General features: G+C 56.6%; 100 protein-coding genes and 1 pseudogene (1 of these 101 running past the window's edge). 47 read left to right on the top strand and 54 right to left on the bottom strand.

What is annotated here, in order from left to right; all coding sequences use genetic code 11:
• The 5 genes from ABJM03_RS01095 to ABJM03_RS01075 form a co-directional block, all read right to left on the bottom strand.
• Positions 1 to 520 carry the start of a GMC family oxidoreductase N-terminal domain-containing protein gene (locus ABJM03_RS01095; RefSeq protein WP_348415004.1) on the bottom strand. 1103 nt of this gene lie to the left of the window's left edge, so only the first 520 of its 1623 coding nucleotides appear in the window; its start codon is at positions 518 to 520; the stop codon falls past the left edge of the window.
• Positions 521 to 633: 113 nt separating this feature from the next.
• Complete coding sequence (locus ABJM03_RS01090; protein WP_348415003.1) at positions 634 to 1065, bottom strand: YqaA family protein; 432 nt, start codon at positions 1063 to 1065, stop codon at positions 634 to 636.
• Between the two features lie 89 nt (positions 1066 to 1154).
• The gene (locus ABJM03_RS01085) at positions 1155 to 3344 is read right to left on the bottom strand and encodes an NADP-dependent isocitrate dehydrogenase (protein WP_348415002.1); all 2190 of its coding nucleotides are present in this window, start codon (positions 3342 to 3344) and stop codon (positions 1155 to 1157) included.
• Between the two features lie 118 nt (positions 3345 to 3462).
• Complete coding sequence (locus ABJM03_RS01080) at positions 3463 to 4806, bottom strand: TrkH family potassium uptake protein (RefSeq protein ID WP_348415000.1); 1344 nt, start codon at positions 4804 to 4806, stop codon at positions 3463 to 3465.
• Between the two features lie 2 nt (positions 4807 to 4808).
• A complete protein-coding gene (locus ABJM03_RS01075; protein ID WP_348415220.1) occupies positions 4809 to 5444 on the bottom strand; it encodes a TrkA family potassium uptake protein in 636 nt (211 codons plus the stop codon).
• Between the two features lie 283 nt (positions 5445 to 5727).
• On the opposite strand from ABJM03_RS01075, the gene ABJM03_RS01070 reads away from it, so the two are divergent.
• Positions 5728 to 6429 (top strand): hypothetical protein, encoded by a 702-nt coding sequence (locus ABJM03_RS01070; RefSeq protein WP_348414999.1) that lies wholly within the window; start codon positions 5728 to 5730, stop codon positions 6427 to 6429.
• 92 nt (positions 6430 to 6521) lie between these two features.
• On the opposite strand, the gene ABJM03_RS01065 is transcribed toward ABJM03_RS01070, so the two are convergent.
• Positions 6522 to 7088, bottom strand: coding sequence for a carboxymuconolactone decarboxylase family protein (locus ABJM03_RS01065; protein ID WP_348414998.1), 567 nt, complete (start codon positions 7086 to 7088; stop codon positions 6522 to 6524).
• A gap of 102 nt (positions 7089 to 7190) precedes the next feature.
• Here ABJM03_RS01065 and ABJM03_RS01060 point away from each other — a divergent pair, with 102 nt between their 5' ends.
• The 3 genes from ABJM03_RS01060 (at position 7191) to ABJM03_RS01050 (ending at position 11544) form a co-directional block, all read left to right on the top strand.
• Positions 7191 to 7763, top strand: a complete 573-nt coding sequence (locus ABJM03_RS01060) for a TetR/AcrR family transcriptional regulator (RefSeq protein WP_348414997.1) — start codon at positions 7191 to 7193, stop codon at positions 7761 to 7763.
• A 175-nt stretch (positions 7764 to 7938) separates the two neighbouring features.
• On the top strand, positions 7939 to 9033 hold the full coding sequence (locus tag ABJM03_RS01055; protein WP_348414996.1) for a porin: 1095 nt from the start codon (positions 7939 to 7941) through the stop codon (positions 9031 to 9033).
• Between the two features lie 189 nt (positions 9034 to 9222).
• Positions 9223 to 11544, top strand: coding sequence for a mechanosensitive ion channel domain-containing protein (locus tag ABJM03_RS01050; protein WP_348414995.1), 2322 nt, complete (start codon positions 9223 to 9225; stop codon positions 11542 to 11544).
• A 364-nt stretch (positions 11545 to 11908) separates the two neighbouring features.
• Here ABJM03_RS01050 and katG read toward each other — a convergent pair whose 3' ends face one another.
• Positions 11909 to 14080, bottom strand: a complete 2172-nt coding sequence (gene katG, locus ABJM03_RS01045) for a catalase/peroxidase HPI (protein WP_348414994.1) — start codon at positions 14078 to 14080, stop codon at positions 11909 to 11911.
• A gap of 191 nt (positions 14081 to 14271) precedes the next feature.
• On the opposite strand from katG, the gene ABJM03_RS01040 reads away from it, so the two are divergent.
• Positions 14272 to 15186: a hydrogen peroxide-inducible genes activator gene (locus tag ABJM03_RS01040; protein ID WP_348414992.1), complete on the top strand. Its 915-nt coding sequence runs from the start codon at positions 14272 to 14274 to the stop codon at positions 15184 to 15186.
• Between the two features lie 34 nt (positions 15187 to 15220).
• On the opposite strand, the gene ABJM03_RS01035 is transcribed toward ABJM03_RS01040, so the two are convergent.
• The 11 genes from ABJM03_RS01035 to ABJM03_RS00985 form a co-directional block, all read right to left on the bottom strand.
• Positions 15221 to 16453 carry a YbfB/YjiJ family MFS transporter gene (locus ABJM03_RS01035; RefSeq protein WP_348414991.1) on the bottom strand — a complete coding sequence of 411 codons (1233 nt, stop codon included), beginning with the start codon at positions 16451 to 16453 and terminating at the stop codon, positions 15221 to 15223.
• 128 nt (positions 16454 to 16581) lie between these two features.
• The gene (locus ABJM03_RS01030; protein ID WP_348414989.1) at positions 16582 to 17250 is read right to left on the bottom strand and encodes a glutathione S-transferase family protein; all 669 of its coding nucleotides are present in this window, start codon (positions 17248 to 17250) and stop codon (positions 16582 to 16584) included.
• 37 nt (positions 17251 to 17287) lie between these two features.
• Positions 17288 to 18151, bottom strand: a complete 864-nt coding sequence (gene yghU, locus ABJM03_RS01025) for a glutathione-dependent disulfide-bond oxidoreductase (protein WP_348414987.1) — start codon at positions 18149 to 18151, stop codon at positions 17288 to 17290.
• A 378-nt stretch (positions 18152 to 18529) separates the two neighbouring features.
• Positions 18530 to 19309 (bottom strand): nitroreductase family protein, encoded by a 780-nt coding sequence (locus tag ABJM03_RS01020; RefSeq protein WP_348414986.1) that lies wholly within the window; start codon positions 19307 to 19309, stop codon positions 18530 to 18532.
• Positions 19306 to 20469: a Xaa-Pro peptidase family protein gene (locus tag ABJM03_RS01015; RefSeq protein ID WP_348414985.1), complete on the bottom strand. Its 1164-nt coding sequence runs from the start codon at positions 20467 to 20469 to the stop codon at positions 19306 to 19308. The genes ABJM03_RS01020 and ABJM03_RS01015 overlap by 4 nt, the downstream gene beginning before the upstream one ends.
• 2 nt (positions 20470 to 20471) lie before the next feature.
• A complete protein-coding gene (locus ABJM03_RS01010; RefSeq protein WP_348414984.1) occupies positions 20472 to 21695 on the bottom strand; it encodes a M20/M25/M40 family metallo-hydrolase in 1224 nt (407 codons plus the stop codon).
• The gene (locus tag ABJM03_RS01005) at positions 21692 to 23746 is read right to left on the bottom strand and encodes an ABC transporter ATP-binding protein (protein WP_348414983.1); all 2055 of its coding nucleotides are present in this window, start codon (positions 23744 to 23746) and stop codon (positions 21692 to 21694) included. Before ABJM03_RS01005 ends, ABJM03_RS01010 begins: the two co-directional genes overlap by 4 nt.
• 10 nt (positions 23747 to 23756) lie before the next feature.
• Positions 23757 to 24590, bottom strand: coding sequence for an ABC transporter permease (locus tag ABJM03_RS01000; RefSeq protein ID WP_348414981.1), 834 nt, complete (start codon positions 24588 to 24590; stop codon positions 23757 to 23759).
• Positions 24587 to 25537, bottom strand: coding sequence for an ABC transporter permease (locus ABJM03_RS00995; RefSeq protein WP_348414980.1), 951 nt, complete (start codon positions 25535 to 25537; stop codon positions 24587 to 24589). The genes ABJM03_RS01000 and ABJM03_RS00995 overlap by 4 nt, the downstream gene beginning before the upstream one ends.
• 66 nt (positions 25538 to 25603) lie before the next feature.
• On the bottom strand, positions 25604 to 27160 hold the full coding sequence (locus tag ABJM03_RS00990; RefSeq protein ID WP_348414979.1) for an ABC transporter substrate-binding protein: 1557 nt from the start codon (positions 27158 to 27160) through the stop codon (positions 25604 to 25606).
• Positions 27161 to 27218: 58 nt separating this feature from the next.
• Entirely contained in the window at positions 27219 to 28472 is a 1254-nt protein-coding gene (locus tag ABJM03_RS00985; RefSeq protein WP_348414978.1) for a M20 family metallopeptidase, read from the bottom strand.
• Positions 28473 to 28524: 52 nt separating this feature from the next.
• On the opposite strand from ABJM03_RS00985, the gene ABJM03_RS00980 reads away from it, so the two are divergent.
• The 11 genes from ABJM03_RS00980 (at position 28525) to ABJM03_RS00930 (ending at position 40794) form a co-directional block, all read left to right on the top strand.
• Positions 28525 to 29283: a GntR family transcriptional regulator gene (locus ABJM03_RS00980; protein WP_348414977.1), complete on the top strand. Its 759-nt coding sequence runs from the start codon at positions 28525 to 28527 to the stop codon at positions 29281 to 29283.
• Positions 29284 to 29408: 125 nt separating this feature from the next.
• The gene (locus ABJM03_RS00975; RefSeq protein WP_348414976.1) at positions 29409 to 30470 is read left to right on the top strand and encodes an extracellular solute-binding protein; all 1062 of its coding nucleotides are present in this window, start codon (positions 29409 to 29411) and stop codon (positions 30468 to 30470) included.
• 73 nt (positions 30471 to 30543) lie between these two features.
• Positions 30544 to 31650, top strand: coding sequence for an ABC transporter ATP-binding protein (locus ABJM03_RS00970; protein WP_348414975.1), 1107 nt, complete (start codon positions 30544 to 30546; stop codon positions 31648 to 31650).
• The gene (locus ABJM03_RS00965) at positions 31650 to 32513 is read left to right on the top strand and encodes an ABC transporter permease (protein ID WP_348414974.1); all 864 of its coding nucleotides are present in this window, start codon (positions 31650 to 31652) and stop codon (positions 32511 to 32513) included. Before ABJM03_RS00970 ends, ABJM03_RS00965 begins: the two co-directional genes overlap by 1 nt.
• A gap of 1 nt (position 32514) precedes the next feature.
• Positions 32515 to 33369, top strand: a complete 855-nt coding sequence (locus ABJM03_RS00960; RefSeq protein ID WP_348414972.1) for an ABC transporter permease — start codon at positions 32515 to 32517, stop codon at positions 33367 to 33369.
• 33 nt (positions 33370 to 33402) lie between these two features.
• On the top strand, positions 33403 to 34695 hold the full coding sequence (locus ABJM03_RS00955) for an amidohydrolase family protein (RefSeq protein WP_348414970.1): 1293 nt from the start codon (positions 33403 to 33405) through the stop codon (positions 34693 to 34695).
• A gap of 148 nt (positions 34696 to 34843) precedes the next feature.
• Positions 34844 to 35833, top strand: coding sequence for a BMP family protein (locus tag ABJM03_RS00950; protein WP_348414968.1), 990 nt, complete (start codon positions 34844 to 34846; stop codon positions 35831 to 35833).
• A gap of 12 nt (positions 35834 to 35845) precedes the next feature.
• Positions 35846 to 37273 (top strand): amidase, encoded by a 1428-nt coding sequence (locus ABJM03_RS00945; protein WP_348414967.1) that lies wholly within the window; start codon positions 35846 to 35848, stop codon positions 37271 to 37273.
• Entirely contained in the window at positions 37270 to 38814 is a 1545-nt protein-coding gene (locus tag ABJM03_RS00940; RefSeq protein ID WP_348414965.1) for an ABC transporter ATP-binding protein, read from the top strand. Before ABJM03_RS00945 ends, ABJM03_RS00940 begins: the two co-directional genes overlap by 4 nt.
• A complete protein-coding gene (locus ABJM03_RS00935; RefSeq protein WP_348414964.1) occupies positions 38804 to 39856 on the top strand; it encodes an ABC transporter permease in 1053 nt (350 codons plus the stop codon). Before ABJM03_RS00940 ends, ABJM03_RS00935 begins: the two co-directional genes overlap by 11 nt.
• A complete protein-coding gene (locus ABJM03_RS00930) occupies positions 39853 to 40794 on the top strand; it encodes an ABC transporter permease (protein WP_348414963.1) in 942 nt (313 codons plus the stop codon). Before ABJM03_RS00935 ends, ABJM03_RS00930 begins: the two co-directional genes overlap by 4 nt.
• Positions 40795 to 40882: 88 nt before the next feature.
• Here the strand turns inward: ABJM03_RS00930 and ABJM03_RS00925 are convergent, their stop codons facing one another.
• Entirely contained in the window at positions 40883 to 43033 is a 2151-nt protein-coding gene (locus tag ABJM03_RS00925; protein WP_348414962.1) for an esterase-like activity of phytase family protein, read from the bottom strand.
• Between the two features lie 232 nt (positions 43034 to 43265).
• Here ABJM03_RS00925 and ABJM03_RS00920 point away from each other — a divergent pair, with 232 nt between their 5' ends.
• Positions 43266 to 44279, top strand: a complete 1014-nt coding sequence (locus ABJM03_RS00920; protein ID WP_348414961.1) for a DMT family transporter — start codon at positions 43266 to 43268, stop codon at positions 44277 to 44279.
• Between the two features lie 45 nt (positions 44280 to 44324).
• On the opposite strand, the gene ABJM03_RS00915 is transcribed toward ABJM03_RS00920, so the two are convergent.
• The 3 genes from ABJM03_RS00915 to ABJM03_RS00905 form a co-directional block, all read right to left on the bottom strand.
• Entirely contained in the window at positions 44325 to 45101 is a 777-nt protein-coding gene (locus tag ABJM03_RS00915; protein ID WP_348414960.1) for an ATP-binding cassette domain-containing protein, read from the bottom strand.
• Positions 45101 to 46213, bottom strand: coding sequence for an ABC transporter permease (locus ABJM03_RS00910; RefSeq protein WP_348414959.1), 1113 nt, complete (start codon positions 46211 to 46213; stop codon positions 45101 to 45103). Before ABJM03_RS00910 ends, ABJM03_RS00915 begins: the two co-directional genes overlap by 1 nt.
• A 78-nt stretch (positions 46214 to 46291) precedes the next feature.
• Positions 46292 to 47242 (bottom strand): sugar ABC transporter substrate-binding protein, encoded by a 951-nt coding sequence (locus ABJM03_RS00905; RefSeq protein ID WP_348414957.1) that lies wholly within the window; start codon positions 47240 to 47242, stop codon positions 46292 to 46294.
• A gap of 184 nt (positions 47243 to 47426) precedes the next feature.
• On the opposite strand from ABJM03_RS00905, the gene ABJM03_RS00900 reads away from it, so the two are divergent.
• On the top strand, positions 47427 to 48431 hold the full coding sequence (locus tag ABJM03_RS00900) for a LacI family DNA-binding transcriptional regulator (protein WP_348414955.1): 1005 nt from the start codon (positions 47427 to 47429) through the stop codon (positions 48429 to 48431).
• On the opposite strand, the gene ABJM03_RS00895 is transcribed toward ABJM03_RS00900, so the two are convergent.
• The 3 genes from ABJM03_RS00895 to ABJM03_RS00885 are packed head-to-tail and all read right to left on the bottom strand — an operon-like array spanning position 48415 to position 51571.
• A complete protein-coding gene (locus ABJM03_RS00895) occupies positions 48415 to 49551 on the bottom strand; it encodes a Gfo/Idh/MocA family oxidoreductase (RefSeq protein ID WP_348414954.1) in 1137 nt (378 codons plus the stop codon). The genes ABJM03_RS00900 and ABJM03_RS00895 overlap by 17 nt on opposite strands.
• Positions 49552 to 49563: 12 nt before the next feature.
• The gene (locus ABJM03_RS00890) at positions 49564 to 50454 is read right to left on the bottom strand and encodes a TIM barrel protein (RefSeq protein ID WP_348414953.1); all 891 of its coding nucleotides are present in this window, start codon (positions 50452 to 50454) and stop codon (positions 49564 to 49566) included.
• A 19-nt stretch (positions 50455 to 50473) separates the two neighbouring features.
• Positions 50474 to 51571 (bottom strand): Gfo/Idh/MocA family oxidoreductase, encoded by a 1098-nt coding sequence (locus ABJM03_RS00885; protein WP_348414952.1) that lies wholly within the window; start codon positions 51569 to 51571, stop codon positions 50474 to 50476.
• Between the two features lie 118 nt (positions 51572 to 51689).
• Here ABJM03_RS00885 and iolD point away from each other — a divergent pair, with 118 nt between their 5' ends.
• The 9 genes from iolD to ABJM03_RS00840 all read left to right on the top strand — a co-directional run bounded on the left by iolD (position 51690) and on the right by ABJM03_RS00840 (position 62379).
• Positions 51690 to 53555, top strand: coding sequence for a 3D-(3,5/4)-trihydroxycyclohexane-1,2-dione acylhydrolase (decyclizing) (gene iolD / locus ABJM03_RS00880; RefSeq protein ID WP_348414951.1), 1866 nt, complete (start codon positions 51690 to 51692; stop codon positions 53553 to 53555).
• Positions 53555 to 54538 (top strand): 5-dehydro-2-deoxygluconokinase, encoded by a 984-nt coding sequence (iolC, locus tag ABJM03_RS00875; protein ID WP_348414950.1) that lies wholly within the window; start codon positions 53555 to 53557, stop codon positions 54536 to 54538. Before iolD ends, iolC begins: the two co-directional genes overlap by 1 nt.
• Positions 54539 to 54547: 9 nt before the next feature.
• A complete protein-coding gene (locus tag ABJM03_RS00870) occupies positions 54548 to 55387 on the top strand; it encodes a 5-deoxy-glucuronate isomerase (RefSeq protein ID WP_348414949.1) in 840 nt (279 codons plus the stop codon).
• Positions 55384 to 56226 carry a class II fructose-bisphosphate aldolase gene (locus tag ABJM03_RS00865; protein ID WP_348414947.1) on the top strand — a complete coding sequence of 281 codons (843 nt, stop codon included), beginning with the start codon at positions 55384 to 55386 and terminating at the stop codon, positions 56224 to 56226. Before ABJM03_RS00870 ends, ABJM03_RS00865 begins: the two co-directional genes overlap by 4 nt.
• Position 56227: 1 nt before the next feature.
• Positions 56228 to 57214, top strand: coding sequence for an inositol 2-dehydrogenase (iolG, locus tag ABJM03_RS00860; RefSeq protein WP_348414946.1), 987 nt, complete (start codon positions 56228 to 56230; stop codon positions 57212 to 57214).
• A 129-nt stretch (positions 57215 to 57343) separates the two neighbouring features.
• Positions 57344 to 58594: a sarcosine oxidase subunit beta family protein gene (locus tag ABJM03_RS00855; RefSeq protein WP_348414945.1), complete on the top strand. Its 1251-nt coding sequence runs from the start codon at positions 57344 to 57346 to the stop codon at positions 58592 to 58594.
• Positions 58594 to 58878, top strand: a complete 285-nt coding sequence (locus ABJM03_RS00850; protein ID WP_348414943.1) for a sarcosine oxidase subunit delta — start codon at positions 58594 to 58596, stop codon at positions 58876 to 58878. The genes ABJM03_RS00855 and ABJM03_RS00850 overlap by 1 nt, the downstream gene beginning before the upstream one ends.
• Positions 58875 to 61820 carry a sarcosine oxidase subunit alpha family protein gene (locus tag ABJM03_RS00845; RefSeq protein WP_348414942.1) on the top strand — a complete coding sequence of 982 codons (2946 nt, stop codon included), beginning with the start codon at positions 58875 to 58877 and terminating at the stop codon, positions 61818 to 61820. Before ABJM03_RS00850 ends, ABJM03_RS00845 begins: the two co-directional genes overlap by 4 nt.
• Entirely contained in the window at positions 61813 to 62379 is a 567-nt protein-coding gene (locus ABJM03_RS00840) for a sarcosine oxidase subunit gamma (protein ID WP_348414941.1), read from the top strand. The genes ABJM03_RS00845 and ABJM03_RS00840 overlap by 8 nt, the downstream gene beginning before the upstream one ends.
• A 21-nt stretch (positions 62380 to 62400) precedes the next feature.
• Here ABJM03_RS00840 and ABJM03_RS00835 read toward each other — a convergent pair whose 3' ends face one another.
• Positions 62401 to 63399: a GlxA family transcriptional regulator gene (locus ABJM03_RS00835; protein ID WP_348414940.1), complete on the bottom strand. Its 999-nt coding sequence runs from the start codon at positions 63397 to 63399 to the stop codon at positions 62401 to 62403.
• Positions 63400 to 63611: 212 nt separating this feature from the next.
• Between ABJM03_RS00835 and ABJM03_RS00830 the strand changes: the two genes are divergently transcribed.
• From ABJM03_RS00830 to ABJM03_RS00785, 10 genes are all read left to right on the top strand, one after another.
• Positions 63612 to 64373, top strand: a complete 762-nt coding sequence (locus tag ABJM03_RS00830; protein ID WP_348414939.1) for a class II aldolase/adducin family protein — start codon at positions 63612 to 63614, stop codon at positions 64371 to 64373.
• Positions 64374 to 64437: 64 nt separating this feature from the next.
• A complete protein-coding gene (locus ABJM03_RS00825) occupies positions 64438 to 64698 on the top strand; it encodes an acylphosphatase (protein WP_348414937.1) in 261 nt (86 codons plus the stop codon).
• 128 nt (positions 64699 to 64826) lie between these two features.
• On the top strand, positions 64827 to 65414 hold the full coding sequence (locus tag ABJM03_RS00820) for a Rieske (2Fe-2S) protein (RefSeq protein WP_348414936.1): 588 nt from the start codon (positions 64827 to 64829) through the stop codon (positions 65412 to 65414).
• On the top strand, positions 65411 to 66247 hold the full coding sequence (locus tag ABJM03_RS00815) for an aromatic ring-hydroxylating dioxygenase subunit alpha (RefSeq protein WP_348414935.1): 837 nt from the start codon (positions 65411 to 65413) through the stop codon (positions 66245 to 66247). Before ABJM03_RS00820 ends, ABJM03_RS00815 begins: the two co-directional genes overlap by 4 nt.
• Positions 66244 to 66873, top strand: coding sequence for a glutathione S-transferase N-terminal domain-containing protein (locus tag ABJM03_RS00810; protein ID WP_348414934.1), 630 nt, complete (start codon positions 66244 to 66246; stop codon positions 66871 to 66873). The genes ABJM03_RS00815 and ABJM03_RS00810 overlap by 4 nt, the downstream gene beginning before the upstream one ends.
• A complete protein-coding gene (locus tag ABJM03_RS00805) occupies positions 66870 to 68258 on the top strand; it encodes an amidohydrolase (protein WP_348414933.1) in 1389 nt (462 codons plus the stop codon). Before ABJM03_RS00810 ends, ABJM03_RS00805 begins: the two co-directional genes overlap by 4 nt.
• Positions 68259 to 69353: a BMP family ABC transporter substrate-binding protein gene (locus ABJM03_RS00800; RefSeq protein WP_348414932.1), complete on the top strand. Its 1095-nt coding sequence runs from the start codon at positions 68259 to 68261 to the stop codon at positions 69351 to 69353.
• The gene (locus tag ABJM03_RS00795) at positions 69350 to 70855 is read left to right on the top strand and encodes an ABC transporter ATP-binding protein (RefSeq protein ID WP_348414931.1); all 1506 of its coding nucleotides are present in this window, start codon (positions 69350 to 69352) and stop codon (positions 70853 to 70855) included. The genes ABJM03_RS00800 and ABJM03_RS00795 overlap by 4 nt, the downstream gene beginning before the upstream one ends.
• The gene (locus tag ABJM03_RS00790) at positions 70852 to 71922 is read left to right on the top strand and encodes an ABC transporter permease (RefSeq protein WP_348414930.1); all 1071 of its coding nucleotides are present in this window, start codon (positions 70852 to 70854) and stop codon (positions 71920 to 71922) included. Before ABJM03_RS00795 ends, ABJM03_RS00790 begins: the two co-directional genes overlap by 4 nt.
• On the top strand, positions 71919 to 72791 hold the full coding sequence (locus tag ABJM03_RS00785; protein WP_348414929.1) for an ABC transporter permease: 873 nt from the start codon (positions 71919 to 71921) through the stop codon (positions 72789 to 72791). Before ABJM03_RS00790 ends, ABJM03_RS00785 begins: the two co-directional genes overlap by 4 nt.
• Positions 72792 to 72933: 142 nt before the next feature.
• Here the strand turns inward: ABJM03_RS00785 and argE are convergent, their stop codons facing one another.
• The 7 genes from argE to ABJM03_RS00750 are packed head-to-tail and all read right to left on the bottom strand — an operon-like array spanning position 72934 to position 79649.
• Entirely contained in the window at positions 72934 to 74076 is a 1143-nt protein-coding gene (gene argE, locus ABJM03_RS00780; protein WP_348414928.1) for an acetylornithine deacetylase, read from the bottom strand.
• The gene (locus tag ABJM03_RS00775; protein WP_348414927.1) at positions 74076 to 74975 is read right to left on the bottom strand and encodes a LysR family transcriptional regulator; all 900 of its coding nucleotides are present in this window, start codon (positions 74973 to 74975) and stop codon (positions 74076 to 74078) included. The genes argE and ABJM03_RS00775 overlap by 1 nt, the downstream gene beginning before the upstream one ends.
• Before the next feature lie 31 nt (positions 74976 to 75006).
• Positions 75007 to 75681, bottom strand: a complete 675-nt coding sequence (locus tag ABJM03_RS00770; RefSeq protein ID WP_348414926.1) for a DUF1028 domain-containing protein — start codon at positions 75679 to 75681, stop codon at positions 75007 to 75009.
• Positions 75678 to 76097, bottom strand: a complete 420-nt coding sequence (locus ABJM03_RS00765; RefSeq protein ID WP_348414925.1) for a RidA family protein — start codon at positions 76095 to 76097, stop codon at positions 75678 to 75680. The genes ABJM03_RS00770 and ABJM03_RS00765 overlap by 4 nt, the downstream gene beginning before the upstream one ends.
• Positions 76098 to 77204, bottom strand: coding sequence for an aromatic ring-hydroxylating dioxygenase subunit alpha (locus tag ABJM03_RS00760; RefSeq protein WP_348414924.1), 1107 nt, complete (start codon positions 77202 to 77204; stop codon positions 76098 to 76100).
• 2 nt (positions 77205 to 77206) lie between these two features.
• Positions 77207 to 78373, bottom strand: a complete 1167-nt coding sequence (locus tag ABJM03_RS00755; protein WP_348414923.1) for a Rieske 2Fe-2S domain-containing protein — start codon at positions 78371 to 78373, stop codon at positions 77207 to 77209.
• A 16-nt stretch (positions 78374 to 78389) separates the two neighbouring features.
• A complete protein-coding gene (locus tag ABJM03_RS00750; RefSeq protein WP_348415219.1) occupies positions 78390 to 79649 on the bottom strand; it encodes an NAD(P)/FAD-dependent oxidoreductase in 1260 nt (419 codons plus the stop codon).
• A gap of 363 nt (positions 79650 to 80012) precedes the next feature.
• Here ABJM03_RS00750 and ABJM03_RS00745 point away from each other — a divergent pair, with 363 nt between their 5' ends.
• Positions 80013 to 81953, top strand: coding sequence for a TonB-dependent receptor (locus tag ABJM03_RS00745; protein ID WP_348414922.1), 1941 nt, complete (start codon positions 80013 to 80015; stop codon positions 81951 to 81953).
• A 36-nt stretch (positions 81954 to 81989) separates the two neighbouring features.
• Here ABJM03_RS00745 and ABJM03_RS00740 read toward each other — a convergent pair whose 3' ends face one another.
• Genes ABJM03_RS00740 through ABJM03_RS00725 form a run of 4 tightly spaced genes read right to left on the bottom strand, consistent with a single transcriptional unit; the run spans position 81990 to position 85514 of the window.
• Positions 81990 to 82742 (bottom strand): ATP-binding cassette domain-containing protein, encoded by a 753-nt coding sequence (locus ABJM03_RS00740; RefSeq protein ID WP_348414921.1) that lies wholly within the window; start codon positions 82740 to 82742, stop codon positions 81990 to 81992.
• Entirely contained in the window at positions 82739 to 83659 is a 921-nt protein-coding gene (locus ABJM03_RS00735) for an iron chelate uptake ABC transporter family permease subunit (RefSeq protein ID WP_348414920.1), read from the bottom strand. Before ABJM03_RS00735 ends, ABJM03_RS00740 begins: the two co-directional genes overlap by 4 nt.
• 16 nt (positions 83660 to 83675) lie before the next feature.
• A complete protein-coding gene (locus tag ABJM03_RS00730; RefSeq protein WP_348414918.1) occupies positions 83676 to 84623 on the bottom strand; it encodes an iron chelate uptake ABC transporter family permease subunit in 948 nt (315 codons plus the stop codon).
• Complete coding sequence (locus ABJM03_RS00725) at positions 84624 to 85514, bottom strand: siderophore ABC transporter substrate-binding protein (RefSeq protein WP_348414917.1); 891 nt, start codon at positions 85512 to 85514, stop codon at positions 84624 to 84626.
• A gap of 128 nt (positions 85515 to 85642) precedes the next feature.
• Here ABJM03_RS00725 and ABJM03_RS00720 point away from each other — a divergent pair, with 128 nt between their 5' ends.
• Complete coding sequence (locus ABJM03_RS00720) at positions 85643 to 85930, top strand: DUF2218 domain-containing protein (RefSeq protein WP_348414916.1); 288 nt, start codon at positions 85643 to 85645, stop codon at positions 85928 to 85930.
• 363 nt (positions 85931 to 86293) lie between these two features.
• Here the strand turns inward: ABJM03_RS00720 and ABJM03_RS00715 are convergent, their stop codons facing one another.
• The 8 genes from ABJM03_RS00715 to ABJM03_RS00680 all read right to left on the bottom strand — a co-directional run bounded on the left by ABJM03_RS00715 (position 86294) and on the right by ABJM03_RS00680 (position 94646).
• A complete protein-coding gene (locus ABJM03_RS00715) occupies positions 86294 to 87337 on the bottom strand; it encodes a succinylglutamate desuccinylase/aspartoacylase family protein (protein WP_348414915.1) in 1044 nt (347 codons plus the stop codon).
• Positions 87337 to 88242: a 30S ribosomal protein S6--L-glutamate ligase gene (gene rimK, locus ABJM03_RS00710; RefSeq protein WP_348414913.1), complete on the bottom strand. Its 906-nt coding sequence runs from the start codon at positions 88240 to 88242 to the stop codon at positions 87337 to 87339. Before rimK ends, ABJM03_RS00715 begins: the two co-directional genes overlap by 1 nt.
• A complete protein-coding gene (locus ABJM03_RS00705) occupies positions 88239 to 88691 on the bottom strand; it encodes a RimK/LysX family protein (RefSeq protein WP_348414912.1) in 453 nt (150 codons plus the stop codon). The genes rimK and ABJM03_RS00705 overlap by 4 nt, the downstream gene beginning before the upstream one ends.
• A 318-nt stretch (positions 88692 to 89009) precedes the next feature.
• The gene (gene glp / locus ABJM03_RS00700; RefSeq protein ID WP_348414911.1) at positions 89010 to 90305 is read right to left on the bottom strand and encodes a gephyrin-like molybdotransferase Glp; all 1296 of its coding nucleotides are present in this window, start codon (positions 90303 to 90305) and stop codon (positions 89010 to 89012) included.
• 68 nt (positions 90306 to 90373) lie between these two features.
• Positions 90374 to 91735: an FAD-dependent oxidoreductase gene (locus ABJM03_RS00695; RefSeq protein ID WP_348414909.1), complete on the bottom strand. Its 1362-nt coding sequence runs from the start codon at positions 91733 to 91735 to the stop codon at positions 90374 to 90376.
• On the bottom strand, positions 91732 to 92043 hold the full coding sequence (locus tag ABJM03_RS00690) for a ferredoxin family protein (protein WP_348414907.1): 312 nt from the start codon (positions 92041 to 92043) through the stop codon (positions 91732 to 91734). The genes ABJM03_RS00695 and ABJM03_RS00690 overlap by 4 nt, the downstream gene beginning before the upstream one ends.
• A 14-nt stretch (positions 92044 to 92057) precedes the next feature.
• Positions 92058 to 92393, bottom strand: a complete 336-nt coding sequence (locus ABJM03_RS00685; protein ID WP_348414906.1) for a cupin domain-containing protein — start codon at positions 92391 to 92393, stop codon at positions 92058 to 92060.
• 48 nt (positions 92394 to 92441) lie between these two features.
• A complete protein-coding gene (locus ABJM03_RS00680) occupies positions 92442 to 94646 on the bottom strand; it encodes a molybdopterin-dependent oxidoreductase (protein WP_348414905.1) in 2205 nt (734 codons plus the stop codon).
• Between the two features lie 378 nt (positions 94647 to 95024).
• Between ABJM03_RS00680 and ABJM03_RS00675 the strand changes: the two genes are divergently transcribed.
• Positions 95025 to 96482 (top strand): PLP-dependent aminotransferase family protein, encoded by a 1458-nt coding sequence (locus tag ABJM03_RS00675; RefSeq protein WP_348414904.1) that lies wholly within the window; start codon positions 95025 to 95027, stop codon positions 96480 to 96482.
• Between the two features lie 135 nt (positions 96483 to 96617).
• Here ABJM03_RS00675 and ABJM03_RS00670 read toward each other — a convergent pair whose 3' ends face one another.
• The 5 genes from ABJM03_RS00670 to ABJM03_RS00650 all read right to left on the bottom strand — a co-directional run bounded on the left by ABJM03_RS00670 (position 96618) and on the right by ABJM03_RS00650 (position 102604).
• Positions 96618 to 97493 carry an ABC transporter permease gene (locus ABJM03_RS00670; RefSeq protein WP_348414903.1) on the bottom strand — a complete coding sequence of 292 codons (876 nt, stop codon included), beginning with the start codon at positions 97491 to 97493 and terminating at the stop codon, positions 96618 to 96620.
• Complete coding sequence (locus tag ABJM03_RS00665) at positions 97494 to 98420, bottom strand: ABC transporter permease (protein WP_348414902.1); 927 nt, start codon at positions 98418 to 98420, stop codon at positions 97494 to 97496. It abuts the gene before it with no gap.
• Positions 98421 to 98491: 71 nt separating this feature from the next.
• A complete protein-coding gene (locus tag ABJM03_RS00660; RefSeq protein ID WP_348414901.1) occupies positions 98492 to 100030 on the bottom strand; it encodes an ABC transporter substrate-binding protein in 1539 nt (512 codons plus the stop codon).
• A 71-nt stretch (positions 100031 to 100101) separates the two neighbouring features.
• Positions 100102 to 101937, bottom strand: coding sequence for an ABC transporter ATP-binding protein (locus ABJM03_RS00655; RefSeq protein ID WP_348414900.1), 1836 nt, complete (start codon positions 101935 to 101937; stop codon positions 100102 to 100104).
• A gap of 13 nt (positions 101938 to 101950) precedes the next feature.
• Positions 101951 to 102604, bottom strand: a complete 654-nt coding sequence (locus ABJM03_RS00650; RefSeq protein WP_348414898.1) for a pyroglutamyl-peptidase I — start codon at positions 102602 to 102604, stop codon at positions 101951 to 101953.
• A 112-nt stretch (positions 102605 to 102716) separates the two neighbouring features.
• Here ABJM03_RS00650 and ABJM03_RS00645 point away from each other — a divergent pair, with 112 nt between their 5' ends.
• From ABJM03_RS00645 to ABJM03_RS00635, 3 genes are all read left to right on the top strand, one after another.
• Positions 102717 to 103640, top strand: coding sequence for a LysR substrate-binding domain-containing protein (locus ABJM03_RS00645; RefSeq protein ID WP_348414897.1), 924 nt, complete (start codon positions 102717 to 102719; stop codon positions 103638 to 103640).
• A 377-nt stretch (positions 103641 to 104017) separates the two neighbouring features.
• Complete coding sequence (locus ABJM03_RS00640) at positions 104018 to 104311, top strand: hypothetical protein (RefSeq protein ID WP_348414895.1); 294 nt, start codon at positions 104018 to 104020, stop codon at positions 104309 to 104311.
• 462 nt (positions 104312 to 104773) lie between these two features.
• Entirely contained in the window at positions 104774 to 105502 is a 729-nt protein-coding gene (locus ABJM03_RS00635) for a LysR substrate-binding domain-containing protein (protein ID WP_348414894.1), read from the top strand.
• Between the two features lie 8 nt (positions 105503 to 105510).
• On the opposite strand, the gene ABJM03_RS00630 is transcribed toward ABJM03_RS00635, so the two are convergent.
• The 3 genes from ABJM03_RS00630 to ABJM03_RS00620 all read right to left on the bottom strand — a co-directional run bounded on the left by ABJM03_RS00630 (position 105511) and on the right by ABJM03_RS00620 (position 111876).
• Positions 105511 to 106881, bottom strand: a complete 1371-nt coding sequence (locus tag ABJM03_RS00630; protein ID WP_348414893.1) for an HlyD family type I secretion periplasmic adaptor subunit — start codon at positions 106879 to 106881, stop codon at positions 105511 to 105513.
• Entirely contained in the window at positions 106878 to 108623 is a 1746-nt protein-coding gene (locus ABJM03_RS00625) for a type I secretion system permease/ATPase (RefSeq protein ID WP_348414892.1), read from the bottom strand. The genes ABJM03_RS00630 and ABJM03_RS00625 overlap by 4 nt, the downstream gene beginning before the upstream one ends.
• 64 nt (positions 108624 to 108687) lie before the next feature.
• Positions 108688 to 111876 carry a CHRD domain-containing protein gene (locus tag ABJM03_RS00620; RefSeq protein ID WP_348414891.1) on the bottom strand — a complete coding sequence of 1063 codons (3189 nt, stop codon included), beginning with the start codon at positions 111874 to 111876 and terminating at the stop codon, positions 108688 to 108690.
• An 865-nt stretch (positions 111877 to 112741) separates the two neighbouring features.
• On the opposite strand from ABJM03_RS00620, the gene ABJM03_RS00615 reads away from it, so the two are divergent.
• The 4 genes and pseudogenes from ABJM03_RS00615 (at position 112742) to ABJM03_RS00600 (ending at position 114237) form a co-directional block, all read left to right on the top strand.
• Entirely contained in the window at positions 112742 to 113164 is a 423-nt protein-coding gene (locus ABJM03_RS00615; protein ID WP_348414890.1) for a hypothetical protein, read from the top strand.
• Positions 113161 to 113475, top strand: coding sequence for a hypothetical protein (locus tag ABJM03_RS00610; protein WP_348414889.1), 315 nt, complete (start codon positions 113161 to 113163; stop codon positions 113473 to 113475). Before ABJM03_RS00615 ends, ABJM03_RS00610 begins: the two co-directional genes overlap by 4 nt.
• A 385-nt stretch (positions 113476 to 113860) precedes the next feature.
• Positions 113861 to 114031, top strand: a pseudogene (locus ABJM03_RS00605) (IS3 family transposase); the annotation flags it as partial.
• A gap of 59 nt (positions 114032 to 114090) precedes the next feature.
• Complete coding sequence (locus ABJM03_RS00600; protein WP_348414887.1) at positions 114091 to 114237, top strand: hypothetical protein; 147 nt, start codon at positions 114091 to 114093, stop codon at positions 114235 to 114237.
• A 66-nt stretch (positions 114238 to 114303) separates the two neighbouring features.
• Here ABJM03_RS00600 and ABJM03_RS00595 read toward each other — a convergent pair whose 3' ends face one another.
• Positions 114304 to 114951, bottom strand: a complete 648-nt coding sequence (locus ABJM03_RS00595) for a glutathione S-transferase family protein (protein ID WP_348414885.1) — start codon at positions 114949 to 114951, stop codon at positions 114304 to 114306.
• Positions 114952 to 115343: the final 392 nt, after the last annotated feature.

The following is a 115343-nucleotide window of genomic DNA, read 5'->3' as shown; positions in this document are numbered from 1 at the left end:
AATCGACCACCTCGCGGTGTTGCAACTGCTTGGCTGCCTCTACAAAGGCGCGGCTGATCGGGCGCGGTGATTTCTGGTGGCTGACCTGTAGCGGCCCCGCCCCGCCATGTAGCGCGCTTGGGCCATCCTCATGGGCCTCCGACTTGCGAAAATAAGGCAGGACGCTGTTCCAATCCCAGCCTTCACAGCCCGATGCGGCCCAGCCGTCGTAATCCCCGCGTTGGCCGCGTACATATAGCATTGCATTGATGGCACTTGAGCCGCCCAACGCACGGCCACGCGGCTGGTAGCCCCGCCGCCCGTTCAGCCCCGCCTGCGCCACCGTCTTGTATGCCCAATTCGATATCTTTCCATAACCCGGCAACATCGCGACCACGCCGGCGGGCATGCGGATCGCCATATGATCGCCGCGCCCGCCTGCCTCAAGCAGGCACACCGACACGGACGGGTCTTCGGACAGACGCGCGGCCATGGTACACCCCGCAGAACCGCCGCCGACAATGACATAGTCAAAGCGCATCACAACCTCCCTCAGGCACTGCGCCTCCCACGCTATGCCTGAGAAAAATAAGCCAAATATATTTGGCCCTGTCTATCTCTAAGTCGTGCCCCAGCGTATTGCGTCACGCAGCGTCATGCGCCCCACGCAAGGGCAAGCCACACCACAACGCCATAACGCGCCCCTTTGGCAAGCGTCACCAGCAGCACAAATACCCAAAATCGCGTGCGCAAAACCCCTGCAACAACAGTGATCGGATCCCCGATTACCGGCACCCATGACAGCAGCAAGGACCATAGCCCATAGCGCAGGTACCAGCCTTCGGCCCGAGCCATCTGTGCGGGCGATGCAGGGAACCAACCACGGTCCTGATAGCGGCGCGCAAAGCGTCCCAACGCCCAGTTGATCACCGAGCCCGCAACATTGCCCAACGTGGCCACAAACATCAGCCCCGCAATGCTGTGCTCTCCTTGAAGCACCAAGGCGACCAGCACCGCCTCAGAGCCCATAGGCAACAGCGTCGCAGCAATCAGTGCAGAAGCAAACAGGCCCGCATATCCGATCATGATGGCCTAGGCCCTTCTTGAAAAATGAAAAGGGCCACAGCGCCGGTACAGCACGTGGCCCTTCACAGTCTTTGGCGTCACCGCTTGGATTAGCCGATGATGCTATTCAATGTCGCCGAGGGGCGCATCACAGCGGCAGTTTTTGCTGCATCCGTGTGGTAATACCCCCCCAGATCCGCAGCCGCACCCTGTGCCGCTGCCAGCTCGGCAACAATCGCGGCTTCGCCTTCGGCCAAGGCCTTTGCCACGGGCGCGAAATGCGCCGCCAGCTCGGCGTCATCCCCTTGGGCGGCCAAGGCTTCGGCCCAATAGCGGGCGAACCAATAGTGGCTGTCGCGGTTGTCCGGCTCACCTACTTTGCGCGAAGGCGAACGGTCATTGTCCAAGATACCTTGGGTTGCGGCATCAACCGCCTCGCCCAGAACGCGGGCTTTTTCGTTGCCTTTGCTATCGGCAAGGAACTTGAGGCTTTCGCCCAATGCACAGAACTCACCAAGGCTGTCCCAACGCAGGTGGCTTTCTTCGGCCAGCTGTTGCACGTGCTTGGGGGCCGAGCCGCCCGCGCCGGTCTCGAACAGACCACCACCCTGCATCAGCTTCACAATCGACAGCATTTTTGCAGATGTGGCCAGCTCAAGGATCGGGAAGAGATCGGTGAGGTAATCACGCAGCACGTTGCCGGTGATCGCGATGGTGTTTTCGCCCTTGGTAATGGTTTCAAGCGACGCGCGGGTGGCTTCACGCGGGGCCATGATTTCGAATTTATCGGCCACGCCTTTGGCTTCCAGGATTGGTTTAACGTAGGCGATCAGCTCGGCGTCATGGGCGCGGTCTGCGTCCAGCCAGAAAATCGCGCGGCAGCCTTCGGCTTTTTGGCGGTCAATGGCAAGGTTCACCCAATCCTCAATCGGTGCTTTGCGCGCCGAAGCAGAACGCCAGATGTCGCCGGCTTCGACCTTATGCGAATGCAGCACTGTGCCATCGTCAAGGATCATCTTGACGGTGCCAGCTTCTGGCAGCTCGAATGTGGTCGGGTGGCTGCCGTATTCTTCGGCTTTTTGCGCCATCAGACCGATGTTTTGCACTGTGCCCGCAGTGGCCGGGTTCAGTTTGCCGTTTTCTTTGAAGAAGTTGATCGTCTCGTCATAGACTGGCGCATAGGAGTTGTCAGGGATCACACAATTGGAGTCCTGCTCTTTGCCGTCAGGGCCCCAGCCTTTGCCGCCTGCGCGGATCAGCGCGGGCATGGAGGCGTCGATGATCACATCCGAGGACACATGCAGGTTGGTGATGCCCTTGTCGCTGTCGACCATATACATCGGCGGACGGGCCGCCATGCAGGCGTCAATGTCGCCCATGATGTCAGCGTTATCTTTGACGCGGGCCAACAGATCACCCAGACCGGAGTTGGGGTTCACACCCAGTTCTTTCATCGCGGCACCGTGCTTTTCAAACACAGGAGCAAGGAAAGCCTTTACCGCATGGCCAAAGATGATCGGGTCAGAGACCTTCATCATTGTTGCTTTCATATGCAGCGAGAACAGCGTGCCATCCGCTTTGGTTTCCTCGATCTGCGCGTTCAGGAAGCTCTCGAGAGCTGCCGCGCTCATGTAGGTTGCATCAACCACAGTACCCGCAGGATAAGACAGGCCGTCCTTCAGAACGGTCTCACCTGCTGCGGTTTCCAGAACGATTTTCGCGCCGGTCTCTGATGCCAATGTGGCCGACACCTCGTTCGAGAAGAAATCCCCGCCCGACATGGAAGATACTTTTGTTTTGCTGTCAGCCGTCCACTCGCCCATGCGGTGCGGGTTTTTCTGGGCAAAGCTTTTCACAGCTTTGGCCGCGCGGCGGTCAGAGTTACCTTCGCGCAGCACAGGGTTCACAGCAGAGCCTTTGAGCGTGTCATAGGTGGCGCGCACGGCTTTCTCGGCATCTGTCGCGGGGGCCTCTGGGTAATCGGGCAGCGCAAAACCTTGGGATTGCAGTTCGGTGATCGCGGCAACAAGCTGTGGCACAGAGGCCGAGATGTTGGGCAGTTTGATCACATTCGCTTCGGCCTGTTTGACCAGCTTGCCCAGCTCGGCGAGGTCATCGGACTGGCGCTGCTCAGGCTTAAGGTGATCTGGGAAAGCTGCAAGGATGCGGCCTGCAAGGCTGATGTCTTTGGTGCCAACCGAAACACCGGCGGCTGCGGCGAATTTCTTGATGATCGGCAGGAAAGAGGCCGACGCGAGCTCGGGTGCTTCGTCAACTTTTGTATAGATGATATCAGACATGAAAGATTCCCTTGGACTGTGGATTTGACCCCTCATAAACCAGCCGATTGGAAAGGTCGACAGTATACATATGTATACTGCTTATGATGGCCTGTTTTGCCACCCCGACCTGATCACCCTACCCCAGATAGATCTGACCGGCAGGATATTTCACCCGTGGCACAGCGCGCGTGGCCAGAAAAAAACCAACGGCCAGCGGGCCGACCCGTCCGAAAAACATCATCAGGATAATGAAACTGCGCCCCACCGCGTCCAGCTCGGGGGTGACGCCACGCGACAGGCCGACCGTGCCAAAGGCCGATGTGACCTCGAATGCCAGATCAACGAATTCACCATCATGGCTGATCGAGGTGATAAACAGGCCTGTGAACACCAAAAGCATGGAAATTGTCACCAGCGCCAGCACCTTCATCACCTCTTCGATCCCCAGTGAGCGGCCAAAAGCATGCAGGCTGGTCCGGCGGCGCAAGAAAGCAACCGTTGCCAGCAGCAACACACAAAGCGTCGTCACCTTGATCCCTCCCGCGGTGGAGGTGCTACCACCGCCGACCAACATCAATGTCATTGTCAGCATCGTGGTACTGTCATGCATCCCGCCGGTATCAACGGTATTGAACCCCGCTGTACGCGGCGTGACACCCTGAAACCAGCTCGCCCAGAGCTTTTCTCCGATGCCCAGCGGCCCTAACGTTGCAGGGTTGTTCCATTCCAACAGCGCAAACATGACCGTGCCCCAGACAATCAACGCAGCGGTGCCCACCAACATCAGCTTGGAATGCAGCGTCAGCCTACGCCACGCGCGTTTTTGCACGATATCGCCGACAACGATGAAACCCAGCCCGCCCAGAATGAACAGCAATGGAATGACGATATTCACCACCGGATTCCCCACCCAGCGTGTCAGGCTGTCAGCCTGCAGCGAAAAACCCGCATTGTTGAACGCCGAGACTGCGTGGAACACCGCCTGCCAGACCCCGTTCCAGCCGAACTCCGGCACAAAGACAAACGCCAAAAACAGCGCTCCAATGGCTTCGCATATCAGCGCGATGATCAGGATAATGCGCGACAGATAGGTCAGGTTGGACAGTGAGGTCTGGTTCAGGTCTTCACGCAGGATCAGCCGGTGCGCCATCCCCACCTGAATGCCCAACGCGCCCAGCACCAGAACGGCAAAGGTCATCAACCCCAACCCGCCTAACTGCATCAGCACCGCAATGACGGCCTGACCAAAGCCGGTAAAGGCGGTGCCGGTATCCACCACCGCCAGCCCCGTTACCGTGACAGCGGATGTCGAGGTAAATACCGCATCCCACAGCCCGACATCGCCGTTATGCGATACCGGCAACCATAGCAGGAGCGCACCGATGATAATGAAAACCACGTAAAAGAACATCAGCATCACAGGCGGGGCGATGCGCAATGCCTTGAGGCGTTTCAAGACCCCCTTGGGCCGTACGGCCATGCCTAAAGGCTTCCTGCGAAGCTACGCAAATTCTTGCGGTGCCCCAATAGCAACAACCGGTCCTCATGCTCTAACCGGCAATCGGCCCCGTCATCCCCGACAAATTCTGTCCCCCGCATTACCCCGATACAGCGCAGATCGAATTTCTTGGTATGCGGCAGGTCTTTGAGGCTTTTGCCTTCGAGGCTTTCGGGTACCCGGAAGTTGACCACATGGAAGCCGTTACCAAGGCTGACATAGTCGCGCACCAACGGGTTATGCAGCACTTGGGCGATATGCTGGCCGACTTCGACTTCGGGATGGATAATCCTGTCCACGCCCAGCTTGCTAAGAATGCGGTGGTGCGTCTTGCTCGAGGCTTTGGCCCAGACCTTTGGCACGCCGATCAGCTTTAGGTTCATCGCCGCGAGGATGCTGGCCTCCAGATCGCCACCCATGGCGACAACTCCGATGGCACATTCGCCCAACCCCGCCTCTCGCAAAGCGGCATCATCGCGCGCATCGACGATCATCGCCTGAGACAGCATGCTGGCATGGTTTGCCACGCGGCTTTCCGAGATATCAATGCCGATGACATGATTGCCAAAGCGTTGCAGCTCATTGGCGACTGTACTGCCGAAATTGCCCAAGCCGATCACCCCGAAGGTCCCGTTGCCCTTATAGCTTTTCTTGTCGTTCAACCCTGTCGCCTCCAGATTGCAAGCGCCGAAGCACCGGCAACGCACATCACAGGCGGCGACATTCGCCGGATCGGCGCGGTTGGTCAATACAGGCCGCAACAGCTTCCCTGCTTTGTGATCGCCCTATCTGCCTGTGCCCTCGCGTCATTTCCAATGCTGCGCAAGTCCTTTGTGTATCACACTGGACCTGCCCTCTCTGGTAACCTAGCGTCATGGCTATAAAACCAACGGGAGCGACTTCATGTCCAAGAGCAATATCAAAAATATACTGTTCACCACTGCAACAGTTGCCTTCTGCGCCGCTGCGGGTGCCGGCTTTGCCCAATCGGCAAGCGATGTCGATAAAATGTCATTCTTTATTACCAGCACCCCTGGCCCTGATGGTGCCAATTTCGGCGGGCTGGCCGGTGCGGATGCCCATTGCGCAACCCTCGCCCAAGCGGCCGGATCTTCCAAGGACTGGGCTGCCTATCTTAGCACAAGCATGATTATCGACCGCAGCAGCGGCAAAGCCGTTGTCACCGACGGTATCGACGCGCGCAGCCGGATCGGGAAAGGCCCGTGGCATAATGCCAAAGGCGTGCTGATCGCAAAGGACGTAGATGCGCTGCACAGTGCCGACAATAACATCAGCCTTGTTACTGCGCTGGATGAAAACGGCAACCAGATCAACGGCCGCGGCTCAAAACCGAACGAACATGACATTCTGACAGGATCGGATTCCGCCGGTAACTTTTCAACAGCGGGCGGTGATACGACCTGCAGCAACTGGACCAGCGGCGGCGAAGGTTCTGCCATTGTCGGCCACCATGACCGCGCAGGCCTGAGCAGCGGGCGCAACATGGTCTCGTGGAACTCGGCCCATGGCTCTGCGGGGTGCAGCGCGAATGACCTGCCCAAAACCGGCGGTGCCGGCCTGCTGTATTGTTTTGCAACCAATTAAACAAAATAGCGCCCGACCCTTAGAAAGGTCGGGCGCAACAAGCCGTCAGAAAAACACCCCGCCTGTTGCCATGCGGGGTGTCTTTTTTTGGCTTACACCTTCAAAGGTGCATCGCCGCGCTTCCACAGCAGTGGGTGGAATACTTCATCCACAGGTGTTTCTGCCACGTGGTTCACGTAGTTCGACATGGTTTTCTGCGCCATACCAAGGATCACATCCAGAACCGCACGGTGGCCATAGCCTGCGTCAAAGAACGCTTTCATTTGCGCTTCGCTGACGTTGCCGCGCTCACGGATCATTTGCACGGTGAAAGTGCGCAGTGCTTCAAGCTTGGCTGTTGGCAATGCTGTCTCGTTGCGCAGGGCGTCGGAAATCTCGTCAGAGACTTTCATCATCTTCGCGATACCGGTGTGCGCAGGCACACAGTAATGGCATTCGTTTTCGACATTGATCGCCTGCCAAACAACGGTCAGCTCTTCTGCGTCAAAATCTGTCTCGGAGAACAGTTTGTGCAGGATTTGATACCCTTCAAACGCCTGAGGGCTTTCGGCCAGAACCTTGTGCAGACCGGGCAGACGGCCAAAGGCTTTTTTGGAGTTCTCAAGCAGCGCCTTGGAGCCTTCGGGTGCTGTTGTCTCGTCGTGGGAAGGGAAAGTCATGTCAAATATCCTTATTCGATGGGTATGTTTGACATTTAGGCTTTATTGAGCGATCACTCAAGTATATAATTGAGCAATCACTCAAAAGTTTTTGGAAGGCCGATGCCCCGTAAACCGAATTATGATCGCGATGACCTGATTGCCCGTGCCAGAGATCTCTTCTGGCAACGGGGGTGGGCGGGCACGTCCCTCAAAGACCTCGAAGCAGAGCTGAACATGAAGCCCGGCAGCTTTTATGCGGCCTTCGGATCAAAGGATGCGCTGTTTGCGCTGGCGTTGGAAAAATACTCCAATGACGGTGTCGCACGCATCACGGCATTGTCGCAGGACCATGGCCCGCTCAAGGCGCTCCAGATGTTTCCCGCGCTTATGATCGAAAATGATGAAGCACCGGCCAAGGCCTGCATGCTCTCCAAGACTTTGCTTGAACTTCAGGCCCACGCCCATCCGCTTGCTGAAAAAGCAAACGAGTATTTCCAGAAAATGGAAGCCTTGTTTGCCGATCTGTTTGCACAGGCTCAGGCAAGAGGCGAGATCACGGCGGCATCCGATCCGCGGCAATTGGCCTGTAGATACCAGTCTGATCTATTGGGGCTACGGGTTACGGCCGAACGTGGTGGAACAGCGGCGCGCGATATTGCAACGCAAATTGCCCAAAGCATCGCCCGCCTGTAAATCCACCCCTAGTTGCGGACAAAATATATCCGCGACAACTTCCGGTAAGGTTTCAACTGTAACAATAAGTAACGCGCCTGCGCGCAATGCGGAGGTGTTGTGATTGGACAAGTCCGCCAACAACCGCGCACATATGTTATAGAAATCTTATTTCAAGGTAGCAAAGGAACAAAAAATGGCAAGCCTCCGCCCCCTCACCAAAATGGCACTCCCTGCCCTTATGCTCATGCCCGGCCTTGCCGCAGCGCAAGATGCAAACGGTCCTGAAGTAGAATTCTACGGCCAGTTCAACATCGGTGTCCTGAGTGTGGATGACGGCCCCAACACAAACACCACGATTACCGACAATGACAATTCAAACTCGCGCTTTGGTCTGGTCATCAAACAAGGGCTGAACAACGGTGATGAGGTCCGGTTCCACTTTGAAACTGCGATCGGCCTCACCGGCTCAAGCAGCATCAGCGGCAGCAACGACTCTTTCGACTTTGACTACACCCGCACCGAGCTGCGCAAATTCGAACTGATCTATAACAGCAAACGCATCGGTAAATTCTCCTTCGGTCAGGGCAGCATCGCCACCGATGGCACAGCCGAAGCCGATTTTTCCGGCACCAGCGTTATCGCCTACTCCAGCATCAATGATCAGGCCGGTGGCCAGGTGTTCCGCTTGTCCGATGGTGTTCTGTCGGGCGTATCCGTCGGCAGCGCCTTTAGCGCCCTTGACGGCAGCCGCCGCTTCCGCGCCCGCTATGACACGCCGAATTTCAACGGCCTCAGCTTGGGCTTTTCAGCCGGCACAGAGGTTCTGGCCCGTGGCGTGAATGGCGAATTCTACGACATCGGCCTGACCTACGATAAAGACTTTGGCGACGTGAAGCTTGCCGGTCGCCTTGGCTATTCCTTCCGCGACTCGGATGAGGAATTCCTGCTTGGCTCTACCTCTGTGCTGCACAAACCAACAGGGCTGAGCCTGACAGTGGCTGCCGGACAAGAGCAGATCGACGATGGCGAATATGCCTATATCAAGGCCGGCTTCCAGCGCGATTTCTTCTCTGTCGGGCGCACGCATTTGTCGGCTGACTATTACGAAGGTAATGATTTTGCCTTTGCCGGCTCAGATTCCTCTTCGTTCGGTGTGGCGGTTGTACAGAATATCGACAATGCCAACCTCGAACTCTACGCAAGCTACCGCACGTTCGAGTTGGACGGGGACTCCAGAAACTTCAATGACCTTGACGTGACCTTTGTGGGCGCACGCTTTAAATTCTGATCAACGGTCAGATCGATACAGAAGGGGGGCTGCGGTGCAGCCCCTTTTTTTATGGTCCCGCGCCCCGCACCACCGTGCCGCTTGCTGTTCGGTAACAACGCCCTAGATCAAAATATTACAATTTACTTCGCCTAGAACGCGGGGGCACATGCCCTCCCTTCCAGACACGAACAAATAATGGACTTGCGCATGGAATATCTCGACGTGATCAAACGGACACTGGCAGCAATTGTTCTTACCCTCTTTTGCATAACGTTCACTCTTGCCCCTGCTTCTGCCCAACAGACCCAGAGCGAAACAACCGACCAATCGACAAGCTCCAGCGATACGCTCGAAACCCTGCTCGACACGCTCAAGGATGACGATGCCCGCGCTGCGCTGATTTCCGAGCTCGAGACATTGGCACAGGCCAATACCTCGACAGAGGTCGTCGATGAAGTATTGACCGAGACAAGTGAAAGCATCTCGATCGGGCGGCGAATTGCGCTTTTCACTCAGGACGTTGTCCAGCAGGCAAGCGACCGGATCACCAGCCTGTGGACCAACCTGAACAGCGGCACCAACGTCTTTGACGGGCTCAACGGGTCCGAGCTTCAGGTTCTCATTGAGGCATTGCCCAATCTTGCCCTAGTGATCGTGATCACCATCGCCGTTTTCCTGGTTCTGCGCCGCTTTGCCATCCCTATCTACCTCAGAATGGGGCGGCGCGCCCATGAATCGGGTGCCATCAATACGGTGTTTTTGTTCATCGGCTCAAATCTGCTGGATGTGGTCATCGTCGTGCTTGCATGGGGGCTGGGCTATCTTTTCACCGTTGTTGCAGTGGGTGAGTTTGGCGCCATCGGCATCCGGCAGACGATGTACCTTAACGCGTTTCTCATCGTTGAATTGGCCAAGGTTGCCGTGCGCATCGTACTCGCGCCAAACTCGGCCGGTCTGCGGCCATTTCCGATTGAAACAGGGCCTGCAAAAAGCCTGAACCGGACTTTGTCCATTGTCATATCAATATTGGGCTACGGGCAGCTATTGGTGGTCCCGATCATTAACCGCAGCGCTTCGGTCTCGGCAGGTGCTGGCGTGGCCGCGCTGCTGTATCTCATCGTTTTGTGCTATCTGATCGTGGTTGTGTTCCGCAAACGTGCGCCTGTTGCACAATGGATCAGCGGCGTGACACATCCCGAACAAGACCCCCTGCCCGAGGCTGGTATAACCGAATCCGAGGCCTTTCGCACATCTGCCCCTGTCCGGAAAAAACATGGCGTGTTCGCACAGCTTTGGATTGCTCTGGCCAACCGTTGGCATTGGTTTGCTCTGCTGTATCTCACGATGATGTTCGTGCTGGTCATGACACAGCCCAACAAAGTCGTCTTTGATGCCGCGCTTGCGTCGGGCAAAGTGATCGGGATCATTGTCGCCGCGTCCCTCGTGACCAGCGGTCTGGCCCGAATGAAGCAACGTGGCTTTTCCCTGCCTGCCGAATGGGCAGAAAAGCTGCCACTGCTTGAGCCGCGCATGAACGGATTTTTGCGCCGCGTCTTTGGCACACTCCGCCTGTTCATCATGTTTGTTGCCGCGATTTTTGTACTGAACGCCGTAGATTTGGTCGACCTCGCCGCCTATGCTGGCAGCCCCTTTGGCGTGGCAACCACAAAAGTGGCTGTGGCGGTTGGTATCATTATCGCCGTGGCTTTTTGCATCTGGTTGGCGACGACCTCGTGGGTCGATTACCGTCTTAACCCCGAATATGGCGCAGTGGCCTCAAACCGCGAGATCACGCTTTTGACGCTACTCCGCAATGCGGCGACGATCACGATCGTCGTGCTGACGTTGATGTTTGTGCTCTCCGAGATCGGATTGGACATCGGACCCCTTCTGGCCTCGGCCGGGGTTCTTGGCCTTGCGGTTGGTTTCGGCGCACAGTCTATGGTGCAGGACATCATCACAGGCGTTTTCATCCAGTTCGAAAACGCCATGAACGTGGGCGATGTGGTCAGCGTAAATGGCACCACAGGCACGGTCGAAAAACTGTCAGTGCGATCAGTCAGCTTGCGGGATGTGAACGGCACCGTGCATTTGATCCCGTTTTCCTCGGTGGATATGGTATCCAACTTTTCGCGCGACTATGCCTATTTCGTCTGTGACATGGGCGTGGCCTATCGTGAGGATATCGACGATGTACGCGAAGCGATGCTGCTATGCTTTGACCGCCTGAAGAAAGACAAGGATCAAGGCGCGTTCGTCATGGATGATCTGGAATGGTTCGGCCTGCAATCCTTTGGCGATAGCGCCATCGTGCTGCGTGCGCGGATCAAAACCCATCCTGGCAAGCAATTCGGCGTGGGCCGTGCCTTTAACGGCTATCTCAAGACCGAGTTCGATAGCCGCAACATTGAAATCCCCTTCCCGCATCAGACGATCTATTTCGGGGAGGCCAAGGATGGCAGCACACAACCCGTGACAATCAAGAGCGTGGAAAACACCAAGGAGCCGGAGACACCCCAAGGCGACTAACACCAGCGACGCGCAGCATAAAACGGCGGCTCGGCATCAAGCCAGAGCCGCCGTTTTTTTGTGCCGCCCTATATCGAGCACAGGCATAGGCACATGATGCACGGCGCACAGCCAGCAAGCAGCCTGCAAGGCACGGCATTGCTTTGCAGCAATGAGCCTAGAAATGACAGTTGAATGAAGGGGTAGATGGCACAGCGGATTGAGGTTTATCAATCAGCGAGGAAGGCAAATATGATGGGGATTTGCACGGCTAGCTGTGTTGAAACATCGCTGGCACTGGCCGGTTTGCACGCCTCAAAGGGCTGCCCCACGGGCCAAAGGGAATGCCCCGCGCCTTGAGAAACCAAGGCGCGGGGCGGAGTTTTTAGGCAGTCAGATCAAAGCGATCCGCGTTCATTACCTTGACCCATGCCGCAACGAAGTCATTTGCGAACTTCTCGGCATTGTCGTCTTGGGCATAAACTTCCGCGTAAGAGCGCAGAATGGAGTTGGAACCGAACACCAGATCGGTGCGCGTTGCAGTCCATTTCACGGCGCCGGTTTTACGGTCGCGCAGCTCATAAGAGCCGTCTTTTGCCGGATGCCAAGAATATGCCATGTCGGTCAGGTTCACGAAGAAGTCAGGCGTCAGCGCGCCAACCCGGTCCGTGAATACGCCATGCGCGGTGCCACCATAGTTGGTGCCCATTGCGCGCATACCGCCCAGCAGAACAGTCATTTCTTTGGCGGTGAGGCCCATGAGCTGTGCACGATCAAGCAGCATTTCTTCGGGGCTGACAGCATAGTCTTTCTTCAACCAGTTGCGGAAACCGTCTGCGACAGGCTCCAGCGGATCAAAGGAAGGCGCATCTGTCATCTCGTCAGTTGCGTCACCACGGCCCGGAGCAAATGGAACCTCGATCGAGAAACCTGCAGCTTTTGCTGCCTGCTCGACGCCGACGTTACCCGCCAACACGATCACATCCGCAATGCTTGCACCTGTTTCGGATGCGATGGCTTCCAACGTGCCCAATACTTTGGCCAGACGTGTAGGCTCGTTGCCTTCCCAGTCTTTTTGTGGAGCAAGACGGATACGTGCACCGTTTGCACCGCCGCGCATGTCCGAGCCACGGTAGGTCCGTGCACTGTCCCAAGCAGTCGTAACCATTTCGGTCTGGCTCAGACCGGAGGCTGCGATTTTCGCTTTTACGGCTGCAACATCATAGGATGTGTTGCCCGCAGGGATCGGATCCTGCCAGATCAGGTCTTCTTGTGGTACATCGGGGCCGATGTAGCGCACTTTTGGACCCATGTCGCGGTGTGTCAGTTTGAACCATGCACGAGCGAAAGTTTCCGAGAAATACTCAGGATCCGCCATGAAGCGTTCACAGATTTCACGGTAGATCGGGTCAACTTTCATCGCCATATCGGCGTCGGTCATGATCGGGTTGTGACGGATCGACGGATCGGAGGCATCAACGGGCTTATGCTCTTCCTTGATGTCGATCGGTTCCCACTGGTGGGCGCCTGCAGGGCTCTGCTTGAGCTCCCACTCATAACCGAACAACAGCTCGAAATAGCCCATGTCCCATTTGGTAGGCTCGGTTGTCCAAGCACCTTCAAGACCACTGCTGATTGCGCCGCTGGCTTTTGCTGTGCCTTTAGGGTTGGCCCAGCCCATGCCCTGCTCGGTGATGTCAGCCGCTTCCGGCTCCGCACCAAGTGTTTCTGCGTCGCCGTTACCGTGGCATTTACCAACAGTGTGGCCACCAGTTGCCAAAGCAGCTGTTTCTTCGTCGTTCATCGCCATACGGGCGAATGTTTCACGCACGTGCAACGCTGTACGCGCTGGATCAGGCTTGCCGTTCACCCCTTCAGGGTTCACGTAGATCAGGCCCATCTGAACAGCAGCCAACGGGTTTTCCATGGTTGCAGGGTTATCCAGATCGCCATAACGCGCATCACTATCCGCAAGCCATTCTTTTTCCGCACCCCAGTAGGTGTCGGTTTCGGGATGCCAGACATCCGCGCGGCCAAAGGCGAAACCGAAGGTCTTCAGACCCATGGATTCATAGGCGATGTTACCGGCGAGGATCATAAGGTCCGCCCAGCTCAACTTGTTGCCGTATTTCTTTTTGATGGGCCACAACAGGCGGCGCGCCTTGTCGAGGCTTACGTTATCAGGCCAGGAGTTCAGAGGCGCGAAGCGCTGTGTACCTGTGCCGCCGCCACCGCGACCATCGGCCAAACGGTATGTACCGGCAGAGTGCCATGCCATACGGATCATGAAGCCACCATAGTGACCCCAGTCAGCAGGCCACCAGTCCTGGCTGTCGGTCATCAACGCGTGCAGATCTTTTTTGACCGCGTCAACGTCAAGCTTTTTCACTTGCTCGGCATAGTCGAAATCCGCGTCCATCGCGTCGGTTTTTGTGTCGTTCTGGTGCAGGATGTCCAGATTCAGCGCATTAGGCCACCAAGACTTAGAAGTTGAGCTATTGACGGTGTTCCCGCCATGCATAACTGGGCATTTGCCCGTTGAACCGTTGCCGTCCATTGTATTTCCAATCGCTGTTTCAGTTTCGCATCCCGAAAGATTGCTCCCGAGATATATGCGGCTTTCGCTTTCCGAATTCTACCGGATACCGAACATATAATCGTGATCTTTCTTTCGTATGTCCGAATCTATACATCAGTTGAGCGATATGTAAAAATTGCATTTTCTAATAATTCTGATAATTAAAGCCTATGATAGATATTACCATCAAACAGCTCCGCTATTTCGAATCTCTGGCCCGTCACCGTCATTTTGGCAATGCCGCTGACGACTGCGGAATATCGCAGCCCGCCCTTTCTGTTCAGGTCAAAGCACTTGAAGACATGCTGGCGATGCCTCTTGTTGAACGGGGGCCAAAGCATTTTCACATAACCAGCTTTGGCGAGACTTTTCTGGTCCGCGCGCGCGAGGTCCTGCAAGCCGTTGAAGAACTTGGCGATCTTGCACGCGCCTCACACCAACCATTGTTCGGACATCTTCGACTTGGAATCATTCCAACGGTCGCGCCTTACTATCTCCCACATCTAATCAAATGCTTAACACGGGATTTCCCCGGCCTTGATGTCCGCCCCCGCGAGGCCGTGACACAAAAACTGATCGAGGGGCTGGTGGGTGGTAACCTTGACGTCGCCATTGTGGCCTTGCCCGTGTCCGAGCCGGCCCTGCATGAAGAACTGCTGTTTGAAGAGGAATTCGTCCTTGTCCGCTCGGTCGAGGATCAGGGCAAAGCGGTGCCCAATGCGCATCTGTTACGTGAAATGCGCCTGTTGCTGCTTGAAGAAGGCCATTGTTTTCGCGATCAGGCGCTTTCGTTTTGTAACGCCTCATCGGTCCTGCCGCGCGATCTGATGGAGGGAAGCTCATTGTCCACGCTGGTCCAGATGGTCGGCGCGGGGATTGGCGTGACGCTTATTCCGGAAATGGCCGTGCCGATTGAAACACGATCCGCGCCTGTGTCCGTTGTACGCCTGCCCGCCCCCAGACCCTCACGCACGATCGGTATGGTGTGGCGAAACACCAACCCGCTGGCAAGGCAGCTCAAAGACATTGCGCGCATTATCCGCGAAACCTGTCAAAATGCGCAGGATACCAATTCACAGACATAAGGACGCAAAAGCCCGCCTGCGCCGGCAGGCAGGCCTAGTCGATCACCCGTGGTGGCCGGATGGCTGCAATCATCACAATCGCAACAAGTGACGCCGCAGCCGAGCCGATATAGCTAAGAGAAAAATCGCCCAGCATCTCGGCCAGAACTCCGGCTATGATCGGGCCAACCGCCTGCCCGGCCGAGAAAATCAGCATCAAAGCCGCCAAAGCGCCCGCAGCAGCCGTCGCGCCAAAATAATCTCCGGCTGAGGCCGCCATAATCACCGGAATGCTCCACGCGGAAATGCCGAATAAAACCACCGACAGATAAAGCCCCATGCGCCCTACCTCGAACCCCACAAGCGCAAAAGAAAGCCCCAGAACGCCGAAGGCCACCGCCATGCCTGCCCGTCGGCCGATCCGGTCCGATAGCGCACCAAACAACAGGCCCGAGAAAATGCTGAGAAACCCGAACCAAGACCAAAGCGCCCCTGCTTGGGATTCCTCCATACCGTAGCTGTCGACCATGCTGGTGACGATGAATGTCACATATAACATATAGGTCGCTCCGTAGATGCCAAAGACAATCCCGAGCCGGATCAACAGGTTGAGCTTGGCCGCGCCTTTCAGGGCCTGCGACACCGCACCTGTCTGTGTTGCGGCACGGCCAAAGGGGCGCAGGTTACGGTCGGCCGGAGTGTTGCGGATAAAGGCAAAGGCAATGACCGCCACAGCCGTAGTGATCGCCGCAAAGCCGAGCCACCCGACCTGCCAGGCAGACATCTCTCCTACCGGCACCAGACGGGGCACCGCATAACCGCTCAGGATGATCCCGAAACCGGGCCCTGCCATGACCATGCCAGAGGACAGGCCACGATGGGAGGGTGCGAACCATTTCGCCATCACGCTCATCGAGGGCAACACCACCGCCCCGCTGCTCAGCCCTGTGATAAAATACAACCCCGTCAACCAAGTAAAACTATGGGTAAGCGCCATCGCCGCCATCGACAAAGCCATGATCAGCAAACCTGCCGTAACCGTGACCCGCGTGCCAATTTTGCTCAGGATAAACGGCACCAGCGGGACAGAGGCCAGATATCCCGTCAGATTGCCAAATCCCAGAACGCCGCCTTGGCTATAGGTCAGACCCAGATCCCGCGAGATCGACGGCAACATCATCCCAAAGGCAAACCGCCCCAATCCCAGACCGCACAGAACCGCGATCCCGCAGATGACGGCAACGGTCCACGCATAATGAAACTGTCGTTTTTTGCCGGTGCCGGCCATGATGGGATAAACTTTCTGAGAAATCGCTCAGGCCTGACCAAAGGCCAAGCACAGCATTGCCCGAACGCAAGTGTCGGCAATAACAAAGAAATCCCGCCCCTAAGTCACTCCCTAGGGGCGGGCAGGTTTTAGTAGTTGGAAGGGAACAAGGCCCGCAAGGACGCCTCGTCACCGGGGGCTTTGAAAGTCTCGCCCTTGCCGATTTCTTGCGCTTTGGCCACTGCGGGGCGTGCGTTGATCGCCTTGAACCAGCGATCCACCTCAGGGAATTGTGCCAGCCCCTCACCGCCAAGCACACGGTCGCCACGAATGGCCCAGCCCCAAGCAGAAACATCCGCGATGGAATAGCTGTCGCCCACAATAAACTCACGACCTTTGAGGTGATCGTTCAACACCTGATAGTGGCGCTCTGCCTCACGCAAGAAGCGGTTTTTGGCATAGGGCAGATCTTCGGGGCACATGAGGTTGAAATGCACAGACTGACCTGAAAACGGGCCCAAACCTGTACCGATGAACATCAGCCATGACAGCAACGCTGCCCGGTCTTCGGGGGCCACGCCCAATTTGCCGGTTTTATCCGACAGATACAGCAAGATCGCCGTGCTATCGAAAACCACCGTACCATCATCGTCAATTGCGGGCACTTTGCCGTTGGGGTTAATGGCGCGGAATTCGGGCGTGTGCTGTACACCTTCCGCGGTATCCACGGGAACCAGCTCGAACGGCAGTTCGGTTTCAGCCAGAAACAGCGCGATTTTCAAGGGGTTGGGTGTCGGGTGGTAGTAGAATTTCAGCATAACGGTATCCTGTCTTGTTAGAGGTATCACACAGAGGCTATTCCGCAGCCCCTGCAATTTTATCTTGGGTGTTGGTGTCAAAATCCGAGGCGTCATGACGCTCGTGCAGCTGCTCGTTCAGTGGGCCGCGGGTACGGTTCACGATACGGCCCCGTTGCACGGCGGGGCGGGCAAGGATTTCTTCGGCCCAGCGGCGCAGGTTGGTGTAGCTTTCCACATCAAGGAACTCGCCTGCGTCATAAGCTTCGCCCAACACCAGATTGCCGTACCATGGCCATGTCAGCATATCGGCGATGGTATAGGTATCACCGCCGAGATAGCGGTTTTCGGCCAGCTCACGGTCCAGCACATCCATCTGGCGCTTGGTCTCCATCGTGAAGCGGTTGATCGGATATTCGAACTTTTCCGGCGCATAGGCGTAGAAATGGCCAAAACCGCCCCCCAAATACGGGGCCGAGCCTTGCAACCAGAAGACCCAATTCATGACTTCGGTACGCTGTGCCAGATCTGTTGGCAGGAAGGCATCGAATTTCTCGGCCAGATACAAAAGGATCGAACCGCTCTCAAAGACGCGCAGGCCGGTGTCGCGGTCCAGCATGGCGGGGATTTTCGAATTAGGGTTCAGCGCAACAAAACCCGAGGAGAATTGATCCCCCTCGCCGATCTTGATCAAATGAGCGTCATATTCCGCACCGGTTTTGCCTAGGGCCAACAGCTCTTCGAGCATGATCGTCACCTTTTGGCCGTTGGGCGTGCCCATCGAATAAAGCTGGATCGGGTGCTTGCCCACAGGCAGCTCCGCATCAAAGGTGGCCCCAGCGATAGGGCGGTTGATTTTGGCCCAATCGCCGCCGCTTTCAGAATCCCATGTCCAGACCTTGGGAGGGGTATAATCGGTCATCGCGTGTTTTCCTTTCAGTTGGATCGAGTGGCTAAATCCGTCTGCCACTGCCCTGCCCCCGATTGAACTTTCGACGGCAAGATCATGTTTTCACGGCCGAAAAAATGCACCACGGGCAGATTATTCATCCCCAAGCGCCTGCCGATGCCTGGTTGTATTTTCGGGTCTCTTCGAAAGGCATACGGATTTTTGAGCAGTCACTCAATAACAAACATTACGTTCACAAACTTGTGATAACAAGCGGTTCTAATTTTATTTTGCCGCAATTCCAGACCGTGAAATGGCGGCAATTCGGACCGGTTTTCAGATGCACGGCCAAGGCCGGCCGGCTGAGTCCACCCGCGTGCCTATACACCCATATCCCCGCCAAACCGCAGATCACTCAAACGGAAAGCCCAACGCGCCCAGCTGGGCGCGCAATTGGGTACGTGTGCTGGTGCCGAACTTCTGGCTCATCACCCCGCTCCATGCTGCATCAATCGTCTCTGTCCCGCGGGCGCGATAATAGGCGGCGAGATCCGCGTCATACCGCATGACTGCGGCCTCATGAGCGGCAGAACTATAGGTTTCACGGTGAAACACCGCATCCGGAGCATGGCGCGGCTTGGCACGGGGCGGCGTCGCAGCCCAACCCACGCATAGGCCAAAGACAGCATAGCAGCGCGGTGGCAGCCCCAGCAGTTTGGCCACCTCGACGGGGTTATTGCGCATCGCCCCGATCATCACATTCGAAAGCCCCATTGAATCCGCCACATAGGACATCGTGAGCCCGACAAATGCCGCATCAATTGTCGAAACCAGCCCCCCTTCCAGCCCGAAGGCAGGATATTCGGCCCCATGCAGGCCAAGTGCATTCACCATCCGGTTCTGATCTGCGCAAATGACAAAAAACACTGGGCATTCGACGATATGCTGCTGATTGCTCGACAGATCTGACAGGCGCTGCCGGACTTGAGGATCATCGACCTGAATGATGCTGTACTCCTGCCTGTTGGACGAGGTCGGCGCGCGCATCCCATGCGCCACGATCGCATCGCACCACGCCTGTGGCACGGGGTCCGGTTTGAAATCCCGAACGGTCCCGCGCCCCTCAAGCTGTTGCATCAAAGCGGATACAGGAACCGGTGCTGCATCCTGTGGCTTGCCGTCATCCGTCACGCCATATCTCCTGTTTCATTCCTATAATCCTGCGCAGCGATCAGAATGCGGCGTGGCGTGGCAGTCATGCGCCTTGCCCCCTCTGGCGTGACAACCACGGTTTCGGACAGTGCAAGACCCTGCGCGGTGGCATACATGTGAAAGACCTGCCCTTCGTGCAAACGCCAATCTGCGGCAGGGTGAAACGACAAGGACGTGTCCGAAGATCGGGGCGTTTTTGCATAAAGTCCAAGCTGATAGCCGGTGATATTGGAGAAATCCGACCGCAGGCCTTCCTCTAACAACGGCGCGCGCAGGATTGCGTCCACATCGCGCGCCACGGCCTCTGGCCGCATCGCTGCGAATTGCGCATCCTGCAACGCACATAACCGCGCCATGACCGTGATCATTTGCGGATCAGGTGTCCCCACACTGATCGAGCGCATAATCCGCGCGGAATAGCCGCCGACGCGCGGGACAAGCTCCACATGCAGTATATCTCCGTCAGCAAGCCTGTCCTCGCGCAGCATGGTATGCAGGAAGCCCATATCGTGGCCCCCTTGCGCTGCACGACGCGAGATCGAAACAGGCCCGACCCAATAGTCATCGCTGCCATTGGTCAGATAGTGATTTGACGCAATCGCAGAGGCATCCCGTGGGCGCATCCCCACGCCAATTCCCTTCGCAACCGCCGCCATCGCCCCATCCGCGATGCGGCATGCCTGAGCCAGCTTGCCCAGCTCGGTCTCGTCCTTTACCGCACGCAGCAGATTTGCACTGCCCGCGATATCCACGAACTCCACATCCGGCAGACGTCTGGACAGACTGTGCCATGCGTGGACGGTGAAACCGTAGCTATTGAAGTCGGCACCGACCCTTGTGGCACCGATCTCTTTAAGCGCACAGGCCATGTGATCATAAGCGTTTGCTTCATCCGCATAGGGTCGGATATCGCTCAGCCATGTGGCCGCCTTGCACGGCAACTCGTCGATACGACGCAAGACCCAAACCGGCTCCCCTTCAAGCGGGACAACGCACCCGCGATAGAACGTATCCGAAACCGTATACCCCGTGAGCCATTGCAGCATCTCGGCATGGTCACACAGATATGCCCCCACATCCGCCTCGTGCATGGCTTGCCTCAGCAAAGCCAATCTGCGCCTGTAGGGTTCGGGTGCCATTGCTACGCCTCCAGCCCGCAAATGTCACAAATCGCAAGAATATACATCCGCACACAGTCAAGGAATTGGCGCTTGCGCACACGTTCGTCCGGCATGGTGTTAAACTCGCCGCCCGGTCCACAGACGATGCCCTCCATGCCGGCCGCTGCCAGATGCGCCGCATCCGTGCCGAAAAAGCTGGGCGGTTGGATCGCTCCGGTGGGCTGTGCCTCACCGCGCACCTGTTCATGGGCGCGGTTCAGACTTTTGACGATGGGACTGTCTTTTGACACCTCAAAGGGCGGCATCTGTGGCTTGTTCTTGCGCAGATCATGCGAGCCGACATTGTATTTCAACCCCGGAAATTCCAGCACCAATGCATCCAGCAACAGCGTGAGATCGGCCATAACACTGTCAATTGTCTGGCTGGGTGCATAACGGCAGGTGCCAAGAATTTTGGCGGTATCGGCTACTTGGGGCGGGCGCCATTCATGGAACTCTGGCCCGAGGCCCGCGCGCATCACACCCACATGGCCGCGGTTGATTGATTTATGCTCGGCCCCTTTCACGCCGGAAAAGGTGATATTGTTGATCCGCGGCACCAATGCCGCCGCCGCAGCGAGCGCATCGCAGGCCTCATGGCGTTTGGAGACATGGCGCGTGTCGCCTTGCAGATTGATCTCGAATGAAAACGCGCCCGCATGAAGGGTCAACGCCTGAAGGTCCGTCGGCTCGGAGTTGATAAAGTAATCCGCGCGCACACCCTGCTCGATCATACGGACGGTGCCGATCCCGCCTTGCAGCTCGCCCACAACAAAGCTGAGGATCACATCACCGCGCAGTTTCGCCCCCGCCTTGAGCAATGTCTCGACCGCGCAAAGATAGGCCGCATCGCCTGCCTTCATGTTCGACACGCCGATACCATAGATGAATTCATCATCCATGAACGCCTCCCATGGGTCGACGGTCCAGCCCGAGGTCGCGGGGTTCGTATCAAGGTGGCCGTTGAACAACAGGCTTTTGCCCCCCGAACCCGATGCACGAAGCCGGCCAATGGCATTGACGCGCTGGCCCTCGACGGTTTGCAGCTCGGCTTCCAGACCCAGAGTTTTCAGTGTCTCGAACACTTTAACAGCCAAGCTACGCTCGCCTTCGGTTTCCGAATAGCTTTTGTGCTGCACCAGGTCGGCCAGACGTTGCAGACACGCTTTGTCGTCAACATGGGAAAGGATGTCTTCGGGGGTCATGCGGTATGCTCCGTTTCAAGGTCGGCAGTGTTAAATGTCCAGACAGGCGGCAATTTGCGCAGCCCGTCAGGGTCGATATGGCACAGGATTGTGTGGTCTCCTGCCGCGCTTACCGGAGGGGCGAGCGTCCTGCAGACATCACCCAGACGGTGGGGGCATCTGCTCTCGAAGGGGCAGCCCTGCAACCGTTTGGTCCGGTTCGGCAATGCGCCTGTCAGGCGCACGCGGCGGGTCGCGCTATAGGGATCCAGTGACGGCGAAGAGGACAAAAGCGCTTCGGTATAGGGATGGTACGGGCCCTGGTCGATACCCGCCATCGGGCGCTGCTCGGCGATTTCGCCCAGATACATCACCGCAATTTTATGGGCGATATGGCGCAAGATAGCCAAGTCATGGGTGATAAATATAAGCGCCGTGCCGCTTTCGGCCTGAATATCGCGCAGCAGTGCCACGATCGAGGCCTGAACGGCCGCATCAAGGCCCGATGTGACCTCGTCACAGATGATGACTTCGGGGCGCGCTGCGATGGCGCGGGCGATTGCCACGCGCTGCTTTTCGCCGCCCGAAAGCTCATGCGGATAGCGGGTGGCGTAGCTTGCCGGCAGGCTGACCCGCTCGAGAATAGCAGCCACCTCAGCGGGGCGCGCGCCCTTGCTTACGTCATTGCGGTACAGGCTTAGCGGGCGCGACAGGATTGTTTCAATCGTATGGCGCGGATTGAGCGAGCTATCGGGGTTTTGGAAAATCATCTGAACCCGGGAGCGGTAAGCGGTGTCGAGCTTGGTGATCACCTCACCGTCCAACGCCAGCTGCCCCTGAAAAGGCACCAAACCGGCCAAGGCACGCGCCAGCGTGGATTTACCACAACCCGACTCCCCCACCAGCGCAAGCGTCTCACCACGGTGCAAAGTCAGATCCGCACCCAGAACCGCCTGCACCTTTTCCGTCTCACGCCCCAGAACACGGTGAAGCAACTTATCCCGTCCATAGCTGACCTTAAGCCCTTTGAGCGTCAAAATCGGTGCGTCCTGTGCCACCGGTCGAACCGGCGCGCGCTGGAGCGATATATCTGCGCCCTCGAACCCGCCCCGCGCGCAAGCCAGCAAACGGTCGCCTTGCAGTTTGAGATCGACAACTTCGCTGTCACATACACCTGCTTTGAAAGCGCTACAGCTTTGCGCAAATATACATTTTGGCGGTGCTGTCAGGCGCGGTGCGGGTTTGGCAGCGGTTGTGTTCAGGCTACGGTTTGTGCGGCTATCGGAAGGCCGCGGCAGGCTTGCAACCAAGGATCGGGTATAGGGATGGCGCGGATTTGCAAACAGCACATCTGCGGGGGCCTCTTCAACGATGCGGCCACCGTAGATCACCGCGACACGGTCCGCGATCCCTGCCACCGTCCCTAAATCATGGCTGATGAACAATGCCGCCACTCCGGTGCTCGCTTGCAGATCGCGAAACAGATCCAGCAAGGTCGCAGCCGTGGTGGCATCCAAGGCCGAGGTCGGCTCGTCAAACAGGATAAGTTCCGGGTCAGCAGCAAAGGCCAGCGCCAGAACAACGCGCTGTTTCTCGCCGCCCGACACCTGATGTGGATAGCGCGACATCATGCCTTGGGGATCGGGCAAACCGACAAGCGCCATCAGCTCGATCGCGCGCTTTTGGCGTGAACCGGCATCCAGCCCGGGCTCCTGGACTGCCAGCGTCTCCAGCAGGTGATCTCCCAAAGTCTGCACAGGGTTGAGCGCCGTTGCCGCATTCTGGAACACCATTGCAATGCGCCGTCCGCGCACTTGGTCCAGCTGGTTTTGCGTCATGGCCGTCAGATCGTCCTGCGCCAGCTCGATCTTGCCGGTCTCGCGGGCGACCACGCCGGGTAGATCGCGCATGATCGCATTGGCCAAGGATGATTTCGCCGAACCGCTTTCTCCCACAAGGCCCAAGACCTCGCCGCGGGCAATGGATAGGTTGATCCGGTCAAGGATGCGCACATCACCCGCAACGCTGGTATAGCTTAAGGCGTAGTCGGTCAGACGTAATGCTGTTGTCATTGTCTTTACCTCACGCGCACGGGTTCAGAGCATCGCGCAGCCCGTCACCCAAAAGATTGAAAGAAATCGCAACCAATGCGATGGCACCGCCCGGAACGATCACCGGCCAAGGGCTACGGAACAGGTGATCCCGCGCTTCGGCAATCATCAGTCCCCATTCAGGCGCAGGCGGCTGCGCGCCCAGCCCCAGAAACGACAGCGTGGCCAGAGTCATAATCGCAAAAGCAACACGTATCGTTGCCTCGACAATCACGGGGGCAATGACATTGGGCAGGATTTCGGCCAGCACAATCCATGCCCCCCCTTCTCCGCGCGAACGCGCCGCGGCGACATAATCGGTGCTACGCACTTGCAAGGTAACCGAGCGCGCGATGCGCGCCATGCCCGGCGCAAAGGCAATGCCGATGGCCATCACAGCATTCAACGAGGACGAGCCCAGAACCGCGATAATCATCAGCGCGAACAACAACCCCGGAATGGCCATCAGCGCGTCAATGATCCGCATCGTGATCTCATCTGTGCGCCCGCCGATATAACCCGACACAATGCCCACCAACGTCCCCGAGACTGTTCCGATCACCGTGGCCAGAATCGCCAACAATATGGTTGATTGCGCTCCCGCCAGAACGCGGCTGAACAAATCCCGCCCGTACCAGTCCGTCCCCAACAGATGTGCAGCCGACGGAGAGGCAAAACGCGCGCCATAGTTAAAGCTTTCGGGGTCTTGCGGCGCGACCGAGGGTCCAAATACCGCGATGACCATCAGCAGGCAAACCCCCACCAGCCCCAACACCCCGTGCGGCGTCCGCAGCAGCGCTTTGAGCAAAGATATGAAACCCTTCATTGGTACTGGATCCTTTTATCAAGCATGCCATAGACAAGGTCTGCGAACAGGTTCGCAAAGGCATAGGTCAGCGCCATGATCAGCGCGCCCGCCTGCAACATCGGCAGGTCACGGTTCTGGATCGCGAGAATGAGCTGGCGACCGATCCCCGGAAAAGAAAAGACTTCCTCGACCACGATCACCCCGCCAATCAGATACCCGATATCAAGGGCGATGACCGTGATGGCAGGCAAAAGAGAATTGCGCAGCGCATGGCGAAACAGAACCTGACGGCGCGGGATACCGCGCAGGCGGGCGGCACGGACAAAATCACTGCCCAACGTATCGACCATTTCAGAACGGACCATGCGACTGATATGGGCGGTCAGTACGATGGTGAGGGTAATCACCGGCAGTGCAATATGGTGCAGCGCGTCCAGCGGGTTTTCAGCGAATGACGTATAGCCCGACGCGGGAAACAATCCGACAGATGGCCCCGCAAGCCAGACCAGTAGCAAAGTCGCCAGCACAAATTCGGGCAGCGACACACCGATATAGCTGACCAGTGATATCCCCAGATCGGCCGCTTTGCCCCGCCGTGCGGCCGCCAGAACCCCCAAAGGGATTGCCAGCAGGCTCACCAGCACCAAAGACAGTACCGCAAGAATGGAAGACCGGCCAAGTGCGGCAAGGATCGTCGGGCCGACCGGTTGCCCCGTGCGCATGGAGGTGCCGAAATCCCCATGAAGCACCCCGGAGAGCCATGACCAATATTGCACCAACGCAGACTGGTCCAACCCCAACCGCGCATTGACAGCCGCCAAAGCTTCGTCTGTGGCATATTCCCCAAGGATCATCGTCGCCGCATTGGCCGGCAAAACCTGGGTCACGCCAAAAATGATGAGCGTGACAAGAAAGGCAGTCAACACCAGATAGAACAGGCGTTTCAAAAGGAAGCTGGCCGACATCTGCGACTCCTTTGGTGAACAACAAAATGTCTGCGGCCTTTGTTGGCCACAGACTCGGGCGTCGGATCAGCGCGTCGGCGCATCCGCGGCCAAGGACACTTTGCGCAGGGCGAAATTGGCGCCGCGCGGGTGCTGCTCATAGCCTTGGACGTAATCGGCCTGCGCGCCCAGAAGGTCAAAGAACGCAGGCACAATCGCAGGCACGTCTTCACGCATCAGCGCCTGCGCCTTGCCGTATAGATCGGCACGCTGGGTCGCATCTGTGGTGCGGTCCGCTTGGCTGACAAAGGCGTCAAAATCTGCATTGTTCCACTTGGTCTCGTTCCAGGACGCCTCGGAGGTGAACAGCAGGTTAAAGATCGTGCCCTCTGTTGGCTGCATGTTGTAATAACCGATGTAGAATTTGCCCTTCTTCCAGACCTGATCCAGATAGGTGGAATGATCGAGCGTCTGCACCTCGATGTTGAAGCCCGAAGCTTTTGCCATCTCGCGCACAACAACGGCCAATGAGGCGCGGTAGCCCGGCTTGACCGAGGCGACCAACTCAATGGACAGGCCATCCGGATAGCCGGCCTCGGTCAGCAGCTGCTTTGCCCGTACGGGGTCGTATTGTTTCAGCGGTGCATCCACATAATACTGATACGACGGGCTGACCGGTGAATCATTGCCCGGCGTGCCATAGCCTTCGGCCACCAGCTCAACAATTGCCTCGCGGTCCAGTGACAGCGACAATGCCTCGCGCACGCGTTTGTCGTTGAAGGGTGGCTGCGCATTGTCCATCACGATATCAAGAAAGCGACCGGATTTTGTGCGTAAACCGGTCACGCCTTTGGCGGCTTCGATGCGGGCATAATCCGTTGGCTGGACCTCCAACACCAATTCGACCTCACCGGCCAGTACAGCCGCGACTGCACCAGCCGCATCAGGGAAGGTCAGGATGTCGATCTGATCCAGATAGGGCTGATCCGGCAGGAAATAATCGGGGTTCCTCACCACAACCGCCTTTTGGTCCGGCAGGTATTCTTTTAACAAAAACGGCCCCGATCCGACAGGCGTGGTGGCAAGGCTTTCAAAGTCACCATTGGCGATGCTTGCCGGAATGATTTTCGCAGTCGGATAGGACAAGGCAACGGGCAAATCGGCGTAGGGGCTTGAGGTGGTGATCGTGACCTCATGCGGCCCTGTCGCGGCCACCGCTTCAATCGGGCCAAGGTTCCGGCGGCCCGGCGCGCCTGTTTCGGGATCGAGCAATTTGGCAAAGGATGCCGCAACATCATCCGGCGTTACCGGATCACCATTCGAGAAAACAGCGTTGTCGCGCAGGGTAAAGACCCATTCGGATGCGTCTTCGTTCGAGGCCCATTCGATCGCCAGATCAGGTTGTGCGGACATATCTGTCGCAAGTGTCGTCAGGCCGGAATAAAGCAGCTCGCCCAGCATATATTCGGAATTCACACGGGCCAGCATCGGATTGAGAACCGAAGGCGTGATGTTCAATGCCACCCGCAACGTGCCGCCCGAAGTCGCGGCAAAGGCCTGCTGTGCAGGCAAAGACGCAGCAAGAGCCAGCGCGCTGGCACTTATTTGCAAGAAACTGCGGCGGTTGGGAGTATGTTTTGTCATGATATTTCTCTTTCCTGTCGGGATTCAGAATTGTGGTTGGAAGCGGACTCTCCGGTCCTTAAGGGGTCTTGAGTTCGAATTGCGCGTCAAAGAAGTTCTCGATGGCCTTGGACAGATCAATCAGGTCGTCAAAGGTGGTGAATTCATCCGCGGCATGCACATTACGGTCAGGCCGTGACAGACCGCCCAGCAGCATGTGTTGGATGCCCGCCCGTTGCACCCAACCGAAATCCGAGGACGTGCCAGAGCCGTAGCGGGTGAAATCATGCAACGGCACATCGAATGCAGCTGCGCGCGCCTGTGTCCAGCGATCTGTAGCGGGGCCGTCAGGGTCGCTCACCGGTGGCAGGTGCCCCACTTCGGTAAGGTCCCACCCCAACAGCTCGCTGTCTTTTAGCGCGGCCTCAAGCAGTTCTTTGATCTCTGCCGTAACATCGGCGGCGTTTTCTTCGGGCAGGTAACGGCGATTCAGGGTCACCTGACATGCCCCGGGAATAGCAGAGCCCTTGTCCCCGCCGTGAATGGCCGTCACCGACAGCTGCGCGCATAGCGGCCCGTCAGCCCAAGGCGGTGGCGGCATTTGCGTGTGCCGCGCCCTGAGTGTTTGGCCGAACGCACCAAGCGCGACCAACGCATCCGTCGCGGCGGCAACTGCGTTTATCCCTTTTTCCGGCGTTCCAGAATGTGCCGTGCGCCCCTGCAGGTTCAGCACCAGATCCAGTGAGCCCAAACACCCCGCCCAGATGCGGGGCTCGGCCGAGCCGTTCAGGTTCAACAAAATATCAGGCAGTTTGATGGTCTCGGCCAGATAGCGGATACCGGGATAAATTCCGCCCTCCTCATCTGTACAGAACGCAAGCACCGGACGAAACGCAAGCGACCTCCCCTCATCCCGCAGGCGCATCAACGCATCAAAGACCGACACAATCGTGCCCTTCATATCCGCCGCACCGCGCCCGAACAAACGCTCCCCCTCAACCGACAGCGCCAGCGCGGGCCGTGTCCAGCCATCCCCGACCGGTGCCGTATCAGTGTGAAAATAGATCAAGGCCTCAGGGGCGTCCGCAGGCCCCATATCCGGACGCACAATAAGATTGACCCGCCGACCCTCGACCCCCGGTGCCTGCCAAAGCGCGGCTGGCACCTCTACCCGCTGAACCTTCCCGCCAAGTGGCGCAAAAAGCAGCTCCAACAGGTCCGAGAAGGCCTGATAATTCGATCCGGGCGGAAAAGACGTGTCGCAGGCAATAAGCTTTGCCAGCATTTCGGCCATCCGGTCGCTTTGAATTTCACATCTAGGTTTATCTGTCATATCTATATAGAATTCAGAAAACCCATCACGCGGCAAGCCCGAGGACGCCCTAATGTCACAAAACTCTATAGAAATGATAGGTGAGCAAAAATCGAGGCCACTTCATGAGCAGATTAAAGACAAAATTCTGCAAAATATCATTGTCGGAGACTGGCCCGAGGGGTTTTCGGTGCCGCCCGAGGTCGAACTGGCCGCAGATTTCGGCGTGTCCTACGGCACGATTCGCCGCGCGATGGACGACCTCACCCAGCAGGGCGTGATCATGCGGCGGCGCAGGACAGGTACGATTGTAACCGGCCGCACACCGCATCACACGATTTCGCGGTTCTACCGTTTCTACCGGCTGCACACATTGGACGGACGGCTCATTAATACCGAAGCGCGCGTTCTCAAGGTTGAACACGCCCCTCCCACTTCCGAAGAAGCCGAGGAGCTGCGCCTGAGCGAGACAGACATCGTTATCCGCATCAAAAGGCTGCGAATTTCGCAAGGGCGGCCTGTGATGCTGGACCGCTGCGTTCTACCATTAAAACTTGCCCCCGATTTTCCGACCGATGCTCAGGTCGCACCACCGATGATTTACAAGTGGCTGCTTGACCAGCATGGGCTGCAATTGTCTGCCGTGCGCGAACGGATCACCGCGCGGCTGGCCACGGCCGAAGATTGCGCCCTGCTAGAGCTCGAACCATCAGAACCACACGCAATGCTTGATATTTCTGAGACCGCCTATGATTCACGCAATCAGCCCTTACTGATCATGCGGCACACTGCCGTGACCGGATCGCATTGCTATGTAAATGAAATTCGCTAGTTACAGCGCATAGTGCAGCTCGCTCCCCCGCATGTCGCAAAAGCTTCACAACCCGCACCTATAGACAAACGGAAATGTGACTGCCTTACTGGCGTCAGATTTCCACCTAGAATCAGGATTTTATCATGAAGATTAAACTTGTCGCTACTTCCGCACTGATTGCAGCCCTGTCGAGCACTGCAGTATCTGCCGAAACCCTGCGCCTTTTGACATGGGGTGGCTACGCCCCCGAAGACGTAATTGCCGCCTTTGAAAAGGAAACGGGCCACAGCGTCGAAGTAACCACATCCAACAACGAGGAAATGATTGCGAAACTGCGCGCCACCAATGGCGGCGGCTTTGATCTGGCACAACCCAGCCAGGACCGGATCGCCAGCGCGCAAGAAGAGTTCGGGATCTACAAACCCATCGACATGTCACGCATCGACGCGGCACAGTTCATCCCCTCCATGCTGGATGCCACCGCCAGCAATTCAACCTTTGACGGCGAGGTTTACGGCCTGCCGCATGTCTGGGGCACCAGCGGCCTGATCGTAAACACCGCCGACGCGCCGCAAGTCACCGATTATGTCGATCTGTGTGACGCCTCGGTTGCAGGCAAAGTGTCCTACCGCCTCAAACGCCCAACGCTGATCGGTTTTGCCTTTTCCATGGGCCTTGATCCCTTCGCGGCCTACGGCGATGCGGATGCTTACGCCGATATCCTTGCCCAAGTCGAAGCAAAGCTGACCGAGTGCAAGCCCAACGTAAAGACCTATTGGGATGGCGGCGACGAGGTCCAGAACCTGTTGCGTTCGGGCGAAGTTGTGGCCGCAATGGCATGGGATACCGGTGGCTGGCAGCTGAATGCCGATAACGCCGATATTACCTTTGTCGCCCCCGAAGCGGGTGCTTTGGGTTGGATCGACACATTCGTTCTGCCCTCACGTGGCCGTGCGGATGATGCCGCCTATGACTGGATCAATTTTGTGATGCGCCCCGACATTGCTTCGATGATCACCAACACCGCCGGTAACTTTACCGCGGCTGTGGACGGCGACACAGGGGTCAGCGCAGACCTCAAAGCGCGCTATCAGGCCAGCTTTGACCAAGCGGCGATTGAAGACATCAATTGGTATCCACCAGTGCCAGCGGGCCTTGAAACCCTCGAAGGCGCAACGCTGGACCGCATCAACGCAGCCAAATAAACTACTGAAATAAATAAAGAAAAGAGGGGCGCACATCCAGCGCCCTTCTTTGCAATTGTAGAAAGCCCTTATCATGACCTCTACCCCCGACCTCACTTGCCGTGACTTAATCAAAGATTTCAAAGACTTCCGCGCGGTTGATCATGTGAATTTCGAGGTTCCGCAAGGGTCTTTCTTTTCCATTCTCGGGCCGTCAGGCTGTGGTAAGACCACATTGCTGCGGATGATCGCCGGTTTCCAGTTTCCCACCAGTGGGGATCTGTTGATCAAAGGCAAATCCATGATTGATGTGGGACCAAACAAGCGCCCCGTGTCGATGGTTTTTCAGCATCTCGCGCTATTTCCCATGATGGATATCGGCAAAAACATCGGTTTTGGCTTGCGCCAGCGCGGCGTGCCTGCGGCCGAGATCAAACAGCGCGTTGGCCGCGTGCTAGAGCGCGTGGGCCTGCCCGGCATCGAGAACCGTCAGGTCAACCAGCTGTCAGGCGGGCAGAAACAACGCGTCGCCATTGCGCGATGTATGGTGCTGGAGCCGGATGTGCTGTTGCTGGATGAACCGCTCGGCGCGCTGGATCTCAAGCTGCGCGAGCACATGAAGATCGAACTGAAGGCCCTACAGGCCGAGTTCAACACCACATTTGTCTACATCACCCATGACCAGTCCGAAGCCCTGGTGATGAGTGATAATATCGCCGTGATGAATAAGGGAAAGTTCGACCAGATCGGCACCGCCAAGGAGCTATATTACGAGCCGCAAAATGCATTTGTCGCGGGTTTTGTGGGGGACGCAAACCAGTTCGAAGGCAAGGTTACGGCAGTAGACGGCCCCATGGTCCAGCTTGTGACCGACGGCGGGCTCAGCCGGCGGGCCCATGCCGGGGCACCTGTGCCCACGGTGAGCCAACGCGCCCGTGCCTTTGTGCGCCCCGAAGCGATCGAGCTGTCAAAGACACCCTTTGACCCCGCCGCACACCCCAATGCCAGTGCCCAGATCGTCGAAAGCGTTTTGTTCAACGGGGCCAATTCGGTTGTGCTGCTGCGCGACCCGAAGTCGGGCGAAACCTTGCAGGCGACCCTGCCGCAGACCGGCGATTTCATGGGGCTTACCAAGGGCGAAACCATCCACACCAATTGGAACCCTGCGCAAGCGCGCTGCTTTATCGCGGAGGGGTCCTGATGATGTCGGATCGCTCCAAGCTCGGGTTTTACCTGCTGCTATCGCCCCTGTTGCTGTGGTTGGTGACCCTGATCATCCTGCCCCATATCGGGCTATTTGCAGTCTCGCTTAGCGAAAAGACAGGCGTGCGGGAATATGAGACCGGATTGGGCAATTATGCGGTCTTCTTTACCGAACCGCTATATTGGCGCACCTTTGCGCGCACGGCGATCATGTCCATATCAACCACAGCTTTGACGTTGGTTTTAGGATTTCCCATTGCCTATTACATTGCCAAGCTGACCCGTGGCCGCACAAAGACCACGCTGTTTCTGATGTGCCTGATCCCTTTCTGGGTATCCGAACTGGTCCGTACTTTCGGCTGGATGATCCTGTTGCGCGAAACCGGCGTATTGTCCAACTTCCTGCAATACATCGGCATCCTGTCCCAACCGATCGAGTTTCTTTACAACGATGCCGCCATTATGGTCGGATTGGTTTATACCTCGATCCTGTTCATGATTGTGCCGCTTGTCACAACCCTCGACAGTCTGGACGATAGCCTTATCGAGGCGGGATATGATCTGGGCGGGTCGGGCGTTTCGATCCTGCGCGAGATTATCATCCCCCACGCCATGCCCGGTATCGTTTCGGGCTGTATCGTGGTGTTCATGCTGTCGCTGGGCAACTACCTGACGCCAATCCTTCTGGGCGGAAAAGACAGCCTGTGGTTTACCGGCCTGATCTATACGCAATTCATCACCCGCTTTAACTGGGAGCTAGGATCGGCCTTTGGCTTTTTGTTGCTGGCGCTGTCGTCGACGGTGGTGTTTGTTGGGCTAAAGCTATCGCGCCAATCCTTAACCAACACGATGGGGCGCTGATATGATCCCGACAGTCCCACAATCCAACGCAATCAAATGGTCCTACCGCGCCTATGTGGCGTTATTCTTCGTCTACCTCGGCTTGCCGCTCGCCGTGGTCTGTGCCTTTGCCTTTAACGACAGCGTATTCCCGTCCCTGCCATGGGAAGGCTTTACCTGGGCGTGGTTCTTTGGGGATGAGGCGCCGTTCATCGGCGTCTTCCACGAACGCTCGATCTTGCGGGCAATCGGCACGTCGGCATTTGTCGCCTTCTGGGTCTCTGCCTTGTCGGTGACCGTAGGTACCTGCAACGCATTTTTGTTTGTGCGCCATGATTTCCGCGGCAAGGGGCTTTTGTATATCCTGATGCTGTTGCCGCTGATCATCCCCGGCGTCATTCTGGGCATTTCGATCCTCGTCTTCGCCAGCGCGGTTGCTAATACGCTGGAGGATGCCACGGGCCTGTGGTTCGACGGGCTACGCCCCGGATTGATCCTTGTGATCTTGGGGCAGTTTTCCTTTATCACAACCTTTGCGACCTTGGTGATCTCTGCGCGTTTGCAGAAATTCGATCACAGCCTCGAAGAAGCGGCGCTTAATCTGGGGGCCAGCAAATGGGGCGCGATCCGGCAGGTGACATTGCCGTTTCTGCTGCCTGCGATTGTTGGCGCGGGCGTTGTGTCTATGCTGATGAGTTTTGAGAACTTCAACACAACCCTGATGCTGGTAGGGTCCGACGCGCCGCTGACCATTGCAATGTTTGACAAGCTCAAGCTTGGCTCGACCCCCGTGCTGAACGCTGTGTCCTTGTTGCTGATTGTCGGCTCCGCCGCATTGGGGATCCTGTCGCTGATCTTTCAACGCTCCAAGGAATAGGCCAACGCCCTCCCGCCCGATAAAGGACCTGCCATGTTTGACCTTCTTATTCAAAACGCCACCCTGCCAGACGGGCGCAAGGGCATCGACATCGGCATCCGCGACGGCGCCATCGCCGCGATTGAGCCTGCCTTGGACGCGCAAGCCGGTGAGGTGATTGATGCGAAAGGTCTGCTCGTCAGCCCGCCGTTTGTCGATCCGCATTTCCATATGGACGCCACCCTGTCGTTGGGGCTGCCGCGCATGAATGTTTCGGGCACGCTTCTTGAAGGCATCGGCCTATGGGGAGAGCTGCGCCCGATGCTGACCCATGAGGCATTGGTCGAACGGGCCATGCGTTATTGTGATCTGGCGGTGTCCAAGGGATTGCTGGCGATCCGTAGCCATGTGGATGTCTCCGATCCGCGCCTTGTCACTGTTGAGGCAATGCTGGATGTGCGCGAACAGGTCGCCCCCTATATTGATTTGCAATTGGTGGCCTTTCCTCAGGACGGGTATTACCGCGGGCCGGATGCCCAATCCGCACTGGAGCGCGCGTTGGATATGGGCGTGGATATCGTGGGCGGCATCCCGCATTTCGAACGCACAATGGCTGATGGCGCACGCTCGGTCGAGGCCCTGTGCCGGATCGCTGCAGATCGCGGGTTGATGGTGGATATGCATTGCGACGAATCCGACGACCCGATGTCACGCCATGTCGAAACACTGGCCCAGCAGACGGTACACTTTGGCCTGCAAGGGCGCGTGGCGGGATCGCATCTGACGTCTATGCATTCAATGGATAACTACTATGTCTCCAAACTCATCCCCCTCATGGCCGAGGCGGATTTGCGGGTCATCCCCAATCCGCTGATCAACATGATGCTGCAAGGGCGCCATGATACCTACCCCAAGCGGCGCGGTTTGACGCGGATTGAACAGCTGATGCAAGCGGGGCTGACAGTCGGCTTTGGGCAGGATTGCGTTCTTGATCCGTGGTATTCCATGGGCAGCGGTGATTTGCTGGATGTGGCGCATATGGCGGTCCATGCCACGCAAATGGGATCGGGTGCTGATAAAACCGCGTTTTTCGAAGCGGTGACCACCAACTCGGCCAAAATCATGGGGCTTGAGGGCTATGGGCTTGAGGTAGGTTGCCATGCCGACATGGTTCTGTTGCAGGCCAAAGATACCGCCGAGGCGATCCGCCTGCGCCCTGCCCGCCTCAAAGTCATCCGCCGCGGCAAGGTCATCTCGCAAACGGCCCCTGCGATATCACAGCTGTCCCTTGAGGGGCGATCACCCACGGTAGACCCATCCGACTATGCGCCGCTGCACCCTTTTTGATCAAATGATTAAAAAATCGCGCCAATAGCGCCTCACAGCCACCTAGGCCCATAGTCTTCTTGACAGAGTGTATAGCGAAGTTCCCACTGGGTGCTGTACCAATCTGAATAATACATGACGCAGACCGCGCCAAAAGGAGCTATCCACGATGACACGGAATTTGATCAATCGCCGCCGCCTGTTGAACACCGGTGCCACTTTGGGTGCCGCCACGCTGTTTGCACCCTCGCTGTTTGCACAGACCGCACCGGTAAAGGTCGCAGGTATTCACGCCTCCCCTGTCGAGAACGCGTGGAATTCCGTTTTACATGCCGCCATGGTCGCAGCAGATGCGGAAGGCGTTATCGAATATACCTTCTCCGAAGGGGTATCAGGCACGGATTATCCCCGCGCCATGCGGGAATTCGCCGAGGCCGGAAATGTGCTGATCGTCGGTGAATCCTATGCGGTCGAGCGTGAGGCCAGGCTTGTCGCCGCCGACTACCCCGATACCTCGTTCCTGATGGGCTCATCCGGTGAAGCAGCGGGCGACAACTTTGGTGTTTACGGCACGTGGAATTTTGAAGCGGCGTATCTGGCGGGCATGTTGGCAGGGGCGATGACCAAAACCGGTACGGTTGGTTCCGTGGGTGCGATCCCCATCCCCGAGGTGAACATGCTCATCAACGCCTTTGGAGAAGGCGTGCACGCGGTCAACCCCGAGGCCAAGCATCTGGTCAGCTTTATCGGGACCTTCTTTGATCCGCCCAAGGCACGCGAAGCAGGTCTGGCACAGATCGACGGGGGTGCTGATATCCTGTTCGGCGAACGCATCGGCACTGCGGACGCAGCACAAGAGCGTGGCATCAAGGCAATTGGATCCCTGATTGATTACACCTCTCGCTACCCCGAGACCGTTTTTGCAAATGCAATGTGGTCCTTCCGCCCGCTTCTGGATGCTGCATTGGCGGATGCAACCTCGGGCAAGCCTGTGGGCAAGAACTATACACCGCTCAGCTTGATGAAAGATGGCGGCAGCGACATCAGCTTTGTCGCAGATGAGGTCCCCGCCGAGGCATTGGCCAAGATGCAAGAAGTCCGTGCGGCCATCATCGCCGGTGAATTCGAGGTTGCCCGCAACTTTGACGAGCCTGCCTGATTGACTGAATGAATGACCAACAAGGATATGTCGCGTGCCACAACGGCACGCGACGCCATGACTGCCTGCGATGGCTCTGCACCTGACGACGCAACCGCATTGGCTGCGGCGATTTCTGCCGGGGCGCTGAGCGGCGAACACGCTATGAAACTCGCCCGTGCCAGCGCGGCACAGTTTGACGATCTCGGCACGATTTGCTGGCTTGGCTCTGAGGCTGCCCTTCCCGAGGGCAGCTTGCAAAACGCGCCGTTCTCTGGTGTGCCCATGTTGGTCAAGGATTTGGGCGGTCCTTTTTCCGGTATTCCCATGCGCGCAGGCTCTGCCGCGCTTGGCGGTTCATCCGCTGATGCTGATAGCGACCTTGCGGTGCGGTTTCGCGCTGCGGGGTTTCGCCCTTTTGGCGCGACAACTGTGCCCGAATTCGGCCTGTCCCTGTCAAGTGAGCCTGCGGCCGGTCCTCTGTGCCGCAACCCGTTGGACCGCACTTTGAGTGCCGGTGGCTCATCAGGGGGCAGTGCGGCGGCTGTTGCGGCAGGAATTGTCCCGCTTGCCCATGCCACAGATGCGGGCGGGTCAATCCGCGTGCCTGCGGCAGCCTGCGGATTGGTTGGCCTCAAGCCATCACGCGGCGCGGTTCCGGGCGGACCGGAGTTTGGCAACCATCTGGGTGGCATCGCCTCAGAATTCGCGATCACCCGCAGCATAGGCGACGCCCGTGCATTATGGCCTTTGGTGACCGGAACCGCGCGCGGCCCCTTCCCCGACCCTGCCCCGTTGCCCGATCAGCACCGCCTGCGCATTGGCTATGTCAGTGACACACCCGGCATTGCACCTGCGCGCGCCGCAGCGCTTGAGGATGCGGCAAAGGTCTTTGCGGATGCGGGGCATCTGCTGTGCCCTCTGCCCGCTCAACGGCTCGATGACATCCGCCGCATCAGCGCGCAGGCGTTTGACCGTATCATATCGACCAACCTTGCCCTGTCAGCCGAAAACGGGTTGGACCTCTCACGTTGCGAGCCACTCACCCAAGCCTTTGCCCTGCGGGGCAGCCGGTTGAATGCCACGGCACTGTGGTCTTCGCTTGAGGCCGCTGTGCGTGCCAGCCACGCCCTGTGGCAGCTGTTTGACGATGTGGATGTATTACTGCTGCCCATGCTGTCGCATGCGCCACCACCCCTCGGGTCCTTCCCGACCGATCATAGCGACCCCGAGCTTCAGCTTGCCCGTATGGAGCAATTTGCCCCTTATGCGGTGCTGGCCAACGTCACGGGCGCGCCCGCGCTGACGCTCCCCTTTGGAACCGATGATGCGGGCCTGCCGCTGCCTGTCCAGATGATCGCACCCCTTGGCGGGGATTTGCGTCTGCTCGGTCTGGGTGCGACGTTGGAACAGCACAACCGCTGGCAGCATCCTTTTTCTCTTTTCGGAGGTGCGTTTTGACCCCTGTTCTGGAACTTGAACATATCACCAAACGCTTTGGCGCGGTGACGGCTAATGACGATGTATCTTTGCACCTTCACAAAGGGGAAATCGTTGCGCTATTGGGCGAGAATGGCGCGGGCAAGACCACGCTCATGTCGATCCTGTTCGGCCAATACACAGCCGATGCAGGCGTTGTGCGTGTCAATGGCACGGCCCTGACTCCGGGCAAATCCCGCGCCGCCATCCGCGCAGGCGTGGGCATGGTCCACCAACATTTCGCCTTGGCCCAGAACCTGAGCGTGCTGGAAAATATCATGATCGGCACCGAACCCTTGTGGAAACTCCGCTCGGACCGTGCAGCGGGGCGGGCCAAGCTGATGGAACTGTCCAAACGCTTTGGTCTGGCCGTAGACCCCGAAGCGCAGATCGCCGACCTGTCTGTGGGTGAATGCCAGCGCGTGGAAATCCTCAAGGCGCTGTATAATGACGCCGAAATCCTCATTCTGGATGAACCGACAGCCGTTTTAACCGCGCAAGAGGCCGAAGGCCTGTTTCACACCCTGCGCGAAATGGCGGCCAAAGGGCTATCGCTGATCTTTATCAGTCATAAATTACATGAGGTCATGTCTGCCTCAGACCGTGTGGTCGTCCTGCGCGGGGGCAAGTTGGTCGCCGAGCGCGAAACGCAGGCCACATCAAAGCAGGAATTGGCCGCCTTGATGGTAGGCCGCGAAGTCAAACGCCCCGAACGCCCCCCCGCCAAGGCCGGTGCCGTGCTGTTTGAAGCCGACAATGTCACCTTGCGCAGCGCCCCTTCGGCTGCGCTGCACGGGGTTAGTTTTCGCCTGCATCAGTCGGAGACGCTGGGCGTGATCGGCGTGTCCGGCAATGGGCAGACCGCGCTCGCGGGGCTTGTGTCCGGGCTGTACCCTTTGGACAGTGGCAGCATACGGATCAAAGGTGCGCACCCCGCCTGCCATGATGTGCCCAACGCCATCGCCGCAGGGATCGGGCGCATCCCCGAAGACCGCAACGTCGAGGGCAGCATCGGCGATATGAGCATTTGGGAAAATACCATTCTGGAACGCGTCTGGTCACCCGAATTCTCGGCCTTCGGGGTTGTAAAGCGCAAGGCGGCCATGGCCGCGACTGAAACCATATTGCGTGATTATGATGTGCGCGGTGCCACGCCGGATCGCCGGATCAGGCTGCTGTCAGGGGGCAATATGCAAAAGCTGATTTTGGGGCGCGTGCTGTCGCCCGATCCCGATATTCTGGTAGCGGCGCAACCGACCCGCGGCTTGGACGAAGGCGCCATTACCAGCGTGCACGAACGCCTGATCGAGGCGCGCGGGCGCGGTGCGGGGGTTTTGTTGATCTCGGAAGATCTGGACGAGGTCATGGCCCTGTCCGACCGGATTTGTGCCATTGTCGACGGACGTTTGTCGCCCGCGATCCCCGCCGCCCAGGCCAACGCACAGCTGCTTGGATTGATGATGGCAGGCGATTGGAGCACCGCCGCAACACTTCAATCGCAGGAGACCCGTCATGCGATTTGAACGCCGCGAGCATTCCTCGACCATGTTGAACATATTGGCTCCGATTGGCGCGATTGCCGCTGCGTTGATCATCGCGGGCATGTTGATCGCCATTGCCGGCGCCAATGTGTTCGAAGCCTACGCGCTGATCGTGAAAGGTGCCTTTGGGTCGCGATTGGGGTTTTCCGAGATGTTGACCCGCGCCACCCCGCTGATCCTGACAGGCCTTGCGGCTGCGGTAGCGTTCCGCGCGCGCCTGTGGAACATTGGCGCCGAGGGGCAGTTTTATTTAGGCGCTTTGGCCGTCGCGGCCTTTGGTATGATCCCCGCAATTGCCAGCCTGCCTGCCCCGCTTGCTATTTTCCTGTGCTTATGTGCCGGAGCCATTGCGGGTATGGTCCTGCTCTTGCTGCCGTTGGGCCTGCGGTTGAAGTTTGGCGTAGATGAGGTGGTGACCAGCCTGCTACTGAACTTTGTCGCGATCCTTTTTGTCTCGATGATGGTTGAAGGGGCTATGAAAGACCCGCTTGCCTTTGGCTGGCCGCAATCGGTGCCTGTGCCTGACAATACGCTGCTGCCCAAATTGATGGAGCGGACCCGCCTGCACGCGGGCCTGTTATACGCCCTTGTTGCGGCCATCGTTGTTTGGTGGCTTCAGGCGCGCACTGTCTTTGGCCTGCGTGCCCGTGCGGCCGGGCTTAGCCCGCGTGCGGCGGCCTTTGCGGGGGTGCCTTTGGGCCGGACCCTGATCACAGTGGCCTGCCTGTCAGGTGGTCTGGCCGGTCTGGCCGGTGCCATCGAGGTGATGGGCGTGAAAGGCTATGTCAGCACCGATCTATCGCCCAGCTATGGGTATTCCGGCATCATCATCGCCATGTTGGCCAATCTCAACCCCATTGGTGTCATTGGCGCGGCGTTATTCTCGGCGGTGATGTTTGTGGGCGCGGATTCCATGTCGCGGGCGCTGGGAATTCCCAGCTATATCGCAGACGTCACTGTTGCGCTGTCGCTGTTGACCATGTTGGTCGCGCTGTTTCTCACCCAATACCGGATCCGCACATGAGCATTCTTGTAGATATTCTTAGCTCCATCGGAATGTGGGAAGCGGTTTTGCGCATTGCCACACCGTTGATTTTCGGCACGCTCGGGGTGCTTTTATGCGAACGCGTGGGCGTTTTGAACCTCGGGGTCGAGGGCATCATGACCTTTGGTGCCATGGCAGGTTGGCTGACCGTGTTCTCGGGGGGCGATCTGTGGCTTGGTGTGTTGGTGGCGGCCCTATGCGGTGCCGCCTTTGGCTTGCTTCACGGGCTGATGACGGCGGTTCTGGGGCTTAGCCAACATGTGACGGGCCTTGGTATAACGCTGTTCGCCTCCAGCTTTTCCTATTTCATCTTTCGGTTGGCAGTGCCTACCTCATCCTCCCCGCCGACGATTGTGGCATTTCAATCCTATCCTGTGCCGGTTCTATCAGACATCCCGTTTGTCGGTGCCGTGCTGTTCAACCAGACGCCGCTTACCTATCTGGCCTTGGCGTTGGTCCTGCTGATCGCCTTTGTGTTGTACCGCACGCCGCTGGGCCTTGCTGTACGAATGACCGGTGAAAACCCCCATGCGGTGGATGCACAAGGAATTGATCCCATCAAACTGCGGATTTTCACGATCATGGCGGGGTCTGCGTTAATGGCTGTGGGAGGCGCGTTCCTGACCTTGTCGGCGTTCAATTCATTCTTCCCGACCATGGTGCAGGGGCGCGGCTGGATCTGTGTGGCTTTGGTGGTGTTTGCGCTGTGGCGGCCGGGGCGTGCCCTGTTAGGGGCGCTGCTATTTGCCTTCTTCGATGCCTTTCAGCTCCGGCTGCAAACGGTGGTGGATGGCATCCCTTACCAGCTGTTTTTGATGCTGCCCTATATCCTGTCCATTGTAGCACTGGTTGTTATGGCGCGGCGTGCCCGAGTGCCCCATGCATTGATGCAACCCTATCGCCGCGGGGAACGTTAAGGCGCAAACCTTGGTTCCGGAGCTGCCCCGATACGCAAAGGGTGCGCAACCTGCGCTGCGCACCGCCTTGTGGTTTATCTGGCACTGATCAAATCTTGCCCAAAGGCCAAAAGAACGTCTCGCCCGAGCTGTCATCGACGCCGTCGTTATCCGTACTGACCCATGCGCTGCCATCGTTGAAAATCGCCAGACCTTCGATCTTGTCCACCACATATCCGTTACCAGCCTTAAGATCGGGGATCAGGTCATGAACCGCCTGCTTGGTAACGACAGGCAATGACGTACCAAGGTCGGCAGGCTGCATTTGATCACCGGAAATGCGGTAGATCCTTTTGATTGCGGCATTGTCGCCAATCTGGTTGTCCCGCTCGATGACAAATACATCGCCTGCGTGGCTCACGATCTCAGACAGACCGACCCAGCCCTTATCGGAGGTCTCGAGCGGATACAAAACCCCGCCCCATTCGCCCGTGTCGATGGTATAGGAGACCAGCTTGACATGACCTTTTGGATCATCGGCCCATTCACGTTGCACGGCCATCCAAAGCGTCCCGTCTATCAGCGTGATCCCCTCGAAACCAAAGCGCCGCTCGACCGCGAGAAGCTCTTTGGGCAGGCTGATTTCTTTGTCGATCTCGCCCTTGCTGTTCACATGGTAGATACCATGAGGCACCATCCGGTCCGTGCGCCCCTCGGAGGCCAGCCAAAAGCCCCCCTCACCGTCCAGCGTGATACCTTCGAGGTCGAGTTTCTGCGCAGGAAAGCCCGCGCGGGTGACGGGCAGCGCATCGGTGATTTTCGCCGGTGACACAGTGCTGTCGATGGTAAAGATCGTAGGCTGATAACTATAAAAGCTGTCATTCACCGCATAGATCAACCCGTCTTCGCCAGCCACCATGCCCGATATCGCGCCCCAGCCGATCAATTCATCTGAACCTTTCGAAGTCAGTTGTGGATAGGTTGCGGGGGCGTCTTGGTATTCAAAGATCATTACGTGACTGCGGATGCCGCCGTCCTCGATCAGATCCGCCTCGTTGGCGGTCACAAACAACCCCCGTGACGGGATTGCGACGGCCCCCTCGGGGGCTATACCCGAGGGCAGCAGTTGCGTCAGTACCGGCACGCCGGGGTCGGTGACATCATAGACGGCAACAATTGAGGCCCGTTCCGCAAGAATGAAAACATAAGGCGTGCCACCAAAGACCGCGAATTCCATGCCTTCGGGTTCTGCCCCTTTCGCGTCCGAACGTTTGTCAGGGTAATGGCCCAGCTCGACGATGGCGTGCTCAAGGCTGTTGCCTGCCTCAAACACCTGCGTGCCGTCTTTGTCAAAGATCGTCCAGCCGCGTGCGCCTCCTTTCCAGTCGCCCTCATTGGCGATTGCAAAATGATCATTATCGATCCACTGCACACCGTCAGGTTCACGCAGCCGATTGTGCTGGCTTTGGGTAAAGCGCAACGCGCCGCGTTCATCGGTGGTGTCGATCTGGTCCAGATCAACGGAACCGGCCGAGAAATGGTTCACGATTTCGCCCGTGGGTGTCATCACGACGATATGGTTGTTCTCCTGCAAGGTGACGACAATTTCATTAGCCGCGTTCACGTCGACAAATTCCGGTTCGGGGTCATTCGGCGCGACATCGGCCAAGCCGTTGACGTTCACCTTGACCATGGTGTCGCAGGCCGGAACGCCGTCCTTGATGCCGACCGTGACCACATAGCCACCGGGCATCTGCCCCAAACCGCCATCCCCCAGATCTTCGTCGCGCTCGTTCTCGATCGCCACTGTGATAAAGCTGCCATCAGGCGCAATTGCGGTACTGTCGGGCTGACCGCCCAGATCGCAGGCCGCCACCTGTTGCAGAGTTTTCAGGTCGTATGCCTTCAACATGCCCGAAGGCTTTGTATAGCTTTCAGACGTATTCACCCCCGCCATGGCGATATTACCCAGAACAGAAACCGCTGTGGGTTCACCGCCTACGGCAATGTTGCCCTTCGCGACCGGTGCCGCCGGATCGGTGATGTCGATCACGCCCAACACACCAAGCGGGCTGTCGGAATAGACCAATGTCATCCCGTCCCCCGAGGCGCTGATAATCTCGGCCGAGGATTCCGCAGTCGGGTCCTGATTGTTGTGAAACGTTCCAAAGCTGCTGATGCGGTTAAAGTTCATGTCAGCTGCGGCACTTGTCGCGGTGATGGCAAGGGCCGAGGTCAGGCCAATAAATTTCAGGGGCATTCCAGATATCCAATGCAAACGGTTGATCCGTTATTCTTGATCCAAAACGTCACAACGGGGTGACAGTTTTGTAAACACAATACGAAAGCTCTTAACCGTTTCTATCCACTTGCAATCCAACAGGACTGGCCAATAGGTTGAGCACAGGCCCCCTTGTGGCCAATGCCGAAAAGGCAAAGATCGAAGACACATCATCCGCCCCCGAAATATGCCCCGCAAAAGTGAGATTTGCATGTCAGACAACAGCGCTCCCGATGATATTGCCGCACCTGCCCGTAGCACGACCCTGCAAGGCATGTTGCTGGGGCTTTTGTCCTTTGCCGTCTACGCCACCCATGATGCGGCCATCAAAAAACTCGGGCTCAGCTACTCGCCCTTCCAGATTGTTTTCTTTGTCGTTTTGTTCAGTTTCCCTGTGGTCGTGTTAATGCTGGTCACGGACTCGACACAGGCAAACCTACGGCCCCGCGCGCCGATGTGGACCTCTGTGCGCACCCTGTCGGTTGTGGTCGGCGGGCTTTGTGCCTTTTACGCGTTCTCTGTGCTTCCAATGGCCGAAGTTTATGCCATCTTTTTCGCAGCCCCCCTGATCATCACCGTTCTATCCGTGCCCATTTTGGGCGAAGTCGTACGCGCGCACCGCTGGGCGGCCGTATTTGTTGGCCTGATCGGAGTTCTTGTGGTGCTGCGGCCCGGCATGATCAGCCTAGAGCTGGGCCACATCGCAGCATTGGTGGCAGCGTTCAGCATTGCCTTGACGGCCGTGGTGATGCGCAAAATCGGCGCTCAGGAACGGCGCGAGGTTCTATTGCTTCATCCGATGCTGGCCAATTTCGCCATCATGCTGTTCTTCCTGCCCTTCGTTTACGTCCCCATGCCGCTTACCGATTTGGCGCTGGTATTCGGCGTAGCCGTGTTTGCGGTGATTGCCATGACGCTTATGATCCGCGCCTATACGCTGGCCGAAGCCGCGTTGGTCGCCCCCATGCAATACAGCCAGATCATTTGGGCTGCGCTTTTCGGTTGGCTGTTTTTCGATGAAAGCTCTGATCTGATCACTTTTGTCGGCGCTGGCATTATCATCGCAAGCGGCGCCTATATCGTTGTGCGCGAAGCAGGCGGTGCGAAATCGGCCAACAAACCAGTGCTACGCGGCTTGACGCGCCGGCCCGAAATGGGCGGGCTTCCCCGATTAAGCGTCGCCAATCCCGAGATGTCGCGCATGGTCGAGGATGAAAATCAGTAAAGCGGCCAAACGCGCTGGCCGTCTACCCTTTTACGCAGATACAGATCAGACAGTGCCGCCCAATGACCCTTCCAACGTGGCCAGTTCTTCTCCACCCGCCATCATATCCTGAAGCTCTTCGGGTGTGATCTCTCCCCTAAGGGCGGTGCCGTAGGTAGAGCCCCGGTTGAGGACCGTAAACCGGTCGCCCACCGCCATCGCATGGCGTACGTTGTGGGTGATAAACACCACTGAAACGCCCTGCTTGCGAACCTTATCAACGGTTGCCAGCACATTGGCCGTCTGACGCACCCCCAGCGCCGAGGTCGGCTCATCGAGGATCAGGACCTTGGCCCCGAAATGCACCGCCCGCGCAATCGCCACGGTCTGCCGTTCACCGCCTGACAATGTGCCCACCGCCTGATCAGGACCGCGCAGGTTGATCCCCATCTTGCGCATCTCGGCCATGGTGGTTTCATTTGCATGGTCATGATCAAAAAACCGCAGGCCGAATTTCGACACCATCGGCTCATTCCCCATAAAGAAATTACGGCTCACGGACATCAACGGGATCATGGCAAGGTCTTGATACACTGTCGCAATCCCTGCCGCGATGGCATCGCGCGGATCGGCGAATTGCATCGGTTTCCCTTCGAACAGGATCTCGCCCGATGTGGGTTTATGAACCCCTGCCATCGTTTTGATAAAGGTGGATTTACCCGCACCATTATCGCCCAGCAGGCAATGACATTCACCTGGATAAAAATCGACCGTGACCCCCGCCAGCGCAATGACCGAGCCAAAGTGCTTTTGGATGTTTCGCATCTGGATAATAGGCTGCATCAACGTTCTCCCGTGATCACGCGGCGGATATATGTGTTCAGAATGACGGCAAGCAAAAGAATGAACCCCAGAAAGACCCGGAACAGCGAGCTTTCTACCCCGGCAAAGAACAACCCCTGTTGCACCACCCCGAAGATAAGCGCACCCAATGCTGCCCCGATGACCGAGCCATAGCCCCCCGTCAAAAGCGCGCCGCCAATGACCACCGCAATGATCGCCTCAAATTCCTTAAGCAGGCCGCGGTCGGCACCGGCCGAACCGAACTCCATCACCTGACACACCGCAAAAACCGTGGCGCAAAAGGCGGTGAACATGAACATAAGGATTTTCACACGGTTGACCGGCACACCGGCATAGCGCGCCGCCTGCGCATCCCCGCCCGATGCATAGGTCCAGTTGCCAAAACGCGTGCGGGTCAACACGATATGCCCCAAAATAACCAGCCCGATGGCCCAGACCAGCAACATCGGGATGCCATCAACCACCGGCTGGCCCGCCTTGTTGCCCCGTGTGAACACATCAATCACACCCGCATCACCCAGCCATTGAAAGAACCCCTTAAAGATTGTCCCCCCGAATACCGAAGTCAGCCAATCACCCTCGCCCGCTTCGCGGATGCCGCCGATAATGGTTTTACGTTCAAGCGTTTGGGGAATGAAAATTGTGAACCCGCGCAGGATAAACAGTGTGGCCAAGGTGACAATAAAGCTCGGCAATCCCGTGCGCACCACAATATAGCCGTTTAGCGCGCCAAAGGCGATGCAGATGGCAAAGGTCGCCAGAATGGCCAGCCACATGGGCCATTGCAGCGATACGCCAAAGACCGCTACCATCATGCCTGCAAAGCCGATCATGGACCCGACCGACAGATCGAATTCACCCGCGATCATCAACAGGCAAGCCCCGACAGCAATGATCATGAATTGCGCCGATACGGTGGACCAGTTCATCACGCCTTGCGCGTTGAACATCCCCGAGCTGCCCGCGAACAGGATAAAGAAAGTGAAAACCGCAACTGTGCCAACCATCCCGCCTAACTCAGGGCGGATCAATGCTTTGCGCAGTTTTGACATTTCCCGAACGCGTTCGTCGGGTTGGATGGCATTTGACATGGAAGTCCTCTTGCAGGCAGTTATTCATAAAAAAGGCGGCCGCCGCATAGAGCGAGGGCCGCCTTGTCCCAGAAAAAGTTACCGGTATTCACCGGCGAATTTTTCCACTTTGGTCAGCCCCTCAGCGGTCACAAAGCCGGGACCGGAGTTAATGTTATTGCCCGGCAACACCCCGTAGCGGTCATAATTGGCGAGCACGACAACCGGCAGATAGGCCTGCAAGAAGGGCTGTTGATCGATCCCCCACTCGATTGTGCCGGCCTTGATCCCTTTGATGATTTCCTCACCCAGATCGAAGGTTCCGAAATAGATGTCACCGGCCAGCCCATTCTCGTTCAGCGCCAACAAGGTAGGGTCAGCGGATGTGGGCCCCAAGGTCAGGATCGCATCGGTTTCAGGGTTGGCCGACAGATAGGCCAATACGCGGTTCTTGATTTCGGAAGGGTCTTGGCCCGCATCAATCATCTGGTTGCCCAGATCGACACCTAGACCATCTGCAAAACCTTGGCACCGCTCGGTGGATGAGGGCGAGCTGATGTAGTGGTTCACGCATAGGAAGCTGCCTACACCGTCACGCTTTGCACGCTGGCCCGCAGCAAGCCCTGCATCATATTCGGGCTGGCCCACATACATCAACGCGCCGACTTCGACGGCCTGTTCCGGTGTGCCGGTATTCATGATGATCACATCAATCCCTTGATCGACCGCAGCCATCACCGGCCCTTTGAGGACATCATAATCGGACAATGTGGTGATGATGCCATCAGGGTTCGCCGCGGCGGCCTGTTCGATGATCCGCGCCATATCCGCGAGATCACCGGTCGGTGGATTGCGATATTCAACCGTAACCCCCATCTGGTCTCCCGCCAGCGCAATCCCGTTTTTCACCGTATTCCACCAGCTGTCGCTATCGGGCGCATGGCTGACCAAAACATAAGTCAGGTCATCGCCGTGCCCCTCCGCATTGGCCATCATTGGCGCAGCAATAACAGCCGCGGTCAGCATCAATTTATTAAAAACAGACTTCATTTTTTCCTCCCTGGAAGTTTCCCTCGTGGCCTTCAACAAAGCCCGAGTCTTTTTATTGAGATAAGGAAAACACGGATTCGGATATTTTGCAACCGGTTGCAAAATAAATCGAAAAATTTTGCACCTCCCCTTCTATTTTAATGCTACTCACGGCAAACTCGCGCCGCTCACTAGAGGAACTGGAATGGTAGCTACGCTCAAAGACGTCGCGATACGGGCGGGGGTTTCGACCTCGGCTGTGTCACGCACATTTACCGACGGGGCATCGGTGTCAGAAAAAATGCGCCGCAAAGTGGAAAAGGCTGCAGCAGACCTCGGCTACAGGCCGAACTTTCTCGCCCGCAGCCTGACAACCCGCCGCACAAAACTGATCGGCCTGGTCAGTAACAACTTTCACAACCCTATTTTCCTGGAGGTTTTTGACCTCTTCACCCGCCGCTTGCAGGATGTCGGCCTGCGCCCGCTGCTGGTGAACCTGAGCAAGGAAACAGACCCAGAGCATTCCCTGCAAATGCTGCACCAATATTCTGTGGACGGGGTTATCGTGGCCTCCTCCACCCTGCCGCCCGCCTTTTCCAAAGCATTCCGCGACAAGAAAATGCCCGTGGTCAACACCTTTGGCCGCTATTCCAGCAGCCCCGAGGTGCATGTGGTTGGCATCGACAACGTAGAAGCAGGGCGCATGGCGGCCCAATCTCTGCTGGCGCGCGGATATAAAAACGTCGCCTTTCTAGGCGGTCCCGAAGCCGCGACCTCCACTCAGGACCGCCTCAAAGGCTTCCGCGAAGAGCTGGCAAATCACGCCGGCATCCAGACCTCGCATTCCTTCGCAGAGGAATATTCCTTTCAGGCGGGACGCAAGGAAATGCTGCGCTTGGCGCAGGGCAATCTGGCCGAGGCCTATTTCTGCGGCGATGATGTTCTGTCCATCGGCGTGCTTAGCGCCATCAAGGATGAAGGCTTAGGCGTGCCCGAAGACATCGGCGTGATCGGTCTGAATGATATGGAAATGTCGAGCTGGGAGAGCATCGCGCTGACCACGATCCACCAACCGATCAAACACATCATCAACTCCTCGGTCGAGCTGATGGCCGCCATGCTGGATGAACCGGACCGCTACCCCGAGGCCCGGCTCTTTCCTTGTCGTATCATTGAGCGCGGAACCCTGCGCCCTATCCCCGATACATAGGCGGCCGCGCATCCATCCATGCGCCTTGTTCCTTGGCCGAGGCAACCGCCGTATGCACCGCCGCCATAGAGCGCACACCCGCCGCCGCATCGGGCAGCCCGTCACGTGTCTCGCCTTTGATCGCATCGGCCAGATCGCAATAGATATTCGCCACAGCCAGCGGGAAGCCTTCGGGATGCGCGATAGAGACACGCGACAGGCGCTGCGCATCCGAGTGCAAACCGCCCTCACCCTTTTCGATGATCTGCGTCCGGCCACCGACAGGTGTATAAATCAACTGGTTCGGCTGTTCTGACGCCCAGCGCAGGCCGCCTGTCTCACCGAACACCTGAATATCAAACCCGTGCTGACGCCCGATCGCCACCGACGAGGTCCAAAGCCGCCCGACTGTGCCGCCGCTCATGCGGAAATTGACCATCGCGTCATCTTCCAACTCGCGGCTGGGGATCGTCGAGGCAAAATCAGCCGAGAGCGTCTCGACCTCATCATCGCAGATAAAGCTTGCCATATGCAGCGCGTGAATCCCGCAATCGGCAAACTGTCCAGACACGCCCGCCATCGCCGGATCATAGCGCCAGCGCACGCGCGGGTTATCCGCATCCGTCGCATCGCCGTGATGCCCGTGGCTAAAGTTCGTGACCACCAACCGGACCTTGCCCAACTCACCCGCGCGCACCATAGCGCGGGCCTGACGAACCATCGGATAGGCCGAATAGCAATAATTCACCGCGCAAATCTTGCCCGTTGCCTCGACCACACGCACGATCTCTTCGCCCTGTTCAACAGTCATCGTCATCGGCTTTTCACACAGCACGTTGAACCCCGCCTCCAAAAAGGCCTTGGTGATCTCGAAATGCGTGGCATTGGGCGTGGCAACGGTGACCAGATCAACGCGGTCCGCGCGCCCCTTCTCCCCCTCCAGCATCTCGTGCCAGTCGCCATAAGCACGGTCTGCCGCGATGCCCAGACGCCGGGCGTAGTCGCGGCCCTCCTGCGCGCGGTGGTCCAATGCGCCAGCGGCAAATTCAAACAGCCCATCCGCCTGTGCTCCCAAACGGTGCGCAGGCCCGATCTGGCTGCCTTCACCGCCGCCGATCATACCCCATTTTAATTTTGTCATCGTCAGTATTCCTTAGAAACCAATAGATTGTAGATATTCACGGTTGGCTGCTGCGTCCTCCAGCGGCGTGCCGGGCATGGCAGGGTCACAGTCTTGCTCGACCGTGCACCACCCTTCAAACCCCGCCTCCAACAAACACTGGCGAACAGCCGCAAAATCCACATCCCCCTGCCCCAGATTGCAGAAAATCCCCTGACCGCAGGCCGTGTAGAAATCCGTGCGCTTGGCCACAACATCCGCCTTCACCACCGGATCAATATCCTTGAAATGCATGTAGGAAATGCGGTCCATATTGCGCTTCATAAAGGCCACAGGATCAAACCCCGCATAAGAGTGATGCCCCGTGTCAAAGCAGATCTTCAGAATGCTCTCATCCACCTCGGACAACAGGCGCTCCAGCTCTGGCTCAAAATCCATAAACCCCGCAGCATGGGCATGGATCGAAGGGATCAACCCGTATTCTTCACGGCCCATCTTGGCAATCGTGGCGATACGGTCGCGGTAAGCGGTCCATTCCGCCTTATCCATCTGCTCGGCCTCAGTGGCACGGCCCGCAGTCGGCGCACGGCGCGGCGAGATACTGTCGATCAAGACCAGATGCTCGGCCCCATGGGCGACCAGTGCCTGACAGGTGCGTTTGGACGCATCCAGCACATCTTCCCACATTTCCGGATCATGGAAGGCCCGAAAAACCACGCCCCCAATGATCTCGAGCTCCCGCTTTGCCAGCTCAGGCGCCAGTACCGCAGGATCCTCGGGCATATACCCGATAGGGCCCAGCTCGATCCCCTTATATCCCGCGCCAGCGCATTGATCCAAGACCGTCTGCCACGCAGGATAAGAAGGATCGCTGGGAAACTCGATGCCCCAAGAACAGGGCGCGTTGCCAATTTTTATTGTCATTCTAGTGCCTTTCAAAAACTTAAACGCTGTCCACCTCGACCCATGCCTTGGCACGCGACGAGGCCAAAGCAGCGGCGACAACTTGGTTCACATCCATGCCATCCTTGAAGGTTGGCCAAACGGGAGTGTTGGTTTCAATGGCGCGCAGAAAATCGCGGGCCTCAATAATGATTTGATCCTGATAGCCCGTGCCATGCCCCGGCCCCTGGCAAAAAGGCGCGTAGTCAGGATGCGCCGGACCCGTCAGGATTTTGCGAAAGCCGCGCGTGGCCTCTGGCTCCTCCGCCGAATAAAGCCACAGCGCATTCTGATCCTCCTGATCAAAGCGGATCGCGCCCTTGGTCCCTGTTATCTCATAGGCATAGCCCATCTTGCGGCCATGGCTGATCCGGCTGAAATACATCTGCCCCATGGCCCCATTGCGGAACCGGCACATAAGCTGGCCGTGATCATCATTGGTCACCGCGCCCCCGGGCCGCTCAGCATGCACTGTCTCAACCTCGGCAATGAGCGATGCAATCGGCCCAATCAGCGCCATGGCCCCATTGATCATATGCGGCGCAAGATCGCCCATCGTCCCATTTGCATCCCCCAACGTGCGCCAATTCGCTGGCGCGGAAGGATCAGCAAGGAAATCTTCGGTATGCTCACCGCGGAACCATGTGACATCCCCAATCGCCCCATCGGCGATCAGCTTGCGCGCGAACTGGCTGGCCGGTGTGCGGATATAGTTAAACCCCGTCATGCTGACCTGCCCCTCGGCTGCGGCCACCATCGCACGGCTGTCCTCCAGCGACGCGCCCAGCGGCTTTTCGCAAAACACAGGCTTGCCCAAAGCAAAAGCCGCCTCAGCAATGGCGCGGTGGTATTCCTGCGGCGTGGCGATGATGATTGCTCCCACGTCAGGGTCCTTCACCAACGCCTCCCAATCGCTGGTCGCCCGTGCAAATCCGAACGCCTTGCGATACCGCTCGGCGCTTTGCGGCGAGCTGGCACAGACCATCTCCAGACGCGGCCGCAGCGCCGTATCAAAGACCGCGCCAACAGCCGCCATAGCGACAGCATGCGCCTTGCCCATATAGCCGCCCCCAACAATACCAATGCCTATTTCTGTCATTGCGCTGTGCTTTCTATGAAATTATGTTTGCAACCGGTTGCAAAATACGTATCCTTGGATTCTAAATCGTGCAACCACCAATCTCCTTCTTGGGCGTATTTTGGGAATAAATTTGACCATGACAGACAAAACCCTTCGACTGACAACAGCGCAGGCGATCATCAAATACCTGAGCAATCAGTACATCGAGGTGGATGGCCACGAGTTGCGCCTGTGTGGCGGCGGCTTTGGCATTTTTGGCCATGGTAATGTCACCTGCTTAGGCGAAGCGCTCTTTGATGCGCGCGAAGCGCTGCCGCTTTATCGCGGCCAGAACGAGCAAAGCATGGGGTTTGCCGCCGCAGGCTATGCCAAGCAATGGCTACGCCAGCGGTTTATGTTCTGCACGGCAAGCGCGGGCCCCGGTACAACAAACCTGCTGACCTCTGCTGCGTTGGCCCATGCCAATCGCCTGCCCATGCTGATGCTTTGCGGCGATACCTTCCTGACGCGCCTGCCTGATCCGGTGTTGCAGCAGCTTGAACATTTCAACAATCCCGCCCTCGGCGTGAATGACGCCTTCAAGGCCGTCACCCGCTATTGGGACCGGATCACCCATCCGGCGCAGGTTATCCAATCCCTCCCCGCCGCTTTGGCCATGATGCTGGACCCTGCCGACTGCGGGCCTGCCTTCATCGGATTGCCCCAAGACGTGCAAGGCTGGGCCTATGACTACCCCGAGCGTTTCTTTGAAAAGCACGTGCACCGCATCCGACGCCAAAGCCCCGATCCCTTAGAGATCACCCAAGCGGCGGCCCTGCTGGGCGCGGCCAAGCGGCCGATGATCATCGCTGGTGGCGGCGTGCAATACTCAGGCGCAGTGGCAGAGCTGACAGCCTTTGCTGAAGCGCATAACATTCCCGTTGTCGAAACCATCGCGGGTCGCGCGAACCTTGTGCAAAACCACCCGCTCAACATCGGCCCCCTTGGCGTCACAGGCTCCGACAGCGCCAATGCGATTGCCGCCCAAGCCGATGTCATCCTTGCTGTGGGCACGCGGCTTCAGGACTTCACAACCGGATCATGGACAGCCTTCGCCAAAGATGCCGCCATCATCGGCATGAATGTAGGCCGCCATGACGCGGTAAAACACCTCTCCTTGCCCGTTGTGGGCGATGCCAGATGCAGCCTGACCGCTTTGAGTGGCGCCATGGGCGACTATCAAGCCCCCGCCCCTTGGACCCAAGCCGCCCAAGCAGAGCGGGTCAAATGGGTGGCCTATACGGATGCGATTACAGCCGTCGGAAGCGGCCCGAACTCCTATGCGCAGGCCATTCGCGCCGTCAACGACCTATGCGACCCCCGCGACCGTGTTGTGGCCGCCGCCGGAGGCCTACCCGCCGAGGTCACCGCCCATTGGCAAACCAAAGATATCGGCACCGTTGACGTTGAATTCGGCTTTTCCTGCATGGGCTATGAGATTGCCGGCGGCTGGGGCGCGCGCATCGCGCAATTTGAACGCGAACCCGACCAAGACACTATTATTTTCATCGGTGACGGCTCTTATATGATGCTGAACTCCGACATTTACTCCTCGGTCCTCTCTGACCGAAAACTGATCATCTGCCTGCTCGACAATGGCGGGTTTGCGGTCATCAACAAGCTGCAAAACAACACCGGCAACGAGAGCTTCAACAACCTGATCGCCGACTGCCCCACGGTGCCGCATCCCTTCGGCGTTGATTTCCACGCCCATGCCGCGGCCATGGGAGCGAATGCCGAAACGGTCTCGAATGCTGCGGAATTGGGCGAGGCATTCAAACGCGCAAAAGCTGCAGACAAGACAACCGTGATCTTGATGAACGTCGATGCCTATGAGGGCTGGACCACTCAAGGCCACACATGGTGGGAGGTCGGCACACCCCATGTGACCGACAACCCCAAAGTCGCCGAAAAACACACCGAGATCGAGGCCGAGCGCGCCAAACAACGGAAGGGCATCTGATGAAGGCTGTGTTTCCCGGCATAAGGCAGAACAACTTTGTCGTTATCGGACGCGTGGGCATGGACATGTTCCCCGCCCCCGGCGAAGCGGTTGAGAATGCGGATAATTTCACCGCAGATATGGGCGGATCCTCTGCCAATATCGCAGCGGGGATCGTCAAGCTTGGCGGGTCTGCCGCCTTGGTGACGCGCGTCTCGGATGATGCGGTGGGCCGGTTTTGCGTGAACAAGCTGAAGCACTACGGCGTTGAGACAACCCACGTCACCCCCGTGGGCGGCGAAGCGCGCAACTCTCTGGCCCTCTATGAAAGCCGCGTTGAGGGGCACCAATCGGTGATCTACCGCAACGGAGCTGCGGATTTCGAGATGACGCAGGCGGATGTTGAGGCGGTCGACTACACCCGCTTTGGCGCGCTTGTCACCGCCGGAACCGTCTTTGCTGCCGAACCTTCGCGCGCCGCCTCCTTTCGCGCCTTTGAGCTGGCCCGCGCCGCTGGCCTGCCGGTGATTTTCGACATCGACTACCGCCCCTACAGCTGGCCCTCCGCGCAGGTCGCGGAAACCGTTCTGTCCAAAGCAGGTGAGATGTCAGACGTCATCGTCGGCAATGACGATGAATTCGGCTTTATGGCTGGCGACAAATCCAAAGGGCTGGAGAAAGCCCGCGCATTGGCCGCAACCACGGCGGCGATCGTTGTCTATAAAATGGGCGAACACGGTGCCATCACCTTTGCCAATGGCCAAGAACTCCGCACCGGAATCTACCCTGTCACGGCCCTCAAACCCACCGGTGCCGGCGACAGCTTCATGGCGGGCATGCTCTCCTCCCTCGCGGCGGGCAATGGCCTCAAGACAGCGGTGCTCGCAGGCTCTGCCTGTGCAGCCATTGTCGTTGCAAAACCCGGCTGCGCGCCCGCCATGCCCTTTCCACAAGACCTCTCAAATTTTCTGGCCAGCCACCCTGGTCCTACCTCTGCCGATTAAGGAATACCCATGCACATTGCCCCTCACGATAACCAGAACAAACCCATCGTTGATGCGGATGACCCCACTGTGCCGCTCAACTATTTCAACATCGTCACCCTCAAGGCAGGCGAAGCCTTTGAGTATCAGGTTCCGGGCTATGAGACCTGCATCGTGCCTGCGACAGGCACAGTTGATGTCTCGGTGGAAGGGGCCGCGTTTACAGCGCTTGGCAACCGCACCGTAGATGTCTGGGACGGAGAACCTGAAGGCGTTTATGTGCCTGTCGGGGCCAAGGTCACGATTGTGGCCACCCGCGACACGGAAACCTTCATCGCTGGCGCCAAATACGACAAGGTGCTCGATCCGTTTGACGTGCGTGTGGCTGAGCTGGACAAGGTACAATACGGCTCGGATGAGACAAAAACCCACCGTAAAATCAAACACATCCTTGGACAAAAACAGCACGACAAAGTCGGCCGCCTGCTGGTGAGTGAGCTGTTCACCGTAGGCCAAGGCGGCTGGTCTGGCTTCCCTGCACATAAACACGATACCGACAACCTCCCCCATGAGACGCGCCACGACGAGACCTATAACTTCCGCTTCAAGCCCAACCACGGCTCTGGCGTGCAAATCCTGCAACGCGAAGAAGGCGTGCCCGGCGATGCCTATCAACTCATGGACCGCTCCACGATCATGATCGACAAAGGCTATCACGCCTGCGCGGTGATGCCGGGCTATGAGATGTATTACTTCACCATTCTGGGCGGGCTCAGCCAACGCAGCCTTGTGCAGTTCTTCCAGCCGACCCATGCCTATCAGGTCGAAACGATTCCGGGCATCAAAGACATGGTGGCCAAGTTCAAATGACACTGGCAACCCTACGCGATGTCCTGCAACCCGCGCTCGCAGGGCGCTATGCCGTTGCCGGTTTGGTCACATTGGGCTGGGAAGACATGCGCGCCTTTGTTGCCGCCGCCGAGGCCGAAGGCTGCCCTGTCATCCTGCAGGCAGGACCCTCCTGCCGCGCCCATACGCCCCTGCCCATACTGGGCAAAATGTTCCGCCATCTGGCCGAAGCCGCCAGCGTGCCGGTCGTCGCCCATCTGGACCACGGCTATACCCCTGAGGAATGCCGCGAAGCACTCGACAGTGGCTTTACCTCGCTGATGTTTGACGGGTCACGCATGCCGCTTGCTCGAAACATCGACGAAACCGCAGCCATCGCCGAGATGGCCCATGCCGCCGGTATCTCCTGCGAGGGGGAAATCGGCTTTGTCGGCTATGCGCAGGGCGAAAGCTCTGCGGGAACCGACCCCGCCGAGGCTGCCAAATTCGCGGCCGATACAGGGGTCGACGCCATGGCGATCTCAGTGGGCAATGTGCATCTGCAACAAGACAAAGAAGGCGGTCTGGACGAGGCCCGCATCCGCGCCATTGAAGCGCTCACACCTGTGCCGCTGGTCATTCACGGCGGCTCTGGCGTGCCGGTGGCCCAACGCAACGCCCTCGCCCGCGGCTCCTCTATCTGCAAATTCAACATCGGAACCGAGCTGCGCATGGCCTTCGGAGAAGCCCTGCGCGAAGCGGTCAACACGGACCCTTCCCGCTTTGACCGCGTCAGCATTTTAAAAGAAACCCATGACCCAATGGTAACCGCCACGCGGCGCGTCCTCGCAGCCATGGGCCATAACGACAAAGAGACATAATATGTTGAGAGTAGGAATTCTGGGCTGTGGGCGTATCGGGCAGGTCCACGCACGCACGATCATGCGGTTGACGGAGGCCAAGATTGTCGCCGTCTCAGATGCTTTTGCGCAATCCGCAGAGGCGCTCGCGACCCAAACCGGCGCGCAGATCCGCGACACAGACGCAATCGTGGCAGCAGATGATATCGACGCGGTGATCATCTGCACCCCAACAGACACGCATTTCGACATTATCCAAGCCAGCACAAAGGAAGGCAAAGCCATCTTCTGCGAAAAGCCGGTTGATATGTCATCTGAAAACATACGCAGTTGTATGGAAGCCGTGGCAGGCCATGGCACGCCCTTCATGACCGCCTTCAACCGCCGCTTTGATCCCAATTTTGCCAATGTGCAATCACGCATCGTCGCAGGTGAGATCGGCGCGGTTGAGATCGTCACGATCCTGTCGCGCGATCCCAATCCCCCGCCCCTCAGCTATATCAAAACATCCGGCGGCATCTTCCGCGATATGATGATCCACGACTTTGACATGGCGCGCTTTTTGCTGGGCGAAGAGCCTGTGCAGGTCTTTGCCGTGGGGGCCGCGCTGGTCGATCCCGAGATTGCTACAGCAGGCGATGTCGACACCGCGGCTGTCACCCTGACCACTGCAAGTGGGAAAATCTGCCAGATATCCAACTCGCGCCGCGCCAGCTATGGCTATGACCAGCGCATCGAAGTGCATGGGGCCAAAGGCATGCTGCGCGCCGAAAACATGCTTGAGAACACCGTGGAAATGGCAACCCAAGCAGGCTTCCGCCGCGCCCCCGCACAGCATTTCTTCCTTGAGCGCTACGAGGCCGCCTATCACGCCGAGATGACCCATTTTATCGAGGCTTTGACCACAGGGAAAACCCCGACGCCCACAGTCACGGATGGGTTAAAGGCACAGCTCATCGCCGATGCGGCCGCAGAGTCCTTGAAAACAGGACAGCCAGTGGCATTATGAGCCGTTAAAATGCGCCCTTCGGTTCACCCGAAATACGCCCCCTGTCCGATTTGAACATATGGATGTCGGGTTTCAAAGCGACATAAGCGCGGGAATCAAGGAATACTCCTCAACAGGAGGTCCGATTTCATGCGCTATTCCGGTTTCAAAGTTATTAAAGAGGCCCTGACAGGCCACAAAGGGTGGAAACCCGTCTGGCGCGATCCGGAACCTCAAAGCCATTATGATATTATAATTATCGGTGGCGGCGGGCACGGGTTGGCGACGGCCCATTATCTGGCCAAAATTTACGGCGAGAAGAAAGTCGCCGTGATCGAGAAAGGCTGGATCGGTGGCGGCAATGTCGGGCGCAACACGACGATCATCCGCTCGAACTATCTGCTGGACGGGAATGAGCCGTTTTATGAATTCTCGCTCAAGCTTTGGGAAAATCTGGAGCAGGATCTGAATTATAACGCGATGGTTTCCCAACGCGGTATTATGAATTTGATCCACTCGGACGCGCAACGCGACGCCTTTATCCGGCGCGGCAATGCGATGATGCTGAACGGCGCAGATGCCGAATACCTCGACCTTGCGCAGATCAGGAAGGAATACCCTTTCCTCAACTTCGACGATGCGCGTTTTCCGATCAAGGGCGGGTTGGCCCAACGCCGCGGCGGCACCGTGCGCCACGACGCAGTCGCCTGGGGCTATGCGCGCAGTGCCGATCGCCAAGGTGTCGATATTATCCAGAACTGCGAAGTCACCGGCTTCAGGATCGAAGGGGGCAAATGTCTGGGCGTCGAGACCTCGAAAGGGTTCATCGGGGCCACGCGTGTAGGCTGTGCTGTTGCGGGGTCTTCGGGGCGTCTGATGGCCAAGGCAAATATGCGACTGCCCATCGAGAGCCATGTCTTGCAGGCCTTTGTCTCGGAGGGGCTCAAGCCGTTGATCCCCGGTGTCATCACCTTTGGAGCGGGCCATTTCTATGTGTCGCAATCCGACAAGGGTGGTCTTGTGTTTGGCGGCGATATTGACGGCTATAACTCATACGCCCAGCGCGGCAACCTGCCCGTGGTCGAGGACGTCTGCGAAAGCGGCATGGCCATCATGCCGATGATCGGCCGCGCACGGCTGCTGCGCATGTGGGGCGGGATCATGGATATGTCCATGGACGGCTCACCCATCATTGACCGGACCCATATCGAAGGGCTCTATTTCAATGGCGGCTGGTGCTATGGCGGCTTCAAGGCCACGCCCGCGTCGGGCTATGCCTTTGCGCATCTTCTGGCCCGCGATGCCCCCCACCCCACGGCCACAGCCTACCGTTTTGACCGGTTCGAGACCGGGCATATGATTGACGAAAAAGGAATGGGCAATCAGCCCAATTTGCACTGATGATTATTGATCACCCCCTTCTTGGCCCCCGCGACAGCGCGGAATTCATCTATCTCGGCGATGCTAGCCTAATCGAGCGGCCCGCCCCCGAAACCGCAACAGCGCAGGAGTGGCACGCATATGCCTATCTGCGGGGCAATCCGGCCGGCACCCACCGCGAGCTGTGGTGGCACGAGGGAGGCGACCGCTCATGGTTGGTTGTCACCCGCGACACGCTCACCCATGAGATCACCAATGTCGAAATCGCCCGCGATGTGGCACGCAAAATGGGACGCTCGAAATGACCCAACCCAATCGACTGAAAGGCGGGCAGATCAACCGCGCCAAGCCGCTCAATTTCCGGTTCGATGGTAAATCCTACACCGGCTATCAGGGTGACACGCTGGCCTCTGCATTATTGGCCAACGGCGTGCGCCTGATGGGCCGTTCGTTCAAATATCACCGGCCCCGCGGGCCGCTGACGGCTGGTTCGGAAGAACCCAACGCCCTAGTCGAGTTGCGCAGCGGTGCGCGCAAAGAGCCCAACACAAGGGCCACCACAATCGAGCTTTACGACGGGCTATCGGCCAAGTCGCAAAACCGCTGGCCCTCCCTTGCCGTGGACGCCATGGCAATCAATGACCGGCTTTCCAACTTCCTGACCGCAGGGTTCTACTACAAGACCTTTATGTGGCCCGCCGCGTTCTGGGAGAAAATCTATGAGCCGATCATCCGCAAGGCAGCCGGGCTTGGATCATTGTCCAAGATGGAAGATCCCGACAGCTATGCCAAAGGGTTCCGCCACTGCGATCTTTTGATCATCGGCGCAGGGCCCGCAGGCCTGTCTGCGGCCTTGACGGCCGGGCGCTCGGGTGCCGAAGTCATTCTTGCGGACGAAGATTTCGCGATGGGTGGGCGGCTAAACTCGGAAACGATTGCCCTAGATAACGATAGCGCAGACCGCTGGGTGGCCCAAACACTGGCCGAACTGGCGTGCATGAACAATGTCCGCCTCATGCCGCGCACCACCATCATTGGCGCGTTTGACCACGGTATCTATGGCGCGGTCGAGCGGGTCAGCGACCACCTGCCCACCCCACCCAGCGGCAAGCCGCGTCAAATTCTGTGGCGTATCTATGCCCGCAAGGCGCTGCTGTGTGCAGGTGCTACCGAAAGGCCCATTGCCTTTGACAACAACGACCGGCCGGGCATCATGCTGGCCTCTGCCATGCGGAGCTATGTCAACCGCTGGGCAGCCACCCCCGCAAAACGCGTGGCGATTTTCACCCACAATGACGACGGGCACCGCACCGCGGCCGATCTACATGCATCAGGGGTCAGGATTACTGCTGTTGTGGACACAAGAGCGGATGCACCTTTCAGTGATCAATACGAAGTCCTTAAAGGGGCACAGATCGTCGACACGATGGGGCGCTTGGGGCTGACATTTGCCAAATTGCGGCTCCCAGACGGCTCCGAGCGTATTCTGGAATGCGGCGCAATCGGTGTATCGGGCGGCTGGAACCCCAATGTGCATCTGACGTGCCATCAACGTGGTCGCCCCACATGGGATGACAGCCTTGCGGCCTTTGTTCCGGGTGGCACTCTTCCTCCGGGCATGTCGGTCGCCGGTGCGGCCATGGGCCGGTTCTCGACCCACGGCGCGCTGGTATCGGGCGCGGCCCAAGCCGCGGCAGCCCTTGGCATCACTGCCGCCGGTCCCACACTCCCGGTGGCCGAGGATGCGCCGGTAAAACAAACGCCGTTCTGGTATGTAGAGGGCTGCTCACGGGCATGGCTGGACCAGCAGAATGATGTGACCGTGAAGGATGTAAAGCTCAGCCATCAAGAGGGCTTCCGCTCGGTCGAGCACCTCAAGCGTTATACCACATTGGGCATGGCAACCGATCAAGGCAAAACATCCAATATGGGCGGCCTTGCAATCATGGCCGAACTGGCGGGAAAGACCATCCCCGAGGTCGGCACCACGATATTCCGCCCCCCTTATACACCCACGGCCATTGGCGCCTTGGGTGGCCGTGCGCGCGGCACAGATTTCCACCCGACCCGCCTCACGCCCTCGCACCACTGGGCAAAGGAGCAAGGTGCCGTGTTTGTCGAAGTCGGCAACTGGATGCGCGCGCAATGGTTCCCCATCGCCGGTGAAACCCATTGGCGCGAAAGTGTCGACCGCGAAGTAACAGCCACGCGCGCCTCTGTCGGGGTTTGTGATTGCACCACATTGGGTAAAATTGATGTGCAGGGCACCGATGCCGCCGCCTTCCTGAACAAGGTCTATTGCAACGGCTTTGCCAAGCTCCCCGTCGGCAAGACCCGTTATGGCCTCATGCTGCGCGAGGATGGCATCGCCATGGATGACGGCACTGCGGCCCGTCTGGCCGAAGATCATTTTGTGGTCACCACCACGACGGCGAATGCGGGCAAGGTGTTCCAGCATCTCGAATTTCTACGCCAATGCCTGTTCCCCGATATGGATGTGCAGCTGATCTCGACCACTGAAGGTTGGGCGCAATATGCGGTCGCGGGCCCGAATTCTCGCAGATTGCTGCAAAAAATTGTGGATGCCGACCATGACATCAGCAATGAAGCCTTTCCCTTTATGGCTTGCGCGAACATCACCGTTTGCGGCGGGTTGCGTGCGCGGCTATTCCGCATCTCTTTCTCGGGTGAGCTGGCCTTCGAGATCGCTGTGCCCTCCAGATACGGCGATGCGTTGATGCGCAGGTTGATGCGCGAGGGCGAGGAATTCAACGTCACCCCTTACGGCACCGAAGCCTTGAGTGTGATGCGCATCGAAAAAGGTCATGCGGCAGGCAACGAGCTGAACGGGACCACCACCGCGCTGAACCTTGGAATGGGGCGGATGGTGAGCAAGACAAAAGACAGCATCGGTGCAAAACTTTCCGAGCGCGCCGGCCTGAACGAACCCGATGCCCTTATGCAAGTGGGGATCAAACCCGTTGATCCAACACAAAAAATCACCGCCGGTGGCCACCTGATGAATGCCAGCGGCCCCGTAGATGCCGCCCATGATCAAGGCTATGTCACCTCTGCGGCCTTCTCGCCCGAGGTGGGCAGCATGATCGGTCTGGGCTTTTTGAAAGGCGGCGGCGCGCGGCACGGCGAACACATGCGTCTGGTATCGCCCGTGACCGACCTCACCGTAGAGGTGCAAATCGTTTCGGCCCATTTCGTTGACCCAGAAGGAGAACGCCTCCGTGCATGATTTGATAGCCATCACCGCCCTTGGCGGCACCGAGCCACGGGTCGACAAAGTTGCCAGTGTGACATGCACCGAGGTCACCAATCAAGCGCTTGCCTCTGTTGCGGCCCGCCTTGGCAAAGAGACCGGGTGCGCCAGCGCGCTGCAATCCCTGCTGAAGGCCACGCCGCCCCTCGCAGGCAAAGCGTACTTGGGCACGCCCTTTTCCGCAATCTGGACCGGACCGGATCAATGGTTGGTTGCCGCGGATTTCGACAGCTTTGAAGACATCGAAGCTCAGGTCAAATCCAGCTTGGGCGACAACGCGTCGGTGACAGAGCAAAGCGATGCGTGGTGTGGTTTTGATCTGGCGGGCGACGGCATCCGGCTGGTGATGGAGCTGCTGTGTAATGTGAATATCCGCGCCATGCAGCACGGCGACGCAACGCGCACGTCAATCCATCATCTGGGATGTTTTGTAATCTGCGCCGATGCCCAAGGCTTTATCCGGATCCTTGGGCCACGTGCCTCTGCGGGTTCTTTGCATCACGCCATCCTGACCGCGATGAAATCCGCCCTTTAACAGGGCACAGCCCCCCAGCCCCTAAACCGACGGGACCGGAATATTATCGCGCACCCGAAAGCTGTTGATGCGGGCGCGGTCCTCTTGGGGCGAAACCCCGAAGGCCGCGCTATAATGGGCCTTTAACGGGGTCGTTGACGCATATCCCACCGCAGCGGCCACATCGGCAAAGCTGTCTTTTGAATAAAGCACCAACTGCCGCGCAGCCTTCATGCGTAGCGCGCGATAGTAATGCGACGGGCTTTGGCCAGTGGCCTTTTTAAAAGCCCTCTCGATCTGGCGCGGAGTGACGGCTAGCGCTTCGGCTACTTCGTTAATCGAAGTTGTCTCTTCGATATGCTGCGAAAACAACGCGGCGGCGCGGGCGACCAGATCGGGAAAGCGCGCGTCAGGGCTTTCTTGCATCGGTATTCGTTGCCGAACCCCTTCGCCGCGCATCATCGGGTGCTGGAACCAACATGCCACCTCATGGGCCACATCCGCGCCGAACACTTCCTCAACCATGCGCAGCGCCAGATCAAAGGCCGCCGCAGCGCCCGATGCCGTGTGGCACCGCCCGCTTGTGACGATCACCTCATCCGCGGCATCCACCTGCGGAAATTCGGCGCGAAAGGCCGCCTCATAGCACCAATGGACCGAACAGCGCTGTTGTTCCATCACGCCCGAGCGGACCAAGGGAAACACCCCCCCGCTAATGCCACCCAAAGTGACCCCGTGTCGTTGCAAACCCCGCAAAATCCCGTTCGATGCTTTTTCATGCACAAACCTGCTGCCCGGGCTGCTGAGCAGGAACAGCACGTCCAGCGCCTGAGCCTCGGCCAAGGCGCAATCCGGCTCAAAGGAGACTTCCGCACTTGATGTGACCTTGCTGCCGTCCTCCGACACCAGCTTCCACCCGAAGCGCAGCTGGCCCGCAATCTCATTCGCCGCGCGCAGGGGTTCTATCATCGAGGTCAGACAGGCCATGGGAAAGCCCGGAAAAATCAAAAAACCGATCTGCTGAATTTCGCTCTTTGTCATTTTGTCAGGCCAAATAGATCACGCTACAGGCCGATGCTAACGACATTTTCCGGTGATGGGAATTGCCCGCAGCTGGCAATTCAGCTGTTATTGCGGCAAATTTCCTGTACCAGATTCTATAGGCCCTGCCCTGTGCCCCCACACAGACAGCACCGCAGATTGCATTTACCCCCCCTTTTGCCCGCGCAGGCAATTTTTGCAAAGGATACAACATGATGCCCGACAATGCCCCCGCAGACATGAGCACTGCCGAATGGGATACACGTGTAAATCTGGCAGCCGCCTACAGGCTGGCGGCGCATTTTCGGTTCACCGATCTGATCTATACCCATATCACCGCACGCGTCCCCGGCGAGGACGGGCATTTCCTGATCAACCCCTACGGCTTGCGCTGGGAAGAAATCACCGCCTCGAACCTTGTGAAAATCGACGTGGAAGGAAACAAGGTCTGCTCCTCCAGCTATCCGGTCAATCCCGCAGGTTTCACCATCCATTCGGCCATTCACCGCAGCAGCCACGATGCAGCATGGATCATGCACACCCATTCGCGCGCGGGGGTTGCTGTCTCCACGATGGAAGAAGGATTGCTACCGCTCAACCAGATTGCGCTGCAATTCTACAGCCGGATTTCCTATCATGATTACGAAGGCATCGCGCTGGATCTGGCAGAACGCGAACGGATCGTGGCCAGCCTTGGAAACAATCAGGCCCTTATTCTGCGCAACCACGGTCTTTTGACAACCGGAGCCACCGCAGGGCAGATGTTCAACAATATGTTCTACCTTGAACGCGCTTGCGAAATTCAGGTTGCATCCCTGTCTATGGGCCAACCGCTGCGCGTGGTGCCAGATGATCTGGCCCGACATGTGGCCGCCCAATACGACAGCCCCATGGGCGAAGATGATGATACAGCCCTCGAATGGGCCGCACATCTGCGGATGTTGGAAGAGCACCACAAAGATTACAAAACCTAAGCGTCAGAACTGCGCGGGGTAAAGCCTGCTCTCGTTTGCACGGCACAACAAAGGGAAGCTATGTATGAACAGCTCGACGGGCACGGTTTGCGGCGAAATCTGCGTATTCGGAGACGTCGACGCGCCCGATTTTCCGGCATGGATTTTGCGCCATGCCAGTAAATTGGGGCTTTGTGATGTGCAAACGAAACTGCGGGATGGCTATCTTAGCATATCCGCCTTCGGGCACGAAGAAATGTTGAACGCGCTCGCCTTGGGATGCAGTTTGGGTCCGGCGAGCATTCATGTCGACCGGATCGAATTTACCACATCTAAAAGTGATTAAAATTTAGGAGCCGGCTGTCGGGGACCTTGTCTGTTTTACGATTTCGCCCCTCTCTCCCAGCTCCGGTGCTTGAGGTCAGCACAACAGCATGCGACGTTCGATCGTTAATATTTTATGCGGAGCATTACGTGGGCTGGATCGCAGTCGGTTTAGGGAATGACTTGAGGTCTGGCATGGCCATGCCTGCACGGATTGATAGCGTGGATCTTGCGATTTGGCGGTCCGCGTCTGGTGCCGTACACGCCTGGGGGGATCGCTGCCCGCATCGCGGAATGCGGTTATCACAGGGCTTTGTGCGCGGGGAAACGCTGTCGTGTATTTATCACGGCTGGCAATATGACAGTGACGGCGGGTGTTCCTACATCCCCGCCCACCCCGATCTTGTTCCCCCCAAAAGCATCTGCGCAACAACATATGACTGCATCGAAAGCGGCGGCCTGATCTGGGTCGAGCTGAACGCGCCAACGTCCAAACCACCCCTGCTTCCCGATGCTGCCGCCCTGAGGTCATTGCAAATTGCCGCGCCGGTGGACGATGTTGCCACCTTTTTGGAGGCGACGGACCAAAGCGTTATCGATACGGGCGACGCTGTTGTCGTACTGCAACCCACCGACAAGGCAAGCTGCATGATCCATGTTCTGGCACGGCAAAACCCCAAGCAAACCTCCCGCTGGGCAGAGACCCTGCGCAAGCAGATCGAGGAGCAAGCCGCATGAGGCCCGAGATCGAAAACCATTGGTATCCTGTTGCCATGTGTTCAGGCATCACGACCCCGAGGGAGACACTGCTGCTGGGCAAAACCATCACCCTTGGCGGGCAACCGGGCGCGTTCTGGGTGCGCGACGCTGCCGGCAACAACCTTCAGGCTGTCGAACGCTACGGGCATCTATGGGCCAGCCCCGGCCAGCCCGAGCGCCCGCTGTTCACCATTCCCGAAGCCGAAGAACAGGGCCGCAGGCTGGTTGATTGCGGCTCTATCAAAGTCCGATGCTCCCCCCTGCGCGCGGTCGAGAACTTTCTTGATATCGCGCATTTTCCCTTCATCCACACAGATATTCTGGGCGCGGAATCCCATACCGAGGTTGAGCGGTATGACGTGAAAATCCGCGAAGACGTGAATGAGGTTTGGGCCACAAAGGTAAAGTTCTTCCAACCGCAGGCCGCGCAATCGGCGGATGGGGGTATTACCACAGATTACATGTACCGCGTCGCTGCCCCCACGGTATCGGTATTGTACAAAACCTGCCCCCCGCGCCCCGGCGCATGGGATGTTATCACCTTGTTTGTTCAGCCATTGACCGAAGAATGGTGCGAGGTCTGGCCATGGATGGCCCTTTACGATGACGCCACCCCGATGTCCGATCTGGTCAGCTTCCAGCAGATGATTTTCATGCAGGACCGGTCCATTCTCGAAAACCAGATACCTGCAAAACTCCCCCTTGATCCGGGGATGGAGACGCCCACACAGGCGGATCTAACCTCCGTGGCATATCGCAGATGGCTCAAGAAAATCGGCTATACCTATGGCGCACAGGTGGTCGCGGCATGATCCTGTATGACTATATCCTCAGCGCGAGCTGCTACAAGGTGCGCCTGATGGCGGCGCTGCTATCGCGGCCATTGCAATTGAAAGCGGTCAATTTTCATCCGCTAAAAGAACATAAATCCGCTGACCTGCTTGCGCTCAATCCCGCAGGCACGCTGCCGATCCTTGTGGACGGTCCCCTTGTGCTGACTGATACGGCGCAAATACTGCGCCATCTGGTATCCTCCCAAGCACCAGACTGGCAAAGCGATCAGGACGCGCAATGGCTCGCATTCGCACGAACCCTCAACGACACTCTGGGTGCCGCCCGCTTGCATGACATTCTGTCCTATGATGTCGATATTGCCCAAGCACGCAAGGACGGCGTGAAGCAGTTGCGCATATTGGAAGAACATCTGAGCGAGCAGCGGATCGACGGCCTCGGGTTCGTGACAGGTGACAGGCCCACAATCGCTGATATCGCCTGTTTCCCTAATACCGCCCTTGCCCCTGACGGGGGGATCAGCCTTGATCCCTATCCTTCGATCAGGCTGTGGCTGCGCGACATCCGCGCCCTGCCCGGTTTTATCGAAATGCCCGGCATCCACCGCCTTCATGAACTCGCAACACCGCCGGGAGCCTCCCTTTGAAATCCATTTTGTTCAAATCCTGCGAGGCCATCGTGACCTCCGCCTCCGAACCGGTTTTATGGCACCATGATCTGCTTGTTGAAGGCAGCGCGGTCAAAGCAATCGGTCCCGACCTGTCGGCATCCGCGCAAGGCTGTGAAATCATCGACGCCACGGGAATGTTCATCTACCCCGGCCTCGTGAATACGCACCACCACTTCTTCCAGTGTTTTGTACGCAACCGCGCCGAGCTGGACTGGACGCGCTATTCAGTGATCGAATGGCTCGACCGTATCTACCCTGTGTTTTCACGCCTGACCGAAGACTGTTTTTACCACAGCTCGGTCGTTGCGATGGCCGAATTGATCAAGCACGGCTGCACAACAGCGTTTGACCATCAATATTGCTTCCCGCGCCATGCTGGCAGCCGGATCATCGACCGGCAATTCGAAGCAGCAGAGCTTTTGGGTATGAGGTTTCATGCCGGCCGAGGCGGAAATACACTGCCCAAATCGGAAGGGAGCACAATCCCTGACGAGATGCTCGAGACCACGGACGGGTTTATCAATGACTGCGCCCGCGTGATCGACGCTTATCACGATCCTGACCCGTATTCCATGCGGCAGGTGGTTGTGGCCCCCTGTCAACCAGTGAATTGCTACAAAGAGACCTTTGTGGAATCGGTCCGGTTAGCCCGCGACAAGGGAGTGTTTTTGCACAGCCACGTCGGCGAAGGGGAAAGCCCTGTGATCGAACAGGTGCATGGCAAACGCACTGTGGATTATTGCGAAGACATTGGTTTTGCGGGTGCCGACACGTTCTATGCCCACGGCTGGGAGCTGACCCGCGCCGAGCTGGCGCAAATGGGAGCAAGCGGCACGGGCATATCCCATTGCCCCGAACCTGTGTATCTTGTGGGTGCGGAAGTCACCGATATTCCCGCGATGGACGCGCTGGGATTGCGGATTGGTCTGGGTGTGGACGGGGCGGCCTCTAACGACAACTCCAACCTGATGCACTGTGTGCATTCGGCCTATATGCTGCAATGTCTGGCGGCATCAGGCCGTCAGGATCCCGTGCCAACCCCAAGCCGTTTTCTATCCTATGCAACGGAGGGCGGCGCATCTTTGCTGGGGCGTAAAGACATCGGAGCGCTCAGACCCGGTATGGCGGCCGATCTTTTCGCTATTGATACGCGCAAGCTTGACTATGTGGGCACACGCCACGATCCGATCAGCCTGATTGCCAAAGTCGGTGTGGGTGCCACTGTGGACTTAACGATGATCAACGGGCGCGTTGTCTGGGCCGATGGGGCATTCCCCCACCTTGATGAACACGCGCTATTTCACGCAGCCGAAGCTGCACTTCATACAATACTACCGAAAAACACCAATGGGGGACTATAAATGTCAGAAAATATGAAACGCCGCAGCTTTATCAAAGGCTCACTTGCCGCGACCACCGCAATTGCATTGCCGATGCAAGCACTGGCTCAGGACGTGTTGAAAATGGGTGTTGTTCTACCCTCACCCGCCGCTGACGTGGGCTGGTCTCACACATTGATGGCCGGGGTCGAAGCGGTGAAAGAAACCTACGGCGACAAGTTGGAAGTCACCGTTCTGGAAAACATCGCCGAAGGGCCCGATGCGGACCGTATTGCCAACGGTCTGGTCGCTGAGGGCAACAAGGTGCTGTTGCTTGGCTCATTCGGCTATCAGAATGGCGGTATCCAGATCGCCAAGCGCAACAAAGACGTGTCCATTATCCATGCATCCGGCTACCTGACAGAGCCCAACTTCTCGCCCTTTACCGCGAAATACTGGCAGGGCACCTATTTGATGGGCATGGCAGCGGCATCCGTCACCAAGACCAAAAAGCTGGGCTGTGTGGGTGCCTTTGCCATCCCCGAGCTGATCACCTCGATCAACGCATTCATGTTGGGCGCACGTTCCGTTGATCCCGAAATCGAGATGAGCGTTGTCTGGGTCAACTCATGGTTTGATCCGGCCTCCGAACAGGAAGCTGCCAAAGCACTGATTTCGCAAGGTGTCGATGTCATCTTCTCCAATGCCCAAGACACCCCATCCGTGATTGCCGTGGCCGAAGAGGCTGGCGTCTATTCCTACAACCTGAACTCCTCGATGGTGAAATACGCGCCTTCCAAATATCTGGGCGTTGTCGGCACCGATTGGGCCCCCCATTTCAAACATCTCGTCGATGGGCATCTGAACGGGACATTTGAAGGCGAAAACTTCTGGCTCGGCATGGAGGATGAGGTCGTCTACACCGCCGATTGGAATGCAGATATCCCTGCCGATATGGTTGCTCGCATTACCAAAACACAGGCCGCCATCAAGGATGGATCATTTACCGTTTTCCAAGGTCCGCTGGTTGACCAATCAGGCACCGAACGTGTGGCCGACGGTGTGGCAATGACAGACGGTGAAATTCTTGGCATGGACTGGCATGTTGCTGGCGTCACCACGCCGCTGCCGTCATGAACGATACCGCAACCGCGCTTTTGACCCTGTCAGGGGTGTCCAAGCGTTATGGCGTGGTGCAGGCAAACAAGGGGATCGATCTGGAGGTACGCTCTGGGTCGATCCACGCAGTGCTGGGCGAAAACGGGGCCGGAAAATCGACCCTGATGAAGATGATCTACGGGGTTGAGCAGCCTGATGAGGGCGCGATCTTGTGGAATGGTACACCTGTTCAACTGGCCCGCCCTTCTGACGCGCAGGCCTTGGGCGTTGGTATGGTGTTCCAGCATTTCTCACTGTTTGAAACGCTCAATGTTGTACAGAATGTCTCGCTTATGGTGCCGGGTCCGCAGGCAGAATTAGCCAAACGGATTACTGAGCTGGGCGAAAACTTTGGCTTGAAAGTCGACCCTGAGGCGATGGTGCACCGCCTGTCAGTGGGCGAGCGGCAAAGGATCGAGATCATCCGCTGTTTACTCTTGGAGCCCAAGCTGCTGATCCTTGATGAACCGACCTCGGTGTTGCCGCCACAAAGCGTACGGTTGTTATTCGAGACCCTGCGCAGCTTGCAAGCAAAGGGCATGGCAATTTTGTTCATCTCCCACAAACTCGATGAAATCCGCGAGCTTTGCGATGAGGCAACAGTGCTGCGCGGAGGCGAAGTGACAGGCCGCGTGGATCCACGTACCCAAACCGCCAGCGATCTGGCGACACTCATGATCGGCCATGAGATGCCGAAACTGGCAGCACCTGCGGCGACGACCACCGGCGATATGCGCCTTTCGCTCAACGATCTTGATCTGCCCGCCAAAACCCGTTTCGGCACATCGCTCAAGTCGGTCAATCTAGACCTTCGCGGGGGCCAGATCATTGGAATAGCGGGAATTTCCGGAAACGGACAACAAGAACTCGCCGCTGCTATATCGGGGGAAACGCTCTCTCCTTCCGCGGGAATGGTGACGCTCATGGGCAAACGGGCCGGTCGCCTTGGCCCTGCGGCGCGCCGCGCGCTCGGGTTCGGCTTTGTTCCCGAAGAACGCTTGGGCCGCGGTGCCGTGCCCGAGATGTCACTGGCTGACAACAGCCTGCTCACTGGCCACCGCAAAGGAATGCTCCGCCGTGGTTTTATCAACCGCAAATCCGAACGCGCCTTCACAAAAGCCTGTATTCGGGATTTCGATGTGCGCACCTCCAGCCCCGATGCCGAAGCCGGCGCGATGTCTGGTGGGAATTTGCAAAAATTCATTCTGGGGCGCGAGATTATGTTGCAGCCCGACGTGATCCTTGTATCCCAACCGACATGGGGCGTTGATATTAAGGCCGCAACTGCTATTCGGCGGCGGCTTCTCGACATGCGCGACGAAGGGGCGGCAATTTTGGTGATATCCGAAGAACTAGAAGAGCTGTTCGAGATTTGCGACGTCCTGCATGTGTTGCACGAAGGGTCCCTGTCGGCCCCGCTGGATGCTGCGACAACGACCGCTCAGGACATCGGAGCGCTGATGATTGGAGCCACAGCTTGAAGATTCAGATGATCCGGCGCGACAGCTCTTCGCGTCTTGCTATGGTCGGTGCGCCTGTTTTGGCACTGGGCCTTGCCTGTTGTACCAGCCTGATCCTATTTGCGCTGCTTGGAAAACCTGCGGGAACCGCCCTTTTTGCGCTGTTGCTCAAGCCGTTCCTGAGCTGGTACAGCTTTTCTGAAGTGCTGCTCAAGATGGCCCCGCTGCTGATAATCGCGCAGGGGCTGGCCATCGGATTTCGTGCCAATATTTTCAACATCGGCGCAGAAGGCCAGTTTATCATCGGTGCCATTTGCGCATCTGCCCTGCCCGTCTGGTATCCTGATGGCGCGTTCCCTTTCATGTTGCCCGCGATGATATTAGCCGGTGCGTTGGGAGGGATGCTATATGCGATGATCGCCGCAGCGCTCCGCACCCGATTTGGTGCATCCGAAATTCTGGTCACATTGATGCTGAGCCTGATTGCGGTTCAGGTGTTGAACTATCTTTTGCTGGGCCCGTGGAAGGACCCGCGCGGGTTCAACTTCCCCCAATCGGTGATGTTCCCCGACAATGCGCTTTTGCCGCTGTTGTTTGAGGGAACCCGCACCAATATCTCGCTGATCTTTGCGCTGGTGGCCAGCGTTCTGGCGCATCTTCTGATGCAAAACCACTTTGTCGGATACCAGCTCCGCACTGCAGGCCTGGCCCCTCGCGCAGCGCATTATGCGGGCTTTAACGCACCACGCATGATCTGGCTCTGCCTTGCGCTCGGGGGATTGGCCGCCGGTATTGCCGGGGCCAGCGAAGTCGCCGGACCGCTTGGGCAATTACAAAGATCTGTGCCCTCGGGCTATGGCTATGCTGCGATCATCGTGGCCTATATGGGCGGCTTGCGCCCCCTCGGCATTGTCGTATCAAGCTTCCTGATCTCGGTCATCTATATCGGCGGCGATAGCGCGACCGTCAGCGCGGGCCTGCCCGTTGCCGCAGTCGAGGTCTTTCAGGGTCTGCTGCTGGTGTTTTATTTGCTTACTTTCACCCTGATCCGTTTTCGGATCGCATTTAGCCAAAAGGGTGCTGCATGAATGTGATCGAGTTCCTTCTGGCTGGCACAGTTGCCGCCGCCCTGCCCATGCTGCTTGCGGCATTAGGGGAAATGGTTGTTGAAAAAACCGGCCTGCTGAACCTAGGGCTTGAAGGGATGATGGCACTTGGCGCTGTGATTGCCTTTATCTGCGTTTATGAAACCGGATCGCATGTTCTGGGCTTTGGTGTCGCCGCCTGTGCAAGCGCGGCATTCGCCATGATTTTTGCGGGGTTGGTATTAGGTGTCAAAGCCAATGAGGTGGCAGCAGGGCTTGGCCTAAGCGTGCTTGGACTGGGGTTATCGGCCTTGTTTGGCAAATCCTATGAAAGCCTGACCATTAGCGGCCTGCCAAAAATGGGCCTGCCTGTCATTTCCGAAATCCCCGTGATCGGCCCTACCCTTTTCACTCAGGATATTGTCGTCTGGCTCACCATCATCGGGGCATTTGCCCTATGGTATCTGCTGACGCGGACCAAGATCGGCCTTGTTATTTCAGCGATCGGCGAAAGCAGCACAGCCGCGCGTGCCATCGGTTATCCTGTCAGTGCAATTCAATGCGCCGCAATCGCCTTTGGTGGCGCGTTGTGTGGATTGGCAGGTGCCTATGCGTCGACGGTCTATACGCCACTTTGGGCCGATGGCATGATCGCAGGCCGCGGGTGGATCGCCGTGGCGCTGGTGGTATTCGGCGCATGGAAGACAGGGCGTGTCGTATTCGGTGCGCTCGTGTTCGGGCTTTTGTCCTTGGGAGAGCTCACGGCCCAAGCCGAAGGGGTGGCATTGCCATCGCAATTCCTGTCAAGCCTGCCCTACATCATCACGATCCTGATGCTTGTTGTGATTTCAAAACGAAACCCTGCGCCCTAACCCAACCTTCGCCGCGGGGGCGAAAGAGTTTCTAAGATTTCATCACAGCACGCATTTAATAAGCGTTCGGCCGATACGGTGATTTGGACGTCATAGGTGAATTTTTACTGCCTCAATCGCAGCCAGAAACACCTTGGGCGCGCTACGGAAGGGCCCCGCACCACTGCGAGCTTTGGATCATGCGATCAAGGAAGTCATCACAGGCGGTAAGCTGTTGTGTTTCAATAAACTCATCCGCCTGATGCCCTTGTCCTTCCATCGAACCCGGGCCGCAGACAAGGGTTGGGACTCCCATTTCGGTGAGGATGCCGGCCTCTGTTCCGAAGGCGACCTTGGTCAACCCGTTTTGTGCCAGTTCTGCGACGTTTTTGACCCAAGGTTGTGCGGCATCCACGTCTAATCCTGGATAAGTGTTGCCACGTTCCAAACTTATGCAAACCCGAGCGGCGTTCATTTTACTCACGATCCCGTCGATCCTGTCATTCAGGACAGAAACATCCTGCAAGGCGAGCGTGCGCATTTCAAACTGCATCTCAGCCAGCGCCGGGACGATATTGAGCGCTGTTCCTCCGGATAATTTACCGACGTGCAAGGTTGTATAGGGCACCTCATAGGCTGTATCGAAAGGCCCCTCTTCAGCAAGTTCAGCCTGTATGCTGCGCAATGCTCCCATAAAATCAGCCGCAAGGTGGAGCGCGTTGGTAAATTTGGGCGCAAGTGCCGAATGCCCTGATTGTCCATGAAAGATGGCTTTGAATGCAGCTTTTCCTTTGTGGCCCGTGGCGACTTGCATTTCTGTCGGCTCACCGACAATGCAAAGTGCAGGCGCGCGCAATAAGGGCGCCAAGTCGGCGCGAATTTCTTGCAACCCGACACATCCGATTTCTTCGTCGTATGACAAGACAATCGCAAGGGGGCGTTGAAGACGAAGATCTTTGGCTTTGACAGCAAGCGCAAGGGCCGAGGCCACGAACCCCTTCATATCAGTCGTACCACGTCCAAATAGTTTGCCAGCCTCTTGGGTCAGTTTGAACGGCGGTTTTGTCCATGTCTGTCCATCAGTCGGGACTACATCAGTATGCCCCGACAAAAGCAGCCCACCTGCTACTTGCGGTCCTAATTCAGCATAAAGGCCGGCCTTGTTGCCACAGGGGGACGGCAACCGCGTAACGCGAAAACCGTTGGCTTTGAGCAAATCTTCGACATAGGCGATAAGTTGTAGATTGCTGGCTGCGCTGACTGTATCAAAGGCAACCAACTTATCCAGAATTTCCAATGTGTTCATTAGGTCATTTCCGTAATGCAATGCTGTAAAAACGACGCACAGGTCCGCCGTTTCATCGCTCCACTAGCAGATAACACCCCCACTGGGATGTGTGGGATGTCGCTGATAAGTGGAATGAAGACCAGCGGGTTACCGTCTGGTGCAAGGGTCCCAACCGGGCGAAAGTTGACAATCGAATAGCCAAACCCATTCGCAACAAGGCTGCGCGCCACGGCCATATCTTTGGTGCGTTCCGAGATGAAAGGTTTCATGTCGGTCCGAGTGAAGAATGATAGAAAATAATCCGAGCTTAGTGGGAGATCGAGCAGGACCATCGGGTGTTCAACAAGGTCCTGTGCTGTCAGGCTGGAGCGGTCAGACAGTGGGTGATTGGCCGCAAGCATGACATAGGGCGGCAGGGTTTTGATCGGATGAAATTCCAGATCTTTGGGGACGTCGATCGCATAGCCAAGGCTCAGATCGATCTCGGCACGGCGCAAAGCTGCAAAAATCTCTGGCTGTGTCAATTCAAACTGGCTGAGAAAGACCGCAGGGTGTTGTGCTTCAAAACTGCGGCGCAATTTCGGAACAACAATTTGCGCAAAGGTCACAAGGCATCCCAAGCGCAACTGGCCTTGGACCGTTTGGGAGGCATTTCCGGCAAGACGGGTAAGTTCTGACGTCTCAAACAAGATTTTTGCCGCCTGAGCGGCCAAAGTGTGCCCCGCTTCGGTAAGCGATAGCCCCTGTGCGCGTTTGCGCACAAATAGTTTCGTATTCAACTCTTCCTCGAGCTGGGTCAGCGCGGTCGAGATGGATGGAGCCGAAATGTTCAGCATCCGACTGGCCGCAGCAATACTGCCGGTTTCAGCTGTGCATTTGAAATACTCCAGCTGCCTAAGTGTGAAACGCGTTTGCATGATTTAATGCTGACCAAGCCATGCGGCGCTGTCAATCATCCCCTGGAACACCATATGAGGGCGCTTCACGCGGATCGATGGCACGTTGAATATAGGCGTCCAGTTGAGGCTTGTAGACCTCCCACGCGGTTGCGATGGCCTCAACGGGGCAATCCTCGCTCCAGTCGCAACGCAGGTCAGCCACGGGCCAAGAGACTTGATCAACAATTTTCATGCCAGCTGAATGCACGGGCCCGGCTTCGCCCCCTGCGGCAAGCCCAGCGCGCAAGGCAGCGATCAGCCTGTCTCCGATATGGCCTTTGCTTTGGGTGTATCCAGCAACGATTGCGTCAGGCACACCGTCGTTGGCCAACAGATTACCCCCCGAAGCAACGTCGACCCCTTCCGCTTGGGTCCAAATACCAAGGGAGTTCGGGCCGGAATGGATCGCCGTGCCGCCCTTTGCATCAATGGCCAAGACTTGGCGGTATTCGATATATTTCCCCTCGGACTGTATGCGCGCAATAGCCTCTGGCGCGGACATTCCGCCTTGCATCAGATCAAGTGCAAGCGGGCCAAGGGTTGGGTCTGTCACGTTTTGAGAGGCAACCGCACCGACGCCTGCGCGGGCAAAAGAACATCGTGCGGCGACCGCAGGGGATGACGACGAAAGGGCAAGCCCGAACATACCGGTTTCGGCGCAGCGCGCGACCAATGAAAAGGTCATGCGGGGATCACCGCTGTGCCGTCAATTTCGACCAACCATTCGGGGCGTGCAAGCGCCTGCACGACGAGCCCCGTGGAAACCGGATGCACGCCTTTGATATATTCCCCCATGGTACGGTAAACTGCCTCCCGGTGGCGAACATCCGTGATGTAGACAACGACTTTTACCAGATGGCTGATGTCGCCGCCTGCTTCCTCGATCAACTGCTTGATGTTTTGCATGACCTTATGGGTCTGCTCCACCGGATCGTGGCTATCGATATTCGCCGCATCATCAAGATTTTGCGGGCATTGTCCGCGCAGCCAGACGATTTTACCCGAGGCTTCGGTCACGACGGCCTGACATAGGTCATTATCAAGCTTTTGTTCGGGATAGGTGTCCGATGTGTTGAACTTACGGATACGAGTGTGAGCCATTTAGGTTCCTTCAATTCGGTCTTGTGCGGCAAGCCACAGCTGAAAATCGCGGATGGTGCCTTCGTAATCGTCTTCGGCAAGCGGGCCGGAAATAGCGTGTTCTGAGCCAAGCGCGATTTGCATGCGCTCCAGCTTTTCGCGATCTTCCAGATTGACCTTTTCCCAAAGCGCGATGCGCTCTGCGATGGTGTTTTCGTCCAAATCATCGCCATAGGTAGAAAGGGTCCATTTGACTCTGATCTGCCCTGCATTCAGTGGAAAAATGCTGAGCGATACCAATAGGCTCGCGGCCTGACTGACAACTTGGGTGGGGAAAAGTGCAAAAAGCGTGGACCTTAACCGTTCATCCTCTGTCAGGTTGGGAGCCCCCAAACCACGAGGCGGGATCGTTTTGGGATAGTTTGCGGCATAGGACGTGAACCCATCGCCACTTACCAACTTTCGGGCCAATCCTGTGGGCGTGTAACTGTGTAGCGTTTCCGGATGCACCACAGACAGGTGGTAGCCTTCCATAAAATTCTCAACAAGGCACTTCCAGTTGGTGTTCCAGACCTCTTCGGCAACATGAGCGACGCGGAATTCCGCGCTTTCGTAATTTTCGAGAAGTGTATCAAGGGATGGCTCGAAAAACGGGGCTGCGGTGCTGTCCAGATTCACATAAATGAACCCTTGCCATAGATGCATGTTGTGTCGATGCAAGCCGCAGGCCTTTGCGTCAAAGCCTGCGTTTTTCATGCGCGCCGCGCGCAGCAAGCCACCGTTCAAATCATAAGCCCAAGCATGATAAGAGCAGACAAAGCGTTTTGCGTTCCCTGTGCCTTCGGCCAAAGGCATGCCGCGATGACGGCAAACATTGGCTAAAACGGCGATGGTGTTGTCGTGTTGCCGAACCACGATGAGCGGTTCGTTCAACAGCTGAATCACAAAAAAATCACCCTCGTTCGGAATCTCGTCAACACGACCAAGACAATGCCAGCCGCGGCGCAAAACGGTTGCTGCTTCTCGTTCAAATTGCTCTTGGGACGTATAAAACACACCAGGCATTGTCATGGGGCGATCCGCCGGCAAAGCTGCAATATTTTGCAAATGTGCTGACAGATATGACATGGCTAGGCCCCTTTTTCAAAGATGGGTTGGTGTGATGGGTCCATCTGGCTCATCAGATATTGTGCGAAGTCGAAATTTGGCCGTTCAAGATGGGATAAATGCCCAGGGCTTGCCCCATCCGCAGATAGTCCGTGATAGACTTTCTCGGTGCATCCGCGGTCTTCAACGTTGACCTCGTCTAGCAGGGTTTTCAGGTCGATAAGGTTTTGCTGCGCTTCTGCATCGTTCCGGTAGTCATCCGACATGCCGCCGCCAAAACGGATTTGCACCTGCCCCGGCCCCTTTGGATGCAGGCTCAGATACCAGAAATACCCGGGCGTCAAAGTGATCATCAGGCTTGGATAAATCGCAAGCAAAAAGGTCGTTCGACGCTCATCGCCCTTCAAACGGTCATTGCTGGGGTGGGCCATGGCGATGCGCAGGGATTCATCCTTGAGGATGGTGTGGTAATTAAACGCCTTGCGCCCGGGCGGGCAGATCATTTCATCAAGTTTGGACAGACCGCCAATTGTACCTGCGTGGCACACTGGCAGGTGATAGCTTTCCATGAAGTTTTCAGCCAACACTTTCCAATTGGTGTCCCACAGATGCTCTTCAAAGAAGGTCTCGGTGTAGTTGGTCATATCGTAACCAGCGACAAGCTCGGCAACTTCGCTCAGCTCTTCGGCGACGGGCCGGGCATCAGGGTTCAGAGTAATGAACACCCAGCCAAGCCAGTCCTCACAGGCAATGTCAGGCAGGCTGTAGTGATCTTTACAAAAGGCCTTGTTGCCATTCATCGCAGGTGCACCGCGCAAGCTACCATCAAGATTGTAAGTCCATGCGTGATAAGGGCAGACAATGGTTTTGGTATTGCCGCGCCCCTGTAGCAAGGTGGACATGCGGTGACGGCAGACATTGGAATAGGCGCGCAGCACATTATCTTTGTCACGTAAAACGATGATCGGCTGGCCAGCCAACTCGCAGGTGACATAATCACCAACCTTGGCCAGGGCACTGGCACGCCCGACACAAAACCATGATTTCTTGAAAACACTTTCCAGCTCTGCATCGTGAAAAGCTTCAGAGGTATAGACAGCGGGTGGCATCGCACGCGCCTCCTCGAAAGGAGTGGATACGTTGTCACGCAGCGCCTCAATCGGATTTTGTATTTGCGGAGCGATGTTCATTTCTCATGTTCCATATTCAAACCGATTCCGGTTTATAGTCACGGTAGTTGCGTTGGATTTCTATCTGATCTGCGACATGTGATGCGTCATGCCAGACACCCCAGATAAACGTAGACCCGCGGCGCGATTGCCATGGCAGCCCCAAAAAATAGAGGCCCGGTTCTGGCGACACGCCACGTTGATGATAAGGGGCACCATTTGCGTCGCAAGCATTAGGTAGATTGATCCAGGAAAAATCCTGTGTGTAGCCCGTCGCCCAAATCACATTGGTGACATTTGCAGCAGCCAGATCCAGCTCCCTCAACGGATGGGTAAGACAGTCGGGATCATCAGGCAGCACATGCGCTTCGGGCTCAGCCGCCAAATCAAGGCCGAAACGCTCGATGTAGGCGTCAGCCTGCCTCAGCATATCAAGGTAGTTCGCGTCGCCCGCGGCGATGTTTTCGCCCAAATCGCCATCGACGAGCAGCTTACCATCACGGTAACCCGAAGCGCGGCCCAACAATGTCATGCCAGCATGGGCCATTTTGCGGAAATCGACGGTTTCTCCCCCCCGCGCACCGCTCACCGAGATCGTCACATGTTCGGTGCCGGGTGCCTTAGCTGCGACATCCCACAAGCCAAGAACGCCTAACCACCAACAATAGTCACGCCCCCGATATGCACGTGGCGGCCGGTCGTGCGGCCCAACGCAAAGGTAGACCTTGCGCCCTGCTCTTTGCAATTCGTCTGCGATTTGGGCACCGGATGACCCCGCCCCCACGACAAGCACAGCGCCTTCGGATAACTGCTCTGGATTGCGGTAGCTGGCCGAATGGATTTGGGTCAGCTTCGCGGTATCCGGAATGATCCGGGGAAACACCGGATGGTGAAAAGCACCAGTTGCGGCGATGATATTTTGTGCATTGATCACGCCTTGCGAGGTATCGACCATGAATCCGGAGTGCCCCTCGGCACGGGTTACCGAGTTGACCGCTATACTGGTACGGATTGGTGCGTCATGCGCATCTGCAAACCCGGCCAACGCAGTTGCGACTTCCTCTTTCGGCGGAAACGCCTCGGGGTCGGATTGGGGGAACTGCATACCGGGGAAGCAATCGTGCCAAGCCGGACCATTCGCGACCAGAGAATCCCAACGCCGCGTACGCCAGCTTTCGGCGATGCGGTCTTTTTCCAACACAAGGTGAGGTATGCCATGGCGTGTCAGATGAGCGCTTGCAGCAATTCCTGCCTGTCCGGCACCCACAACAAGCGTATCCACAGATTCGACCATGATGGCATTCTCCAGTTCCAATATGCTGATGCTACTGCCAAGGCGTTGTATATAAAGCTGTAAAATTTTGGTTTCTTCTTAGGCAAAGCCTAAGATGTCCCCGATTGCCCTTGTGCAGTGGCACCCCGAGCAATTACGCAGCTGGACACTGCGTGGCCAGATCACCAACCTGTTTGAAGCAAAACAGCGATTTTCCGGTCAAGTGCCCCCCTTTTTGGGGCTGTCACGCCACTGCGGAGCAACACCGCGATAATTATTCAACCATGACCTGTACATTCCCGACAACTTCACTCAATTACTACACTAAGCAAGCAAAAGGTTCATGAGTCCTAGCCAGCCAAAAAATTTCTGCTAGGGACAAAAAAAATGACACAAAGAACCGCCACGCGCGTCGCGCTTTCATGGCTGATGTGCTCGACTGCCACGTTTGTATACGCGCAAGATGCAACCGAATTCGACCTTGGGACCCTCCGCATCGAATCCGCAGGGGCGCAAGCTGTACTGGGCAACGATGAAATCACCGAAGACGAGATCGAATCTCGCAATCCGTCAACAGTAGCCGATGTATTTGCGGGCGAATCCTCAATCACCGCCAGCGGCGGCGCACCTATCGCACAGAAGGTGTTTGTAAACGGGATCGAGGAAAGCCTGCTGTCCGTCACCATCGACGGGGCGCGGCAGAACAAATCTGCATTCCACCATACAGGCAACGTGCTGCTGGACCCTGCCCTGTTGAAATCCGTCGAGGTAAGCGCCGGTCTTGCCCCTGCTGATCAGGGGCCCAATGCGTTGGGCGGCTCCATCGCCTACACGACCAAAGATGCCCGCGACCTGCTTGAGGAAGGCGATCCGTTTGGCGGTATCTATACCCTTTCGTATGGCGATAATGGCCAGGGTTTCCGCAACACACTGACCGTCTTTGGCCAAACCGGCGGTCTGGAATACCTGCTGAGCGGCACCCGCGCGACAGGCGACGATTACGACGACGGGTCCGGGGACAGCATTCTGGGCACAGGCGCAGACCTGACCGACTACATCGCCAAAGTCGCTTATACCTCGCAGAGCGGCAAGCGCCTTAGCTTCTCGGCCTCCGAGACGACGGACGATGGCGAGCGCGCATCGCAAGGCGGCTTCATCCGCCCCGATTTCGCTGCCGTGATCGGACGCGACAGCGAACTCTACCAAGCCCTGTCAAAGCGCGAATCCTATACGCTGACCTATCAGGATGAAAACCCTACCGGCATGTTCGCCCCCTATATCCAGCTGACCTATAACGAGCAGACGCTGGACGTAGGATCGATCTATGGTGTCAACAAAAGCTTCAGCGGTGTGTTCAGCAATGAATTCAACCTGCGCAATGGCACCGTCAACGTGGGCCTCGATTTCTTTGATGAAAGTGCCGAAGGCTACGACAACACGGGCAGCTCGCGCATCTCAAGCGGACGTGAGGATCTGCGCAACATCGGCGTCTTCGCTCAGGCCCGTCAGGATCTAACCGAACGCGTGTCGGTCTCTTATGGCGCGCGCTATGATTGGGCCTCCTTCGATGGTGCGGACGGCAGCGACTTTGACGAAAGCGGCGGGAGCATCAACGGCTCGATTGACTTTGTGCTGACGGACCAATGGACAATCAACGCCGGTGCCGCATCCAACTGGGGCGGGTACGAGTTGGGCGAGGCCGCGCTGGTGAACTACGGGACCGCGTGGAACTATAACGGGTTTGACACCTCTCGCGCCAATGCCGTGCGTCTGGGTCTGCGGTATGAGAACGGACCATGGTCTGCCAAAGGCGCGGTATTCCACACCGAGATCAACGACATCAACGCAGTACTGCCATCGGATGGCGCACGCGGGGCGACTGATGATCTGACCTCGCGCGGGTTTGACGGCTCGGTTACCTATACCGGCGCAAAAGGCTTTGCGACGATGAACTACACCTATGCCGATGTGGAAACCAACGGCGATACGACCTCGACCACGGCTTACTACCTTGGACGCCCCGTTGGTCATATTTTCGGGTTCGAAGCCGGATATGACCTGACGCAGGAATGGCGTGTCGGGGGGACCGCGCAGATCGCACTCGAGAACAACGACACCGACGTCACACTGGAAAGCTATGAGGTTGTGAACCTCTATGCGGAATACAAACCGCGTCGTTTGGAAAACCTGAGCGTGCGCATGGATATAGAAAACATCTTTGATGCGACCTATGCCAGCCGCAGCTCTGACGGGCTTGGCCTGGCAGGCGTTGTTCCACTCACCGAGCCTGGCCGTACCGTGAGCCTGACCGCCTCGATCAAGTTCTAACACTCAAGGGTATCGCCCTGCTCAGCGGGGCGATACCTATACTTCGATCATCACCTTACCGTCGATGCGGTGTACCTTGGGATCGGTTCCAAACACATCTTTCAGCACTTCTTCTGTCACGATGTCATCCGGCGCGCCCGACGCAACGACCTTTCCCTCTTTCATAGCGACAATCAGATCGGCATAGGCGGCGGCATAGTTAATGTCATGCAGCACAATGACGATCGTCCGGTCGTGCGCGGCCGCCAAATCCCGCAGCACCTGCATGAGCGAACGTGACGCTGCGATATCAAGGTTGTTCAGCGGCTCGTCCAACAGGATGTAATCGGTATCCTGCGCAAAGGTCATTGCCACCTGCGCCCTTTGCCGCTGTCCGCCCGACAGCGTATCCAGCCGCCGCGCCGCCAAATCCATCAGCCCGAAGGTGGCCAGCGCCTGCTCAACCTTGGCGTGATCCTGCGCCGTGGGCCTACCTTTGTGATAGGGGTAACGCCCGAAGCTTACCAACTCGTGCACCGACAACAGCGGGGCGGCATCACTGGCCTGTGGCAGGATCGCCAGCTTGCGCGCCAGCGTGTTGTTGGCACAGGCCCCCACCGTCAGATCATCCACCGTGACCTGTCCCGACTGCAACGGCATCAGCCGTGCGACCAGCGACAGCAGCGTGGATTTGCCCGCCCCGTTCGGCCCGATCAACGCCGAGATGCCACCCTTGGGCAGCGCCAGATTGATCCCGTTCAGAATTTGCGCGCCGCCAATGCGGTAACTGACGTCCGAGATTTCAATCATCTGTATTTCCTCTTTAACAGCAGGGTCAGGAAGACAATCCCGCCGATCACATCAATCACCACAATCAGCGGCGTCGACATGCCCAACACACGTTCCAGAACAAACTGCCCCCCCACCAGCGTCAGCGCCGAGATCAGAGCAGAGGATACCAGCAGCGTGGCGTGCGATGCCGTGGGTGTGACCAGATGCGCAAGGCTGACCACCAACAGGCCCAAGAACCCCATCGGCCCGACCAGCGCGGTCGAGACCGAAACCAGAACCGCGATCAACACCAAAATCTGGTAGGTGCTACGCTTGGGGTTCTCCCCCAGATTGATGGCTGCCGTTTCCCCCAGTGCCAGCACGTCTAGCCGGTGGCGCATGCGCCATGTGACCACCAGCGCGCCACAGGTCAGCAGCGCTGAAATGGCAAGCAATTCACCCTCGATCCGTGAAAAGCGCGCAAAGGAAGCGACCTGCACCACCGCATATTCGCTGGGGTCAATCACCCGCTGCAGGAAACTTGTGATGGCGCGCAGCAATACCGCAAGGATGATGCCGGTCAGCACCATTCGCATGAGATCACCGCGTGCTTTGCTCAGGAGCGTACCGAACAGGGCCAGTGCTGCGACCAGCATCAGCAACGTGTTGGCGATGAACTGTCCTGCTGACGAAAGCTGAACATACTCCTGCGCGCCCAGCACGTATATCTGGACCGTCAGGATCAACACATATAGCGCGTCAAAACCCATGACAGCGGGCGTCAGGATACGGTTGTGGGTGATTGTCTGGAACAGCACCGTCGCGGTTGAAATCGCCACCGCAACCAGCACCAGCGCCACCAGCTTGTTGCCGCGAAACGGCAGGACAAAGCCCCAGTTCCCCCGCGCACCCAGCGTGAGGTAGCCTATGATGCACGCCAACAGCAGCACCGCCATCAGGATGAGCCGCCCTCTATGCATGGCGACGCGGAGCGTAAAGCAGCCACAAAAATACAACCGCCCCCAGCACCCCAAAGACAGAGCCTACCGGAATTTCGTAAGGATAGCGGATCATCCGGCCCATGATATCGCTTGCCAATACCAGTGCCGCACCGCTGACTGCCGTGAGCGGCAGCGTGGCACGCAAGTTATCCCCGCTCAGCCGCGACACGATATTCGGCACCACCAGCCCAACAAAAGGGATCATCCCGACGGTCACAACCGTCAGGGCGGTCACAACCGAAATCGACAACAAACCGGTCACGACGACTTGGGTATAGTTAAGCCCCAGATTAACGCTGGCTGTGCGGCCCATTCCGACAATCGCAAACTGGTCCGCCGCCAGATAGCTTAGCAAGGCCACCGCAGCTGCAATCCACAACAATTCATACCGGCCTTGCAGTACGCCAGAAAAATCGCCGTTCATCCAGATATCTATGTATTGCAGAAGATCGGCCTGATACGCGACGAACAAAACGCCCGCACCGATAATCCCGCCATAAATCAATCCGACCAGCGGCACCAACATCGGTTGTGTCGGCGGCAACCGGTTGACCATGAACAAAAAGACGGTGCTCGTCGCGAGAGCCACCGCAGAAGCCAGCGCCATCTTCAGCAAGATCGGCAGCGACGGTGCAAAGAGTGTGACCAGCAAGATGCCCAGCGCCGCACCCTGACCTGTGCCTGCTGTCATCGGCTCGACAAAACGGTTGCGCACGATCATCTGCATGATTGTTCCACTGACCGCCAACGCGCCGCCGGTGATTACAACTGCCACCGTGCGCGGTCCGCGACTGGTCCAGAGCAGGTCCAGCGCTGCGGGGTCCGACAAAAGAGCCATTGGCGACAGATCGGCCACCCCCACAAACAGCGAGGTCACGCAGAGCAAAGCAAGCGTCAGGAGAAGCGCAAGCCGGGTCACTTACCCGTCCTTCACCCCCGCCAGAATTTCGTCCAATGTCAGGGTCATCGACTGGATACCGCCGCCCGCAATATAGATCGGCGCGGGGCTGAGATAGATCACGCGGCCCGTCTTCCACGCCGTTGTTTCCTGCACCAAGGCGTTGTCCAGCGTGGCGCGCGCGCTGTCCCCGTCCTGCCCCACAGCCGCCAGCCGGTCGATCACCAACAAAATGTCGGGATTTGCCTCGCGGATGAACTCGAAGCTGATCGCCTCACCGTGGGTGTTTTGCTCCACGCTTTCAACCGCTTCGGGCAGCTCCAGCGCATCATGAAGCCAGCCGAAACGCCCGCCCGTGCCATAGGCGCTGACCTTGGGGCCGTTCGTCATCACGATCAGCGCATTGCCCTGCCCCGCGACCGCATCGCGGACCTCGGACAGCTTGCCCTCAAACGCTTCGGCAAGCTGCGCCGCCTTTTCCTGTTTGCCGAACAAATCACCGTAGGCCTTCAGCCGTGCCAGCCCATCGCCCACCGTATCGTGCCAGATCGTCATGTCGATGGTTGGCGCAATCCGCGCAAGCTCTTCCACCTGCCCCGAGGAGCGTCCACCTGCGATAACCAGATCGGGGTTGAGGGCAAAAACCGCCTCGAAATCGGGCTCGAACAGCGAGCCTACGGGCACCGAATTCGCAGCCGCTGCCTCAAGATAGGGTAGAAATACCGGACGAACCAAACCCTCTGCCGACACGCCCAAAGCGGTGAGCGTATCAAACGCAGCGAGATCAAAAACCGCGATGGTTTCCGGCTCTGCCGCTATATCGACCGGGCCTGCGAAAGTATCAACCGACACCGTCTGGGCATAAAGGGGGGACGCCATTATGGCAGCCGCAAAAGCAAGCGCTCTGAGCATGTCGAACTTCCTTTGTTATCGACGCATGGCTCACGAAAGTTGGCTTTGCTATGGGTTGTTTCCACCTGTCTACGCAGTCATATATCCTTTGTCCAGCATCCTGCGGACACAAATAAAAAGGATCAGATATGCCCGTTATAAAAGGCTATTATGCTACTGAAAACGCATCAAAATACATGCAGCAACTCTGCAAGCACTTTGGCCATAAAATCGAGGTTTCGTGCGATGCAGAAAGCGGTTGGGCCGCCTTTGAAATGGGCACCGCCCACATGGCTGCCACGGACGAAGGTCTAAGCCTGACTTGTGAAGTCAAAGACCCCGACGCCGTGCCCGTCGTACACAATGTAATCGACCGGCATCTCGAAAAATTCGCCTTTCGCGAAGACGTTAAAACAATGGAATGGTCGCTCGAATAATCCGCGCACAGCGCATACCGTGTCTTGGTCGCAATGACCGGAAAAACTGCACATCCCAGCCACACGCCAGCCAGGTCGCAGTTGTCTGATCAGCCCCAGTTGAGGGGCCCAATCTAAAAAATCAATGCATATCCCCCTACCCTCTGGATGCCCCCGCAAGGCAATTCAGATACGGCTCAAGTAGAGCCCTACCCATTGTAGAGAACGACACTTCTTTGGACTTCTGCGCCGCCGAACTACCGAAGTTTTCCAAGGCCCCCTCAGTGGGAATTAACCGCCGCAGCGAAGGTCCGTCTTGGAGGCTTGTTCGGCGCGCCTGCGCCCAATGACCACGATCACCTGATGGTAGATATCACGGGGCGCTCAGATAATTTCATCTTCGTCAAACATCGGATCATCGTTCAGCTGCGTGTTTAGGTCTTCGACCATGTCTTCGGCTTTCGTGACGGACTTAACGCGGGCAAGATGGAAAACGGCGTCGCCTTCGTTCACGATGGGCATAACGGCGCGGCCTACAATAATACCATTAAACGGGGCGATAATGTCGTTATCGGTCTCGCCAAAAGGGTCAGATACCGATGCCATCAGCTCGCCCTCGCGCACCAGATCACCGTCGGCACGGAATGTGCGCAACAGACCACCCGTCGGCGCACGAAGCCACTTGCTTGAGGGGCAGAACTGCGGTGTCGCCTTGACCTTGGCAATCCCTTTGCCCGCAACCATGCCCTTGTGCCGCAAAACACGCAGAATGCCTGCAACGCCGGACCGGACAGAGAACTCATCAAACCGCAGCCCTTCACCAGCCTCGAACAACAGCACGTCGATGCCGAGGTCTTTGGCGGCCCCCCTCAACGATCCCTCGCGCACAGGAGATTTCATAATGATCGGCGCGCCAAAAACCTTGGCCAGATCCAGCATGTCTGGATTGTCCGGTGATACCCGGATTTGCGGGTAATTCGTGCGGTGAATGGCGGCAGAATGAAGGTCTATCCCGAGGTCACAGCGGGCCACGATTTCGGTCATAAAGATATGTGCGAGGCGCGAGGCGAGCGACCCTGCCTTGCTTCCGGGAAACATGCGGTTCAGGTCACGCCGGTCCGGCAAATAACGCGAATGGTTCAGAAAGCCGTAGGTATTCACAATCGGAACAACGATCAATGTGCCTTTGAGCGCCCCAAGGCTAGGAGAGCGCAGCACGCGGCGGACAATCTCTGCCCCGATTACTTCATCACCGTGAATACCTGCGCTGATAAATACCGTGGGGCCGTCCAGCCGGCCATGTGTGACACTCACCGACATCGCCACCGGCGTATGGTCTGACAGAACGCTGACAGGAACATGGACCGTCCGGCGGGTGCCTGCCGCGACACGTTCGCTCCCGATAACAAAATCAGCGCGTTTGGGCATCAGCCTTTACCCTTTGTTTTTGTAGCGTTGGGTTTGGCATTCTTTTCTAAAAACTCGATCATTTTCCCGGCGATATCCAAACCGGTTGCGTTTTCAACACCTTCCAAACCGGGAGAGGAGTTCACTTCCATAACGAGCGGACCATTGTCAGAGCGCAGCATATCAACGCCGCAAGCATTCAACCCCATCGATTTGGCGGCACCCACGGCAGTGGCCCGTTCTTGGGGGGAAAGTTTGATCACCTCCGCAGAGCCACCCAGATGCAGGTTTGACCGGAATTCACCCTCGGCACCTGAGCGTTTCATCGCCGCCACGACCTTGCCGCCCACGACAATCGCGCGGATATCAGTGCCGCCTGCTTCTTTAATGAATTCTTGCACCAAGATATTGGTCTTGGTCGCGCGGAACGCTTCAATCACCGACTTGGCAGAGCGATCCGTATCGGCCAAAACAACGCCCATGCCCTGTGTGCCTTCGAGCAATTTTATGACGAGAGGGGCGCTCCCTGCGACCTTGAGGACTTCCTCGGTTTGCTTAGGATCATGGGCAAAGGTCGTGACAGGCAAACCGATACCGTCACGCGCCAATAACTGCATCGAGCGCAGTTTGTCCCGCGAGCGGCCAATCGCGACGCTTTCATTGAGGGGAAAGACACCCATCATTTCAAACTGTCGAAGCACCGCCATGCCGTAGAACGTAATCGATGCCCCGATCCGCGGGATCACGGCGTCATAGCCCGTAAGCTTCTCTCCGTTATAGTAAATTTCGGGCTTTCGCGAGGCGATGTTCATGTAACAGCGCAGCGTGTCGACGATGCGTATTTCATGCCCGCGCGTCTCGGCGGCTTCGACAAGCCTTTTGTGCGAGTAAAGGTTGGGATTACGAGCGAGCATAGCAATTTTCATGAGGAAATCCCTGTTTTATCTGTTTTTGCTGAGGTCGGCGTCGTGAGGTTGCTTTTGCTTGGGTCAACTAGAATATGGTGTTTCCGCAAGGCCGTGCGTCCGACAATCATGCGAAATTTCATGTCCGATCTCTCCGTGAGCGACAGATCAATGGACCATAGGCGTTTGCCAATCCGGAACTTGGTGCGGATAACAATACGCGTCTCGGGCACGCCGCTGGTGTTCTTGATGGCGCGCCGGTCGTGGATTGGGCACTCCAGATCCGTATCGATTGAATCATCATCGAATTTTGTGTGAAAGCGCACCCACGGGATGCCATCACGCTCAAAGGTTACGATATCTGTGGCGTGTAGCGCAGAAGTCCGTGCACCGGTATCAATTTTTGCCTTAAGGTTTGAAAGCCCCAACAGCGGGAGATCAACCCGCTCACGCCAGCCTACAACGAGCATATGAGTCGTCTCCAGTTTGTATCTCGAGATACATATGGCAGCTTTTGGTGGATGTACCAACGGGATACGTCAGCTGATGAACAGTCATCCGGATTGAACGCGCAAATGACAGCCTCGCCACACTGCCACCATCCAGACGCTCCAATTGCCGCCTGTCCCTGCCACACTTGAGTATCGACTGATTAATCTGTCGGATCCCCGAACGACGATCATCAAGCGCTCGTTTCGATCAATTCGTCAAAGGGTGCGATCGCAGCTAGAGAAATAGCGGCCTTTCGGAAATGGAGCAGTCACATACAATGTCAAGCACCACAGCAGCTAAACGCTTTCCTTGGGAAAATGGCGATACTCGCTTTCGAATGGTCCAAAGTTTAATACGGACACCTTTGTGCCAGCCGGAATTTCCGTTCCCCGAACATCAATCAAAGCGATGCCGTCGGCCTTGGCCAATGCTGAAAGCCGCGCCGAGTTGCCCCGCGCAATGACCGTCGCGATTGGAACTCCGGCGTCATTTGGCTGGTCTAATGTCACGGGCACAAACTCGATCACCTCCCGCCGCCTTGAGAAACCGGCCGCCAGCTTTGCTTTGCATTCTGAAGCCCCGAAGATACGAGCGCCAAGAGCCGTTTCGATCATCGCACGGACAATGAAATAATAACCGACAATCGCCGCGAGGGGATTGCCGGGCAATGTTACTATGGGGACATTGTCGAGCTGATATAGACCAACGGGTTTGCCCGGGCGCATTTTAACACCATGGAATAGCTCGGACGCGCCTGCTTCATTCAGGGCCGCCCGCATTGGATCAGCACGGCCCACAGATGCCCCGCCAGTGGTGAGGACCAAGTCCGCAGTGGCAACAGCTGTGCGCAGGGCTTGGATGACGGGCTGCGTTTGGTCAGGCTGAACACCCAAGTCTATGAGTTCGATATTTTGCCTTTGCAGCTCTGACGTCAGAAACATGCGCGTGGAATCGTGGATTTGGCCCGGCGACAATGGTTGCCCCCAGTCGACGATTTCATTGCCCGTTGAAATAAGCGCGATCCGAAGAGGCTTCAGAGCCTCAATTCTGTCCAGTCCAGTCGCCGAGGCTAAAGCCGCCAGCCTTGGTTTCATGATAGTGCCAATGCCCGCGAGCTCTTGACCTTTTTCGACGTCCTCGCCCGCATGCCTGACATGGGGTTTATCCGAGGGCGGCGCGTTCAGAAACATCCGCCCCGATCGCACGTTGCACCGTTCCTGCTCAATGACGATATCCGCGCCTAACGGCATTGGCGCCCCTGTCGTGATTGGACAAGCCGTCCCCGATGGCAGCTTTTGCGGTGCGGCCCCAGCCAGGATCACAGGGCCAAGCGGCAATCCTGCCGGGGCCTTCTCAAGATCCTCACGGGCCAAGGCGTAGCCATCCATCGCAGCGTTTGCAAAAGGCGGCACTGAATGGCACGCGATGAGTGGCCCTGATAAAATACGCCCGTTGCTCTGTGACAGCAGCAGTTCTTGTTTTTCTGGTCGGCGTGGCGCGTGTGTTTTTGCAAGGCTGAGAGCGTCATCAAAGCTGATGTTATTGCGCCCAACAACATCACAAACAGAACCGCGCGAGAGGATAACATTCATCGGAATTGCGCCTTTCAGACAAGACTGTTTTGAGCCCCGGCAACTTGGGTCACCTAGGGGGCTCAGAATTAGAGAGCATGCTCCAAAGCCAGTGCCGCTTCCAACATTTCAGGAACAGATGTGAGTTTTTCACGGGGTTTGCCGCAGGCTTCGCCCGCTTTGCGTTCCATCCGATCAATGCGGTGCCAACCGGCGATATCGACCTTTGCCGAGCTTCCGCTTCTCAACCGCAATAAAAGCCCGGTTCGCAATTCGGGATCACATCTTTCTGCTGCAGCTGCCAGATCCTCAAGAGCGGATTGAGCGGTTTCGGTAGCACATTCGCGGTTGGTCCCGATAATCCCGCTCGGGCCACGGCGGATCCAACCCGCTGCATAGAGTTTTGGAATTGCGAGCCCATCGGCATCGACAATGCGCCCTTGAAGAGTGGGCACAGTGCCTGAGCGTTCATCGAACGGAACACCGGGCAGTGCAGTTCCCCGATAACCGACGCTTCGCAGAACCAGCCCCGCCGGGATTGAAACTTGAGACGTTGTTGGGACTGCTCGCCTTTTAAACGCCTCCCCTTCCAGTTCGCATTTGGAAAAGACCACCGTTTCTGCCGCATGCGTGCCCTGAATCTCCGCTGGAGAAAGCAGAAACCGGAAATGGATGCGCCTTGCCGCCTGACGAGCTGCGTCCGGGTGAGCAAACCCTTTCAAAATGCCAAGCATCCGAGACGCCTCGTTCAGCTCTTTCGGGCTTGCCCCTGCACGATCAACTTCGGCGGGATCGAACACCGGCTCAACATCCGAAAGCATGCTGAACTCGCGCAGCTCCCGGATAGAGAAACTTGCCTGCAAAGGTCCCCGCCGCCCTACCACAAAGATATCGGTGACTTTACTATTTGAAAGCGCGTCCAATGCATGTTTGGAAATATCACTCGCCGCGAGTTCCTCAGGAGTCTTTGCCAGAATACGGCTAACGTCGAGTGCGACATTGCCGTTCCCGATTACCACGACATTGGGATGCGAAAGATCAAATTTGCGGTCTCGGAACTCTGGGTGCCCATTGTACCAGCTGACAAATTCTGTCGCAGACACGCTGCCGGACAAATCTTCGCCTGCGATTGACAGCTTACGATCGGAAATTGCACCGGTCGCAACAACCACAGCGTCGTACGCCTCTGTTAACTCGTCAAAGCTGACATCTTGCCCGACAGTCACATTCCCCAAATACTGAAAATCGGGATCTGCGGCTGTGGCTTCGAATACAGCCGTGACGCTTTTTAGTTTCTGATGATCCGGCGCGACACCGTAGCGAACCAAACCGAACGGAACGGGAAGACGTTCGTACATGTCTACCTTGATCGGGGTATCGGCGCTCAGGAATGCCTGCGCTGCGAAAAAGCCCGCCGGACCGCTGCCAACTATGGCGACTGATTGTGTCAAACGACCCCCTCCGCGATGAGTTGATCGCGGCGCTCTTCAGCACCGGGAAGCGGAGACTGTTTGGCCATGATTACTGGCAATATTGCAGATTGGGCCTCGTTGATCTCGATCTGCGGAGAGCCCATGACATCAATGTCCTCGACGATTGCACCCACGGGACATTTCGGAATGCACGCACCGCAATCAATACAGAGGATCGGGTCAATATACAGGCGCTCTGCGTCCCCGTGAAAACAATTCACGGGGCACACAGACACACAATCGGTAAAACGACAGCTGGAACAATTATCGGTAACAATATGTGGCATTGAATTACCTTGGCTCAGCGCTGTGCGACGTAAAACGTCAAGGCTGTGGATGGCGATGAAAATACCGCCTTGGTGCCTTTGGCAAATTCGATCACATCACCTTTGGTAAAGGTTGTCGTCGTGCCGCTTTCGTCCTCGACAGCAAGCTCCCCCTCAAGGACCAGTTTATACTCGTCAAACTCGTATTCATAAGGCAAAGGGTCGCCTTTGCTCATCCGAAACATCCCGAAGGTGATCGGCGTGCCGTTGCTGCTTTTGCTTGCGAAGTCTTTCATCAACGCATCCACCCCGGGCACGTCAAGTGCCGGCAATTCGGCTGGAATGACTTCGGAGAACTTTTGGATAGACATGGTATTTTCCTTTAATTTACTCGTTAGTTCGTATCCGGAATGCGCGCATCAAGCGCGCACCACCGGTTTGTCTGCTTTGGATGGAACAGCACCCGAGCCGGGTGAAATGTTGTCGAGATTGGCAGGAACGACCCCGACAAGATTGTCCGAATACGTAGGTGCCATGCCAAGGTTGGCATTCCTGTCCGAGCTGACGCAGTTCACCGCAGTGCCCGTCAGGGAGAGCCCCGGCCAATATCCCAGTGATGCCGACACAACGCCTGGGATGACATCCGTGCCAACCTTAGCGCGGCCCACAAATTCACCGCGATCATTGCCAACACGCACCATCTGCCCATCCTCAATACCAAGGTTGCGAGCATCCTCGTGGTTCATGATGACAACCTGTTCACCCTGACGCAGCTGTTGGGTTGTCTCATTGGCGTATTGGGAATTCAGAAAACCATGTGATTTCGGTGAGATAATGCTGAACGGATATTTCTTGGCCAATTCGGGCGTGGAAACCGCGCTTTCATAGGGCTCGTTATGGCCGGGCAGCTTGTCCACGGCTTCGCCGGGTTGCATTTCTGTGTACATAGAGCGCCAAGGCGGTGCGACAAAGTTACCGTCATCGGCCTGCGTTGTCAGGAATTCCAGCTTGCCGGTTGGCGTCGGGAAGTTGCCCTCGGCATGGGGTGTTCGTGTCGCAACATCACCAATCTTGAGGCGTGCATACCCCTCTTCACGCAGAAGTTCGTATGTGATGCCTTCCATAAGATGGGAGTCCCAGTTGACATAATCTTTGATCAACTGAGTGTCCGAGCGCTGCCAGAAATCCTCCTCAAAGCCCATGACATTTGCCAGACGGCGGAACAGCTCGGTGTTCGGAACAGTTTCGCCAGGTGCCTCAATGGCCTTGTGGTTGTAGGTGAAATAGAAATGCCCCCATGAGAACATCAGCTCTTCCTGCTCCGCCTGCATACAGGCCGGCAGAAGGATGTCCGCGTATTTGGCCGTGTCCGTGATGAAGAGTTCGCTACAGACAACAAAGAGGTCTTCGCGCATCAGGCCTTCGCGGATCTTGTTCTGCTCTGGCGCTTGGGACATCGGGTTCGCGTTATAGACCATCAATGATTTCAGTGGCTTGCCGTCTTTTGGTTCAGTCAAAGCCTCACCGATGCGGGTCAGATTGACCACACGTGTACCCGGCTTGATGAAATCTGGGCGGCAGATATGATCATAGTTGAGCGGGAACTCCCAAAGCGGCATTTCCAATACGCCGCCACCCGGATAACGCCATGCGCCGACAAGCCCGGAAAGCGACGTGATCGCACGGATCGCCTGCCCCCCATTGTGGTTACGCTCCAGCGCGACCCCCAGACGGATCGCCTGCCCTTTGGTCTTTGCATATTCACGTGCGAATTCACGGATAACGTCAGCAGGTACACCCGTAATGTCTGCGCAATGCTCCACAGGGTATTCGCTCAGAACCCGTGCTTTCAACTCATCATAACCGTGGGTGTGTTGGGCGATGTAGTCGTCATCGGTCAGACCTTCGCTGATAATGACGTGCATCATCCCCATGGCCAGCGCCGCATCCGTTCCCGGACGCGGGCGGATGTGCAGATCAGCAGCCTTGGCTGTGCGCGTGGAGACCGGATCAATCACAACAACCTTTGCGCCATTTGAACGGGCTTCTTGAATGATCGGCCAGTGGTGCAGGTTGGTTGTCATTGTGTTGACGCCCCAAAGGACGATGTATTTTGAATGGGCAAAGCTTTCAGGATCGACACCGCCACTTGGCCCGACAGTCATCAACCAAGCCGTCGACGAACCTGACGCACAGAATGTTTTTTCCGCGACTGTCGAACCCAATTTGTTAAAGAACGCATCCCCGACAAACAGGCCGTTAATTGTGCCTTCATGTCCCAGATAGTTGTACGGCATGATGGCCTCGGCCCCGAACTCGTCGATGATCCCTGTCCAACGGTCACGGATTTCAGACAGCGCTTCGTCCCATGTGATCCGTTCGAATTGGCCGCTGCCTTTTTCCCCTACGCGACGCATTGGGTAGAGGATGCGATCCGGGTTATAATGGTGTTCAGCGAAATCCTTTAGCTTCACACACAGACCGCCACGGGTAATTGGGTGATCTTTGTTGCCAGTGACCTTGGTCAGCTTACCGTCCTGGACATCATAGACCATCGCGCATGTGTCCGGGCAATCTTGAGGACATGCACCTAAGAACTGTTTCTTTTCGGCTTGGATATTCATGAGCTTCTCCGGGCTATTGGTGACAAAAATTCAATTTGAGCGATGCAAATCGCAGGTGTTAACCAATCATAGGAGCGGAGGCTTGGATGCCCAAAGGGCCAAGCAATTTAAAAATCATGGTGCCAAGGAAGTCCTCGCAATTTCACGCCCTCAGTGTTCAAAAGCTGTTCATTTATTAAGCTGATCGCGATTTCTTTACCGAAAAACCGTCGCTTTATTGGGCCAAATAGAAAGAAGGGAATGAACGTGAAAGAAGGAGTGGCTAACAGGCCGCAAACGTCCACATAGGGTGCCGGTGCCGATGGTTCCGATAACAGCGCCCGCAGAACTATTTGCTGCTTTTGAGAGCCCGGGGACGACAGAAAGGTAGGTAGTGTTATGGAACTCATCCTGAATGTAGATTCGACAAAGTCACTGCAACAGCAATTTTTCGATGAGATTCGCGGGATGATTTTGGATGGTCGCCTTGCTGCTGGCCTTGCATTACCGCCAACCCGAAACCTTGCCCAACGCTATGGCGTTTCGCGAAATACAGTCACATTGACTTACGACAGGCTAGTGGCCGAGGGATACGTCGAGTCCCGCAGCACCAAAGGGTTCTTTGTCGCTGAAATTCCGCCCGATGATCTGCTTCTTATTGGCAATCGGACTGCCCCGCTGGACAATGGCCCGCCCCCGGAAGAACCAAATGAGGCTGTGCTTTGTTTTGCAGGTGAGCCGGGTGGAGGAAGTGATCGCCCCGAACTGGATTTTTGGGTCGGTCGTTCGGCATCTACCAGCTTTCCACTATCCGTTTGGCGACGCATCATTGGCCGCCTTCTTGATCACGAGTCCCAATATTTGACGGATTATAGTGATCCTGCCGGGCTACCAGAACTGCGTTCGGCCATCGCCGATTATCTGGGGCGCAGCCGCGGTGTCCTGGCAAGCCCGGACCAGATCATTGTGACCTGCGGCGGGCAAGAAGCACTTAACCTCGTAACGGAACTTATGAGGCCACAGTCAGAAAGCCTGTGCATCGAGACACCATGCTATGTTGGCGCGTCAATGGTGTTCACCGCGGAAGACATGCCCATAACGCCTGTTCAGGTTGACCGTGATGGGCTGAACACCAACTTGCTGCCAGATAGCAAAAGGAACCTGATCTACGTGACGCCGTCGCACCAGTTTCCGACCGGTGAAACACTTTCATTAAACCGGCGCCTTTCACTTCTCAGGTGGGCCGAAGAAACAGACAGCTACATAATAGAAGACGATTATGACAGTGATTTTCGCTACGATGGCCCGCCACTGATGGCGCTTGCCGGGCTCGATCAAGGGCGCAGGGTCTTTTATATCGGAACCTATTCCAAATCTGTCGGAGCGGGGCTGAGGGTGGGATTTGTGGTCGTCCCACGCCGCTATTGGAGTGACGCGCGTCTGCTCAAGGCGCGCATGAGCAATGGCCAGTCATGGCTGGAACAACGCGCTCTTTCAGAGTTTTTGCGCGAAGGGCATTTTGAACGGCATTTGCGCAAACAGACCAAGGTTTACCGTGCGCGACGGGACCGCTTGGTTGCAGAGCTTAAATCGCATTTCGGCGATGTTGACCTTTCCGGACAAGAAGCAGGCCTACATCTTGTTTGGCATCTACCACCCGATTTCCCCTCTGCCTCCGAAATACAAAGCCGCGCACGCGAGAATGGTGTCGGGGTTTATGCATTATCAAGCGGTGCTGCGTTTGATTTTGATAAGACCGCCCCTGATCGCACCTTGGTTTTGGGGTATTCTTCGCTAGACGAGGATCAGATCGCACATGCAGTAAAGATTATCGCTGACATTGTCTTGGTAGATTAGAAATATCGCTTAAAACGCGGCATGGCTGACCGCTGACCTGGCCCCCCTTTTGAGGGCGCAGATTTATGCCAGCTTTGGTCTTTCTTTGACCGACAAGGATATTCCGCTGGCGGCAGGTCAGAGTTGACGCAGCAATTACCGCGTCTGCCCCAGCGGGTCCATCTCATCGCGCAGCCAGTCACCAAGCAAGTTCAGGCCCAGCACCGTCAACATGATCGCAATTCCGGGAAACACGGTGACCCACCATGCCGTTTGGATATAGCTGCGACCCTCTGACAGCATCCCGCCCCAGCTTGGCGTTTGCGGATCAGCGCCCAACCCAAGGAACGTCAGCGAGCTTTCCAATAGAATGTTGTTGGCCACATTCAACGTCAGCAAAATGATCAACGGGCCCATCGCATTGGGTAAGATATGGCTAAAGATAATCTTGAAATTGGACTGCCCATAGCTGCGCGCCGCCTGAACGAATTCGCGTTCGCGCAAACTAAGCACTGCCCCCCGCACAAGGCGCGCATATTGCACCCATTGGGACGCAATCATCAGAATAATGATCCGGTCTATTCCGGGGCCGACAATGGCGATCACCGTAATGGCCATCAGGATGAAGGGCAGCGCAAGCTGAACATCGGCAAAGCGCATCACGAATGCATCCAGAAAACCACGGTAATATCCCGCAAAAAGCCCAACGATCGTCCCGACGACCACCGCGCCAAGTGCTGAAAACACACCAACCAACAAAGAGATCCGCCCACCATGCACAATCCGCGCCAGAATATCGCGGCCCAACGGGTCTGTTCCCAAGGGGAATGCGCTTGACTGGAAAGGCTCGGTTAACCGTGCGATCAAATTCACCTTTGTCCCGCCATCGGGAAACAAAACGCCAGACAGCAAGACCAGCACGACCAAGGAAAACGTCAGAAAGCTACCGGCAAGGAATTCGAAACTTGCGTAGCGGCTTCGGATAAAGCGGGCGAACCAGCTACGGTTGGGAGAGGTATGGATATCTGACATTTAGGTTACCCGAATACGAGGATCAATCAGACCGTAGACAAGGTCCACAGCCAGGTTTACCGCGACGATCATGATCGCGAGGATGGAGACAGTCGCCTGCAGCAATGGATAGTCACGCTGTGAAATCGCTTCGATCGACAAGGTTCCCATACCCGGCCAGTTGAACACCAATTCGATGATCACAAGACCACCAATCAGGTTGCCAAATTGCAGGCCAAGGAATGTGATAATCGAAATCGCGGCATTGCGCAGCGCGTGTTTGTAGACAACGGACCATTCGCTCAACCCTTTGGCCCGCGCCACCATCACATATTGCGCCGATAGCGTGTCCAACATCTGGGTGCGGACAAGACGCACATTTGTGGCCGTCAGAATAACACCAATCGTGACCGCCGGCAGAACAAGCGAAGACCACGTTCCAAAGCCCGACGCAGGAAAGATCGGAAAGGTGATCGAAAACAACAAGACAAGCATAATGCCCAGCCAAAAGTTCGGGAACGACAAGCCCACCAAAGAAAGGACACGAATGATCTGATCCGAAATCCCCCCCTTATGCAGGGCCGAATGGATGCCCAGTGGGATGGAAATAACGATGGACACAGCCATAGATGCCAATGCCAACAACAAGGTCGACGGAAGAGCAACCGCGATCAGATCCTTGATCGAGCCCCTGAAGAAAGAGTCGCCAAAATCAAACGTCACAAGGTTTTTAACAAAATCCCAATACTGAACGAGGAACGGCTGGTTCAACCCCAGCGCCTCACGGATACGGACAAGATCCTCCTCGGTCACGCCACTTGAATCGCCGGCAAGCATGATTGCGGGATCGCCGGTCAACCGGATGGCGAAAGAGACGAATAACGTCACAGCCACGGTCACAAGAACCGCTTGAAAGGCACGTTGTAGAATAAACCGCAATATGGGCATGGCTGTACTCTTGTTGGGAAAGTGTGGCTTTGGCCCGAGGCAAGATAACCCCGGGCCAAAATGACAGGGCGTTACTCGACCGTGACGTTCATGTAACGCGCCCGATCATCCGGCGCAGGAACGAAACCTTGCACGCCAGTGTTCACACCATAAAGCGTGGCCTCGTTGTACAGCGGCAGATCAAGGACATTTTCATAGGCATAGTTCGCAACCGCCTGCAAAGCATCACGGCGCACATCCGTGTCATAGGTCGCACGTTGAGCGTCCAAAAGCTCGTCCAGCTTTGCATCTTCAATATACGGGTTCTGACGCTCGCCAGTGTGGTACAAAAGATAAGCGGTGTTATCGAAATCGAACGTCCAACCGCCCCAACCAAAGTAGTAAAGCTCACCTGTTTTACCGTTCGGCAGAACATCGTTGAAGTAAACGCTGCTTTCATGCGGGCGCACGTTCAGCTTCAGCCCAACCTGATCCAGATAGGCCGCGATAACCTGCGATACTTCACGGAACGTATCCAGATTGCCCGGGAAATCGAGCGTGATCTCGGTACCAGGCTCAATGCCCGCCTCTGCAAGCAGGGATTTGGCGCGTTCAGGATCGTAAGCATAGGGAACCAGCGCAGGGTCGTTGCCGAATGACTTTTCGCCTTGGGCGCTTGAGATCGGGCTGGCCAATCCGCCCAGCATCGCCTCGATGATCGCGTTTGTATCAATGGCATGCGCGATGGCGCGACGCACCAACGGGTCGGTGGTGATACCGGTTTTCGTGTTGAAGCGGTTGATAACAACTGTCGGGCCATCAACAGAAACGAGGTCTACGTTTTCGTTGGCTTGAATGGTTTGGACGGATGGTTTCGGGATGTTCAACGCAATGTCGACGCCGCCAGACAACAGCTCGGCGATCCGTGTCGCATCCTCAGAGATGAAGCGGATATCGACAACATCCACTTTTGCCTCGCCGTTCCAATAGCTGTCAGATTTTTCAAGACGCGCACCAATGGTTGGTTGATAATCGGCAACCATGAACGGGCCTGTGCCAACCGGTTTCATATCGAAAGCTTCTTCGCCAACTTCCTCGATGTATTTCGGCGGAACGATCATCGCACCGTAGCCCGCCAATTTTGTGATCAACACAGGATCAGGGCGTTCCATCATGAAATCGACAGTGAACTCATCCACAACAACAACTTCGCTGATCGAAGTGTAGTTGCTGCGCTGTGGCCCTTGCTCGCCCTGCTCGCCCAGCAGGCGGTCAAAGGTGTATTTAACGGCCTCTGCGTTGAACGGCTCACCATTGTGAAACTCTACGCCCTCGCGCAGCGTGAAACGAATACGGGTTTCATCGTCTAGAAACTCCCACCCTGTCGCGAGACCCGGCTGCAATTGCAGATCTTCGCCACGGAACACCAAGCCTTCGAATACGTTGCTGGCAATCGATCCCCAAGACAAACGGAACGTGTCGATCGGATCAAGGTTCTGCGGATCCTGGCGCTGCGCCACGTTCAACACGGTTTCGGCAAAGGACATGGCAGGCGCAACCGCACATAGGGTCGTCGCCAAAAGAGCTGCGCGCAAAGCGCCTTTCCCAAAAAGATTTTTCGTTGATGACATCTCGTTCTCCATTCAGTTGAAATTCGAGCCTTTGCGGCCCTGTCTTTGGTGGTTTTCAAAAAGCGACAGTCTTAGGTGCCCACGAAGTGGCCCTCGCTAACCTGTCGAAACGTGACAAGTTCTGGCTCATCCCCCACAGCGCGCGTGGCGCTCGGGATTTCTCCCTCAAGCGGCGGGCGATTAGGCCGATGACCGGGGTCCAGAACCGGAACAGCCGCCAAAAGGCGCTTTGTGTAGGGATGTTGCGGGTTCTCGAAAATCTGTTGGCGCGTGCCCAATTCAACGATCTGCCCCAGATACATCACAGCAACGCGGTGACTGACCCGTTCGACCACCGCCATGTCATGGGTGATGAACAGGTAGGAAAGGTTATGGTCGGCCTGCAGCTTCATCATCAGGTTTACGACCTGCGCCTGCACCGAAACATCCAGTGCTGACACCGCTTCATCCGCAATCACCAAGCTCGGGTTGCAGGCCAGCGCCCGCGCAATGCAAACCCGCTGGCGTTGCCCACCGGAAAATTGATGCGGATAGCGCCCTGCGTATTCGGCAGGCAAATCCACCTTGGTCAAAAGGTCCGCAGCCAGATCACGCGCCTGCGCCTTGCTTGTCACAAGCCCATGCACCCAAGCTGGCTCAACAAGGCTTTCCCCCACTGTTTTTCGTGGGTTCATCGAACCATAGGGGTCTTGGAAAACATATTGCGTTTGTTTCTGAAACGCCTTCCGGTCCGCAGCCGGCAACGAGAAAATATCACGCCCGTGATACCGCATCGCGCCGGAAACCGGCTCAACGAGCTGCTGGATCGTTTTACCAACCGTAGATTTCCCGCTGCCGGATTCCCCGACCAAGGCCAGTGTCTCACCGGGGTAAATCTTGAAAGACACCTTTTCGGCGGCGTGAACCCTATGGGTGACTTTGTTCAACAACCCGCCACGGATATCATACCGCGTGGTCAGGTCCTCGATCTCCAGAACAGGTGCGGCACTGGTGTCGATCACCTCATTGATCGGTTTGCCAACCGTCGACGCCGCCGTCTCACCGGGGATGTCAAAAAGCTGTGGTGCCTGCGTTCCCGTCATGCTGCCGATCCGTGGAACCGCCGCCAAAAGCGCCTTTGTGTATTCTTCTTTCGGCGCGCCAAGAACCTCTTTCACGGTGCCGAATTCAACGAACTTGCTGGCCTTCATCACCAAAACATCATCGGCCATCTCGGACACCACGCCCATGTCGTGACTGATAAAGATAACCGCCGTCCCAAGCTCGGCCTGAAGATCGCGGATAATGTGCAGGATTTGCGCCTGAATGGTCACATCAAGCGCTGTCGTTGGCTCATCCGCGATCAGGATTTTCGGCGCACAGCAAATCGCCATCGCGATCATCACCCGCTGACGCATCCCGCCCGACAGTTGATGCGGATAACTGTCCAGCAGCCGCTTTGCATTGGGCAGCCGCACCAGATCAAGAAATTCCAGCGCCTTTGCGCGGGCGTCTTTTTTGCTCAGCCTTTGGTGCAGCACCAAGGTTTCGACCATCTGCGCGCCAATGGTGAACACCGGGTTCAACGAGGTCATCGGCTCTTGAAAAATCATCGCGATTTCATTGCCACGGATTTTTCGCAACACCTGCTCGGATGCCTGCACGAGATCGACCGTTTCTCCCAACAATGCGCTTTGAAACGCGATGCTGCCCGTGGTGACGTTGCCCCCGATATTTTTAAGCAACCCCAGCAACGCCAGCGATGAAATCGACTTGCCCGACCCGGACTCGCCCACAATCGCCAGTGTCTTGTTCGCCTGCAAATCAAAAGACAATCCATCGACCGCACGCACAGCATAATCACCGCTACCAAACTCGATGGTCATGTCCTGAACCGAAAGGATCGGAGAGGAGGAAGTCACAGGCATGTTCATGGTTTCTTCACGCCCTTTTTTCGAGTTGTTCGATGAGGGCTTGCGCAGTTGTTTCAACGCAGCACGCGACCGCCTCACTGCTCAGCGCGAGGCTCATAGACGGTAGATTCATCTTGCGATCGTCTAATTCCAATATATTGGCGGGTGTTCTGGGAACGTGAATAAACCCCGTCAAAGTGGACAGACCGCGCGCCTTGATCTGATGCGCCGTCGTGTAAAGCATCTGGTTGCACAGGTGTGTCCCCGCATGAAACGAGAGCTCTGACGGGATGCCCGCGGCCTTTATCGCCTCCACAATCTCTGAATTAGGGAGGGTTGCATAATAGGCTGGGGGTCCGCCCTCGATGACCTCCGCTCCGTTAATGCTTTTGCCGCCGGCATCGGGAACATCGAAGGCACGCCAATTGATACCGATAAATTCGGCCTGAACATTCGCAGCCGATGATACGCCAACGCCAATCCACGCATCTGGAGAATGCTCGGTGAGAAGCCTGTCGATTTCAGCGGAAACAGTAACCGTATCAACAGGCATCGCGACGCCAACCACATCGCAGCAGGCCCACGTGCAAGCGCCCAATTCCAACGCGATTGCCTGCGCTGGATTCTCCTTTGCCTTTGCCCAGCTACCGTATCCGGCGATCAAGATCTTTGGCTTTTTCATTTTCTCTCAATCCTCAAAGGTTTCAGAAAAGAGAGCTAGAAAGCCGCATTACATCAAGTTATTTAAACTTATAACTTCATGCCTAAAGTTAATACCTAAACGAGGAATCCGGATGAAGCATCGCCAACTCGAAGCCTTCAGAAATGTCATGCGAACAGGAACAACGGCCAAGGCCGCAGACTTGATGTGCGTGACACAACCCGCTGTCAGCCGGCTTATTGGAGAGCTCGAAATATACCTGAATTTCAAGCTCTTCGATCGGGTCAAGGGCCGCCTCGTGCCGACCCCTGAAGCGCTCAAGTTCTTTAACGGCGTCGAACGGTTCTTTATCGGCATTGATGAGCTGGAAAACTCAGCCAAGCAGATAAGAGAACAAGGCGGTGGCGCCCTCAAGATCAGCGCGACGCCAGCCCTTTCAACGGGTGTTCTTCCCAAAGCTATAGAGGAGTTCCACCAAACGCACAAAAAAGCGGCAGTGGAAATTGAAACGGCACCATTCTCCCAGATCGCGCTGCGGCTGCAAACGTTTCAGACAGATCTGGGAATCGCCCATGCGTTTCCGGACTTACCCGGCATTGAGCAAATGACCTTAGCCAATGTCGCCCATATTTGCGCCATGCATGAAACGCACCCCCTCACCCGTAAAGACGTTATCACACCGGAAGACCTCGCCGGTGAGAACGTGTTACGGATCATGCCCCAGGGAAATATGAACTGGGATGACACCCAGAACGTCCTCAATGAAGCGGCAATACAATTCCGCTCTGATTTCGGGACCCAAAGTTCGCACACGGGGTATGCGATGATCGCTCAAAACCTCGCGATTGGCCTGATCGAACCTTTTGCAGCCGTACCATGGTGCCGCAACGGTGTTGTCGTAAAACCGTTTGAGCCGAAAATTGAATATCCCTACGTCGTCGCAACGCCCGAAGACCAACCGCTATCAAGAATGGCCCGCGATTTTATCAAAATACTACGCAACCACGTGAAAACATTTGAGAGGGAAAATTATCAAGCATCACCATTCGAGAGCTAGATTTACCGCTTCACTGTTCTTGCAAGGGAATGAAAGTCAGATCAACGATACAGCAATGTATGCATGAAATAGAGATACCGGGCCAGTTTACGACCCGAACATCAAGCATTTCCAACCCTGCACATACAGCCGCCTTTCGGTGAAACCGCCGCAAAGATCTCAAATGCTGAGCGGCATCAAATCTATCGCCCGTTATCGCTGAAAATCGACAGTAGTCGTCAAAGTAAATCGTCACACTTATGCATACCAACCGACAAAGCGGTCGTTCATGCGTTACGCAGCGACGGTCCTAACGGGCCCTTAATGCTGGATGTTTAGAGCCGGCCAGGTCTGCATCGCGCGCTGTTCCCAGCGCATTTAAGCCCTAACATATCGACATGTCTGATTTCAGCCTCACCTTGTATAACGCGCTATTTGTCAATTTCGCCATAGCGTTCGGCATCTTCTTCTATTGGCACGGCAAGATGATTTTTACTATTATGGGGGTGTCCGCCTTCAAGCTTGGGGTTGCTTCGTGGAATTTTTCCAATACGCAAAATAGCTTCCAAAATAACTTCATTCGATTTACGGCGGGCCTCATATTTCCTGGGCTTCGGAGGAAGTGGCTCATGGCAATCTCATATGTTGCGATCAGTTTCGCCGCACTATTTTTGGCGGCGGTGCTGGGATAGATTGCCTTCCCGGCATGCATTTGAAAAATGCGGCAATTACGAGTGCGAGTTGGCGATTGGACATGTCGGCTCGCATGATTTCCCGCACTTAAACGCGCGAACTCTCCTGCGCTTTGGGTTTCTGCGCGCCTTACACCAAGATTTTACATGAACCTGATTTGAGCTTGGCTCCATTCGAGGCTACCTATCTTTTGCGGGTTAGGCGCATAAGCTGCTTTCCTATCTCTTGGCCCGCCGCCCATGTCGTTTTTACCATATCAGAGAAGTAAGATGAATTTACGCGACCTAGAATATGTCGTCGCCGTAGCCAGGCTTAGCAACTTTAGTGCTGCCGCAGCCGAGTGTAACGTTTCGCAACCTGCTCTTTCAAACCAGATCAAAAAACTGGAAGCGGAGCTGGGAACCGACTTATTCATAAGATTGAGCGGGGATGTTAGACTAACAGCATGTGGTCAGAGGGTGGTGGAAATCGCCCAAGATGTGTTGAACAACGCGCAAAGGATCAAGGACACAGCAGTTGAATACCGCGCGCCCGAAGCCTTGCCATTCAACATTGGCCTTACCCCGACGCTTGCCCCCTATCTTACCCAGTATTTTTCCGAGTTGTTCAATTCGATTTTTCCGACAATGCGGGTCACGATGATCGAAGATTTGCCGCAGAACATGTTGCAAATGGTTGAAGATTACACATTGGACGTGGCGCTCGTTGCCGAGCTCAATCACAACTCCAATCTCGACTTCACACCGATCTGGAACGAACCCCTGTTTCTTGGCGTGCGAAAAGGGCATCCGCTTGAGACATTGCCATCAATTGCACCCGAAGATGTCCCTAGTCATGACTTTATCCGGTTGCCCCATTCGTTCGGTTACGAATTGGAAGATCGACTGCCAAAACCGGATCGGAACACCCGCGCCGCCAAGCGGTTCGATCTGACTGCGATGCGTTTTGAAACCATTTGTCGCCATATCTGCCATTCAGACGATTGCACCATTGTATCTGCCTTGGCAGCCGAGCAGTTCCGCCAGGATTCATGGCCGCTGTCTTTCATTCCTTTCAAAGCCCCCGGCAATATGCGCAATCTTGGTGCCGCGTCGCGGTTGAATTGTCCACGCAAACCCCTGCTGGCCAAGGTTGGAGCCTATATCCAACACTCCCCCCCAAAGGGCGTCACGCCTACATTCAAGGCGTGACGCGAGGATCATTCTATGAATGTCCGCGCAAGACGTTTGCTGAGCGGCTGGGCGAGGTAGCTGAGGGCTGTACGTTCCCCAGTGTTGACGAATAGATCAGCAGGCATACCCGGCACCAGATCCAGCCCGGCGATCTGGTTGCTTTGTTCATCGTCCAGCTTGACCTGTGCGACATAGTAGAATTGCCCTGTCCGTTCATCCTCAAGGCTGTCCGCTGAAATGCCGATGATCTGCCCTACGGCCTCGGGGACCTCATCTTCATCAAATGCGGACAGACGTATGCGTGATGATTGACCGATAAACAGCTTTTCAATGTCGGCAGTGTCGACCCGGGCCTCGACAACCAATGGCTGGTCCGCAGGCACAATATCAAGCAACGCAGCACCCGGGCGCACAACACCGCCTGCGGTGAACACTGTCATCTCGACAATGCGCCCGCTGACCGGTGCCGTGATCGTGACCCGCTTTAAACGCTCTACGGCACCCACGTACTGTGGCACGATGGATGCCAAAGATGCTTCAACAAGTGACAGTTCGTTGGAGGCGGTTTCGTCTTGAAGCCTTTGCGTTGCAGTTGCCGTTAGGCGTAGCTCGTTTATTTGGTTGCGGGTCTGCGTTTCTTGAGTGGCAAGTGCCGCGTCAACACCATTGAGCCGCTCGACCTCGACCCGGCGGCCATTAATGCGCCCCACCGCAACCAGACCTTTGTCGAACAGTGTCTGAAGGTTGGCCAACTCCTGCATGGTGATCTCCAACTGTTGACGGTTCGAGTTACGTTGTGATTGCAAACCACGCACCTGATCCTCAAGATTGGCGACCCTTTGTTCCAACAATATACCTTCTGCGGCGCGCGCCCGGTATGCTGCGTCAAATAGAAACTTCTGCGTCGCATAGGCAGAAGCCCAATCGGTCTGGTCCATTGTGACCGTTAACGTGGTCGCGACATCCTCCACCGCAAAGCTGTCGGCACCTTGTAATTGGGCCTGCAACCGCGCACGGCGGACAACCAAATCGCTGAGTTGGCTTTTGACTACGTCGAGATTGACGTTCAGTTCTGTGGGGTCCAGTTCAAACAGGGTCTGGCCGGCCTCAACCAGATCCCCGTCACGGACCGCAATCGTGCGGACAATGCCACCGTCCAGATGTTCAACCGTCTGGCGATTGCCTTCGACAACAAACGTTGCCGGAGCCACGACAGCGCCGTCCAGTTTTGAGGCCGTTGCCCAATAAGCGGACCCACCGATAAAACCGGCGACGACGAACAGGCCAAAGGCGACAAACCCCTTGATGCCAGCGCCTGCGGATTTGGGTTGCACAAGATTGTAATCTTCGAGGCGAAGAACAGGCTTTGCCGAGAGAGGAGAGAGAGCAGAACTCATTGGGCAGCTCCTTTTACCAAAGTTTGTTTTGCTGCACGGGCCACAAGCGGCGTAGGCGCTTTTTCCACGGCGTGCTCTGATTGGCGGGGGCGCAGGACATCTTCCTTTTTACCAAAACCCGTCTGCTTGCCCTTACTCAAGGTGAGAACCTTGTTGGCGGCTTCCAGAGTGCTTGGGCGATGGGTCATAACAAATGTGATTGCTCCACGCTGACTCGCTTCGCGAATGGCATTTTTCAATGCCAGCTCACCTTGACCATCAAGGTCGGAATTCGGCTCATCCAGAACCAGAAGGAATGGATCATTATATAGCGCGCGGGCCAATGCGATACGTTGGCGCTGCCCCCCCGATAGATGAAAGCCATTCCCGATCTCGGTGGCGTAGCCATCCGGCAGGTTGCTGATCAGATCGTGCACATCTGCGGATACCGCGGCGGCCAGTACCTTGCCGTCGTCGATAGAAGTCGAGAACCGCGCGATGTTTTCGCGGATTGTTCCATCAAACAGCTGTACGTCCTGCGGCAGATATCCGATCAAGCCGCCCAGCTCTTGGGGGTCCCATTTGTCCATCGGCGTGCCGTCGAGACGAATTGCACCGCGTTGCGGGATCCAGATGCCTGCCAACATCTTTGCCAGCGTTGATTTTCCGGACCCGCTGTGGCCGATAACCGCCACGACATCGCCTGCGGAGAGGGCAAATTCGACCCCGCCAATCGTCGCATTCTTGGCCAGCGGTGGTCCCGCTTGCGCGATGGCAGTACTCAGCGACAATTGTGGTCGCGGCATGGCCAAACGCGGCTCGGGCTCCGGGTAGGTTTCAGACAAGGCGCGTAAGCTTTTGTAAGAGCCGCGTGCCGCCAAAAACGTCCGCCATTGCCCGATCAGTTGATCAATAGGGCTCAGCGCGCGCGCCAGAACGATTGTGGCCGCGATCATCACACCTGCCGTGGCTTCCCCCGCAACGGCCAAAGCAGCCCCAAGCCCCAGCATACCCGATTGTAATGCCATCCGGATCGTTTTTGACATCACCGAAAAATTGGCCAGCCGGTCACCGACACGGGATTTCAGATAATGCGCATTATGTTGCAGAGCTGTCCAGCGGCGGGCGAGATCACCAGTCATACCCATCGCTTGGACAAGCTCTGCGTTTTGCTCACTTGACGTGAACAAACCGTCTGACCTCGCACGCGCGCGGGATGCGTCCTGCATCACCTCCGAAGACCGCGCATTGTTTATCAAGGCCATAATTGTCAACAGCAACGCACCCGCAAGACCAAGTGCGCCAATGTAAGGGTGCAGCACGTAGAGCACCCCAAGATAAAGTGGGATCCACGGAGCATCAAAAAACGCGATCAACGTGGGGCCCGAAATAAAGTCACGAAATCCACTAACATCAGCGGCAGGGTTTTCCGCAGATGACGCCCCCTGCACACGGCGCCGTATGGAGGCCTGTAGAACGGGCGCGCCAATTGCCAGCTCGAACTTGGCACCCAGGCGGCTTAGGATGCGCATGCGGATCAAATCCAGCAAGCCGGTTACGACAAATACGCCACCGAGCAAGATGCTAAGCGCTGTCAATGTATCCAAATTCTGGCTGGTCAACACACGGTCATAGACCTGCAACATGTAAAGCGGGCCAGCAAGCATCAGGACATTCAGGATCAGACTAAAGAAGCCGATGGCGGTAAATCCGGGGCGCAGCGTGCGCCATGCGGATGTGACGGTGGATTTTTTCTGAAACATGGGGGGTGATCTCTTTTTCAGGGTGAAAAGGTGGCGGCATGTGCCGCCACCTCAAGCTGTTGGATTAGGCGATGAAATCGTCTTCGAGCAGATCAGCGCGGTTGATCCCTTCAAGGCGCACGGAGGCGTCCGAGGAGAAGGTCAAAACCGCATCCTCACCGTTCTGGGTGATTTGCAGGTTCTCTGCGAAATCCGGCCCGAAATCGGAGAAGTCCAACCGGTCAACACCAACCTCGAAGTCACCGATGGTGTCGTTGCCAAACAGGCCCTCGAAGGTGAACGTGTCAGAACCTTCGCCGCCCAGCAGCACGTCGTCGCCGCCCTGCCCGTTCAGCACGTCATCACCGTCTTGACCGTTCAGGGTGTTGGACACATCTGAACCGATGATCACGTCGCCATCATTCGAGCCGATGACGTTCTCGATCGAGCTGAGAACATCGGTTTCGAACACTTCGTCGATGACATCCAGACCGGACACACCCGTGGTTGCGCCTGCGTCAATGGTTGCTCCGGCATCCACCAGCGTATCTTGCGCGATGGGGCCGTTGATGCCTGCAGGTGCGTTGTGCAGGTGGATAGCCGACACAGCACCCGGAACCGGTGTCAGAAGGTCTGCTTCGTTCAGGCCCGTCACAGACAACTCAGAGGAGTAAACCACTTCACCCGCTTCGTTGAAGCTGATGGTCAGCGTGGCTGTGCCTGTGGCTGCGCTGTCTGATGTTGGACCAGGTTCCTGAGAGGCATCCAGCGAGCCTGCCAGTTCGATGACACGACCATGGCCTGTGCCTGTGTCGCTGATCACTTCGAGCTGGCCACGAATTTCCCCACCGGGGAAGTCAGCCGTGTGGATATTGTAGTAGAGGTTCCCGGCAAGGGCTTCAGACACAAACCCGGCACCGTCAGTGATATTGTCTGTTGGTTGCAGGGACGCGCCAACGACAACATCTTGTACCGAAGTCGAGAACCCGGTTTCGCGGGTCGCTGTGCCATTGCCGTTAGAGCCAAGGTTGACGTTCACCGCGACATCTTGGTCCGAGAAATCAGCCGTGTCAGACCCCTCGCCGCCTTCGATAAAGTCATTGCCAAGGCCGCCAACAATCACGTTGTCGCCACTGCCTGCAATCAGAACATCATCGCCTGCGCCGCCATCCAGAACACCGTTGATTTGACCGAGGTCCACAACGATGTCATCTCCGGCACCGAGTAACACGTTACCATTTACCACACCTTCATCATCGTTGACGAAAGTCACATCGCCCGCTTCTGTCGCGTCGATGGCATTCACCTGACCGGTGATTTCGCCATCGTTGATGATCGCGCCAAGCAGGTTCAACCCGCCATCAATCCGAATGCCTGCTGCCGCATCGCTGTCCGAAGACCCGGCAATAACGCCGTCGTTCTGGACCAGACCCGCAAAGTTTGCATCTTCTTGGTTGCTGAACAAGCGCAGGCCGTCACCAACAGTGTTGCCTTCGACCGCGTCACCACGACCTTGCAAAACACCTTCGTTGAAGATGGCTGCGGATACGACATCACCAGCCACATCACCGGTTTGCAAAGACACCGCAGAACCGTTGTTGCCGACACCTGCATCAACCAAACCTGTGTTGGTAAAGGTGAAATTGTCCGCAGTGCCATCGGCGTAGACGGTGCCGTTGCGCTGATCGCCGGTACCAAGGATCTCGCCTTCGTTCAGGACATTCAGGCCAACCCCATCAATGTTCAACGCGCGGCTGTCAGAGGAAACCAAACCACGGTTCACAAACGAACCACCTGTGTGATCGCCTGTGCCAAAGTAGACACCATTCTGCACACCGGCAAAGACGCCAGTGGCTTCGTTGACCAGCTCACCGCGGAAATTCACACCGTTCACCGCACGGAATGCGCCCGTTGTGCCCTGATTGCTCTCTGAGGTTACGGACCCGGCGTTGGTGATCACACCATCAAACAATGCAGGGGCAAACCCGCCATCCACGCGCACACCTTCAAGGCGGATACCGTCACCGGCATTGCCTGCACCCGCAGCACCAGCGCCACGCCCGGCAATTGTACCGGCGTTGGTGATCTCAATGTCTCCGTTGCCATCTTCGGCCAAAGACAGCGAGATGCCTGCGCCCTGATTATCTAGCCCGGCGTCAATTGTCCCCGATGCGAGGTTGTTGATCGAGAAGTCCCGCGCCGTGTCATCGGAATAGATTGTACCGTTGCGTTGGTTGTCGGTCCCCAGAATGTCACCGCCGTTGATCAGATCAACACCCGAGCCATCGATGTTCACAGCACGGCTATCTGACTGGATCGTGCCAAAGTTCAGCACATCCAGATCATGCTCGCCCTCGCCGATGTAAAGACCATTGGCAACGCCTTCGATCGTACCCGTCGAAGTGTTCACAATGCGGCCTTCGGCGGCAACACCATCGGCAATCCGAATACCGCCCGCTGTGCCTTGATTGCTTTCTGATGAAATCAAACCACTGTTGACGATATCGGTGTCCGAAACGGCGCCTTCGGCCCCGTCGTCAATGCGGATACCATCACCAGCACCGCCTGTGTTCGCCGCCGCTTGGCCCCGGCCCTGAATGGTTGCACCGAACCCGTTAAAGATCGTGTTGGACACTACATCGCCCGCCTCATCACCAACTTGCAACGAGATACCCGCACCGCTGTTGCCAGCGCCCGCGTCAATCGTACCACCAGAGAAGTTGCTGATGCTAACATCTTCGGCCGTCGCATTGGTGTAGATGGTGCCGTTGCGCTGATCGCCAGTGCCGATGATGTCACCAAAGTTACGAACACTGATGCCTTCACCTTCGATCTCAACGGCGCGGCTGGCAGAAGAAATGACACCACCACGGAAGTTATCGAGCGTGCCCGAGCTACCCGCGCCGGTAAATTCAACGCCATTCAGCTCGCCAGCAATATCGCCAAAGTTACGGATGTCCGCACTGGAGTTGTTGGTGACTTCAATACCGGTAGCAGCTGCGCCATCAGCGTCGATTTCGCCGGAGCGGAAATTAAAAAGCTGCGCATCTTCACCATCGACCAAAACAGCCGCATCTGCATTGTTGGTTTCAACTTCGCCAAAGTTCAGGAACCGTGCAAAATCATTATCGAGAATAAAAGCAGGGGTGTTGTCGACAACGACATTTTGGAAAAAGTTGTTGGTCAGGGTTTGTCCATCGCGGACGGTCTCTTGAGCCAATGTCGATGTGGTCAACAGTCTGGCACGCAAGCTGGCAAGAATTTCGGATAGCATGGGCGATCTCCACTAGAGTTTCGGTTACTGCGAAGAACGAACCAAATGATTGCTATCTTCGCCCTACCACCAAGCGCAGACACCCACTGCTTTTTGAAATTCTCCCTTTGAATACATCCGATAAGCAGAAGTAATACTCACGCAAATCGTGAAGCGGCGATCCAAATTATCACAACAAAACAGTGCCCTACGCCCTGCCCCCTCCTCGCCCCACTTTATTCGATAGCGGCAGATCACGTTTTTGTTTGCACTCGTGAAGCGGATTCGGCTTCTCTGGTTCTAAAATCGCCCCTTCCATAGCAATTACTACCCCCAAGGTGCCTAAACCGAACGATATGGAAAACTTCAGCCTGCCTGACATGCTGGTGTTTTTTCACACTCGACTTTGTTAATAAAAACGGGCTGACCTTCCTGAACATGGGATAACCAACACCCCGTCCCGATCCAGTTTTCGCACCTATTGTATCTGGGGTGCCCTTTTCCAGCTCCCTTAAATATCGTCGTACATGCAGATGACGCAGAGAAATGACGCGAGTTTTGAGATAGCGAACCACCTGACACAGCTCAAAATCACGATCGAGCCTCACGTTTTCTGTCCCGCAGAACGCTTGCGCGCCCCACGCAGCCCTATGCCGATGATAGAACCGGCTCCATGTCAGCCGAGTAGTATGGGCGCTCAGCCGTATTTTGCAGATGAAACCGCTGCACGGTAAGCGGCCCCCGTTTATTAAATTGGTCAAACCCCTGCTGGCTCAACCGGCAATCCAATGCCCGCTCTCGCTGTATACACAACTCACCCCAACAGATAATGATACCCATAGAAAAACAGGAGGGAGTGCGGGGCCACATAGGAACACTTCCCCATTTGAAAAAAGCCATACTGACACTAGGCAACGATATCGGCGATAGATCGGAACAATCCAAAGGGATGGCCCACCGAATTGCATCTAAATACGCAGACCATGGTACAGATACTATCCTAAAACAAGCTGAACAGTGCAGGCAAGAGATTGTCGCAGAGTTCAAGAAGAACGAAGGATACAATGAAATCAAAGTCATTCGAAACAAGCGAGTTGCGCACTTTGACAAGCCCGACGACTGGTCAACCCCTCTCCAATTACAGCAGGATGAGCTTATTCAGGTGGCGCGTTTAGTGGTTAGGAAAGTGGAAGTTTTACGTAGGGCTTGGGAGTGCACACATAGCGGACCCTTTAACGAGATAGGTCCAAAAGATGATGCTATTCAATTTTGGAAAAACCTAACTTGGGGGTTAGAGAGCAGGAAATGACCAGAAAATTCGCGTACGTCGTCTACAAGATCACCTTTCCCAACGGAAAAATTTACATCGGCAAGGACATTGGAAGAGATGGCCATACGATCCGATATTTTGGCAGTTGGAACCACACCCGCGTTGAAGCGGACTTCACAAAAGAAGAGCTCCAAGACTTTACCATCCGCAGAGAAATCTTGTTCGAAGGAACTGACAAGGTTGAGGTTGGGCTTAGAGAGATGGCCTTGATAGTAGAGCAAGGGGCCAACGATCCAGAACGTGGCTATAATACAGTGCCTAAGTTCAGATCCACCAAAGCGACTACTTGAGTACCGTCACTGGGCATAGAGATCCGAACTGTTCCAGAATGCACCGGGGGATCAAGTGGGGGGATCAAACACCTTGAAACAAAACATTATTTAAATAAAAATAACAATTTGGATGGGTGAAATGGCGGAGACTCAGTCCTCCTTAATATTCCAGTTTTACATTGATAATAATATATAATTTCTATATACGAAAAATTAGTACCACAATAAATACCACTCAAAACCATAAAGATTATAGAGCTGACCGCTTTCGGTCAGGATGCATCTTATTCGTCTGGCTGGCTGGAAAAATCAGTATTGATGAACCCATTCGATGCTAAAAGCGCATGATAGAGAGTTCTTTTCCATCCGTTAATCGGTAAACTAGTATCGGTCGAAACGACAGATATCTGAGCGGCGTGTTTGTCGCGTGTTGGGCCAGCACAGATCTACACAACTGCGGTTGCCGCGAGGCCGTGCTGACGAAGAACGCCTGATCGCAGATATGATCGAGCTAACGCGCGAGTTCAGCCGATATGGCTACCGCAGGGTAGCGACCTTGCTGAGAGACGCAGGCTGACAAATGAACGACACCCGCAATCCATTCCCACGCCTTCTGGAACAGATATTTCGTCAATGGCTGACCTGTTCGCTCGTTCAAAGCATGAATTGAATGCTCTCTTGATGGTGATTGTCGGCACGGCTGAATTCCCTGATGGACTTCAAGTGTCACTCCATGAGGCCGAATTATGGAAAAGCATTGACGCCAAACCTAAGGTCTAAGCTGCACTGCGGCACGTCTGCTTCAAGCGAATGTCCGCTTCTGGCCGTTCGGTCCTCGCTGTAAACTCAACGGTGCATTGTCTGTTCCGATATCCATTCTTCATACACAACCTGCACGCTATGTCGTTGCGCCACAGCGTCGGAGATACGCTTTACGTTTGGAAACTCTTGTGTCGATGGCTGCCCTCGCGAGGGCTTGAGCCAGGTAGTTAACATAAATAGATATATGTCCGCAGCGCTGAAACGATCACCAATCACCCATTTATTGGTTCCAATCTGATCGTCAATAACCTTCCATGTCTCGCGTAAACGTCGAAGACCACGGCGTTGCGCACTCGCTTCTGTCGCAGGCGTGTCAGCAAAGCGATCTGGGTAGTAATCAAGCTGGAACGCATTTTGCACAGCATTAGAGAAATAGACCAATGTTTGAAGAAATAATCCGCGCTCGGGTTCATTAACCGTAGGTGCAAGTTTCGCTTCAGGATGACGATCGCAAAGGAATATCGCTATCGCAGCGCACTCGTACATCGCGCTCTCATCCCAAATGAGAACCGGTATCCAGCCGTTCGGATTTAATGCCAGTTGACCTTGCGGCCGGGGTTTGTCCGTATCTGTGCTGGTTGGGAGGAGTTCGTAATCGACTCCAATCTCTTCAAGAATGACCCTGACACCCAATGATGCACTTGCTGGCGCGTAGTACAGTTTGTAGCTCATGTAGCATTACTCCCCGCGTTGAACTGGTACTTTGTAGCGGATTGCCGTCATCCCCACCATTGAAGATGCGGCACGATGGACGAATGGCAGGTTTGGCGATCAGCAAAGGCGGCGACGGGATAATCGCTAAATGTCTCCTGTGGGCCGGAAGCGTCGGTGGGGATCCTCGACACGAAGGGCGAATTCTGTTGAAAAACTCTTGTTGATTTGAAGAGCTTTGACTGATTCAATTCCCCTATAAAAGCGGGGGATCTGACGATGATGGGACCAAAGCAGGAGGCACAGGCGGCGCTGTTTTATGAGTTCTCGTTGGAAGATCATGTTCCACAAGACCACCTTTTGCGTTCGATAGACCGGTTCGTCGATCTGAGCGACATCCGCCAGTACCTCTC

Origin of the sequence: Sulfitobacter sp., assembly GCF_039977885.1 — a bacterium.
Lineage (GTDB): Bacteria > Pseudomonadota > Alphaproteobacteria > Rhodobacterales > Rhodobacteraceae > Sulfitobacter.
The sequence above is the reverse complement of the archived record's forward strand: the minus strand, read 5'-3'. Positions and strand labels throughout refer to the sequence as shown.

Coding starts and splice junctions, on each gene's coding strand:
- ABJM03_RS01090 (WP_348415003.1), bottom strand. CDS start 1,065: ATGATCGGATATGCGGGCCTGTTTGCTTCTGCACTGATTGCTGCGACG.
- ABJM03_RS01085 (WP_348415002.1), bottom strand. CDS start 3,344: ATGTCTGATATCATCTATACAAAAGTTGACGAAGCACCCGAGCTCGCG.
- ABJM03_RS01080 (WP_348415000.1), bottom strand. CDS start 4,806: ATGGCCGTACGGCCCAAGGGGGTCTTGAAACGCCTCAAGGCATTGCGC.
- ABJM03_RS01070 (WP_348414999.1), top strand. CDS start 5,728: ATGTCCAAGAGCAATATCAAAAATATACTGTTCACCACTGCAACAGTT.
- ABJM03_RS01065 (WP_348414998.1), bottom strand. CDS start 7,088: ATGACTTTCCCTTCCCACGACGAGACAACAGCACCCGAAGGCTCCAAG.
- ABJM03_RS01060 (WP_348414997.1), top strand. CDS start 7,191: ATGCCCCGTAAACCGAATTATGATCGCGATGACCTGATTGCCCGTGCC.
- ABJM03_RS01055 (WP_348414996.1), top strand. CDS start 7,939: ATGGCAAGCCTCCGCCCCCTCACCAAAATGGCACTCCCTGCCCTTATG.
- ABJM03_RS01050 (WP_348414995.1), top strand. CDS start 9,223: ATGGAATATCTCGACGTGATCAAACGGACACTGGCAGCAATTGTTCTT.
- katG (WP_348414994.1), bottom strand. CDS start 14,080: ATGGACGGCAACGGTTCAACGGGCAAATGCCCAGTTATGCATGGCGGG.
- ABJM03_RS01040 (WP_348414992.1), top strand. CDS start 14,272: ATGATAGATATTACCATCAAACAGCTCCGCTATTTCGAATCTCTGGCC.
- ABJM03_RS01035 (WP_348414991.1), bottom strand. CDS start 16,453: ATGGCCGGCACCGGCAAAAAACGACAGTTTCATTATGCGTGGACCGTT.
- ABJM03_RS01030 (WP_348414989.1), bottom strand. CDS start 17,250: ATGCTGAAATTCTACTACCACCCGACACCCAACCCCTTGAAAATCGCG.
- yghU (WP_348414987.1), bottom strand. CDS start 18,151: ATGACCGATTATACCCCTCCCAAGGTCTGGACATGGGATTCTGAAAGC.
- ABJM03_RS01015 (WP_348414985.1), bottom strand. CDS start 20,469: ATGGCACCCGAACCCTACAGGCGCAGATTGGCTTTGCTGAGGCAAGCC.
- ABJM03_RS01010 (WP_348414984.1), bottom strand. CDS start 21,695: ATGACCCCCGAAGACATCCTTTCCCATGTTGACGACAAAGCGTGTCTG.
- ABJM03_RS01005 (WP_348414983.1), bottom strand. CDS start 23,746: ATGACAACAGCATTACGTCTGACCGACTACGCCTTAAGCTATACCAGC.
- ABJM03_RS01000 (WP_348414981.1), bottom strand. CDS start 24,590: ATGAAGGGTTTCATATCTTTGCTCAAAGCGCTGCTGCGGACGCCGCAC.
- ABJM03_RS00995 (WP_348414980.1), bottom strand. CDS start 25,537: ATGTCGGCCAGCTTCCTTTTGAAACGCCTGTTCTATCTGGTGTTGACT.
- ABJM03_RS00990 (WP_348414979.1), bottom strand. CDS start 27,160: ATGACAAAACATACTCCCAACCGCCGCAGTTTCTTGCAAATAAGTGCC.
- ABJM03_RS00985 (WP_348414978.1), bottom strand. CDS start 28,472: ATGACAGATAAACCTAGATGTGAAATTCAAAGCGACCGGATGGCCGAA.
- ABJM03_RS00980 (WP_348414977.1), top strand. CDS start 28,525: ATGTCACAAAACTCTATAGAAATGATAGGTGAGCAAAAATCGAGGCCA.
- ABJM03_RS00975 (WP_348414976.1), top strand. CDS start 29,409: ATGAAGATTAAACTTGTCGCTACTTCCGCACTGATTGCAGCCCTGTCG.
- ABJM03_RS00970 (WP_348414975.1), top strand. CDS start 30,544: ATGACCTCTACCCCCGACCTCACTTGCCGTGACTTAATCAAAGATTTC.
- ABJM03_RS00965 (WP_348414974.1), top strand. CDS start 31,650: ATGATGTCGGATCGCTCCAAGCTCGGGTTTTACCTGCTGCTATCGCCC.
- ABJM03_RS00960 (WP_348414972.1), top strand. CDS start 32,515: ATGATCCCGACAGTCCCACAATCCAACGCAATCAAATGGTCCTACCGC.
- ABJM03_RS00955 (WP_348414970.1), top strand. CDS start 33,403: ATGTTTGACCTTCTTATTCAAAACGCCACCCTGCCAGACGGGCGCAAG.
- ABJM03_RS00950 (WP_348414968.1), top strand. CDS start 34,844: ATGACACGGAATTTGATCAATCGCCGCCGCCTGTTGAACACCGGTGCC.
- ABJM03_RS00945 (WP_348414967.1), top strand. CDS start 35,846: ATGACCAACAAGGATATGTCGCGTGCCACAACGGCACGCGACGCCATG.
- ABJM03_RS00935 (WP_348414964.1), top strand. CDS start 38,804: ATGCGATTTGAACGCCGCGAGCATTCCTCGACCATGTTGAACATATTG.
- ABJM03_RS00930 (WP_348414963.1), top strand. CDS start 39,853: ATGAGCATTCTTGTAGATATTCTTAGCTCCATCGGAATGTGGGAAGCG.
- ABJM03_RS00925 (WP_348414962.1), bottom strand. CDS start 43,033: ATGCCCCTGAAATTTATTGGCCTGACCTCGGCCCTTGCCATCACCGCG.
- ABJM03_RS00920 (WP_348414961.1), top strand. CDS start 43,266: ATGTCAGACAACAGCGCTCCCGATGATATTGCCGCACCTGCCCGTAGC.
- ABJM03_RS00915 (WP_348414960.1), bottom strand. CDS start 45,101: ATGCAGCCTATTATCCAGATGCGAAACATCCAAAAGCACTTTGGCTCG.
- ABJM03_RS00910 (WP_348414959.1), bottom strand. CDS start 46,213: ATGTCAAATGCCATCCAACCCGACGAACGCGTTCGGGAAATGTCAAAA.
- ABJM03_RS00905 (WP_348414957.1), bottom strand. CDS start 47,242: ATGAAGTCTGTTTTTAATAAATTGATGCTGACCGCGGCTGTTATTGCT.
- ABJM03_RS00900 (WP_348414955.1), top strand. CDS start 47,427: ATGGTAGCTACGCTCAAAGACGTCGCGATACGGGCGGGGGTTTCGACC.
- ABJM03_RS00895 (WP_348414954.1), bottom strand. CDS start 49,551: ATGACAAAATTAAAATGGGGTATGATCGGCGGCGGTGAAGGCAGCCAG.
- ABJM03_RS00890 (WP_348414953.1), bottom strand. CDS start 50,454: ATGACAATAAAAATTGGCAACGCGCCCTGTTCTTGGGGCATCGAGTTT.
- ABJM03_RS00885 (WP_348414952.1), bottom strand. CDS start 51,571: ATGACAGAAATAGGCATTGGTATTGTTGGGGGCGGCTATATGGGCAAG.
- iolD (WP_348414951.1), top strand. CDS start 51,690: ATGACAGACAAAACCCTTCGACTGACAACAGCGCAGGCGATCATCAAA.
- iolC (WP_348414950.1), top strand. CDS start 53,555: ATGAAGGCTGTGTTTCCCGGCATAAGGCAGAACAACTTTGTCGTTATC.
- ABJM03_RS00870 (WP_348414949.1), top strand. CDS start 54,548: ATGCACATTGCCCCTCACGATAACCAGAACAAACCCATCGTTGATGCG.
- ABJM03_RS00865 (WP_348414947.1), top strand. CDS start 55,384: ATGACACTGGCAACCCTACGCGATGTCCTGCAACCCGCGCTCGCAGGG.
- iolG (WP_348414946.1), top strand. CDS start 56,228: ATGTTGAGAGTAGGAATTCTGGGCTGTGGGCGTATCGGGCAGGTCCAC.
- ABJM03_RS00855 (WP_348414945.1), top strand. CDS start 57,344: ATGCGCTATTCCGGTTTCAAAGTTATTAAAGAGGCCCTGACAGGCCAC.
- ABJM03_RS00850 (WP_348414943.1), top strand. CDS start 58,594: ATGATTATTGATCACCCCCTTCTTGGCCCCCGCGACAGCGCGGAATTC.
- ABJM03_RS00845 (WP_348414942.1), top strand. CDS start 58,875: ATGACCCAACCCAATCGACTGAAAGGCGGGCAGATCAACCGCGCCAAG.
- ABJM03_RS00835 (WP_348414940.1), bottom strand. CDS start 63,399: ATGACAAAGAGCGAAATTCAGCAGATCGGTTTTTTGATTTTTCCGGGC.
- ABJM03_RS00830 (WP_348414939.1), top strand. CDS start 63,612: ATGATGCCCGACAATGCCCCCGCAGACATGAGCACTGCCGAATGGGAT.
- ABJM03_RS00825 (WP_348414937.1), top strand. CDS start 64,438: ATGAACAGCTCGACGGGCACGGTTTGCGGCGAAATCTGCGTATTCGGA.
- ABJM03_RS00815 (WP_348414935.1), top strand. CDS start 65,411: ATGAGGCCCGAGATCGAAAACCATTGGTATCCTGTTGCCATGTGTTCA.
- ABJM03_RS00810 (WP_348414934.1), top strand. CDS start 66,244: ATGATCCTGTATGACTATATCCTCAGCGCGAGCTGCTACAAGGTGCGC.
- ABJM03_RS00800 (WP_348414932.1), top strand. CDS start 68,259: ATGTCAGAAAATATGAAACGCCGCAGCTTTATCAAAGGCTCACTTGCC.
- ABJM03_RS00795 (WP_348414931.1), top strand. CDS start 69,350: ATGAACGATACCGCAACCGCGCTTTTGACCCTGTCAGGGGTGTCCAAG.
- ABJM03_RS00785 (WP_348414929.1), top strand. CDS start 71,919: ATGAATGTGATCGAGTTCCTTCTGGCTGGCACAGTTGCCGCCGCCCTG.
- argE (WP_348414928.1), bottom strand. CDS start 74,076: ATGAACACATTGGAAATTCTGGATAAGTTGGTTGCCTTTGATACAGTC.
- ABJM03_RS00775 (WP_348414927.1), bottom strand. CDS start 74,975: ATGCAAACGCGTTTCACACTTAGGCAGCTGGAGTATTTCAAATGCACA.
- ABJM03_RS00770 (WP_348414926.1), bottom strand. CDS start 75,681: ATGACCTTTTCATTGGTCGCGCGCTGCGCCGAAACCGGTATGTTCGGG.
- ABJM03_RS00765 (WP_348414925.1), bottom strand. CDS start 76,097: ATGGCTCACACTCGTATCCGTAAGTTCAACACATCGGACACCTATCCC.
- ABJM03_RS00760 (WP_348414924.1), bottom strand. CDS start 77,204: ATGTCATATCTGTCAGCACATTTGCAAAATATTGCAGCTTTGCCGGCG.
- ABJM03_RS00755 (WP_348414923.1), bottom strand. CDS start 78,373: ATGAACATCGCTCCGCAAATACAAAATCCGATTGAGGCGCTGCGTGAC.
- ABJM03_RS00745 (WP_348414922.1), top strand. CDS start 80,013: ATGACACAAAGAACCGCCACGCGCGTCGCGCTTTCATGGCTGATGTGC.
- ABJM03_RS00740 (WP_348414921.1), bottom strand. CDS start 82,742: ATGATTGAAATCTCGGACGTCAGTTACCGCATTGGCGGCGCGCAAATT.
- ABJM03_RS00735 (WP_348414920.1), bottom strand. CDS start 83,659: ATGGCGGTGCTGCTGTTGGCGTGCATCATAGGCTACCTCACGCTGGGT.
- ABJM03_RS00725 (WP_348414917.1), bottom strand. CDS start 85,514: ATGCTCAGAGCGCTTGCTTTTGCGGCTGCCATAATGGCGTCCCCCCTT.
- ABJM03_RS00720 (WP_348414916.1), top strand. CDS start 85,643: ATGCCCGTTATAAAAGGCTATTATGCTACTGAAAACGCATCAAAATAC.
- ABJM03_RS00715 (WP_348414915.1), bottom strand. CDS start 87,337: ATGCCCAAACGCGCTGATTTTGTTATCGGGAGCGAACGTGTCGCGGCA.
- rimK (WP_348414913.1), bottom strand. CDS start 88,242: ATGAAAATTGCTATGCTCGCTCGTAATCCCAACCTTTACTCGCACAAA.
- ABJM03_RS00705 (WP_348414912.1), bottom strand. CDS start 88,691: ATGCTCGTTGTAGGCTGGCGTGAGCGGGTTGATCTCCCGCTGTTGGGG.
- glp (WP_348414911.1), bottom strand. CDS start 90,305: ATGAATGTTATCCTCTCGCGCGGTTCTGTTTGTGATGTTGTTGGGCGC.
- ABJM03_RS00690 (WP_348414907.1), bottom strand. CDS start 92,043: ATGCCACATATTGTTACCGATAATTGTTCCAGCTGTCGTTTTACCGAT.
- ABJM03_RS00685 (WP_348414906.1), bottom strand. CDS start 92,393: ATGTCTATCCAAAAGTTCTCCGAAGTCATTCCAGCCGAATTGCCGGCA.
- ABJM03_RS00680 (WP_348414905.1), bottom strand. CDS start 94,646: ATGAATATCCAAGCCGAAAAGAAACAGTTCTTAGGTGCATGTCCTCAA.
- ABJM03_RS00675 (WP_348414904.1), top strand. CDS start 95,025: ATGGAACTCATCCTGAATGTAGATTCGACAAAGTCACTGCAACAGCAA.
- ABJM03_RS00670 (WP_348414903.1), bottom strand. CDS start 97,493: ATGTCAGATATCCATACCTCTCCCAACCGTAGCTGGTTCGCCCGCTTT.
- ABJM03_RS00665 (WP_348414902.1), bottom strand. CDS start 98,420: ATGCCCATATTGCGGTTTATTCTACAACGTGCCTTTCAAGCGGTTCTT.
- ABJM03_RS00660 (WP_348414901.1), bottom strand. CDS start 100,030: ATGTCATCAACGAAAAATCTTTTTGGGAAAGGCGCTTTGCGCGCAGCT.
- ABJM03_RS00655 (WP_348414900.1), bottom strand. CDS start 101,937: ATGCCTGTGACTTCCTCCTCTCCGATCCTTTCGGTTCAGGACATGACC.
- ABJM03_RS00650 (WP_348414898.1), bottom strand. CDS start 102,604: ATGAAAAAGCCAAAGATCTTGATCGCCGGATACGGTAGCTGGGCAAAG.
- ABJM03_RS00645 (WP_348414897.1), top strand. CDS start 102,717: ATGAAGCATCGCCAACTCGAAGCCTTCAGAAATGTCATGCGAACAGGA.
- ABJM03_RS00640 (WP_348414895.1), top strand. CDS start 104,018: ATGTCTGATTTCAGCCTCACCTTGTATAACGCGCTATTTGTCAATTTC.
- ABJM03_RS00630 (WP_348414893.1), bottom strand. CDS start 106,881: ATGAGTTCTGCTCTCTCTCCTCTCTCGGCAAAGCCTGTTCTTCGCCTC.
- ABJM03_RS00625 (WP_348414892.1), bottom strand. CDS start 108,623: ATGTTTCAGAAAAAATCCACCGTCACATCCGCATGGCGCACGCTGCGC.
- ABJM03_RS00620 (WP_348414891.1), bottom strand. CDS start 111,876: ATGCTATCCGAAATTCTTGCCAGCTTGCGTGCCAGACTGTTGACCACA.
- ABJM03_RS00610 (WP_348414889.1), top strand. CDS start 113,161: ATGACCAGAAAATTCGCGTACGTCGTCTACAAGATCACCTTTCCCAAC.
- ABJM03_RS00600 (WP_348414887.1), top strand. CDS start 114,091: ATGGCTGACCTGTTCGCTCGTTCAAAGCATGAATTGAATGCTCTCTTG.
- ABJM03_RS00595 (WP_348414885.1), bottom strand. CDS start 114,951: ATGAGCTACAAACTGTACTACGCGCCAGCAAGTGCATCATTGGGTGTC.